The 92843-nt window shown below is 71.4% G+C and carries 86 protein-coding genes, 1 tRNA gene, 1 other RNA gene and 1 riboswitch; of the genes, 57 read left to right on the top strand and 31 right to left on the bottom strand.

All coding sequences use genetic code 11. The annotated features are described in order from the left end of the window. Position 1: 1 nt before the first annotated feature. The 6 genes from BLW84_RS31970 to BLW84_RS31945 form a co-directional block, all read right to left on the bottom strand. Positions 2 to 1450 (bottom strand): acyl-CoA carboxylase subunit beta, encoded by a 1449-nt coding sequence (locus BLW84_RS31970; RefSeq protein ID WP_093271563.1) that lies wholly within the window; start codon positions 1448 to 1450, stop codon positions 2 to 4. Positions 1451 to 1595: 145 nt separating this feature from the next. Beyond that, on the bottom strand, positions 1596 to 2840 hold the full coding sequence (locus BLW84_RS31965; protein WP_093273034.1) for a beta-ketoacyl-[acyl-carrier-protein] synthase family protein: 1245 nt from the start codon (positions 2838 to 2840) through the stop codon (positions 1596 to 1598). Continuing rightward, positions 2837 to 3076, bottom strand: a complete 240-nt coding sequence (locus BLW84_RS31960) for an acyl carrier protein (protein ID WP_093273031.1) — start codon at positions 3074 to 3076, stop codon at positions 2837 to 2839. The genes BLW84_RS31965 and BLW84_RS31960 overlap by 4 nt, the downstream gene beginning before the upstream one ends. A 76-nt stretch (positions 3077 to 3152) precedes the next feature. Then, complete coding sequence (locus tag BLW84_RS31955) at positions 3153 to 4133, bottom strand: beta-ketoacyl-ACP synthase III (RefSeq protein WP_093273029.1); 981 nt, start codon at positions 4131 to 4133, stop codon at positions 3153 to 3155. Beyond that, positions 4130 to 5050, bottom strand: coding sequence for an ACP S-malonyltransferase (locus BLW84_RS31950; RefSeq protein ID WP_093273026.1), 921 nt, complete (start codon positions 5048 to 5050; stop codon positions 4130 to 4132). The genes BLW84_RS31955 and BLW84_RS31950 overlap by 4 nt, the downstream gene beginning before the upstream one ends. A 195-nt stretch (positions 5051 to 5245) precedes the next feature. After that, complete coding sequence (locus tag BLW84_RS31945) at positions 5246 to 6460, bottom strand: PucR family transcriptional regulator (protein WP_177226797.1); 1215 nt, start codon at positions 6458 to 6460, stop codon at positions 5246 to 5248. Between the two features lie 282 nt (positions 6461 to 6742). Between BLW84_RS31945 and BLW84_RS31940 the strand changes: the two genes are divergently transcribed. Beyond that, the gene (locus BLW84_RS31940; RefSeq protein WP_093273024.1) at positions 6743 to 7486 is read left to right on the top strand and encodes a mechanosensitive ion channel family protein; all 744 of its coding nucleotides are present in this window, start codon (positions 6743 to 6745) and stop codon (positions 7484 to 7486) included. Positions 7487 to 7622: 136 nt separating this feature from the next. Then, positions 7623 to 8507, top strand: coding sequence for a peptidoglycan recognition protein family protein (locus tag BLW84_RS31935; protein WP_093273021.1), 885 nt, complete (start codon positions 7623 to 7625; stop codon positions 8505 to 8507). Between the two features lie 258 nt (positions 8508 to 8765). Here BLW84_RS31935 and BLW84_RS31930 read toward each other — a convergent pair whose 3' ends face one another. Beyond that, complete coding sequence (locus tag BLW84_RS31930; protein WP_093273017.1) at positions 8766 to 8999, bottom strand: DUF3263 domain-containing protein; 234 nt, start codon at positions 8997 to 8999, stop codon at positions 8766 to 8768. Positions 9000 to 9101: 102 nt separating this feature from the next. Then, positions 9102 to 10283: an MFS transporter gene (locus BLW84_RS31925; RefSeq protein WP_093273014.1), complete on the bottom strand. Its 1182-nt coding sequence runs from the start codon at positions 10281 to 10283 to the stop codon at positions 9102 to 9104. A 171-nt stretch (positions 10284 to 10454) separates the two neighbouring features. Continuing rightward, positions 10455 to 10590: riboswitch (FMN riboswitch) on the top strand. A gap of 98 nt (positions 10591 to 10688) precedes the next feature. Here BLW84_RS31925 and BLW84_RS31920 point away from each other — a divergent pair. Continuing rightward, positions 10689 to 11336 (top strand): nicotinamide mononucleotide transporter family protein, encoded by a 648-nt coding sequence (locus tag BLW84_RS31920; RefSeq protein ID WP_093273012.1) that lies wholly within the window; start codon positions 10689 to 10691, stop codon positions 11334 to 11336. A gap of 183 nt (positions 11337 to 11519) precedes the next feature. On the opposite strand, the gene aceE is transcribed toward BLW84_RS31920, so the two are convergent. Then, positions 11520 to 14285, bottom strand: a complete 2766-nt coding sequence (gene aceE, locus BLW84_RS31915; RefSeq protein ID WP_093273010.1) for a pyruvate dehydrogenase (acetyl-transferring), homodimeric type — start codon at positions 14283 to 14285, stop codon at positions 11520 to 11522. A 283-nt stretch (positions 14286 to 14568) separates the two neighbouring features. Between aceE and BLW84_RS31910 the strand changes: the two genes are divergently transcribed. The 4 genes from BLW84_RS31910 to BLW84_RS31895 all read left to right on the top strand — a co-directional run bounded on the left by BLW84_RS31910 (position 14569) and on the right by BLW84_RS31895 (position 16143). Beyond that, complete coding sequence (locus BLW84_RS31910) at positions 14569 to 15003, top strand: DUF3052 domain-containing protein (RefSeq protein ID WP_093273008.1); 435 nt, start codon at positions 14569 to 14571, stop codon at positions 15001 to 15003. Between the two features lie 127 nt (positions 15004 to 15130). Then, positions 15131 to 15595 (top strand): peroxiredoxin, encoded by a 465-nt coding sequence (locus BLW84_RS31905; protein WP_093273006.1) that lies wholly within the window; start codon positions 15131 to 15133, stop codon positions 15593 to 15595. A gap of 95 nt (positions 15596 to 15690) precedes the next feature. Beyond that, a tRNA-Val gene (locus tag BLW84_RS31900) sits at positions 15691 to 15762 on the top strand. Between the two features lie 168 nt (positions 15763 to 15930). Beyond that, complete coding sequence (locus BLW84_RS31895; protein ID WP_245761527.1) at positions 15931 to 16143, top strand: hypothetical protein; 213 nt, start codon at positions 15931 to 15933, stop codon at positions 16141 to 16143. 176 nt (positions 16144 to 16319) lie between these two features. Here BLW84_RS31895 and BLW84_RS31890 read toward each other — a convergent pair whose 3' ends face one another. Next, a complete protein-coding gene (locus BLW84_RS31890) occupies positions 16320 to 16523 on the bottom strand; it encodes a cold-shock protein (RefSeq protein WP_093273004.1) in 204 nt (67 codons plus the stop codon). Between the two features lie 603 nt (positions 16524 to 17126). On the opposite strand from BLW84_RS31890, the gene BLW84_RS31880 reads away from it, so the two are divergent. After that, complete coding sequence (locus tag BLW84_RS31880) at positions 17127 to 17855, top strand: Clp protease N-terminal domain-containing protein (RefSeq protein WP_093273002.1); 729 nt, start codon at positions 17127 to 17129, stop codon at positions 17853 to 17855. Between the two features lie 210 nt (positions 17856 to 18065). Further along, positions 18066 to 18446 carry a GreA/GreB family elongation factor gene (locus BLW84_RS31875; RefSeq protein ID WP_245761526.1) on the top strand — a complete coding sequence of 127 codons (381 nt, stop codon included), beginning with the start codon at positions 18066 to 18068 and terminating at the stop codon, positions 18444 to 18446. 64 nt (positions 18447 to 18510) lie between these two features. On the opposite strand, the gene BLW84_RS31870 is transcribed toward BLW84_RS31875, so the two are convergent. Then, the gene (locus BLW84_RS31870; protein ID WP_093273001.1) at positions 18511 to 21948 is read right to left on the bottom strand and encodes an indolepyruvate ferredoxin oxidoreductase family protein; all 3438 of its coding nucleotides are present in this window, start codon (positions 21946 to 21948) and stop codon (positions 18511 to 18513) included. 159 nt (positions 21949 to 22107) lie between these two features. On the opposite strand from BLW84_RS31870, the gene BLW84_RS31865 reads away from it, so the two are divergent. Together BLW84_RS31865 and BLW84_RS31860 are read left to right on the top strand one after the other, a co-directional pair. Next, the gene (locus tag BLW84_RS31865) at positions 22108 to 22557 is read left to right on the top strand and encodes an Lrp/AsnC family transcriptional regulator (protein ID WP_093272999.1); all 450 of its coding nucleotides are present in this window, start codon (positions 22108 to 22110) and stop codon (positions 22555 to 22557) included. 164 nt (positions 22558 to 22721) lie between these two features. After that, positions 22722 to 23060 carry a hypothetical protein gene (locus BLW84_RS31860; protein WP_093272997.1) on the top strand — a complete coding sequence of 113 codons (339 nt, stop codon included), beginning with the start codon at positions 22722 to 22724 and terminating at the stop codon, positions 23058 to 23060. A gap of 4 nt (positions 23061 to 23064) precedes the next feature. Here BLW84_RS31860 and BLW84_RS31855 read toward each other — a convergent pair whose 3' ends face one another. The 3 genes from BLW84_RS31855 to BLW84_RS31845 all read right to left on the bottom strand — a co-directional run bounded on the left by BLW84_RS31855 (position 23065) and on the right by BLW84_RS31845 (position 26047). Continuing rightward, the gene (locus BLW84_RS31855; protein ID WP_093272995.1) at positions 23065 to 23823 is read right to left on the bottom strand and encodes a hypothetical protein; all 759 of its coding nucleotides are present in this window, start codon (positions 23821 to 23823) and stop codon (positions 23065 to 23067) included. Positions 23824 to 23889: 66 nt separating this feature from the next. Then, the gene (locus BLW84_RS31850) at positions 23890 to 24387 is read right to left on the bottom strand and encodes a hypothetical protein (protein WP_093272993.1); all 498 of its coding nucleotides are present in this window, start codon (positions 24385 to 24387) and stop codon (positions 23890 to 23892) included. A 124-nt stretch (positions 24388 to 24511) separates the two neighbouring features. After that, entirely contained in the window at positions 24512 to 26047 is a 1536-nt protein-coding gene (locus BLW84_RS31845) for a UxaA family hydrolase (RefSeq protein ID WP_093272991.1), read from the bottom strand. Between the two features lie 153 nt (positions 26048 to 26200). Between BLW84_RS31845 and BLW84_RS31840 the strand changes: the two genes are divergently transcribed. The 6 genes from BLW84_RS31840 to BLW84_RS31815 all read left to right on the top strand — a co-directional run bounded on the left by BLW84_RS31840 (position 26201) and on the right by BLW84_RS31815 (position 30519). Then, positions 26201 to 27034, top strand: a complete 834-nt coding sequence (locus BLW84_RS31840; protein WP_093272989.1) for an arylamine N-acetyltransferase family protein — start codon at positions 26201 to 26203, stop codon at positions 27032 to 27034. 64 nt (positions 27035 to 27098) lie between these two features. Then, positions 27099 to 27668 (top strand): NADPH-dependent FMN reductase, encoded by a 570-nt coding sequence (locus BLW84_RS31835; protein WP_093272987.1) that lies wholly within the window; start codon positions 27099 to 27101, stop codon positions 27666 to 27668. Between the two features lie 72 nt (positions 27669 to 27740). Next, complete coding sequence (locus tag BLW84_RS31830; RefSeq protein WP_093272985.1) at positions 27741 to 28697, top strand: DUF3048 domain-containing protein; 957 nt, start codon at positions 27741 to 27743, stop codon at positions 28695 to 28697. Positions 28698 to 28769: 72 nt separating this feature from the next. Next, positions 28770 to 29363: an ArsR/SmtB family transcription factor gene (locus BLW84_RS31825; protein ID WP_177226796.1), complete on the top strand. Its 594-nt coding sequence runs from the start codon at positions 28770 to 28772 to the stop codon at positions 29361 to 29363. A gap of 2 nt (positions 29364 to 29365) precedes the next feature. Continuing rightward, positions 29366 to 29776, top strand: a complete 411-nt coding sequence (locus BLW84_RS31820; protein WP_093272983.1) for a VOC family protein — start codon at positions 29366 to 29368, stop codon at positions 29774 to 29776. A gap of 5 nt (positions 29777 to 29781) precedes the next feature. Then, positions 29782 to 30519, top strand: a complete 738-nt coding sequence (locus BLW84_RS31815) for an SRPBCC family protein (protein ID WP_093272981.1) — start codon at positions 29782 to 29784, stop codon at positions 30517 to 30519. Positions 30520 to 30640: 121 nt separating this feature from the next. On the opposite strand, the gene BLW84_RS31810 is transcribed toward BLW84_RS31815, so the two are convergent. Beyond that, entirely contained in the window at positions 30641 to 31558 is a 918-nt protein-coding gene (locus tag BLW84_RS31810; RefSeq protein WP_281247470.1) for an endonuclease/exonuclease/phosphatase family protein, read from the bottom strand. 176 nt (positions 31559 to 31734) lie between these two features. Between BLW84_RS31810 and mshB the strand changes: the two genes are divergently transcribed. After that, positions 31735 to 32559, top strand: coding sequence for an N-acetyl-1-D-myo-inositol-2-amino-2-deoxy-alpha-D-glucopyranoside deacetylase (gene mshB / locus BLW84_RS31805; RefSeq protein WP_093273064.1), 825 nt, complete (start codon positions 31735 to 31737; stop codon positions 32557 to 32559). 167 nt (positions 32560 to 32726) lie between these two features. Here the strand turns inward: mshB and BLW84_RS31800 are convergent, their stop codons facing one another. Then, positions 32727 to 33443 carry a maleylpyruvate isomerase family mycothiol-dependent enzyme gene (locus BLW84_RS31800; protein WP_093273062.1) on the bottom strand — a complete coding sequence of 239 codons (717 nt, stop codon included), beginning with the start codon at positions 33441 to 33443 and terminating at the stop codon, positions 32727 to 32729. Positions 33444 to 33484: 41 nt separating this feature from the next. Continuing rightward, on the bottom strand, positions 33485 to 34186 hold the full coding sequence (locus BLW84_RS31795) for a GntR family transcriptional regulator (RefSeq protein ID WP_093272977.1): 702 nt from the start codon (positions 34184 to 34186) through the stop codon (positions 33485 to 33487). A 177-nt stretch (positions 34187 to 34363) separates the two neighbouring features. Between BLW84_RS31795 and BLW84_RS31790 the strand changes: the two genes are divergently transcribed. The 7 genes from BLW84_RS31790 (at position 34364) to BLW84_RS31760 (ending at position 41542) form a co-directional block, all read left to right on the top strand. Further along, positions 34364 to 35584 carry an NRAMP family divalent metal transporter gene (locus BLW84_RS31790; RefSeq protein WP_093272975.1) on the top strand — a complete coding sequence of 407 codons (1221 nt, stop codon included), beginning with the start codon at positions 34364 to 34366 and terminating at the stop codon, positions 35582 to 35584. 7 nt (positions 35585 to 35591) lie between these two features. Continuing rightward, positions 35592 to 36353, top strand: a complete 762-nt coding sequence (locus BLW84_RS31785) for a LamB/YcsF family protein (protein ID WP_177226795.1) — start codon at positions 35592 to 35594, stop codon at positions 36351 to 36353. Beyond that, positions 36353 to 36964, top strand: a complete 612-nt coding sequence (pxpB, locus tag BLW84_RS31780) for a 5-oxoprolinase subunit PxpB (protein ID WP_093272971.1) — start codon at positions 36353 to 36355, stop codon at positions 36962 to 36964. The genes BLW84_RS31785 and pxpB overlap by 1 nt, the downstream gene beginning before the upstream one ends. Then, the gene (locus BLW84_RS31775) at positions 36961 to 37827 is read left to right on the top strand and encodes a 5-oxoprolinase subunit C family protein (RefSeq protein ID WP_093272969.1); all 867 of its coding nucleotides are present in this window, start codon (positions 36961 to 36963) and stop codon (positions 37825 to 37827) included. Before pxpB ends, BLW84_RS31775 begins: the two co-directional genes overlap by 4 nt. Positions 37828 to 37915: 88 nt before the next feature. Then, complete coding sequence (locus tag BLW84_RS31770) at positions 37916 to 38698, top strand: putative hydro-lyase (protein WP_093272967.1); 783 nt, start codon at positions 37916 to 37918, stop codon at positions 38696 to 38698. 224 nt (positions 38699 to 38922) lie between these two features. Further along, positions 38923 to 40515: an alpha/beta hydrolase gene (locus BLW84_RS31765; protein WP_245761525.1), complete on the top strand. Its 1593-nt coding sequence runs from the start codon at positions 38923 to 38925 to the stop codon at positions 40513 to 40515. A gap of 559 nt (positions 40516 to 41074) precedes the next feature. Then, entirely contained in the window at positions 41075 to 41542 is a 468-nt protein-coding gene (locus tag BLW84_RS31760) for a hypothetical protein (protein ID WP_093272964.1), read from the top strand. Positions 41543 to 41920: 378 nt separating this feature from the next. On the opposite strand, the gene BLW84_RS31755 is transcribed toward BLW84_RS31760, so the two are convergent. Continuing rightward, the gene (locus BLW84_RS31755) at positions 41921 to 42307 is read right to left on the bottom strand and encodes a hypothetical protein (RefSeq protein ID WP_093272962.1); all 387 of its coding nucleotides are present in this window, start codon (positions 42305 to 42307) and stop codon (positions 41921 to 41923) included. A 329-nt stretch (positions 42308 to 42636) separates the two neighbouring features. Between BLW84_RS31755 and BLW84_RS31750 the strand changes: the two genes are divergently transcribed. Both BLW84_RS31750 and BLW84_RS31745 read left to right on the top strand, forming a co-directional pair. After that, entirely contained in the window at positions 42637 to 43383 is a 747-nt protein-coding gene (locus tag BLW84_RS31750) for an IclR family transcriptional regulator (protein ID WP_093272960.1), read from the top strand. A gap of 85 nt (positions 43384 to 43468) precedes the next feature. After that, positions 43469 to 44542: a saccharopine dehydrogenase family protein gene (locus tag BLW84_RS31745; RefSeq protein WP_245761524.1), complete on the top strand. Its 1074-nt coding sequence runs from the start codon at positions 43469 to 43471 to the stop codon at positions 44540 to 44542. Positions 44543 to 44570: 28 nt separating this feature from the next. On the opposite strand, the gene BLW84_RS31740 is transcribed toward BLW84_RS31745, so the two are convergent. Beyond that, positions 44571 to 45131: a VOC family protein gene (locus BLW84_RS31740; protein ID WP_093272956.1), complete on the bottom strand. Its 561-nt coding sequence runs from the start codon at positions 45129 to 45131 to the stop codon at positions 44571 to 44573. Positions 45132 to 45227: 96 nt separating this feature from the next. Here BLW84_RS31740 and BLW84_RS31735 point away from each other — a divergent pair, with 96 nt between their 5' ends. Next, the gene (locus BLW84_RS31735; protein WP_093273059.1) at positions 45228 to 45713 is read left to right on the top strand and encodes a GNAT family N-acetyltransferase; all 486 of its coding nucleotides are present in this window, start codon (positions 45228 to 45230) and stop codon (positions 45711 to 45713) included. Positions 45714 to 45737: 24 nt separating this feature from the next. On the opposite strand, the gene BLW84_RS31730 is transcribed toward BLW84_RS31735, so the two are convergent. The 4 genes from BLW84_RS31730 to BLW84_RS31715 all read right to left on the bottom strand — a co-directional run bounded on the left by BLW84_RS31730 (position 45738) and on the right by BLW84_RS31715 (position 54288). Continuing rightward, on the bottom strand, positions 45738 to 46997 hold the full coding sequence (locus tag BLW84_RS31730) for a TIGR02679 family protein (protein WP_093272954.1): 1260 nt from the start codon (positions 46995 to 46997) through the stop codon (positions 45738 to 45740). Positions 46998 to 47321: 324 nt separating this feature from the next. Continuing rightward, entirely contained in the window at positions 47322 to 51425 is a 4104-nt protein-coding gene (locus BLW84_RS31725; RefSeq protein WP_245761523.1) for a TIGR02680 family protein, read from the bottom strand. Continuing rightward, positions 51422 to 52639, bottom strand: a complete 1218-nt coding sequence (locus BLW84_RS31720; protein ID WP_093272952.1) for a TIGR02678 family protein — start codon at positions 52637 to 52639, stop codon at positions 51422 to 51424. Before BLW84_RS31720 ends, BLW84_RS31725 begins: the two co-directional genes overlap by 4 nt. After that, positions 52636 to 54288: a TIGR02677 family protein gene (locus BLW84_RS31715; RefSeq protein WP_093272950.1), complete on the bottom strand. Its 1653-nt coding sequence runs from the start codon at positions 54286 to 54288 to the stop codon at positions 52636 to 52638. Before BLW84_RS31715 ends, BLW84_RS31720 begins: the two co-directional genes overlap by 4 nt. A gap of 288 nt (positions 54289 to 54576) precedes the next feature. Here BLW84_RS31715 and BLW84_RS31710 point away from each other — a divergent pair, with 288 nt between their 5' ends. Continuing rightward, positions 54577 to 55533: a cobalamin biosynthesis protein gene (locus BLW84_RS31710; protein ID WP_093272948.1), complete on the top strand. Its 957-nt coding sequence runs from the start codon at positions 54577 to 54579 to the stop codon at positions 55531 to 55533. Positions 55534 to 55840: 307 nt separating this feature from the next. Here the strand turns inward: BLW84_RS31710 and BLW84_RS31705 are convergent, their stop codons facing one another. The 3 genes from BLW84_RS31705 to BLW84_RS31695 all read right to left on the bottom strand — a co-directional run bounded on the left by BLW84_RS31705 (position 55841) and on the right by BLW84_RS31695 (position 58302). After that, complete coding sequence (locus BLW84_RS31705) at positions 55841 to 56773, bottom strand: SURF1 family cytochrome oxidase biogenesis protein (protein ID WP_093272946.1); 933 nt, start codon at positions 56771 to 56773, stop codon at positions 55841 to 55843. A gap of 195 nt (positions 56774 to 56968) precedes the next feature. Then, positions 56969 to 57838 (bottom strand): fructosamine kinase family protein, encoded by an 870-nt coding sequence (locus tag BLW84_RS31700; protein WP_093273055.1) that lies wholly within the window; start codon positions 57836 to 57838, stop codon positions 56969 to 56971. A 5-nt stretch (positions 57839 to 57843) separates the two neighbouring features. Continuing rightward, positions 57844 to 58302 (bottom strand): low molecular weight protein-tyrosine-phosphatase, encoded by a 459-nt coding sequence (locus BLW84_RS31695; protein WP_093272944.1) that lies wholly within the window; start codon positions 58300 to 58302, stop codon positions 57844 to 57846. A gap of 205 nt (positions 58303 to 58507) precedes the next feature. On the opposite strand from BLW84_RS31695, the gene cobC reads away from it, so the two are divergent. The 11 genes from cobC to BLW84_RS31640 all read left to right on the top strand — a co-directional run bounded on the left by cobC (position 58508) and on the right by BLW84_RS31640 (position 70845). Beyond that, on the top strand, positions 58508 to 59557 hold the full coding sequence (gene cobC / locus BLW84_RS31690; RefSeq protein ID WP_093272942.1) for an Rv2231c family histidinol phosphate aminotransferase CobC: 1050 nt from the start codon (positions 58508 to 58510) through the stop codon (positions 59555 to 59557). Positions 59558 to 59564: 7 nt separating this feature from the next. Continuing rightward, complete coding sequence (locus tag BLW84_RS31685; protein WP_093272940.1) at positions 59565 to 60419, top strand: Nif3-like dinuclear metal center hexameric protein; 855 nt, start codon at positions 59565 to 59567, stop codon at positions 60417 to 60419. Further along, positions 60416 to 61147, top strand: coding sequence for a zinc ribbon domain-containing protein (locus tag BLW84_RS31680; protein WP_093272938.1), 732 nt, complete (start codon positions 60416 to 60418; stop codon positions 61145 to 61147). Before BLW84_RS31685 ends, BLW84_RS31680 begins: the two co-directional genes overlap by 4 nt. Further along, positions 61144 to 62280, top strand: a complete 1137-nt coding sequence (locus tag BLW84_RS31675) for a bifunctional RNase H/acid phosphatase (protein ID WP_093272936.1) — start codon at positions 61144 to 61146, stop codon at positions 62278 to 62280. The genes BLW84_RS31680 and BLW84_RS31675 overlap by 4 nt, the downstream gene beginning before the upstream one ends. 427 nt (positions 62281 to 62707) lie before the next feature. Then, positions 62708 to 63943: an ROK family transcriptional regulator gene (locus BLW84_RS31670; protein ID WP_281247469.1), complete on the top strand. Its 1236-nt coding sequence runs from the start codon at positions 62708 to 62710 to the stop codon at positions 63941 to 63943. Beyond that, positions 63940 to 65313 carry an ABC transporter substrate-binding protein gene (locus BLW84_RS31665; protein ID WP_093272934.1) on the top strand — a complete coding sequence of 458 codons (1374 nt, stop codon included), beginning with the start codon at positions 63940 to 63942 and terminating at the stop codon, positions 65311 to 65313. The genes BLW84_RS31670 and BLW84_RS31665 overlap by 4 nt, the downstream gene beginning before the upstream one ends. 4 nt (positions 65314 to 65317) lie before the next feature. Beyond that, positions 65318 to 66295 (top strand): carbohydrate ABC transporter permease, encoded by a 978-nt coding sequence (locus BLW84_RS31660; protein ID WP_177226794.1) that lies wholly within the window; start codon positions 65318 to 65320, stop codon positions 66293 to 66295. Continuing rightward, complete coding sequence (locus tag BLW84_RS31655) at positions 66295 to 67119, top strand: carbohydrate ABC transporter permease (RefSeq protein WP_093272933.1); 825 nt, start codon at positions 66295 to 66297, stop codon at positions 67117 to 67119. Before BLW84_RS31660 ends, BLW84_RS31655 begins: the two co-directional genes overlap by 1 nt. Positions 67120 to 67200: 81 nt before the next feature. Continuing rightward, the gene (gene tnpB / locus BLW84_RS31650) at positions 67201 to 68586 is read left to right on the top strand and encodes an IS607 family element RNA-guided endonuclease TnpB (protein ID WP_093273046.1); all 1386 of its coding nucleotides are present in this window, start codon (positions 67201 to 67203) and stop codon (positions 68584 to 68586) included. 13 nt (positions 68587 to 68599) lie between these two features. Continuing rightward, positions 68600 to 69853 carry a 6-phospho-beta-glucosidase gene (locus BLW84_RS31645; RefSeq protein ID WP_093272931.1) on the top strand — a complete coding sequence of 418 codons (1254 nt, stop codon included), beginning with the start codon at positions 68600 to 68602 and terminating at the stop codon, positions 69851 to 69853. After that, positions 69850 to 70845 carry an N-acetylglucosamine kinase gene (locus BLW84_RS31640; protein ID WP_093273044.1) on the top strand — a complete coding sequence of 332 codons (996 nt, stop codon included), beginning with the start codon at positions 69850 to 69852 and terminating at the stop codon, positions 70843 to 70845. Before BLW84_RS31645 ends, BLW84_RS31640 begins: the two co-directional genes overlap by 4 nt. Before the next feature lie 78 nt (positions 70846 to 70923). On the opposite strand, the gene rnpB is transcribed toward BLW84_RS31640, so the two are convergent. Continuing rightward, positions 70924 to 71318: RNase P RNA component class A (gene rnpB, locus BLW84_RS31635), an RNA gene on the bottom strand. A 342-nt stretch (positions 71319 to 71660) separates the two neighbouring features. Between rnpB and BLW84_RS31630 the strand changes: the two genes are divergently transcribed. From BLW84_RS31630 to BLW84_RS31575, 12 genes are all read left to right on the top strand, one after another. Beyond that, complete coding sequence (locus BLW84_RS31630) at positions 71661 to 73877, top strand: glycosyltransferase family 39 protein (RefSeq protein WP_143061170.1); 2217 nt, start codon at positions 71661 to 71663, stop codon at positions 73875 to 73877. A 547-nt stretch (positions 73878 to 74424) separates the two neighbouring features. Next, entirely contained in the window at positions 74425 to 74718 is a 294-nt protein-coding gene (locus BLW84_RS31625; protein ID WP_093272927.1) for a hypothetical protein, read from the top strand. Between the two features lie 6 nt (positions 74719 to 74724). Further along, positions 74725 to 75234, top strand: coding sequence for a hypothetical protein (locus BLW84_RS31620; RefSeq protein WP_093272925.1), 510 nt, complete (start codon positions 74725 to 74727; stop codon positions 75232 to 75234). After that, on the top strand, positions 75209 to 78094 hold the full coding sequence (locus BLW84_RS31615) for an ATP-binding protein (protein WP_093272922.1): 2886 nt from the start codon (positions 75209 to 75211) through the stop codon (positions 78092 to 78094). The genes BLW84_RS31620 and BLW84_RS31615 overlap by 26 nt, the downstream gene beginning before the upstream one ends. Next, positions 78091 to 80019, top strand: coding sequence for a hypothetical protein (locus BLW84_RS31610; protein ID WP_245761522.1), 1929 nt, complete (start codon positions 78091 to 78093; stop codon positions 80017 to 80019). Before BLW84_RS31615 ends, BLW84_RS31610 begins: the two co-directional genes overlap by 4 nt. Positions 80020 to 80238: 219 nt before the next feature. Then, positions 80239 to 80817: a hypothetical protein gene (locus BLW84_RS31605; RefSeq protein WP_093272920.1), complete on the top strand. Its 579-nt coding sequence runs from the start codon at positions 80239 to 80241 to the stop codon at positions 80815 to 80817. Position 80818: 1 nt separating this feature from the next. After that, entirely contained in the window at positions 80819 to 81913 is a 1095-nt protein-coding gene (locus tag BLW84_RS31600; protein WP_093272918.1) for a C40 family peptidase, read from the top strand. Positions 81914 to 81956: 43 nt separating this feature from the next. Beyond that, a complete protein-coding gene (locus BLW84_RS31595) occupies positions 81957 to 82415 on the top strand; it encodes a hypothetical protein (RefSeq protein WP_093272915.1) in 459 nt (152 codons plus the stop codon). A gap of 70 nt (positions 82416 to 82485) precedes the next feature. After that, complete coding sequence (locus BLW84_RS31590; RefSeq protein ID WP_093272913.1) at positions 82486 to 82671, top strand: hypothetical protein; 186 nt, start codon at positions 82486 to 82488, stop codon at positions 82669 to 82671. A gap of 4 nt (positions 82672 to 82675) precedes the next feature. Further along, positions 82676 to 84139 carry an RNB domain-containing ribonuclease gene (locus BLW84_RS31585; protein WP_093272910.1) on the top strand — a complete coding sequence of 488 codons (1464 nt, stop codon included), beginning with the start codon at positions 82676 to 82678 and terminating at the stop codon, positions 84137 to 84139. A 78-nt stretch (positions 84140 to 84217) separates the two neighbouring features. After that, a complete protein-coding gene (npdG, locus tag BLW84_RS31580) occupies positions 84218 to 84883 on the top strand; it encodes an NADPH-dependent F420 reductase (RefSeq protein WP_093272906.1) in 666 nt (221 codons plus the stop codon). A 153-nt stretch (positions 84884 to 85036) separates the two neighbouring features. Further along, the gene (locus BLW84_RS31575) at positions 85037 to 85423 is read left to right on the top strand and encodes a DUF4326 domain-containing protein (RefSeq protein WP_093273038.1); all 387 of its coding nucleotides are present in this window, start codon (positions 85037 to 85039) and stop codon (positions 85421 to 85423) included. A gap of 154 nt (positions 85424 to 85577) precedes the next feature. Here BLW84_RS31575 and BLW84_RS31570 read toward each other — a convergent pair whose 3' ends face one another. Further along, positions 85578 to 86324 (bottom strand): SDR family NAD(P)-dependent oxidoreductase, encoded by a 747-nt coding sequence (locus BLW84_RS31570; RefSeq protein ID WP_093272904.1) that lies wholly within the window; start codon positions 86322 to 86324, stop codon positions 85578 to 85580. Positions 86325 to 86401: 77 nt separating this feature from the next. Between BLW84_RS31570 and BLW84_RS31565 the strand changes: the two genes are divergently transcribed. After that, entirely contained in the window at positions 86402 to 87379 is a 978-nt protein-coding gene (locus BLW84_RS31565) for a glutathione S-transferase family protein (protein WP_093272902.1), read from the top strand. Between the two features lie 38 nt (positions 87380 to 87417). On the opposite strand, the gene BLW84_RS31560 is transcribed toward BLW84_RS31565, so the two are convergent. Beyond that, entirely contained in the window at positions 87418 to 88302 is an 885-nt protein-coding gene (locus BLW84_RS31560; protein ID WP_093272899.1) for an NmrA family NAD(P)-binding protein, read from the bottom strand. 64 nt (positions 88303 to 88366) lie between these two features. On the opposite strand from BLW84_RS31560, the gene BLW84_RS31555 reads away from it, so the two are divergent. Next, on the top strand, positions 88367 to 89320 hold the full coding sequence (locus tag BLW84_RS31555) for a helix-turn-helix transcriptional regulator (protein ID WP_093272897.1): 954 nt from the start codon (positions 88367 to 88369) through the stop codon (positions 89318 to 89320). A gap of 40 nt (positions 89321 to 89360) precedes the next feature. Here the strand turns inward: BLW84_RS31555 and panB are convergent, their stop codons facing one another. Further along, the gene (gene panB / locus BLW84_RS31550) at positions 89361 to 90215 is read right to left on the bottom strand and encodes a 3-methyl-2-oxobutanoate hydroxymethyltransferase (RefSeq protein WP_093272895.1); all 855 of its coding nucleotides are present in this window, start codon (positions 90213 to 90215) and stop codon (positions 89361 to 89363) included. A 265-nt stretch (positions 90216 to 90480) separates the two neighbouring features. Beyond that, positions 90481 to 91281: a transporter substrate-binding domain-containing protein gene (locus tag BLW84_RS31545; protein ID WP_093273036.1), complete on the bottom strand. Its 801-nt coding sequence runs from the start codon at positions 91279 to 91281 to the stop codon at positions 90481 to 90483. Between the two features lie 124 nt (positions 91282 to 91405). On the opposite strand from BLW84_RS31545, the gene BLW84_RS31540 reads away from it, so the two are divergent. The 3 genes from BLW84_RS31540 to BLW84_RS31530 form a co-directional block, all read left to right on the top strand. After that, on the top strand, positions 91406 to 91675 hold the full coding sequence (locus BLW84_RS31540; RefSeq protein ID WP_093272893.1) for a DUF1905 domain-containing protein: 270 nt from the start codon (positions 91406 to 91408) through the stop codon (positions 91673 to 91675). 328 nt (positions 91676 to 92003) lie between these two features. Continuing rightward, complete coding sequence (locus BLW84_RS31535) at positions 92004 to 92453, top strand: VOC family protein (protein ID WP_093272890.1); 450 nt, start codon at positions 92004 to 92006, stop codon at positions 92451 to 92453. 168 nt (positions 92454 to 92621) lie between these two features. After that, positions 92622 to 92843: helix-turn-helix domain-containing protein (locus BLW84_RS31530; protein WP_143061169.1), on the top strand; the 222-nt coding region annotated here is incomplete at its 3' end.

Raw genomic sequence — 92843 nt, 5'->3', positions numbered from 1 at the left:
GTCACAGTGGGATGTTGCCGTGCGCGCCGCGGCCGGCCGGGGCTGCGGCGAGCGCCTCGGCGATGCGGCGGCGGGTGGTCTTGGGGTCGATGACCTCGTCGACCACGCCGATCGACATCGCCCGGCCGACGCCGCCGGCCACGCGCTCGTGCTCCTCGATGAGCTTGTCCTGCAGGGCCTCGCGCTCCTCCTCGGGCGCGGCGGCGAGCGCCTTGCGGTGCAGGACGCCGACCGCGGCCTTGGCGCCCATCACCGCGACCTCGGCCTCCGGCCAGGCGAACACGGTGGTCGCGCCCAGCGCGCGGGAGTTCATCGCGATGTACGCGCCGCCGTAGGACTTGCGGGTCACCAGCGTCACCCGCGGCACCACGGCCTCGCCGAAGGCGTGCAGCAGCTTCGCGCCGCGGCGCACCACGCCGCCCCACTCCTGGCCGACGCCGGGCAGGTAGCCCGGCACGTCGACGAGCACCAGCAACGGCACGCCGAAGGAGTCGCACATCCGCACGAACCGGGCGGCCTTCTCCGCCGACAGCGAGTCCAGGCAGCCGCCCTTGCGCAGCGGGTTGTTAGCGATCACGCCGATGCTGCGGCCGCCGAGGCGGCCCAGGCCGACCACGACGTTCGGGGCCCACTTGGCCTGCAGTTCCTCGAAGTCCGCAGAAATATTGCCGGCCCCGTCGTCCTTTTTGTCCAGGATGCCGCGGATCACCGGCTTGACGTCGTAGGCACGCTGCGGGCGGTCCGGCAGCAACGCGCGCAGGTCCTCGTCGTCCTGCACGGAGTGCAGGTCGAACAGGCCCGGCTTGGCGAACAGCCCGGTCAGCCGGCGCGCTCGCACGAACGCGTCGGCCTCGTCCGCGGCGGTCACGTGCACCACGCCGGACTTGGCGCCGTGCGCGGAGATCCCGCCGAGCCCCTCCTGGTCGATCTGCTCGCCGGTGACGCTGCGGACCACGTCCGGGCCGGTGACGAACACGCGCCCGGCGGGGGACATGATGACCACGTCGGTCAGCGCCGGGCCGTAGGCGGCGCCGCCGGCCGCCGGGCCGACGACGACGGAGATCTGCGGGACGCGGCCGGACGCGCGGATCATCGCCGCGAACATCTGGCCCATGCCGTCCAGGGATTCCACGCCTTCCGGGATGCGGGCGCCGCCGGAGTGCCACACGCCGACCACCGGGCAGCGCTCGCGCACCGCCATGTCGATGGCGTCCACGATGTGCCCGCAGCCCTCGGAGCCGAGCGCACCGCCCATCTTGGTGGCGTCGCTGCAGTAGACGATCACCTTCGTGCCGTCGATGCGGCCGCGCACCGCGTACATCCCGCTGTTGTCGCGGGGGTGCAGTGGTTCGATCGACTCCGGGTCGAGCAGCTGCTCCAGCCGCACGTCGGGATCGCGCGGATCCCGTTGCGCCTGCTCGGTTTCCGGCCGGGTGGCCACTGCGGTCATCGGATCCTCCGGAAGTTCGGTGTTGGGTGGGCAGCCGGGAGCGGGGTCGGCGCCGCTGATGGCGGCCGACCGCGTGCGGCTGTCCTACCGCAGAGCGCTAAAGGACGGGCTGAGCGGAAGCCCAGCCCGTCCTATGCGCGGGCGGTCATGCCCTGGCGAAGGCGAGCGCGACGTTGTGCCCGCCGAAGCCGAAGGCGTTGTTGATCGCTGCCGTCTGCTCGACGTGCCGCGGCTTGTCGGCGACCACGTCGATCTCGATCTTCGGGTCGATCGTTTCCAGGTTCCGGGTCGCCGGGATGATGCCGCGCTGCAGCGAGAGGATCGTCAGGATGCTCTCGACCGCGCCGGCCCCGCCGACCAGGTGACCCAGCGATCCCTTCGGCGCGGTGACCACCGCACCGTCTCCGATCGCCTTGCGCACCGAGTTCGCCTCGCCGATGTCACCGACCACGGTGGACGTCGCGTGCGCGTTGACGTGCCCGATGTCCGACGGCTGCAGGCCCGCGGTCTGCAGGGCCTTGCGCATCGCGGCGACCTGGCCGCGGCCGTCCGGCGGGCTGCCGGTGATGTGGTAGGCGTCGGACGTGATGCCCACGCCCGCCAGCCGCCCGTAGATCCGCGCGCCGCGCGCCTTGGCGTGCTCCGCGCTCTCCAGGACGACCACGCCGGCGCCCTCGCCCATCACGAACCCGTCGCGATCGACGTCGAACGGGCGGGAGGCCCGCTCCGGGGCGTCGTTGCGGGTGCTCAGGGTCCGGGCCTGGGCGAAACCGGCGATGGTGATCGGGTGGATGCAGGCCTCCGCACCACCGGCCACCACCACGTCGGCATGCCCGTGCTGGATCATCTCGAAGCCCTTGGCCAGGCCCTCGGCGCCCGAGGCGCAGGCCGACGCGGGGGAGTGCACCCCGGCGCGGGCCCGCACGTCCAGGCTGACCATCGCGGCCGGGCCGTTGGGCATCAGCATCGGCACGGTCAGCGGCGAAACCTTGCGCAGCCCCTGCTGCTGCAGCAGTTCGTTCTGCTGGAGCAGCGTGACCGGTCCGCCGATGCCGGTGCCCAGCGACACGCCCAGCCGGTCCGGGTCGACCGGCTCGTGGTCGTCGGTGGGCAGCTCGAACCCGGCGTCGGCCCAGGCCTCGCGGGCGGCGATCACGGCGATCGCCTCGCAGCGGTCCATGCGCCGCAGCTGGACGCGGGGCAGCACCTCGCTCGGGTCGACCAGCAGCGGGGCGCCGATCTTCGCCGGGAGTTCGAGCCGGTCCACCCACTCGGCTTCGAGCCGGCGGACGCCGCTGGCGCCGTTGACGAATCCGTCCCAGGTGGACGCGACGTCACCGCCCAGCGGTGTCGTCGCGCCCAGCCCGGTGATCACGACATCCGTGGTCATGCGTTCTTCGTGATGTAGTCCACCGCATCACCGACGGTCTTGAGGTTGGCCAGCTCGTCGTCCGGGATCTTGACCCCGAACTTGTCCTCCGCCTGCACGGCGATCTCCACCATGGACAGCGAGTCGATGTCCAGGTCGTCGACGAAGGACTTGTCGACGGTCACGTCGGCGGCGTCGACACCGGCGACCTCCTCGACGATGGCGGCGAGACCGGTGGTGATTTCCTCGTTCGACACTGGTAGTTCCTTCCTGGTTCTTGCGTTCCGCACCGCGAGCCGGTGGGCCTGCGGCAGCTTTTTTTGGGGGGTGGGCTCAGGGGCAGATGGCGACCTGGGCCGCGTACGACAGCCCGGCTCCGAAGCCCACGAGCAGCATCACGGCACCGCTGGGGATCTCCCCAGCCGCCCGCATGTGGTCGATGGCCAGCGGGATGGATGCCGACGACGTGTTGCCGGAGTAGACGATGTCACGCGCGACCACGAGGTCGTCACGGGCACCCTGCGACTTCAGCTTCTTGGCGATCGCCTCGACGATCCGCAGGTTCGCCTGGTGCGGCACCAGGACGTCCACATCGGACAACTGGAGTCCGGCCGCCTCGACGGCCTGGGCCGCCACCGGCGCGATCTGCGTGGTCGCCCACCGGAAGACCGACTGGCCCTCCTGGTAGATGTACTTGCCGTCGCGCAGGTAGATGGTGTCCGCCAGGTCACCGGCGCTGCCCAGCACGCCCGGGCCGAGCTCCGGCTCCTCGGCCGGTCCGACCACCGTGGCACCGGCGCCGTCGGCGAAGATGATGCAGTTCCCGCGGTCTTCCCAGTCCAGCCACTCCTGGAACCGCTCCGAGCCGATCACCAGCACGTTGCGGGCCGATCCGGAGCGCACCGCGTCCGAGGCGACGGACAGCGCGTAGACGAACCCGGCGCAGGCGGCGTTGAGGTCGTAGGCGCTCTTGGCCTTGATGCCGATCTGGTCGGCGACCTGGGCCGCGGCGTTGGGGATGCCGCCCTGCATGGTGCACGTGGCGACGATTACCTGGTCCACATCGGACGGTGCCAGGCCCGCGTTCGCGATCGCCTTGGCGCCGGCCTCGACGGCCATGTTGACCACGGTCTGGTCCTCGTCGCCGAGGCGGCGGTGGATGATGCCGACGCGCTGCCGGATCCACTCGTCGTTGGTGTCGACGATCTTGGCCAGGTCGTCGTTGGTGACGATCCGGTTGCCCTGCGTGCTGCCGAAGCCGAGCAGCCGGGTGGCGGCCGGAATGGGGTTCTGGGTGAGGCGGGGTCGCGTCACGCGTCGCTCCCGAGCAGATCGGCGACCTTGTCCAGGTCGGCAGGGGTCTTCAGGGCGACGGTCTTGACGCCCTTGAGTTCGCGGCGCACCAGGCCGCTGAGGGTTCCGGCGGGCGGGAACTCCACCACGGCCTCGACACCGCGGTCGCCCAGCGCCGCCATGCAGCTGTCCCAGCGCACCGGGCTGGTCACCTGCGAGACGAGGCGGCCCACGATCTCGGCGGCGTCGGTGACGACCTCGCCGTCGGCGTTGGACAGCAGCGGCAGCGCGGCGTCCGTGGCGGTCACCTTCTCCGCGTACTGGGCCAGGCTTTCCCGCGCGGGCGCCATGAAGCGGGTGTGGAACGCGCCGGCCACCGGCAGCGGCCGCACCCGGGCGCCGGCCGGCGGTTCGGCCGCGAGCTCTTCGAGGGCGGGCACCCGCCCGGCGGCGACGATCTGGCCCGCGCCGTTGCGGTTGGCCGGGTCCAGGCCGAGCCGCTCGAGGTGGGCGACCACGTCGTCCGCATCGCCGCCGAGCACGGCGGACATGCTGGTCGGCTCCAGCGCGCACGCGGCGGCCATCTCCCGGCCACGCACGGCGGCGAGCGCGACCGCGTCGTCGAAGGTCAGGGCGCCGGCGATGGCGGCGGCGGCCAGCTCACCGACGGAGTGCCCGGCGACCGGCGTGCCCGCCGGGATCGTCACCCGGCGACGCAGCTCGTCGGCGGCGATCAGCGACAGCGCCACCACCAGAGGTTGGGTGACCGCGGTGTCCTTGATCTCGTCCGCTTCGGCGGTGGTGCCGAGGCGGAGCAAGTCCAGGCCGGTCGACTCGGACCAGGTGGCGATGCGTTCGGCGACGCCGTCCAGTTCGAGCCACGGGTTCAACATCCCTGGGGTCTGCGACCCCTGTCCGGGGGCTAGAAGCGCGATCACCCTTGTTACTGAACACGTCCCGGTGCGATCCACGTGATGTCGATAGAGACGAAGTCCGGACCGCAATGTTGTGGAGTGTCTACAAGCGCGGCGGTGGGGGAACCCGGCCAGGGGTCGAATCGTTGTCGGCCGTGTCCGGTTGGTGACCCATCGGTGAACACCGGTAAAGCCCTGCTGCGCCGCGTGATCGCCACGTCACCACAGGCCGCGGGACTTGGCCAGCCGTCCCACCGCGAGGCCGACCCGCAGGACGTGGGCGTCGCGGGCGTTGGACGGCGTGTGGCCGGTGAGTTCCGCCACTCGACGCAGCCGGTACCGGACCGTGTTCGGGTGCACGTACAGCTGCCGCGCGCAGTTCTCCAGCACGCCGCCGACCTCCAGGTAGGTGTCGACGGTCTCCATCAGCGCGCCGCCGGCGTCCACCAGCGGCAGCACGATCCGCTCGACCAGCTGCCGCTCGGCCTCCGGATCGCCGGCCAGCGCCCGCTCCGGCAGCAGGTCGCCGGAGGGCACGGGGCGCGGCGCCGTCGGCCAGGCCACCACGGCCCGCAGCGCGGACATCGCATCGCCGGCCGACCGGTGCGCCTCGGCCAGGCTGGGCACGGTCGGCCCCGCCACGACCGGCCCGTCGTCGAACGCCTCGGCCAGTCGCTTGGCCGCCTCCTCGTTGGTGCGCGCGTCGCCAGGGCCGCCGAAGACCACCACCAGCCGGGTGCCCTGCACGCCGAGCAGCACCGGGCAACCGACTCGCGCCGCGCGGCTGCGCACCTGGTAGACGATGGTCGGCGGGTCGTCGGACGGGGCGTTGCCGACCAGCACGGTCGCCTCCGACGAGGGCTCCCAGCCGAGCGCGGCGGCGCGGGAGAGCAGCGACTCCTCGGCGTCGCCACGCACGATCCCATCGACCACCAGTGCTTCCAGCCGCGCGTCCCACGCGCCGCGGGACTCCGCCGCCGCAGCGTACGAGGTGGCGGCCGCGAAGGAGATCTCGCGGGTGTAGCGCAGGATCGCCTCGGTCAGCAGGATGCGCTCGTGCTCCTCGGCGGCCAGCTCCGGCAGCTGCTGTTCGAGCACGTCGATCGCGACCCGGACCAGTTCCAGGGTCTGCCGCAGGCTGACCCACCGGGACAGGTCCCGGGGCGCGGCGCGGAAGGCCTCGGCGGTCAGCCGGATCGCCTCGGTCGGGTCCTGCAGCCACGCCACGAAGTTGGTGGCGCCGGTCTGGGTCACCAGGAGCACGCTCGCCCGCTGGTCGGCGGGCAACCGCCGGAACCACGGCAGGCGCTGCTCCATGGCGCTGACGCTGGCGCTGGCGAGCCCGCCGGTGCCCCGTTCGAGGCGGCGGAGCGTGGCGGCGGAGAGCTGACGCTGCGTACCGGTATCCCGCTCACCTGCGCGTTCGGTACTCATGCCTCCAGAATCGCACGTCGCCGATCAGCTCCGACGACCAGCGGCCGGCGGTGCGGGCCGGCTCACAACGCGCCGGGGGTTCGGATCGGGGAGCAGCGTCGCGGTACCACCGGCGCGGACGGCTGATCCCACGGTCGGGTCGGCCGCCTTCGTTGGCATCGACCCGATCGGAGGAAATGAATCGCCCTTTCGAGGGGCCTGTCGCGGTTGCCGGTAAAGCCGTCGCAGGAAACGATCTCCGGCACACGCGAATCGGGTTTTGTTCTATCGAGGTGAATTCAAGTGGGAGCTCTCCAGCAGGGACTCGCAGAGGCGTGGGTCGCAATTGCGACCTTCGTCCCGAAGCTGGTCGTATTCCTCATCGTCGTGCTGGTCGGCTGGCTGATCGCGAAGGCGATCGGCAAGGCGATCCAGATCGTTTTCGCCCGGCTCGGTTTCAACCGGCTGCTGGCGAAGTCCGGACTCGGCGAAATGACGTCGAAATCGAACATCGACATCGCCGGCCTGCTGGTGAAACTGGTCTACTACTTCATCCTGCTCATTTTCGTGCAGCTGGCGCTGGGCGTTTTCGGGCCCAATGCGATCAAGGACCTGATCGACACCGTGGTGCTGTTCCTGCCGCGGATCGTGGTGGCGATCGTGCTGGTGCTGGTGGCCGCGGCGATCGGCCGCGCCGTCGGCGACCTGATCCGCGGCGCGCTGGGCAACCGCCCGATCGGGCCGGTGCTGGCCAAGATCAGCTTCGGGTTCATCGTCGCCCTCGGCGTGATCGCCGCGCTGAACCAGCTCGGCATCGCCCTCACCGTGACCACTCCGGTGCTGATCGCCGCGCTGTCCGCGCTGGCCGGCGTGATCATCGTCGGCGTCGGCGGCGGCCTGATCAAGCCGATGCAGCAGCGCTGGGGCAAGTGGCTGGACAGCGCCGAGGCCCAGTTCTCCGGCACCACCGGCGGCTCCACCGGTGGCCCGGCGGGGAACGGCAAGAAGCCGGGGACCGGCGACGCGGGCGTGAGCGGCCACGCGTGACCGCACGCCGCGCCTAGCCGAAGGCCGGGACTCACCCGGTGGGTGAGTCCCGGCCTTTTTCACGCACTTGGGCGTGGTCGCCCGTGCGCGGTCGCGACACCATGGGAGAACGGATCAAGCCGGGAGGTGATCAGTAGTGGCTCTGCCTCTCGTCTGGCTCGCGGACGTGTTGCGCGCGGCCGGGCTGACGGTGGTCGAGACGGACGGCTGGCGGGACCGGACCGCCACCTCGGGGGCGCAGCCCGCACCGGTCGGCGTGCTGGAACACCACACCGCGACACCTGCGTCCTACGAGAACCCCGCGCCGAGCGTGCAGCTGTGCATCGACGGGCGCCCCGACCTGGCGGGGCCGCTGTGCCACGCGGTGATCGGCTTCGACGGGGTGGTGCACATGATCGCCGCCGGGCGGGCCAACCACGCCGGCAAGGCGAAGGCCTCCGGGCCGAATCCCGAGGGCGATGGCAACACCCTCTACGTCGGGTTCGAGTGGGACTACCAGGGCGTGGACCAAGGCCCCAGCCCGGAGCAGTACCGGGCGGCGCTCAAGGCGACCACCGCGGTGCTCAACCACCTCGGGCGCCCGATGGACGCCGCGCGCGGCCACAAGGAGACCAGCGTCACCGGCAAGATCGACCCAGGTCACGTCGACATGGACCAGTTCCGCGCCGACCTCGGCAAGAGGGATCAGGAGGACGCCATGACCCCGGAGCAGGACGCGATTCTGCGACGCCTGGAGCACGAGCTGCTCGGCCCCCGCGGGCCGAAGGGCGAGATCCAGGGCTGGCAGACCGAGATCGGTCCGCGCACGATCGTCGCGATGCTCGTCGACCTGGTCAACGAGGTGGTGGCGAAGCAGCAGGCCCCGGTGGCCCCGGCGCAGGGGCCCGGCGCGGAAGCGATCAAGGCGGCGTTCCAGGCGCTCCCGCCGGATCAGGCCGCGCCGCTGCTGGCGGAACTGGTGCGGATCCAGCAGGACCGCCAACTCACCCCGGAGCAGTACGCCCAGCGCCCGCAGGCGTAGCGATCGGCGGGGTGGAACCGCTCGAACCCGACGTGCGCCGCGGTGTCCGTCCACTATGGGTGGTGGATCTGGTGCCGTCGGTGCTCGTCGGGGGCGGTCAGTCAGTGGACGCGGCGGCCTGCCGGCGCTCCCGTGTCCGCGCGGACGACGGCGGGTGGGGAAGCGTTGTGCTTTGGTGAGCGCGAGAAGTCCCTGATTTCAGGCGAAACCGGAAGCCCCGGCGCGTGGGCCGAGGTGGTGGGCCGGGAGATCGTTCGGTCAGGCGTCGCGCACGACGCGGCGCTGGGCTCGCTGATCGCGGCGGCTCTGGAGGCGTTTGACGAGGGCCGGCTGCTGCTGGAGCGCCTCGGGCTCGTCCAGCAGGCGGTTCAGCCGCTGGTAGTAGCGGTTCGGCGAGAAGCCGAAGCGCTCCTGGATGACCCGTTCCTTGTTGCCCTGGTAGTGCCAGTGCTCCGACTCGAAGTCGAGGATGTCGCGATCGATGTCGTTCATCCCGCCGTGCCCCCTTCGAGTCGCTGCCGATCGAGTCTACCGGCTGGGGCACGCGTGTTCGATCGGCCGTCCCGGTCCGTCGCGCGAGAATTCCGTTGTCACTCAGGGCAAACGAGCGGCGACGGCGCGTCGCAGGTGGAACAGGTGGCGGGCGAGCGCAAGCCCCGCCAGCAGCGCCAAGAGCACCGAGACACCCGGCCACCCGAATCGGGAGTAGGTGCGCACCCCGAGCCAGGAACCGAGGCTGCCGCCGAGGAACGCGCACGTCATGTAGGCCGCGTTGAGCCTGCCGCGCACTTCTGGGCGCAGCGCGAAGATCCGCACCTGGTTGGCGACCATGCCCGACTGCATCGCGACGTCGAGCAGCAGCGTGCCGACCACCAGGGCCGCCAGGCCGAGCGCCCCGCCGAGGCTGCCGACCGCGAGGACGGCGGCCGCCACGATCACGCCGAGGATGCAGACGAGGTTGACCGGGTCGGGCCCGTGGCGGTCCGCCTGCCGACCGGCGAGCGGCGTGCAGATCATGGTCGCCGCGCCGACCAGGGCGAGCGCCCCGACCGCCGACGTGCCCAGGCCGTACACCGGGCCCGTCAGCAGCAGCGCGACGCCGGTCCAGACGGCGGTGAACCCGGCGAAGATCGTCGCCTGGTAGAAGCAGGAGCGGCGCAGCTCGGGCTCGGTGCGCAACAGCCGCAGCGACTCGGCCAGCAGCGCCGGATACCGCTGCCGGGATGCCGGGACCGTCGTCGGCAGCGAGAAGGCCAAGGCGGTCGCGGCGAGCAGTGCGAGCGCTCCGGCCACCGCGTAGGGCGCCCGCCAGCCCAGCCATTCCCCGATGGTTCCGCCGAACGCGCGGGCCAGCAGCATGCCGCCGATCGAGCCGCTCAGCAGCACGCCGGTGACCGACCCGCGCCGGTCGTCGGCCACCAGCCCGGCCGCCATGGGAGCGATGATGGGCGCGATCACGGTCGTCACGCCCACGAGGACGCACGTGCCGACCAGGACCGGCAGCGCGGCCGCGGTGCTCGCGACGAGCAGGCCGACCCCCGTGAGCCCGAGCAGGGCGACGATCAACGGGCGGTGCGGGAGCCGGTCGCCGAGCGGCACCAGCAGGAAGATCCCGGCCGCGTAGCCCACCTGTGCCGCGGTCACCGCCAGCGCGGCCGATTCCGGCGGCACCTGCAGGCCGGCGGCGATCAGCGGGCTGATCGCCTGTGGGAAGTAGATGTTGCCCACGGCCACGCCGCAGGTCAGCGCCAGCAGCAGGACGAGCGGCCGACTCATGCCGGCGGGGCTGCTTCCAGGTGTCCGGGAAGTGCTGTCACCAGGCAACGATCATCGGTGCGCGGACCCGGGCGCAACCGGTTTTCCGGGCAGATCAATCCTGTGATCCAACCCACGTATCGGGTGCGGAACAGATCTCCGGGCGCACGATGTTGAGCAGAACGAATGAAGTCGTGCGCTCCGGGGTCGGTGAAAATCCGAACCGGCGGTGAAAGTCCGCGAACCGGCGCCTCCACGCGGAGGTGTCGGCCGATCCGGTGGAATTCCGGTACCGACGGTGAAAGTCCGGATGAGAGGCAGCGCACGGGCGGCCGCGATCGGCCGTCGGCGTGTCGGGCCGGCGGTCGTTGACGTCGGCTTCCCGCGTGTACCCCGGTGCGTTCGCATCCGGCGGGAGGAGCGGGCGTGCAGGCAATCGCGGAATGGGTGCTCGACAACGGGTTCACCGTGCTGGGCCAGAAGATCTCCTGGGCAGAACTGATCGGCCAGCTGTGCGCGCTCGCCGTCGTCTTCCTTGCGCAACGCAGAACCCTCGCGACCTGGCCGGTGCAGGTGTCCGCGACGGTGCTGCTGTTCGCCGTCTACGCCTCCGCTCACCTGGGCGGGCTGGCCGTCCGGCAGGTGATCATCCTGCTGATCTCGTTCTACGGCTGGTGGGCCTGGAACCGGCGCAGCGACCCGGTTTACGGCGTCGTGGTGCGCAAGGCCGGCGCCGTCGAACGGCTCGTGCTGATCGCCGCGCTGGCGCTGGGCACCGCCGCGTTCGCGATGCTGCTGTCCGCGCTGGACGCCTCGTGGGCCCCGTGGCCGGACGCCTGGATCTTCATCGGCACCCTGGTCGCGTTCTGGGCGCAGGGCCGCGGCCTCGTCGAATTCTGGCTGGTCTGGCTGGCCGTCGACGCGGTCGGCGTGCCGCTGCAGATCGCCTCCGGCCTGTACTTCAGCGCGGCGATCTACGTCGTCTTCGCGGCGCTGGTGATCCACGGCTGGTGGAGCTGGAACCGCACGGCACGCGTCCAGCGCACCCGCGAGAGCGCTGCCGTCGCGGGCTGACCACCGGTTTCGGTCGAAGCCGGGACACCCGCGATCACCTCGTGCGGGCCGGCGGGGCGTGTTCATCCGGCGGCCCGCTTCGTCACCCAGGACCGCGGCCCGGGCCTGCACGCGGTCTGATCCCGCGCCCGGCACGCCTCGGGGCGCCCGCCACCCGGCGAGCGCCCCGCGGTCGTTCCTCGATCAGGCGACGCCGGGATCCGACGTCTGCGGCCCCGCGGCCTGGACGTCGTCCAGCCGGTAGCGCCGGGTCGCCTCGATCACCTTGGCCTTGTCCACCTGGCCGGTGCGGGCCAGCGCGGCCAGCGTCGCGACCACCGTGGACTCCGCGTCCACCAGGAACACCCGCCGCGCGGCCGGCCTGGTGTCGGAGAACCCGAACCCGTCGGCGCCGAGGCTGACCATGTCGCCGGGCACCCACGGCCGGATCAGGTCCGGCACCGCGCGCATCCAGTCGCTGACCGCGACCACCGGCCCGGCGGCGTCCGCCAGCGCCCGGGTCACGTGCGGCACCTGCGGTTCGGCCTCCGGGTGCATCAGGTTGTGCCGGTCGGCGGCCTCGGCCTCGCGCCGCAGCTGCGACCAGGACGTCGCCGACCAGACGTCGGCCTGCACACCCCATTCCTCGGCCAGCATCTGCTGCGCCTTCAGCGCCAGCGGCATGATCACGCCCGACGAGAGGATCTGTGCCCGCGGCCCCGAGCCGCCCGGCGCGGCCTGGTACCGGTACAGGCCGCGCAGCAGCCCGTCGACGTCCAGGTCCGCCGGCTCGGCCGGCTGCTGGTACGGCTCGTTGTAGATGGTCAGGTAGTAGAAGACGTCCTCGGGGTTCTCGCCGAACATCCGCCGCAGGCCGTCCTTGACGATGTGCGCCACCTCGAACGACCACGCCGGGTCGTACGCGACCACCGCGGGGTTCGTCGCGGCGATCAACTGCGAGTGCCCGTCGGCGTGCTGCAGGCCCTCACCGGTCAGCGTGGTCCGCCCGGCGGTCGCGCCGAGCACGAACCCGCGCGCCATCTGGTCGGCCGCCGCCCAGAAGCTGTCGCCGGTGCGCTGGAAGCCGAACATCGAGTAGAAGATGTAGACCGGGATCATCGGCTCGCCGTGCGTGGCGTAGCTGGTGCCCGCGGCGGTGAACGACGAGGTCGAGCCGGCCTCGTTGATGCCCTCGTGCAGGATCTGGCCCTGCTCGCTCTCCCGGTAGGCCAGCATCAGCTGGTAGTCCACCGGCGTGTAGAGCTGGCCGAGCGGGTTGTAGATCTTCTGCGACGGGAACATCGAGTCCATGCCGAACGTGCGGGCCTCGTCCGGGATGATCGGCACGATCCGCGCCCCGATCTCGCGGTCCTTGGCGAGGTCCTTGAGCAGCCGGACGAACGCCATCGTGGTGGCGACCTCCTGCTTGCCGGAGCCGCGCCGGACCACCTCGTAGACCTTGTCACCGGGCAGCACCAGCGGCTTGGTCTTGGCCCGCCGCTCCGGCAGGTAGCCGCCCAGCTGCCGGCGCCGGTCCTGCAGGTACTGGATCTCCGGCGCGTCCTGTCCGGGGTGGTAGTACGGCGGCAGGTACGGGTCGAGCTCGTCGTCGCTGATCGGGATCCGCAGGCTGTCCCGGAACAGCTTCAGGTCGTCCAGCGTCAGCTTCTTCATCTGGTGGGTGGCGTTGCGGCCCTCGAAGTGCGGGCCGAGGCCGTAGCCCTTGATCGTCTTCGCGAGGATCACGGTCGGCTGGCCGTGGTGCTCGGTGGCCGCCTTGTAGGCCGCGTAGACCTTGCGGTAGTCGTGGCCGCCGCGGCGCAGGCCCCAGATCTGGTCGTCGGTGAGGTGCTTGACCATCTCCTTGGTGCGCGGGTCGCGGCCGAAGAAGTGCTCCCGGACGAACGCCCCGTCGTTGGCCTTGTAGGTCTGGTAGTCGCCGTCCGGGGTGGTGTTCATCAGGTTCACCAGGGCGCCGTCGCGGTCGGCGTGCAGCAGCGAGTCCCACTCGCGGCCCCAGACCACCTTGATCACGTTCCAGCCGGCGCCGCGGAAGAACGCCTCCAGCTCCTGGATGATCTTCCCGTTGCCGCGCACGGGTCCGTCGAGCTGCTGCAGGTTGCAGTTGATCACGAAGGTGAGGTTGTCCAGCCCGTCGTTGGCCGCGACCTGCAGCAACCCGCGCGACTCGGGTTCGTTCATCTCGCCGTCGCCGAGGAACGCCCACACGCGCTGCTGGCTGGTGTCCTTGATGCCGCGGTCGTGCAGGTAGCGGTCGAAGCGCGCCTGGTAGATCGCGTTCATCGGCCCCAGGCCCATGGAGACCGTGGGGAACTCCCAGAAGTCCGGCATCAGCCGCGGGTGCGGGTAGGACGGCAGGCCGCCGCCCGGGCCGGCGTGCGAGTACTCCTGGCGGAACCCGTCGAGCCGGTCGGCGGACAGCCGGCCCTCCAGGAAGGCGCGGGCGTAGATGCCGGGGGAGGCGTGGCCCTGGATGTAGAGGTGATCACCGCCACCCGGGTGGTCCTTGCCGCGGAAGAACCAGTTGAAGCCGACCTCGTAGAGGCTGGCGGAGGACGCGAAGGACGAGATGTGGCCGCCGACGCCGATGCCCGGCCGCTGCGCGCGGTGCACCATCATCGCGGCGTTCCACCGCATCCAGGCCCGGTAGCGGCGTTCGGTCTCCTCGTCGCCGGGGAACCACGGCTCCTGCTCGGTGGGGATGGTGTTGACGTAGTCCGTGCTGGTCAGCGAGGGGACGCCGACACCGGATTCGCGGGCGCGCTGGAGCAGCCGCAGCATGAGGTAGCGGGCGCGCTGCTGTCCGTTGGCCGACAGCACCGAGTCGAAGGACTGCAACCACTCCTCGGTCTCCTGCGGATCGATGTCCGGCAGGTGGGAGGCGAGACCGTCCCGGATGACCCGCACCCGCTGCGCGGGCACGGGGGCGTCGTTGTTGAGCGGAGACAAGGGAACTCCTCGACTACGTCGTGGACGTGGCAGGACGCCGGGCAGTGATGTCCGACACTCTCATGGTCCACCATCTCGGCCCCCGATGCGCACACCGGAGGCGAACCAGACTGTTGATGTCGTGCCGGCCGGTCTAGAGTCGAATCCCAACGCGTTGCTACGGCGTGTCGTGCCGTTAGCAGTTGCGCGGATGGCGGTCGGCAGTGTTCGCTATCCGCCAGATCTAGAAGGTGTGCGGCGTCGGACGGTCGCCGCACCGGTGCATTGGAGGAGTGAGCAAACCGTGGTCGCCGCGGGAGACGCCGGTAAAGGCGAAGCCGACGTCGCCGAGAGGCTCGACATCGAGCCGGAGATGGTTGTCCAGGAACTCGGCTGGGACGAAGACGTCGATGACGACGTCCGAGCCGCGATCGAGGAGCGCTGCGGGAGCGAAATCCTCGACGAAGATGCCGACGAAGTGGTCGATGTCGTGCTGCTGTGGTGGCGCGAAGACGACGGCGACCTGACGGACACGCTTCTCGATGCCATGACGCCGCTGTCAGATGAAGGGGTCATCTGGGTGCTGACCCCGAAGACCGGCCGGGAGGGCTACGTCGAGCCGGCCGACATCTCAGAGGCGGCATCGACGGCGAACCTCGCCCAGACGGGGAAGGTCAGCCTCGGCGAGGGCTGGATGGGTACCAGATTGGCCTACCGGAAGGCGAAGGCCAAGCGCTGATCGGCCGTCGCAAATCGCAGTGCGCATGTCCACCCCGTGGGCACCGGTGCTCGCCATCGGTGCCCACGGCGGTCGGGTCGGTGTAGGTTCGGCGATGACAAGGTCACGTCGATCAGGAGGAATCCTCATGACGGTCGAGGTCGGCGCGCAGGCGCCGGACTTCACGTTGCCGGACTTCAACAAGGAGAAGGTCTCGCTGGCCGACTTCCGCGGCAAGAAGAACGTGCTGCTGGTCTTCTACCCGTTCGCGTTCAGCGGGATCTGCCAGGGCGAGCTGTGCCAGGTCCGCGACGACCTCGGTGAGTTCCAGAACGACGACGTCCAGGTCCTCGGCGTGTCCGTCGACTCGCCGTTCGCGCTCAAGGCATGGGCGGAGAAGGAGGGCTACACCTTCCCACTGCTGTCGGACTTCTGGCCGCACGGCGAGATCGCCAAGGCCTACGGCGTGTTCAACGAGGCGGCCGGCATGGCCAACCGCGGCACGTTCCTGATCGACACCGAGGGCAAGGTCCGCTTCGCCGAGGTGAACCAGCCGGGTGAGGCCCGCGACCAGGATGTCTGGAAGAAGGCACTCGCCGAGCTCAAGGCCTGAGCGAAGCGGTGGCCGACCGGGTGCCGATCACGGCGCGAAACACCGGTAGGGTGTTCGAAGTGATCCGATCGGATGAACCCGGACGGCCACCAACGGGGCGCATAGCTCAGCGGAAGAGCACTTGCCTTACAAGCAAGGGGTCGTAGGTTCGAACCCTACTGCGCCCACCTAGAAACTCCAGGTCAACGGGGTACTGCTGAAGCTGCGCTTCCTCGTCGGCCAAGTTGAGTGACTACGACCCCCGATTTGGTCTCGCGAAGATCCCGTCCATTGCCTGTGAGCCCTGGATGATCACAGTCTGATCTGCTTTCGGTAGGCGGTCTCGGTCACGCGAGGTGACCGAGCTGTCGCCGGAGCGCGGCGGTGGGCAGACCTGGGAGGAGATCGAGTACAACTCGGTCCGCGAGATCGTGCCCAACGACCGGGTCCGCTACGGCAGGCCGGAGGAGATCGCCGGCGCGGTCGCCTACCCGTGCAGCCCGTACGCCGAGTGCATCAGCGGCGCGACGATCCGCGTTGACGGCGGCACCGTCCGCAGTGCCTTCTGACGCCTCGGGGTTTGGCGATCCCGCCTCCTGTGTGGGATGCGGCCGTTCGCGACTGGCTTGACGCCGTCGGCGGTTCCGCCTCGTTCCGCGCGGTCCCGGGTGCTGAAACGCGACGCGGCTCCTCCCGAGTGGGAGGAGCCGCGTCGATGTTATTAACCGCTAGCTTCTGAGGATGCTCAGAGCGGGCGGACGCTGCTGGCCTGCGGGCCCTTCGGGCCCTGCGTGACCTCGAAGTTGACCTGCTGGTTCTCCTCCAGCGTGCGGAAGCCGCTGGAGTCGATCGCCGAGTAGTGGACGAACACGTCAGCGCCGCCGTCGTCGGGGGCGATGAAGCCGAAGCCCTTTTCGGCGTTGAACCACTTGACGGTTCCCTGTGCCATTTACTGTCTCCTCTGTGGAACTGAAGACGGACCGCCGCTGGTGCGGCAACCCGGGCCGTAGTTTCAGACGGCTACCACTTCAGCTGAACCAAAGGGAGAAGCTCGCCCGCAACTCGTCCTGCGAGCGTGCCGAGAACACGAACTCAGAATTCAATACGACCGAGGTCAGGTTAGCACCTCCGGGGCGCGCTGTGTGCCCGACGACCTACCGGTTCGGGGGATGGCTGGATGATGTGGGCGTGGATGCGAGTGAGCGGGGCGAGCTGCTTGGGGTGGCCGAGGCGCTTGAGCGGCTTGCCGCCGTTTCGACCGGCGGCGATTGGCGGGTCGGGGGGTTGCTTGCGACCAGGCCGGATGTCGTTGCGGACCTCGGCGGTGGCTCGACCGAGCACGTCGCGGAGGCGCGGGCCGGGAGCGCTCGGTGGATCGCCGCCCTTTCGCCTGCCTTGGCCGGGCCGCTTGCCGCTTGGCTCCGGTCGGCCGCTCGGGCGGAACCCGTCGACGCCGACGCGTTGGCGTTCGCCCGCGCCCTGAGGTGGCGGCTCCCCGGATCATCGTCAACTCAGAGTTGACGCCAAGAGAACGTCAACCTATGGTTGACGTATGGACGACAAGGTGCAGGTTTCCAACCACGTTTCGCTGGACGCGTTGATCCAGGCCATCAAGAAGGCGCGCCCCGACGCCCTCGACCAGCTCTCCGATGCCGTCATCGCCGCCGATCACCTCGGGGAGGTCGCCGATCACCTGATCGGGCACTTCGTCGACCAGGCCCGGCGGTCCGGCGCTTCCTGGACCGAGATCGGCAAGAGCATGGGCGTCTCGAAGCAGGCCGCCCAGAAGCGGTTCGTGCCGAAGGCCGATGCCGGCCTCGACATGAGCCAGGGGTTCGCCCGGTTCACCGACCGGGCGCGGAATGTCGTGGTGCTGTCGCAGGCCGAGGCCCGCACCTCGGGCAGCGTCGAGATCCGGCCCGAGCACCTGGTGCTGGGGCTGCTGGGCGAGCCGAACGGGCTCGGCGCGAAGGCGATCGTCGCTCAGGGCGTGTCGCCGGACACCATCCGGGAGTCCGTGGCCGAGGCGTTGCCGCCTGCCGCCGACGAAGTGCCGCCACTCATCCCGTTCGACGCCGCGGCGAAGAAGGTGCTGGAGCTGACCTTCCGGGAGGCGCTGCGGCTGGGGCACAACTACGTCGGCACCGAGCACATCCTGCTCGCGCTGTTGGAGAACGAGGACGGCACCGGTTTGCTCTCCGGGCTGGGCATCGAGAAAGCCGCTGCCGAAGCCAACATCACCGCTGCGCTCGACGCGATCGTGGCCACCCGGGAGGAGTGAGCCACCTGGCGGCGGAGCCCGTTGGCCTGCGGGGATGCCAACGGGCTCCGCGGTCGCGCACCCGCCGGTTTCGCCTCGCCCGAGGCCGGGCAACCGCTGATGATGGCAGTCGGGGGCCGGTGAAGGGATCGATCATGGGTGGCGAGGAATCCGCGGTGGGTCGGGCTCGGTTGACCGAGGAGATCCGCACGCTGCGCGCGGCGGCAGCAGTTGGTCGACGAGCTGAGGCAGGGCGACGACTCCGGGGACAGGGGCGACGCCGCGCAGGAGTTGCAGGGCGGTGACGAGCTCGTCGCGATCGACGACCGCATCGCCGAGCTGGAGGGCATACTCACCGGCGGGCCGTCCGACGTCCGGGGCTTGGCGGCCGGTACCGAGGTGACCTTGCGGTTGCCCGACGGCGCGACGCAGGCCTACCGCGTCGTGGCGATCCCCGAGGAGATCCCCGACGGCGAAGAGGACACCACGTTCACCTCCGACAGCCCGCTGGGCCTGGCGGTGGCCGGAAGTCGACCTGGGGAGAAGGTCAGCTTCCCGACGCCGGAAGGCAAAACGCAGGTGGAGGTCGTCAGCATCCGGCCACCGGACTGAGCTCGTCCACAGCAGACGGAAGGGTGCCTCCCGCCGGGCGGGCGGGAGGCACCCTTCCGTCCGTTCACGAGGCGGCGACGACCTCGGCGGTGTCCAGCGACCTGAGTAGTTCGGCCTGGCGCCGGCGGTAGGTCTCGACGTTCGCCAGCTTGATCTCCTCGTAGCCGCGGACGACGTCCGGCAGCTCGGCCAGCTCCAGGACCGCCGGGTGGTCCGGCTTCGCCAGGGCCTTGGTGATCGTCGTCCGGTACTCGCCGACCAGTTCCCGCTCGACGCGGCGGACCTTGGCGTAGCCGAACGGGTCCAGGCGGGTGCCGCGGACCTTCCGCGCCGCGCGCAGCACCCGCAGCACGTTGCCGAACCAGGGGCCGAGGCTGATCTTCCGCTTCATGCCGAGCGCGCGGAGCACCGGCGGGTGCAGGCGGAACGCGAACCGGGAGCCCGCGCCGAACTGGGCTTCGATGTCGGCCAGCAGGCCCTCGTCGAGCGAGAGGCGGGCGACCTCGTACTCGTCCTTGTAGGCCATCAGCTTGTAGAGGTTGCGGGCCACCGCCTCGGTCACCGCGTCCGCCCCGCGGCCGCGCACCTCCTCGACGAACTCCGCGTAGGTGCGCGCGTAGTTCTCGTCGTGGTAGTCGACGAGGTCGGGAATCCGGATGTCCAGCAGCCGCGCCAGTTCCGAACCCTCCGCGGCCTTGACCAGCGCCCGCACTCGCCGCGCCGCCGCGCTCGGCTCGCGGGGCGCCGCCGGCGGCGGGGTGATCTCGGCCTGCAGCGCGTCCGGGTCCGCGATCGCCTGGCGGCCACGGCGGAACGCCTGGACGTTGGCCGCCACCTCCGTTCCGTTGAGCTCGATCGCGCGCTCGATGCTCTCGGCCGACAGCCGCAGCGAACCCGCCTGGTAAGCCGCGCCGAGCTGCAGGATGTTGGCGAACTGGTCGTCGTCGAAGAGCTGCTCGGCGAGGCCGCGCGCATCCAGGTAGAACGCCCGCGCGGTGGCGTCGTCGAGGGCGGCGCGGATGCCGGACTGCACCGGGAACGAGACGGCGGTGTCCACGACCATCCGGCCGGTCGGGACCTCGGTGGTGGACACCACCGCCGTCGTCCGCTCGGCGTCGGCCGCCGCGAGGTGCACCGGGTCGGCCGCCACCAGCAGGTCGCAACCCAGGTACAGGTCGCATTCGCCGGCGGCCAGTTTCGGCGCCTGCGCAACGGGTTCCGCGGTGATCTTGAGGTCGGAGACCACCGCGCCGCCCTTCTGCGCGAGGCCGATCTGGTCGAGCGTGCGGACCTGCCTGCCGTCGATCACCGCCGCCGTCGCGAGGATCTGCGTGACCGTGACGACGCCGGTGCCGCCGATGCCGGTGATGCGGACGGTGAAGTCACCGGTCCCGCGCGCGGGCTCGGGCAGCTCGTCGGCGCTGACCTCGCTGATCTCGCGGCGCGCCCTGCGGCCGCTGGGCACCACGGTCAGGAACGACGGGCAGTCACCGGCCAGGCAGGAGTAGTCGACGTTGCACGAGGACTGGTGGATCTGCGTCTTGCGGCCGAACTCGGTCGACACCGGCTGCACCGAGAGGCAGTTGGACTTGGCGCCGCAATCCCCGCAGCCCTCGCAGACCCGCTCGTTGATCAGCACCTTCTCCGGCGGCGTCGGCTGCTTGCCGCGGCGGCGCTTGCGGCGCTTCTCGGCCGCGCACTCCTGGTCGTGGACCAGCACCGTCACGCCGGGTACGGCGGCGAGTTCTTCTTGCGCGCGCAGCAGATCGTCGCGGTGCCGGACCTCGACGCCGCGGGGCAGCTTGCCGGTCAGCCGCTTCGGCGCGTCGCTGGTGACGATGACCTTGGCGACGCCTTCCAGCAGCAGGACCTCGGTCAGCCGCGCCAGCGGCAGGGCGCCGACCGCGTCCTGGCCGCCGGTCATCGCCACGGCCGAGTTGTGCAGCAGCTTGTACGTGATGTTGACCCCGGCGGCGACCGCCGCGCGCACGGCGAGGCTGCCGGAGTGCGTGAAGGTGCCGTCGCCGATGTTCTGCACGAAGTGCTCGGTGCCGACGAACGGGGCCATGCCGATCCACTGGGCGCCCTCGCCGCCCATCTGCGTGATGCCGACGACGTCGCCGACCTGGTCGGCGTCCATGAACAGCGCCATCGTGTGGCAGCCGATACCGGCGCCCACCACCGTGCCGTCCGGCACCTTCGTCGACGAGTTGTGCGGGCAGCCCGAGCAGAAGTACGGCGTGCGCGCCAGCAGCGGGACGGCGATGCGCTCGCGGCGGCGGCGCTGCCGCCAGGCGTCGACCGCCTCGATCTCGCCGTGCGCGGTCAGCCGGCCGGCCAGGCCCTTGGCGATGCGGTCCGGATCGAGCTCGCCGAGCTCGGTGAACAGCGTGCCGCCGTCCGGCCCCTTCTTGCCGTGGACGGCCGGGGCGTCGGGCCGGCCGTAGAGGACTTCCTTGATGGCCGTTTCGAGGAACGAGCGCTTCTCCTCGACCACGACGATCTCGGTGAGCCCGGTCGCGAAGTCCCGGATGAGCTGCGGGTCGAGCGGGTAGATCGCGCCGAGCTTGAGCAGCCGGATCCCGTAGGCGGCCAGCTCGGCCTCGCCGAGGCCGAGCGCCCGCAGCGCCTGCCGGATGTCCAAATAGGACTTCCCGGCTGCCGCGATGCCGATCCGGTCCGCCGGGCCCGAGCGCACCACCCGGTTGACGCCGCTGCGCCGGAGGTACTCCACCGCCAGCGGCAGGCGTCGGTTGTGCAGGCTGTGCTCCAGCCCGGCCAGCTCGGCGCCGAGCAGACGCGCGCTGGGGCGGTGCGAGTACGGCTTGAGCTCCGCCGGGATCTCGGGCGCGGTCCAGTCCGGCGTGACGACCGCCGTGCCTGCCGCGTCCGCGACGTTGGCGACCACCTTGATCGATGTCCACAACCCGCTGGCCCGGGACAGCTCCACCGCGTGCAGCCCGAAGTCGAGCAGGTCCTGCGAGTCCGCCGGGAAGAACACCGGCATCGCCAGGTCCGCGAGCGCCGCCTCCGAGGCCGCCGGAACCGTCGAGGACTTCGCGTTCGGGTCGTCGCCGATCAGCGCGACCGCGCCGCCGCGCGGATTCGTGCCCGCGAGGTTGGCGTGGCGCAGCGCGTCGCTGGCTCGGTCCAGGCCCGGCGCCTTGCCGTACCAGACGCCGACGACGCCGTCCGGGCGCTGCGTGCCGAGCCCCTCGGTGAGCTGGCTGCCCATCACCGACGTCGCGGCCAGCTCCTCGTTCAGGCCCGGCCGGTGGACCACGTCGTGGTCGGCGAGCAGCTTCGCGCGGCGGGCCAGTTCCAGGTCGAACCCGGCCAGCGGCGAGCCCTCGTAGCCGGAGACGAACGCCGCGGTGCGCAGCTCGTGGCGGCGGTCGTGCCGGATCCGGTCGAACAACAGCCGCACCAGGGCCTGCACCCCGGTCACGTAGACGGTGCCCGACTCCTGGAGGTAGCGGTCGTCCAGGGTGAAGGCGGCCATGTCGAACTCCCTCGGTCGGGCACGCGGATCGTGATCGCCGACACTTCAGCGGATGCGCGGTGTGGTGCACAACACCGAGACCCGAAACTGCGGGAAGCACGCAAACTTCGGTAGTACAGATGCCGTAAGACGCCCGAATTTTGCGTAACATCGCGATCCATGGCCGACCCAACGCTCGACGCGACAGATCACGAAATCCTGGCGCTGCTGCGCGAGGACGCGCGGCGGACGCTGTCGGACATCGCCAGCCGGGTGACGTTGTCGACGGCCGCCGTGAAGCGGCGGATCGACCGGCTGGAGGAGGCCGGCGTGATCCGCGGGTACACGGTGCAGGTGGATCACGCGAAGCTCGGCTGGGCCGTCGAGGCGTTCATCGAGCTGCGGTTCCTGGGCACCAGCGGCGTGGACGAGATCATCCAGACGACGACCCGGATGCCCGAGGCGCAGGCGGTGTTCACGATCGCGGGCGACCCGGATGCGCTGGTGTGGCTGCGGGTCCGGGACATGGCGCACCTGCAGCGCACCATCGACGAGATCCGCCGGAGCCACCGGGTCACCAGCACCAAGACGCTGATCGCGCTGGATTCCTGGGAACGCGGCCGCCGCTGAGCGGAACGTCTCCGCGGGTCAGTGCCCGTGCGCACTTTTGGTTGCCATAGCGACACGAAGTACTCACGGACCACGTGACCAGGTGGCACGGCTTCGGGGCGCCGACTTCCGCCGGAATCCGGGTTCGGCGAGACAAACGGGCGTGGACCGCACATCCTGATCACATGGTCGGGGATCTTGAGCTGGCCGCCGTGCCGGCGCTGCTGCCCACCGGTCCGCCGGGCGTCGAGATCCGCCTGGACGGGCTCGTCGTCGGCGACCTGGAACTCCGGATCTGCCACGGCTGCCGGGTCGCGGTCGTGGAGTACATCCGCATCGACCGGCGCTGCCGGCGGCGGGGCCTGGCCACGATCGCGATCGACCTCCTGCGGCGCACCTGGCCGGACTACCGGTGGAGCACTGCGCCGATCGAACGCAGTACCGAGGCGCTGGGCTTCTGGCACTCCCTCGACTGGCCCGGTCCGCTCGGCGAACCCGACGAGTGCCCCCACCTGCTGGCCTGAGCCGTCAGCCGGCCACCGCGGGCGGCGGGGTCAGGTCGTGGTGGGTGGCCCCGTGCGCGTCCTCGCCGATGGTGCGTTCGGCGAGGCTCCAGCGGAGTTCGTCGCGGTGGTGGCGGCCGGCCTGGCGGAGCAGCTGATCCAGGCGCCGCTGCGCGTCGTCGAAGCCGGCGTGCAGCGAGATGTGCCGCCGTTGCCCGTCGAACAGCGGAATCCGGGTGCCCGCGCCGTCCACCACGAGCACCCACACCGCCGCCGCGGCCCGGTCGGCGTGCATCCGGGCGCGGATCTCCGTGGTGCTGCCGGGCGCGGCGCCGAGGTGCTCGACGACGTCCGTCACCGAGGCCGCCAGGCCGAGGCGGCAGAGGTGCCGCGCGACCTGGAAGTCCGAGGCGCGCAGCCCTTCTGCGAGCGCCGGCAGGAACGTTCGCCGCCGCCAGCCCGCGATGAGCTCGCGCTCGTCGGTCGCGGCCCAGTACCGCCGTTCCTCGGCGGCGTAGTTCCGCAGCGCGACGGCGCGCCAGTCGTAGTCGGGCTCTTCGGCGAGCTTCGCGCGCAGCCAGTCCTCCCTGGCCCGCGCGCCCCGCACGGCATCGGTGGGGATCAGGTACCTGAGCCGGCCTTCGACCGCGCGCACGCTGCGCTGCAACTCCGCGGCGATGTCGGCCAGGTCGTCTCCCTGCCGCAACGCTTCGATCAACTGGGCGTAGTCGCTGTCGAACCAGTACTCGTGCTCGCGACCACCCGCCTGCGGTAATTCGCTCATGTTTTCGAATCTAGCCAGCGCGCGGCGCATCGAGTAAGGCCCAACCGTGCGACGCGGTGCCGCTGATCAGGCGGTTTTGAGCTGCGCCCACGGGGAGCGGAAGCGGATCAGGAAGCCGAGCAGCACCAGGCCCAGCAACAGCGCGCCGCCATCGGTGACGACGGACGGCAGCACCCCGGCGAACCCGAACTCCTCGACCGAGGCCTGGAAGACCTCCGGCGGGATCGCCACCACACCCGCGGCCTGCGTCAGGTTCACCACCAGCACCGCCCAGAAGACCCAGGTCCGGCCCTGCATGGCGAGCAGGCCGATGGCGTTGCCGGCGATGTAGAGGCAGCCGACGGTGCGGAAGCCGAGCAGGAACCCGGGTGCGCTCTCGGCGGCCTGCTCGGGCGCCATTCCGGCCAGTTGCATGGTGTTCTCGAGCATCGCCAGGTCGACGATGACGAAGTTCTGCAATGCCGTGCCGATGGTGAACACCACCGCGCAGATCACGGTGGTGACCTGCAGCGGACGGGTCCACTTGGTGGGCGCGCACTGCCGGACCGGCGTTGCGGTGTGCATTGAAGTCCCTGTCATTCGCGGGGCTTGCTTCGGTTGCCCGCAATGCTGGTGCCGCAGCCGCTCCACGCCATCCGGGCGATTCCCCGAGTCTGGCGCGGGAATTCCCCGACGTGACCCGGGGCCGTCACATGACGGTGCCGATGTGCCAGGGGACGAACTCCTCCTCGCCGTAGCCGAGGTCTTCGCTCTTGGTGTGCTCGCCGGAGGCGACGCGCAGGACGTGGTCGAAGATCTGCTCGCCGAGCTGCTCGACGCTGGTCTCGCCGTCGATGATGCTGCCCGCGTTGATGTCCATGTCCTCGCTCATGTGCTCGTAGAGCGGGGTGTTGGTGGCGAGCTTGAGGCTCGGGACGGGGGAGCAGCCGAACGCCGATCCGCGGCCGGTGGTGAAGCAGACGACGTTGGCGCCACCCGCCACGATCCCGGTCACCGACACCGGGTCGTAGCCGGGCGTGTCCATGAACACGAAGCCCTTGCTGGTGACGGGGGCGGCGTAGTCGACGACGTCGCGCAGCGTCGTGGTGCCGCCCTTCGCGACCGCGCCCAGCGACTTCTCCAGGATGGTCGTCAGGCCGCCCGCCTTGTTGCCGGGGGACGGGTTGTTGTCCATCGAACCGCCGTTCTTGGCGGTGTAGTCCTGCCACCAGGCGATCTTGTCCAGGAGCTTCTCGCCGACCTCGCGGCTGGCGGCGCGGCGGGCGAGCATGTGCTCGGTGCCGTAGATCTCGGGGGTTTCGCCGACGATGCCGGTGCCGCCGTGCGCGACGAGCCGGTCGACCGCCGCGCCGAGCGCGGGGTTGGCGGTGATGCCGGAGTAGGAGTCCGAGCCGCCGCAGTTGGTGCCGAGGACGAGTTCGCTGGCCGGCACCGCGGTGCGCTCGACCTTGTCGACCTCGGGCAGCAGCTCGGTGAGCCGGCCGACGCCCGCGCGGACGGTCTTGGTGGTGCCGCCGAGCTCCTGGATGGTGGCGGTGACGACCGGCAGGCCGCTGCGCAGCTCGACGTCCTCGGTGAGCTTGACGATCTGGTTGTCCTCGCAGCCGAGGCCGAGGACGAGGAAGCCGGCGAAGTTCGGGTGCGTGAGGTAGCCGCGCATGACGCGCCGCAGCACGTCGATGCCCTCGCCGTCGGGGGCCATGCCGCAGCCGGTGCCGTGGGTGAGCGCGACGACGCCGTCGACGTTCGGGAAGTCGTCCAGCACGCCGGAGAACCGCATCTGCTGGGCGATGAGCTTCGCCGCGGTCGCCGAGCAGTTGACGCTGGTGAGCACGCCGAGGTAGTTGCGGGTGCCGACCTTGCCGTCGGAGCGGACGTAGCCCTGGAAGGTGGCGCGCTGGTCCGCGGGCAGGAGCTGTTCGGGCTGGGCGTCGACGGCGAACTCGTAGGCCCGCTCGAACTCGCGGTATTCGAGGTTGTGCAGGTGGATGTGCTCCCCGGCGGCGATGTCCCGGCCGGCGAAGCCGATCACCTGGCCGTACCGGCGCACCGCGCTGCCCGCCGCGATGTCGTGCACCGCCACCTTGTGCCCGCGCGGCGCGTCCGCGCGCAGCACGACCGCGCCGCCGCCGACCCTGGTTTCGGTGCCCGCGCCCAGGTCGGCGCCGGCGATGGCAACGTCGTCCTCGTCGCGCAGGTGGATGAGGGTCGGAATGTTCGGCATGTCCGCTCCATGTCTGGTATTTCGAACACCGGTTGATATACCGTATTTGCGGCTCGCGTTCGATGTCAACGGCACGGGATTCGCGCGCGCTGCGCCGGAAATCCCGGATCTGCGCCTTGACCTCCAGGGCGGTCGAATTGCCAGGCTTTGGGCATGAGCGAGAACGAGCACGGCGAATGGCAGATCGAGACCGTTGACGTCGACGCCTACCTGGCCCGGATCGGTCACCCGCGGGTCGAGCCGTCGGCGGAGGCGCTGCGGTCGCTGCACGAGGCGCACGTGCGCGCCATCCCCTTCGAGAACATCGACGTGATCCTCGGGCAGCATCCCGGGATCGCGCTGCCCGTCATCAACGACAAGCTCGTCCGGCGCGGCCGCGGCGGCTACTGCTACGAGCATGCGCTGCTGTTCGCGGCGGCGCTGGAGAACCTGGGGTTCGACGTGGAGCGCCGGATGGCGCGGACCCGGCCGCGGCAGTTCGGCTTCCGGACCCACGCGATGCTCCGGGTGCGCGCCGACGGCACCGACCACCTGGCCGACGTGGGCTTCGGCGCGAACCTGTTCACGCCGATGCCGTTCGAGGACGGGGCGTTGGTCGACCAGGCCGGCTGGAAGCACCGCCTGGTCCGCGAGGGTGCACTGTGGACGCTGGAGATCGAGACCGCGGAAGGCTGGGAAGCGCTGCACTCCTCCGACGAGATGCCGCAGCACTTCACCGACTACGAGGTGGCGCACCACTTCATTTCGACGCATCCCCGGTCGCCGTTCGGCCGCAAGCTGGTCGTCATGCGGCTGGACCAGGGGATCAGCCGTCGCCTGGTCGGCGACGAGCTCACGGTGGAGCGCCCCGGCGGCCGCGCCGAGGTCACCAAGGTCTCCGTCGACCAGCTGGAATCCGTCCTGCGCGGCCTCGATGTGCGAGTGAGCGACGCCGAGGTCGACGCGCTCCGGGCGCGGCACGGGTCCACTCAGGACAAGGAGATTTGACTTCGAGTAATGTCGAGGTTTCAGGATGGTCCCGCAAGGCAGTCATCCTGAAGGGAAACCGAAAATGTCCGAAGACCTGTTGCGACTGGGCGTCATCGTCGGCAGCACCAGGGAGGGTCGCTTCGCCGGGACGGTGGCCGGTTGGTTCGCCGGCCTGGCGGAGCAGCACCCGGAACTGGACGTCGACCTCATCGACCTGGCCGAGCTCGAACTCCCCGCGGTGCACCCGGCCGGACCCACCCCGGAGCTGACGGCGTACACCGGCCGGCTGGCCGCCGCGGACGCGTTCGTCGTGATCACCCCCGAGTACAACCACGGCTACCCGGCATCGCTGAAGTACGCCATCGACACCGCCGGCGCGGAGTGGCAGACCAAGCCGGTCGGATTCGTCTCCTACGGCGGGATTTCCGGCGGCCTGCGGGCGGTCGAGCAGCTCCGCCAGGTCTTCGCCGAGCTGCACGCGGTGACCGTCCGCGAAACCGTGAGCTTCCACGGCGTCTATGACCGCTTCGACGAGTCCGGCAATCCCAAGGACGAGACGGGCCCGGCGGGCGCGGCGAAACTGATGCTGGACCAGGTCGTCTGGTGGGCGCGCGCGACGAAGGAGGCCCGGATCCGGCGCCCGTACCGCTGATCGGCCGCTTGTCGTGGCTGCCGGGGCGCGCGAAGCTACCCGGCAGCGGACGACTGCCGTCGTGGAGGTGCGATGTGGTGGTTGCGCGTGTTCGGAACCCTGGTCACCGTCCTGGGCGTCGTGCTCGGGGGGTTGGCCCTGCAGCCCACCGGGACGCTGCCGGTGCCGATCGCCGAGCCGGCCCCGCCGCCGCCTCCTGAGCCCCCACCGCCGCCTCCGCCGGCCGGGCCGCCGGTGCTCGCGGTCAAGGTGGACAACTCGCCGCCGGCCCGCCCGCCGACCGGGATCGGCGCGGCCGACGTCGTCTTCGTCGAACCGGTCGAGGCGGGAATCAGCAGGCTGATAGCGGTTTTCGCGTCCGGCCTGCCGCCGGTGGTGGGGCCGGTGCGCAGCGCCCGGCAGACCGATCTGCGCCTGCTGCCCCAGTTCGGGCATCCGACGCTGGCGTTCTCCGGTGCGGCACCGGAACTCCTGCCGGAGATCGGGCGGGCACCGGTGAACGACGCCTCGCAGGCGAGCGTTCCCGGCGCGTACTTCCGGGGACCGGGCCAGGCGCCGCACAACCTCTTCGTGCGCCCGGCCCGGCTTCCGGCGGGCGCGGGCTGGTCGCCGAACGCCCGGCTGCTGTTCGGCGCGGCCCCTCCCGGCGGCGTGCCCGCCGACCGGGAGGAGGTCGCCTACCGGGCTGCGCGCGTGGGTTTCACCTGGTCGCCGGGTGATCGGCGATGGCTGGTGTCGATGGACGGCCGCCCGTACTCGGCTGCCGACAGCGGACGGCTCGGCGCGAGCACGGTGGTGCTCCAGGAAGTCCCGGTGTCCGCCTCGCCGTTCCGCGACGTGGTGGGGAACGTGTCGCCGTTCGCGGAAACCGTCGGGGAGGGGCGCGCGCTGGTCCTCCGCGACGGCCTGTCGTTCGAGGCCCGCTGGTCCCGGCCGACCCCTGAGGTCGGCACCGCCTTCACCACCCCGGCGGGCGAGCCGATCCCGTTCGCGCCCGGGCAGGTCTGGATCGCCCTGGTCCCGGTCTAGGTGAGCGATTCCAGGCTGGTCAGCATGCCGGTCCATATTGACAAAAAAATTTGTCAATGCCACGGTGTTGACATGCACGATGTGGCGATGATCGACGATCCGGCGGCGGCCGAGGCCTCGCTGGACCCGGTGCGCGCCAGGCTGCTCGCCGAACTGTCCGAACCCGGCTCGGCGACTACGCTGGCGCAGCAGGTCGGGCTGACCAGGCAGAAGGTCAACTACCACCTGCGCGAGCTGGAGCGGCATGGGCTGGTCGAGCTGGTCGAGGAGCGGCGCAAGGGCAACTTCACCGAGCGCGTGCTGCGGGCGACCGCAGTCTCGTACGTGATCTCGCCGAGCGTCCTGGCGGCGGTCGAGCCCGATCCCGAACGATCCCGCGACCGGCAGTCCGCGCGCTGGCTGCTCGCGGTGGCCGCGCGGCTGGTGCGCGACGTGGGCGAGCTGATCGCGGGCGCGGCCAAGGTCCGCAAGCGGCTCGCGACGTTCGCCATCGACGGTGAGGTCCGGTTCGCCTCCGCGGCCGATCGCGCCGCGTTCGCCGAGGAGCTGTCCGGGGCCGTGACGTCGCTGATCTCGAAATACCACGACGAATCCGCTGCGGACGGGCGTGCGCACCGGATCGTGGTCGCTGTGCATCCGACGGTTCGACGAGAAGGAAAGGGTTGATCATGTTCGTTCCGGTGACCAGCATCCTGGTCGACGACCAGGACAAGGCCTTGGCGTTCTACACCGACGTGCTGGGCTTCGTGAAGAAGACCGACATCCCGGCCGGCGACGCCAAATGGCTGACCGTCGTCTCGCCCGACGCGCCGGACGGCGTCGAGCTGCTGCTCGAACCGGACGGCAACCCCGGGATCCAGATCGACGGCAAGCCGGCCGGGCAGGTGTACAAGAAGACGCTCTACGACGCGGGCATCCCGTTCACCATGCTCGGCAGCACGGACCTGGAGAAGGACTACGCGCGGATGAAGGAACTCGGGGTCAGGTTCACCCAAGAGCTGACGAAGACCGATTTCGGCGCGCAGGCGGTGTTCGACGACACCTGCGGCAACCTCATCATCCTCGTCCAGCAGGGCTGATCGCGGTGGACGAGCGCCGGCGGCTGGCGAAGGAGATCGAGCTCGCCGCCACCCCGGAACAGGTCTGGCAGACGATCGCCACCCCGGAGGGCATGTCGGTCTGGTTCGTGCCGCACGAGCACGCGGGCGAGGAGATCGAGGCGGACTTCGGCGGCGGCAACTCCCAGGCCGGCCAGGTGCTGGAGCGAGAGCCGGGCAGGCGGGTCGTCTACGGCGCGCCCGGCCCGGACGGCGAACCCCCGATGACGCTCGAGTTCCTGGTCGAGGGCAAGGAGGGCGGCACGACCGTGCTCCGGCTCGTCCAAAGTGGATTCTTCGGCGGCGATGACTGGGAGGCCGAGTACGACGGCTTCGGCAAGGGCTGGGACGTGTTCCTCAACAACCTCGCCGAGTACTTCCGGCACTTCCCGGGGCTGCCGGTGGCCAACGTGGTCGCCACCGGCTTCACCGAGCGACCCGGCGAAGCGGTGTGGGCGGACCTGATCGCGCGGCTCGGCGCGGATCCGGTTCTCGGCGAGCGGGTGCGCCTCACCCCGGAAGGGCTCGAACCCATCGAGGGCGTGGTGGACCTGCGCGGCGAGTCGCTGCTCGGCATCCGCACCGAGCACGGCCTCTACCGCTTCATGGCCGACGATCTGCACCACATGGTGAGCACGACCCAGTACTTCTACGGCGTCGAGGTGGACCGCGAGTCCCGCAGTGCCGCCTGGCAGTCCTGGCTCGACCGCATCACCGGGCACTGAAGGCCGCCTTCGGCCGACCACGCTCTGCCAGGCCGTGGGCCTTCCGGGGCGCCGCGAGTGGTTTGGGTTGCTATGGCGCCCAAACCACTCACGGGCCCGTGCCCCTCTCGCGTGGAACGGATCAGGCGAATTCGAGCAGCGCGTGGACCGGCAGGTGGTCGGACGGGAAGTAGCCGTCGCGGCGGTAGGTGTTGATCGCGGCCTGCAGCACCCGGAAGTGCCCGTTGTGCAGCAGCCAGTCGATCCGCTCCTTGCCCTCGACCGGTTCCTTGTAGGCGCCGAAGGTGCCCCACGCCGGGGTGAGCCGCTCGGCGGCCGTCGCCCAGCTGTCGGCCAGCCCGCCGCCGGTCAGGATCCGGAAGGACTCCGACGTCTCGGCGGGCGTGTTGAAGTCGCCGGTGAGCACGACCGGCAGCGCGGCGTCGAAACCGGCGATCCGGTCGCGCACCAGCTGCGCGCTGCGGCGGCGGGATTCCTCCGACTGGTGGTCGAAATGCGTGTTGACGTGGACGAACTCGCGGCCGGTCCGGCGGTCCAGGAAGCGCACCCAGGTGACCATCCGGACCACGTTGTTGCCCCAGCTCTTCGAGCCGATCACGTTCGGCGTGTCGGAGAGCCAGAAGTGGTCGTAGTCCAGCGGCTCGACCCGGCGGGTGTCGAAGTAGATCGACATGTACTCGCCGCGGCCGCCGCCCTCGCGGCCCAGCCCGATCCAGTCGTAGTGCTGCGGGAGGTCCGCCCGGACCTCCTTCACCTGGCTGTACAGCGCTTCCTGCACGCCGAGCAGGGTCGGTTGCTCGGTGTTGAGCAGCTCGGCGAGGATCGGGCGGCGGGTGGTCCAGGCGTCGGGGTTCGGCGGCGCGGCCTTGGTGTCGAAGCGGATGTTGTAGGTCATCACGTGCAGCTGATGGCCGCGCGCGGGCCCGATCAGCGCCTTGCCGCCCGGCTGTGCGACCGCCTGGCCGCCGGTGCCGAGCACGCCGGCGACCGCCGCGACTCCCGCCATGCCGAGAACTCCCCGTCGGGTAACACCTGACACTACTGCCTCCTTGATCGTCTGACCGAGATCCTCACCGCCGGAGGCCCGGAAATGGTTGACCGGAAGGCGAACATTGCCGGAATTCCGCGGCGGGTTGCGGGTGTGACCCGGTCGGCGATCGCCACCCGCTGTCGGTGACCGTGGCTAGGCTCGTGCTCATGAACGATCGCCGCCTGCTGCTGGTTCACGCGCACCCCGATGACGAATCCACCGCCACCGGCGCCACGATGGCCCGGTACGTCGCGGAGGGCGCATCGGTTTCGCTGGTGACCTGCACCAGCGGGGAGCTCGGCGAGGTGATCGTCGACGACCTCGCGCACCTGCGCGGAGAACCCGATGCGCTGGGCGAGCACCGGCGCGGCGAGATCCGCGCGGCGCTGGCCGAGTACGGCGACGTCCGGCACCACTGGCTCGGCGGCCCGGGCCGCTGGCGGGACAGCGGCATGGCGGGCGAGGCGGGCAACGACGCGGACGGCTCCTTCGCCAAGGCCGATCCCGCGGAGGTCACCCGCGCGATGGTCGAGATCCTGCGCGCGGAGCGGCCCCAGGTGGTGATCACCTACGACGAGTTCGGCGGCTACGGCCACCCCGACCACATCGGCGCGCACCGCGCGGTGATGACCTCCATCGACCCGGCGGCCGACCCGGACTACGCGCCGGAGCTCGGCGAGCCGTGGCAGGTGTCGAAGGTGTACTGGACGACGCTGCCGCGTTCGATCCTCAAGCAGGTCGAGGAGGCCGGCGTCGAGGGCTTCGAGCCGTACACGGTGCCCGACGAGGAGCTCACGGCGATGGTCGACGGCCGCGACTTCCACGCGATCAAGAACGCCGCCCTGCGGCACTACCGCAGCCAGGTCAACCTCGACGACGGCGGGTTCTTCGCCCAGCTGGTGGCCCGTCCGGAGTTCGCGATGGAGCACTACCTGCTGGTCCGCGGCGAGCGAGGACCCGGATCCGGCACCTACGACTGGGAATCCGACCTCTTCGCGGGCCTCGCCTGACGAGAACCCCCGATTCCAGGGGAAATCGGGAGTCGCGGCGCGGCGGGCCTGGAAACCTCCCAGATCTGGGCGAAATCGGAAGTTCCCCGTCCCGGCCAGGACCGGCACGGGGAACTTCCCAATTTCAGGCAAAATCGGGAAGTTCTCCTGGCCGCCGTGCGGCGAGGTCACCGGATCGTGCGGCGCTCCTGATCCGGGATCGGGGCCGGGTGCGCGGGCCAGGGGCCGAGGTCCGGCAGCGGGCCGAGCGGGGAGCGCTCCGGCGTCCGGCCCGCGAGCCAGGCCGCGAGGTCGCGGGCCCGGCCGCTGATCCCGGGATGTCCGTCGGCGTCGCTGGTCGTCCACCGGCGCGGGCCGTCGGTCTGCCGCAGGGCGACGCCGTCCGGCAACCGGGGAAGCAGGAAATCGACCGCGTGGCAGGAGAATTCGTCGGTCCACTCCTGCGGGCCGACGCCCAGGTCGAGGTCCACCAGGTGGATCCACACCTCCCGCCAGCGCATGTGCACGAGCCCGCCCAGGTCGCCGTTGCGGAACCGCACCGGGCGCGCCCAGTCGTCGGCGGCGGCCTGCGACCACACCGCTTCGAGCGCGGCGGAGTGCCGGGCGATGGCGGACCGGTGTTCGTCGGCGCTGCTCGCGGCGAGTCCTTCGATGATCGCGTCGCGTTCGGCCTGCCCGCCTTCGTAGGCGTCGACCAGCTCGCCGCGCAACGCGAGCTCGGAGACCCGCGCGAACGCTCGGGCGTTGTCGGTCAGGTGGGCCAGCACGTGGCCCCGGCTCCACCCGGGGAGCAGCGACGGCGCGGCGACTTGATCATCGGTCAGCACGGCGAGCGCTTCGCGGAGTCGACGATGGCTCAGCGTGACAGCGTGCAACGGAGGCATCACGCGCCAGGATCCTAGACCCGTCCCGTCGCGGGGCGCCGTCAGTGCGAGTTGTAGCTCTTGTACGCCTCGACGAGCTGCGTCTCGGCCTCGTCGAAGTACTCGTCGAGCCGGTCGGCCGCCGCTTCCATCGAGCCGCCGGTGATCAGGTCCGCGATCGCCCGGTTGAGCGTCAGGTAGGGCTGGTGGAACTCCTGCGGGCGGGACATCACGTGGAACGCCAGGCGCAGCTCGGCCAGCAGCTGCCGCATCGTCTCGTTCACCCGCGGGCTGGCGGCCAGCGCCGCGAGCGCTTCGTGGAAGCGCATGTTCGCGGTGCCGACGTCGCTCCACCGCTCGTCCTCGGCCGCCCGCTCGCCATCGGTGACCGCCCGGTCCACGGTCGCCACCAGCTCGGTCGCCGCGGTGCCGGCCCGGCGCACCGCGCTGGTCTCCAGCAGCCTGCGGATCCGGTACAGGTCGATCACGTCGTCGGCGCTGAGCACCCGGACGAACACGCCGCGGTGGAACTCGTGCACCAGCAGTCGCTCGTGCACCAGCAGCCGGAACGCCTCGCGCAGCGTGTTGCGGGACACCGCGAGCGCCTTGCCTGCGGTTTCCTCGGAAAGACGGGTGCCCGGGGCGAGCGCGCCATCGATGATGCGCTGCCGCAGCACGTCGGCGACCCGTTCGGCCGTGCTGGTGCGGTCCAGCAGCGATCGGTCGGCCATGAGCAGTTCCGCCCACGGGTCCGCGGTGATCAATCGAGCTCCCAACGACGCGCCCAGCAGTTGATCTGAGTGTAACGAGACAGCTCCAAATCAGGTATTGCAGAATTGTTCAACAATTCACTATCTTGACCGGAACTGCCGCTCAGCGGCCCGAACACAAGACCCCTGCCACCGGCTATCGGCCGGTGTTCTGAGTTGATCGGAGGTGCCATGGCTCAGACGACCACGGCCGACGGCAAGTCGTCGGCGGCAAGGCGCAGCACGCTGCTGGGCGCTGTCTTCCTGATGGCCACCAGCGCCATCGGCCCCGGCTTCATCACCCAGACGACGCAGTTCACCATCCAGCTCGGTGCGGCCTTCGCCTTCGCCATCCTGGTGTCGATCCTGGTCGACATCGCGGTGCAGCTGAACGTGTGGCGGGTCATCGGCGTCTCCGGCATGCGGGCGCAGGACCTGGGCAACCGCGTGGTGCCCGGCCTCGGCTACGTGATGGCCGCGCTGGTGGTCTTCGGCGGGCTGGTGTTCAACGTCGGCAACATCGCCGGCACCTCGCTCGGCCTCGACGCGCTGTTCGGGCTGGACGCGAAGATCGGCGGCACCGTCTCGGCCGTGATCGCCATCGGCATCTTCCTGAGCAAGAAGGCCGGGGTGGCGATGGACCGCATCGTCGTGGTCCTCGGCGTGGTCATGATCCTGCTGACCGCGTTCGTCGCGTTCTCCTCCAGCCCGCCCGTCGGCCAGGCGCTGGCCCAGGCGGTGTGGCCGTCGGAGGTCAACTTCCTGTCCATCACCACCCTCATCGGTGGCACCGTCGGCGGCTACATCACCTACGCGGGCGCGCACCGCCTGGTCGACGCCGGGGTGACCGGTCCGGAGCGGATCGTCGACGTCAGCCGCAGCTCCGTCGTCTCGCTGCTGGTGACCGGCGTGATGCGGCTGGTGCTGTTCCTCGCCGTGCTCGGCGTCGTGGCCGGCGGCGTCACGCTGGCCTCGTCGAACCCCACCGCGGAGGCCTTCCAGCACGCGGCCGGCGAGGTCGGCCTGCGGCTGTTCGGGATGATCCTCTGGGCCGCCAGCATCACCTCGGTCGTCGGCGCCGCCTACACCTCGGTGTCGTTCCTGGTGACCTTCTCGGAGAAGCTGGCCCGCGCCCGAAACTGGCTGGTCGTCGCCTTCGTGGCGGTGTCGGCGGTGGTGTTCCTGCTGCTGGACCAGGCGCCGACGACGCTGCTGGTGCTGGCCGGCGCGCTCAACGGCCTGATCCTGCCGGTCGGCTTCGGCGTGCTGATGTTCGTGGCGGCCAAGCGGCGGGACCTGCTCGGCGGATACCGGTACCCGCGTTGGCTGCTGGTCGTGGGTGTGGTCGCCTGGTTGCTGACCTTGTACCTGGGATTCAACTCGATCGGCGGCATCGCCGCGCTGTGGAAGTGAGGTGGGCATGGACCTCAACTCGGACCTCGCGGAGGGCTTCGGCCGCTGGGAGCTCAGCGACGACGAGGCGCTGCTGCGGATCGTCACCAGCGCGAACGTCGCCTGCGGCTACCACGCCGGGGACGCCACGGTGATCCGCCAGGCCGTCGAGCAGGCGGCGAAGCTGGGCGTCGTGGTCGGCGCCCAGGTCGCCTACCGGGACCTGGCCGGGTTCGGCCGCCGGTTCATCGACGTGCCGCCGGTGGAGCTGGCCAACGACGTGATCTACCAGATCGGTGCGCTGGCCGGGTTCGCCCGCGTCGCGGGCACCGAGGTCGGCTACGTCAAGCCGCACGGCGCGCTCTACAACGCGATCGTGCACCACGTCGACCAGGCGGCCGCCGTGGTCGACGCGGTGCGCGCCTACGACCCGTCGCTGGCGGTGCTCGGGCTGCCCGGCTCCGAGTGGCTGGCCCGGGCCGAGCGGGCCGGGTTGCAGGTGTTCCGCGAGGCCTTCGCCGACCGCGCCTACACGCCCGAGGGCACCCTGGTGTCGCGCCGCGAACCCGGCGCCGTGCTGCACGATCCGGACGTCATCGCGGACCGCTGCGTGCGGCTGGCCGCCGGCGAGCCGATCAAGGCCATCGACGGCTCCGACATCAAGATCGACGCCGATTCGATCTGCGTGCACGGCGACAGCCCGGGCGCGGTGGCCATCGCCGAGGCGGTGCGGGACCGGCTGGTGGCCGGGGGAGTGACGTTGGCGCCGTTCGTCACGCGAGGCGCGTGATGCGGTTCCTGCGGTGCGCCGATTCGGGGCTGCTCATCGAGCTGGCGGATCTTGAAGCCGTGCACGCGCTCTTCGCCGTCCTCGCCGAGAACCCGCCGGCGGGCGTCACGGACCTGGTCCCGGCGGCCCGGACGCTGCTGCTGCACCTGGACCCGCAGCGGGCCGACATCGGTGCGGTCGAGGCGGCGGTGCGCGCGGCCGAGCCCCGCGACGGCTCGCGCGCCAGCGGTGACCTGGTGGAGGTGCCGGTGGTCTACGACGGCGCCGACCTCGCGGAAGTCGCGTCGCTGACGGGCCTGACCGAGCGCGAGGTGGTACACCGGCACACGAGCGCGGAGTGGACGGTCGCCTTCGGCGGATTCGCGCCCGGTTTCGGCTACCTCTCCGGCGGCCCGGCGGAGCTGGCGGTGCCGCGCCGCACCGAGTCGCGGACCAAGGTGCCGCCAGGCTCGGTCGGCCTCGCGGGCGCGTTCAGCGGCATCTACCCGCGCGAGTCGCCCGGCGGCTGGCAGCTGATCGGGCGCACCGACCTGGAGATCTGGCGGGTCGACCGCGACCCGCCCGCGCTGCTGCGGCCCGGCGTGCGGGTGCGCTTCCTGGAGGTCGCATGAGCTGCCTGGAAATCCTGGCCGCGGGCCCGCTCGCGACGATCCAGGACCTCGGTCGTCCGGGCCTGGCCGGCATCGGCGTCGGCCGCTCGGGCGCGGCCGACGCCGGCTCCTTCCGGCTGGCCAACCGGCTGGTCGGCAACGACGAAGGCGCCGCGGCCATCGAGGTCACGTTCGGCGGGCTCGCGGTCCGCGCGACCCGCGACCTCACGGCGGCGGTGACCGGTGCGACTTGTCCGATCACTGTGGACGGTCGCGTCGCGGCGGCGAACTCGGTGCTGCGGATCCCGGCCGGTGCCGAGCTGCGGATGGGCGTGCCCGGTTGCGGGCTCCGCAGCTACCTCGCGGTGCGCGGCGGCGTCGCCGTCCCGCCGGTGCTCGGCTCCCGCGCCACCGACGTACTCGCCGGGCTCGGGCCGGAGCCGCTGACCAGCGGCGCGGTGCTGCCGGTCGGCCCGCCGCCCGACCGGTTCCCGCAGGTGGACGTCGCACCGGTGGCGGTGTGTCCGGCCGATGAGATCGTGCTGCGCGTGGCGCCGGGACCGCGCCACGACTGGTTCGTCGACGACGCCCTGACCACCCTGGTCAGCGAGCCGTACGAGGTCACCGCCGACAGCAACCGGATCGGCATGCGGCTGGACGGCCCGGCGCTGGACCGGAGCCGCACCGAGGAGCTGCCCAGCGAGGGCATGGTCGCCGGCGCGCTGCAGGTGCCGCCGTCGGCGCGGCCCACGCTGTTCCTCGCCGACCACCCGGTGACCGGCGGCTACCCGGTGATCGCCGTGGTCGCCGCCGCCGACCTCGACGCAGCCGCCCAGGCGCGTCCCGGGCAGCGGATTCGCTTCTGCTTAAAAAAGGGGTTCTGAAAACACCTTTCGCGGCGGTGCGGGTGGCGAGGGCGCTTCGCGGATGAAGAACGGCCGGAGTTTCAACGGCTCTAGTAGGGAGAATTCGATGACGCAGCCGAAGGCGATGTCGCCGGACCAGGCCCGCGCGGAGTTCCGCGCCGGCCTGTGCGTGCCCACCTCGGGTTACAGCGCGGGCTGGACGCAAGCGAACCTCATCTCGCTGCCCCGCGAGTACGCCTACGACTTCCTGCTGTTCGCGCAGCGGAATCCGCGCTCGTGCCCGGTGCTCGACGTGACCGAGCCGGGCGAGACCAGCATGTCGATCTTCGCCGGCGACCTGCGCACCGACCTGCCCGCGTACACCGTCTACCGGGACGGCGAGCTGGCGGAGGAGCGTGCCGAGGTCACCGACCTGTGGCGGGACGACCTGGTGTCGTTCCTGATCGGCTGCAGCTTCACCTTCGAGGCGGCGTTGCTGGAGGCCGAGGTCCCGGTGCGCCACATCGAGGCGGGCAGCAACGTCCCGATGTACCGGACGAACCGGGAATGCCGCCCGGCGGGCCGGTTGGCCGGGCCGCTGGTGGTGTCGATGCGGCCGGTGCCCGCGGAACTGGTGTCCACCGCGGTCCGCGTGACCTCCCGCTACCCGGCGGTGCACGGCGCCCCGGTGCACATCGGCGCGCCGGAAGCGTTGGGGATCAAGGACATCGACCGGCCCGACTTCGGCGACGCGGTGGAGATCCGGCCCGGCGAGATCCCGGTGTTCTGGGCCTGCGGGGTGACGCCGCAGGCGGCCGTGATGCGGTCCAGGCCGCCGTTCGCCATCGGCCACGCGCCCGGCTACATGGCGATCACCGACGCCAGGGACAGCCGCTTCCTGGTCCCCTGACCGGCTCGCGGATCGGGTGAAAGGCGCTTTCGCGCGAAAGCGCCGATTCGCGTGCGTGTCCGCGCCGGTTTCGCGCGAAAACGCCCCCCGTGACGTCCCCGCGCGGCCCTTAGTCCGAAAAGCACACCTCCTGCGCTGGAGGTTCGTGCATTCTGCGGTGTCCGCCCTCCTCTTCGGACTGTTGACTCCAAGCCGGAGTTCTCAGACGACACAAGGAGGTTCGGGTGGGGGCGCTTTCCGGCCGATTAGGCCGAGCGTTGGCCATCGCGGCGAGTGCGTTGGTCACGGGCACGGCGGTGGTGGCGGGTTCGCCTGCGGTGGCGGAGCCTTCCGGCGTCGCACCGGTCGCCTGGGGCGAGTGCGACAGCGCCGCTCTGGACGGGGTGCCGATCACCGAGCGGTACCTCTACCGCTGCGCGAGCTATCCGGTGCCGATCGACCACGACGACCCGCGCAAGGGCACCGTCGAGCTGGCGATGATGCGCCGCGCGGCGGCCGACCCGGACGCGAAGATCGGCTCGCTGTTCCTGAACCCGGGCGGGCCCGGCGGCGCCGGGTTCAACCGGCCGGTGACCGCGGTGAAGAAGTTCGAACCGCAGGTGCTGAACCGCTTCGACATCATCGGTTTCGACCCGCGCGGGGTGGATCGCAGCACCCGGCTGCGCTGCTTCAAGTCCGCGGAGCAGGCCGAGAAGGTGCTGGGCCGGCTCTCGTCGGTGCCGGTCACGGACAAGCAGATCCGCACCACGATGGCCGCGTTCCGGGACTACGGCGAGGCCTGCGACGACAACGCGGGCGAGCTGCTGCACCACATGTCCACCAAGGACGTGGCGCGGGACCTCGACCTGATGCGCCAGGGCGTGGGCGACGAGCAGCTCAACTACGTCGGCTTCTCCTACGGCACGCTGCTGGGCGCGACCTACGTGAACATGTTCCCGGAGCGCAGCCGCGCGATCGTCCTGGACGGCAACGTGGATCCGCAGTTGCGGACCGCCGACGGCGTCCAGTACGACCGGGAGCGGGCGCAGGGCTTCGAGCTGGCGCTGGACTCGTTCCTGAAGCTCTGCGGCGAGAAGGCGCAGCGGTGCGCGTTCGGCGAGGGCGATCCGCGGGCGAAGTTCGACGAGATCCGCGATCACCTGCGGCAGGAGCCGATCGCCATGCCGGACGGCTCGGAGATCACGCTCGACCAGTTCACCGACTCCGTCAGCAGCGCGCTGTACGCCCCGGACCAGTTCCGGCAGCTCGCCACCGACCTCCAGTCGCTGCACCGGCAGCTGAACCCGAAGCCGGGGCTGGTCCCGGAGCTGCTCGGCCTGCTGAGCAAGCCGACCTCGATCGGTCGCTGGGACGCTCCCGCCGACGCCGCGGCGAGCAGCTACGTGGACGACACGTACTTCGGGGTGAACTGCGCGGACAAGCCGATTCCCAAGAAGCCCGAGGAGGTTCCGGGCATCGCGGCGCAGTGGGAGGCGGAGTCGCCGACCTTCGGCCGGTCGCAGGCGTTCAGCGACGTGGCCGCGTGCTCGAACTGGCCGGAGATCGAACCGGACGTGTACCGCGGGCCGTGGCAGCACCAGGCGGCGAACCCGGTGCTGCTGTTCGGGAACTTCTACGACCCGGCCACCCAGTACGAGTTCTCCCGCCGCATGGAGCAGGAGCTGGGCAACGCCCGCCTGGTGAGCGTCGACTCGTTCGGCCACTGCATCCTGGGGAACAGCTCGTGCACCGACCGGATCGCGGCGGACTTCCTGACGGACCTGAAAGTCCCGGAACCAGGCCAAGTCTGCCAACCGGACAAGCCCCCGTTCGCCTAGGGACATTCACCTCACCTTGCGTGGCGGTGCGGGTGGCGGAACCTCAGACGTCTTCTCGCTGTGGGATCCCCGACCTCATGAATGCCAGTCGGGGCTGTCCTCGCCGAGAACCCCGGCGGGGTGGGCACAGCCTGAGAACCCGCGGCGGTGCCGGTCTGCTGGGGTGGGCTATGCGGCTTCGCCGCATGCGACGGCTCGAGACGCGCAAATCGGGCTATCGCGGCGGCCGTTTCCGAACGCGGTGAAAAGATCCGACGACGCGAAAAGACCCCCGCCCGAGGAGAAGGGCGGGGGTCTTCTTCGTTTGGTGGCCGATGCGCCGGTCGCCTCTGCGGCGATTGGCGCGACGCGGCTCCAGCCGAACGGTATTCCGCGAAGGCGGTCATTGAGGCCCGGGGGACACGGGCGCACCGACCAGCCTGTTCAACGGCCGGACCCTCGGCGGTGTTCCGGTCCCGGGTGTGAGTCACCCCTCACTCGATCGAGATCTCGTCCCGACACGCGCCGGTTCGATGCTTGACTCCGGGGGTTCGCCCGCCGGGGCCCTTAGCTTCGAGGCATGGATTTCCACAACGAAGTACGAGTCGGACAGCACATCTACGGAGTCACCGCCAAGGGCGAGCCCGCGAGCGAAGACCAGCCGGCCACCGTCGCGGTGGAGTTCACCGGGGCGGACGCCGACGGCCGCGTCGTGGCCGAGGGCAATCTGCTGATCACGATCGACGGGTTAGTCGACGCGAACGCGTTCCTGGCCCAGACCTTGGACGGCCTGGCCGCGCTGCACGCGCCGTGGGCTACGGGGCGCGGGCGGAGCCGGCCACGACCACCCAACGCCGGTCGGCCGTGGACCGAAGCCGACGGCGAGCGGTTGCGGGAGCGGTGGCTGAGCTCGGTCGGCGAAACCGCGAGCCGGTTGATCGGGGAGCTCGGAGAGGAGTTCGGCCGGACCCGTGGCGCCGTTCGCGCGCAGCTGCCCCGCCTGGGCTGCGACCCGGACGTGCCGGGCCGGGTGCTCGCCGCGGCTTGAGTTCGTCGCGGCAGGAGCGGGTTCGGCGGAATCCGGTGGGGAATGCGGGTTTGTCGGGTGGCGGTGAATTCCTCCGGGGCATCGGAGTCGGTATTCGTCCGGGTATTCCTGGGAATCGATTATGGCGAGAAAGGAGGTGGTGTTCGAGACGTGCGGCGAAGGCGGTCCGCAATTTCGACGGCGACGCGTTGATATGACCCGGTTCGGCTGATTCGCCGTGCTTCGGGTGCCGGGCGGCAAAATGAAGACACCGCCTCGGTGGGGCCCGATGCACGCTGTCGGGGTGCCCACACGAGGCGGTGCCTTGGGAGGCCGCGGCTGACGCCGCCGGCCCGGTTGCCGGGGTGCCCGCACCCCGGCCACCAGCTCAGAGCCGGATCAGCACCGCTCGAAGGTGCTCGCCGGGGAATGCGCGATGGATCCCGTCGAGCTGATCGTCTCGGTGTGCACCCTGACGGTGGCGCCGGAGTTGCACGGTGCCTTCGTGGTCAGGTTGATCTCGGTGCCGCTCTGCGCCAACTCGCCGATCACCTTCGGTGCCGCGTCCTTCTGCTCGACGACGATCCGTACGGTGACCGTCGCGCTGTTCAGGCACCCGACTCGCCCGCCGATGGCGGTCAGGGTGTTGCCGTCACGCGTCGGCTGGTAGGCGAACAGCGCGCAAGCCGGAGCTTGCTGCGCTGCCGCGAGCGCCGGGGCGGTCGGCACGATCGCGAACGCGGCGGCGGTCAACGCGGCGCTGAGCAGGACGGGCGAGTGTCGCATTCGGGGCCTTCTTTCGTGTACCGAATTGCTGACGGGGCAACGAGAAGTCGATCACTCGCCAGGTTTGCTGTCAATTTGGGGCTGGTTCGGGCGCAATCTTTCACCCGAGCGAGTTTCGCAATTAGTTGTGGTGGCGTGCTCTTGTCGTGCCCGCGCGTCCGGGCAGGAGGGATGAGATCGGATTGGATGGCCGCATGAAAAGTGAATTCTTGTCGTTTTGCCGCGGCCGGAGTGGGTTTCGGTCGAGTGTCGGCGGGCGCCGACGCGGACTCGCGCTGCAATATTTGCAATTCCTCTGTTAATGTTGCAGCGCAATCGAAGGGGTGTCGATGTCGAAGACGGTCGCCAAGGCGGTCCACGTGCTCGAAACCCTCGCCGCGGCGCCCAAGACCATCGCGGAGCTGGCGCGCGAGCTCGGCGTGCACAGCTCGACCGCGCTGCGCATGCTGCAGCCGCTGGCCGACGGCGGCCTGATCGCCCGCGGCCCGGACGGCCGGTACCGCCTCGGGTTCCGGCTGGTCGAGCTCGGCCAGCAGGTGCTGGAGGAGATGGACCTGCGCGCCGTCGCCCGGCCGCACCTGATCGCGCTCGCGGACGCCACGCGCTCGACGGTGCACCTGGCGCAGCTGGTGGACGGTCAGATCGTCTACGTCGACAAGATCGACGGCGCGGCGTCGATCCGCACCTGGTCGCGGATCGGCCGGGCGGTGCCGCTGCACACCGCCGCCGCCAGCAAGGTGATCCTGGCGGCGCTGCCCGCCGAACGCCGGGACCGCCTGCTGTCCGCGCACGCCTTCACCCGCTACACCGAGCGCACCATCACCGACGAGACCGAGTTCCGCGACCACCTCGCCGAGGTCGAGCGGCTCGGCTACGCCACCGACCAGGCGGAGTTCGAGCCGCTGGTGCACTGCATCGGCGTGGGGATCCCGGACGCCACCGGGCAGCTCGCGGCCGCCGTCTCGCTGACGACGGTGCGAGCGGACGCCGACCTGCCCGAGCTGGAGCGCCTCCTCGGGCAGGTCCGGGACACGGCGAGCGCGATCGCCGCCGCCCTCGGCCGCTCGGCGAGCTGATCGCGCGCGGCGATCTCGGGTGATCGGAACAACTCGGGGCAACCCGTGACCGTTCCCAGGGGTGTTCGTTACCAGGGTGTTCGGCGTGACCGGGAGGATTGCGATGACCTGGATGATCTACGGAGCGAGCGGCTACACCGGTCAGCTGGTCGCTGACCTGGCGCTCGACCGCGGCGAGCGGCCGGTGCTGGCCGGGCGCGATCCGGGCAAGGTCGCGGCCTTCGCCACGCCGCGCGGCCTGCCCTACCGGGTCTTCGACCTCGCAGACCCGGACGCGGTCGCCGAGGCGCTGCGCGATGTCGACGTCGTGGCGCACTGCGCCGGGCCGTTCTCGGCGACGTCGGCGCCGATGATCGAGGGCTGCCTGCGCGCCGGCGTGCACTACCTCGACATCACCGGTGAGATCGACGTGTTCGAGGCGGTTTTCGCACGCCACGACGACGCCCGGCGTGCCGGGGTGGTGCTGCTGCCAGGCTCGGGCTTCGACGTGGTGCCCACCGACTGCCTGGCCGCGATGGTCGCCGCCGAGCTGCAGACGGCGACGCACCTCGATCTCGCCTTCCACTCCAGCGGTGGGATCAGCGGCGGGACGCTGAAGAGCGCGCTGGAAGGAGCCGCGCTGGGCGGGCGGGCCCGCATCGACGGCGAGGTGCGCGCCGTGCCGATGGCGTGGCGGCGGCGCGAGATCCCGTTCCCGTCCGGGCCGCGCCGGGTCGCCTCGCTGCCCTGGGGCGACGTCAGCACGGCCTACCGCAGCACCGGGATCGGCAACATCACCACCTTCGCGCACCTGCCCGGGCTCACCCGGACCGGCCCGCGCTCGGCCAGGCTGTCGCAGGTCGTGATGGGGTCGCACATCGTGCAGCGGCTGGGCAGGGCGGCGATCGGCGCGGCCGTGCGCGGCCCAGGCCGGGCGACCCGCTCGCGCAGCTGGGTCGAGGTGTACGCGGAGGCGACGGCGCCGGATGGCAAGAGCGTGTCGGCGGCCCTGATCGGCCCGGACACCTACGACCTCACGGCGGACGCGGTGCTCCGCGCGGTCGGCGCCCTGCGCTCCGAGCCGCCGGCCCCCGGCGCCCACACCCCGGCCACGGCGTTCGGCGCGGACTTCATCCGGCGGCTGCACGGCGTCAAGATCATCGAACCGGCCCACCGCTGAGCCGTCCGCACCCGACCAGCGGCGCGGCTCACTCGACGAGGACGCGGAGCATGCCCTCCGGGCCGTCGTCGTTCTCCAGGAACTCCAGGAACGGTCCTTCGCCCGAGACCGGGTGCAGGGATGCGAACTCGGTGCGCTCGCCCGCCAGTTCCATGCCGGTCGCCGCCGCCATGGTCCGGGCGTCCGAGCGCGGATCCGGGGTGTCGACCACGACCGCGGCGACCGGGCCGGTGTTGGCGTAGACCTTGCGCGGTTCGAGCACGCACAGCTCGTTGCCTTCGAGGTCGGCCATCACCACCCACGGCACCTCGCTGCTCTGGTCGATGTCGGCGAACCGGGCGCCGGCGTTGAACAACCGCTCCACGATCCGGTTCTGGTCGTCGTGCGTTTCGCTGCGCAGGTCCAGGTGCACGCCGTTCTTGCCGCTCTTGGCGCGGCCGCTGGCGACGAACCGCAGCGGCACCCCGGGGCCGGTCGGCTGGACGACGAACCCCGACCCCGTGTCGAGCCGCCAGCCGAGCACGTCGGCCCACCACCGCGCGAGCCGCTCCGGCTCCCGCGCCGAGAACTCCACGACGACCGACGCCATGCGGCGAAAGTAAGCGCACTCCCGGGCTTCGCACAACTTCATCCGGGACCGAAAACGGGTGGCGACCGGCCCGCCCGGGGCCTTAGCTTGCGGGCCATGCGGATTCGCGAATCGCACCCCGACGACTGGTCGGCGATCTGGCCGTTCATGCGGGAGATCGCGGCGGCGGGGGAGACGTTCTCCTGGGACCGCGACATCGACGAGCGGCGCGCCAGGCAGCGCTGGTTCCAGCAGCCACCGGGCCGGACGGTCGTCGCCGTCGACGACGGCCGAGTGGTCGGCACCGCGGTGTCCGGCCCGAACCACGAGGGGCCGGCCGCGCACGTCGCGACGGCCAGCTTCATGGTCGACCCCGAACACGCCGGGCGCGGTGCGGGCCGGGCGCTGGGCCGCCACGTCCTGGACCAGGCGCGAGCGGACGGCTTCCGCGCGATGCAGTTCAACGCGGTCGTCGAGACCAACGAACGGGCCGTCGCGCTCTGGCGATCGCTCGGCATGCGGATCGTGGCGACCTTGCCGGAGGCGTTCCACCACCCGGCCCACGGCTACGTGGGCCTGCACGTCATGTACCAGCTGCTCTGAGGCGCGTTTCCGGCCAGCGGGCGGTCAGGTGCTCAGCCCGCGCCGGAGGTCGGCGAGGAGGGTGGGCAGCACCGCTTCCTCTTCGATCGCCCGGGCCGCCGTGCTCATTAGCTCGGACAGCCGCGGATCCCAGGGCGTTTCGAGCGGGACGCCGACGAGGTTGGGCAGGTCGGTGCGGTTCGCCGCGGCCTGGTCGAGCGCCTCGCGGTAGTCGGCCGCGGACATCCGCCAGGGGCGCGCACCGTGGTGCGCCAGGAGCGAACTGGTGATGCTGACGCCCGGCCAGTCGAAGTCGCCGTGGTAGTGCAGAACGGCACCGCAGTCCACGAGGCGCCGCAACAGCGCCCGGGTGACGGTCGAGGGGCGGCCCGACACGCAGACCACGGGATGCGCGATGCCGTCTTCGACGGCCGATTCGAGGACTCGCGGGTTCTCGCACACCGCGATCGCGGTGCCGGGTGCTACGAGGCGGGCCGGAGCGGCGCGCAGGTCTAGGTGGGTCAGATGGGTCGGCAGGCCCTGTGCGGTCCGCTGCCGGACGCCCTGCGACCAGTCGTCCGAGCCGACCAGCGGCAAGGCCCAGCACAGCACGGTCGCGGACACGGCATCGAGCGTGACCCCGCAGCGCTCCCACAAAGCCCGGCGCTCGCGCTCGTTGCCCGGCGTTTCCACGCCGTGCGCCAGCGCGGCCGCCTTGAGCACGACCCGGCTCAACGCCGTGCCGTTGTCGAAAGCATGCGCTCCGCCAACGCTCGCCGCGAGCTCGCTGCGCGACGTCCACGCCTCCGGCGGCTCCGCCAGCGCTAACGCGCCCAGCGCCTTAGCCGCGCTCCGCGCGACGGCGGGTAGCTCGTCGTCGCCGACTCGCCCGTACTGCCGGAGCCACTGCGTCCACGGCTCCGCCCATGCGGCCGTCGCGAGCCCTCGCTCCGCGAGTGCCGCTCGCAGGGTCTCCGCGGTCCGCTCGCGCCGTTCGTCCCGCTCCGCGGCCTCACGTCGCGTCAGCGGTTGCTCGTGCAGGATCTCCAGGGCTTCCGCCAGTCCCAACGCGAACCGGCTCCGCCGGGTCGCTTCGTCCAGTTTGGACAGGCTGATCCGGGTGCCCTGGCCCCACATCGGGCGGCCGTACAGCTCGCCGACGGCTCGCTGGGTTTCGGCGTCGGGAAGCTCCAGCCGGAACGTCGCCGGCGGGCTCGCCACCTCCAGCGCTTCCCGGGCCTTCTCCCACAGCCCGCGCAGCGGCTCAACGCCCCACGCCGCGCGGACGTCGTCCTCGACACTCACGTCAACTCGCCCCCATTTCGCTCGGCAGTATGCGGCGTCACGGACGCCTGCTGACAACCCACCCCCGGGCACGGCTCCGGCTAGGTCCACGGTCACCCGGCATGGGCGCAATTTCGCGAGGAACCGCACCAGTGTCGGGTGATGAGGCCCGCAGCGCTCCGCGGTCACCCGCTCGGTTTGCGCAGGTGGCGCCAACCTTCGCGAGGGATCGACAGCCACCCGGGTGGCCGTCGATTTCTCGCGAAATTGCGCCTGAAGCTCTTCCTCCACGCCCGCGGGGAAGAGCTTCACGACGCCGCATCAACCACCAGAGCCGCGCGAAGATCATCCGTCGGCGCGGTCGAGGGCGGCGCCGTCCCAGGTGGTGTGGGTGCAGGCGATGCCGTGGCCGCTGCGCGGACGCAGCACGTCGTAGATGTGCATCTTCGGGATCTTCGGGGACACGCCCCAGCCGCTCGGCCAGGTGATCAGCCAGTCCATGTCCAGGTCCACCAGCAGGCCGAGCATCCGCGCGATCGTCGGGTCGTCCAGCCGCTCGAACGCCTCGTCCAGCAGCACCAGCCGCAGCGGCCCGCGTCCGTCCGAGGACACGCTGACCGCGTCGTAGAACGCCGCCGCCGCGGCGAACAGCGTCACGTAGGAGATCAGCCGCGTCTCGCCGGAGGACAGCTGCCGCAGCCGCCGGACGCGAGGCTTGCCGTCCGGGCCGGTGTCGCGGACCCGCACCGTGAACGCGAACCACGACCGGTAGTCCAGCGCCCGCGCCAGGATTTCCGCGTAGCCGCCCGAAGTGCTGTCCCGCTCGGACTCGATGAGGTCGGTGAACACCCGGCGCAGCAGCGCGTCCTGGTCGTCGCTGCGGCTGGCGAATGGGGTGCGGACCAGGTCGATGGCCTGTTTGATGTCGTCGCCGAGCGCCGCCGACGGCTGCCAGTCCAGCTGGACGTGCACGCCCTGGCTGGAGCGGGCGCCGTCGAGCACCTCGTTCATCCGCTTGGACAGGTCTTCGGCGATGCCGACCTGGCCGCGCAGGCGCTCCGCGAGGTCGCGGATCAGGTAGTCGGCGAAGATCGACTGGTAGCGCTCGTTGAGATAGCCGCGCTGTTCGCCGAGGCGTTCGCCGACCCGGCGCGCGGCGTCGGCCACCGGCTGCGGGCCCTCCTCACCGGTGACGGTCACGGTGAGCAGACCGTGCTGGTCGGCGGCCGTGATGTCGTAGTTGCCGCTCAGCGAGTGCTGCAGGGTTTGCAGCCGGTTGAGCACCGTGGCCTCCGACGAGCCCCGGCGGTCCGCCTCGGCGAGCACCCGCGCCGCATCGGCCGGGTCGTCCGGCGCGGTCTCGCCGACGTCCGCGGCCGACCACAGGCCCGGGATCCGCACCGCCTGCTGGAAGGCTTCGGTCGCCGACGTCGCATCCTGCTCCCGGCCCGCGAGTTGCGACTGCTTGTGCTCCAGCTGGGTTTCCAACCGCGCCGAGGACTCCCGCAGCGAGCTGATCTTCTCCCGCGCCTGCGGCAGCTGCGTGCGCAGCTCGGCCCGCTCCCGCTCGAAAGCGCCGACCTTGTCGGCGATCTGCTGCGCCTCGCCGCCGACGGCGGAGGTGAGCTCGGCGAGGCCGGTGGCCTGCTCCGCGTACTCGGCACAGCGCTGCTCGGCCTGCGACTCGGCCTCCATCCGGTCGGCCACCGCCGCGTCGTGGTGCAGCGAGAGATCCCGCAGGTCGGTGAGCGTCGGCAGGCAGCGCGACTCGATCGCCTCGCGGAGCGCGTCGATGCCCGCGCGGGCGTCGAGGACGGCGCGGTGGGCGGCGTCGAGCGCCTGCGTGTCGGCGGGCAGGTCGGCTTCGCCCGCCGAGCGCACCAGCTCGGCTTGCGCCGCCTGCCAGCGCTGATCGGCGCTCTCGTGCTGCTCGCGCAGCTGCACGGCCTTCTGGTCGGCGTCCGCGGCGGACTCGATCGCCGTGGTCAGCTTGGCGTGCGCGGTCAGCAGGTCGCTGTCGTCCGGGTAGGACTCGAGGTGCTGCTCCAGCGCCGCGGTGTCCTCGCTCGCCTCGCGATGCCGGCGCTCGGCTTCGCCGGTCTCCGCGCGCAGCCGCGCGAGGTCCTCCTCCAGCTCCGCGATGCGCCGGGCCCGGGCCGCTTCGCGGGCGCCCGCGCCGACGTACTCCGCGGCTTCCTTGCGCCAGGAGCCGGACAACACCCCCGCGCGCCAGGCGCCGGTGACCGACACCGAAAGCCCGGCGCCGCCGTCGATCGACACCGAGGCCAGCAGGGCGGCGACCCGCTCCGGCGACACCGGGCAGTCGGCCTCGGCGGCGGGCGACAGGAGCTCGGCCAGTGTGCCGCCGGAGCCGGGCTCGGCCGGTGCGGCGAGCAGGTCGGCGAGGCCGGGGACCTCGCCCTCCGCGGTGACCCAGGCGTTGAGCAGGCCGCTGGACTGCAGCGCCGCCTCCAGCCCGGCCCGGTCGGATTCGTCCAGCGACGGCTGGAAGTCCACGAGTTCGTAGAAGGCCCGGCCCCGGGCCGTGTCGCGTTCGGCGTCGGCCCAGGCGGGGCGGTTCGGCGTCTGCTCGTGGCCGGCGCGGAGCTCGGCGAGTTCCTGTTCGCGGGACCGGGATTCCGCGTGGAGCTCGGCGATCTCCTGCTCCACCTCGGCGACCTGGCGGCGGGCCTCGTGTAGCTGCGGCTTGGCCCAGCGGCGCGCCTGCTCGCGGGCTTGCCGCGTCGCAGACCGGTCCGCGACGAGGTCCTCCGCCGACGGCGGCTCCGGCAGCTGGTCGTCCACAGTGGATGGCCAGGCCACGGCCCACTTCTGCGCGCGTTCCACCCACACCGCCGCGGCGTCGGTGAGTTCCTGCTGCGCCTGGTTGCGTCGGCCGGCCGCCTCCGTCGAGGTCAGCTGCGCCTGCCGCGCCTGCCGCTGGAGCTCGCCGACCTCGTCCTGCTCGCCGTCCAGCTCCTGGGCCTGCTGGTGCAGCGCGAGCGTCAGCGCCGAACGCTGCCGGGCGACCGCCGAGACCTCCTCGGAAGTTCCCACGGCAGCGCGGAATTCCGCGGCCAGTGCATCGGTGTCCAGCTGCGGCGCGGCGTAGCGGTCGACGGGCAGCGGCTCGGCGTCCGGCTCCGGCGAGGTGCGCACCCGCGCCTGCTCGGACCGCACCTCGGCGGCCGGAATGGCCGGTGGCCGCGGCACCAGCGCCCCGTCCAGCCCCGCCGTCGAAAGCTGCTGCGCGGCGCGGGCCGCGGCCTGCCCGGCCGCCTCCGAATCGCCGGTCAACCGGCGCAGCATGCCGACCACCGACTCAGCCGAGCGGTGCTCTTGAGCGCGGTGCTTGCTCGCCGTGTCGAGCGCGGAAACCGCTGCGGCGCGGGCGCTTTCCACCAGCCGCTCGCGGTCGCGCAGGTTCTGCAGCTCGGAGTACGCCGGGTGGGAGCGCAACGCGTCGATGCTGGATTCCAGCTCCGCCTCGCGCCGTTCGAGTTCGGCGATGGTCTCCTGCGCGCTCTCCCTGTCCCGCTGCTTGCCCGAAACCTGCTTCTCCAGGCCGGTCAGCTCCTTGCGCAGCGCACGCAGCCTGTCCTGCGCGGTGCGCATCGCATCGGCGCGGTCGCGCAGAGCGCCGAAGGCGTAGCCGGAATAGGTGGACAGGAACGCGGTCAGCGCCTTGTCCGCGCCGGTGAGCCGGACGATGTTCTCCCGGATCGACTCCAGGTCGTCGAACGACGTCGCCAGCCGCTCGATCAGGCCCGGGTCCAGCGGCGGCAGCGCGTCCGACAGGATCTGCTCCAGCTGCCCCTCCAGGACCTTCAGGCCGACGTCGGGGTTGCGCAGCGTGCGCTGCAGGTGCAGCAGGTCGCCGTAGCGCGCGGCGGGCACGCCGTAGACCGAGGCGGCGACCTTCGCGCGGAATGCCTGGTCGTCGAGGACGCAGTCGGCGCCGAGCAGTTCGCGCAGCTGCGCCGAACCCAGCGGCACCCGGTCCGCGCCGACCAGGTAAAGGTTGATGCCGACCCGGCGGCTGGTGATGAACCGCCACGAGTCGCTGATCGCCTGCGAGGTCTTCGACGCCTTCACGCCGATTCCGCAGGTGAGAAATTCCTCGCCGCCGTCGGGGGTTTCGCGGTGCAGCTCGATCCAGGCGTAGCCGATCCGGTTCGGCCCGCCCGGGTACTCGTCGAGCATCAGGCGCCGGATGCTGACCGTGTCGAAGCCCTTCGAACCCAGCTGGCGGAGGTCGCCGTCCAGGCACAGCGGCAGCAGCAGCTCCAGGGTGCGGGACTTGCCGGAGCCGTTGGTGCCCTGGAAGATCGCCCGGCCGCCGCCCAGGTCGAAGGTCGTCTCGGCGTACTGCCAGATGTTGACGATCCCGCCGCGGTGCAGCCGCCAGCGGTTGGCAGTGGGCACCGATTCCGTGCTGTCCGCGCTCACCGTTGACCGTCCCCTTGCATCTCGTCGAACACTGTCATCTCGTCGAACAGCGACCAGCCCGGTGGCTCCGGGGCCGCCGGTTCCGGCTCCCGGCCCGGGGCCGGGGTGGCGTCCGGCTGCGGCAGCCAGCGGTGCGCCGCCGGGCTGAGCAGCCATCGGCCGTCGAGCTCCTGCAGCAGGCCGAGCCGGCGCAGCAGCGCGACCACCGAGTGCACCAGCGCCTGGCGGTCCTCGGTGGCCTGCCGGGACCAGGCGGCCGGGTAGGAGTCGACCAGGTCCTGGCAGACGTCGACGAAGTCCTGCCAGGTCACCGGGTGCTTGCCCGCGGCGTCCGGCTCCGCGCGGCCCAGCAGCTCCGGCAGCGCCAGCAGTGCGATGCGCGCGACCGTGCCGGGGCCGGGGAAGACCAGGTCGGTGAGGTAGTCCTCCGGGTCGCAGACCACCACGCCCTCCGCGCGGCACTCGCTGACCAGGCCGAAGAACCGCTCCAGCAGGCGGGATTCGCCGGTCACGTGCTCGCGCAGCCAGGCGGAGTGCTCGGCGGGCAGGTCGGAGTAGAGCACGACCGGGTCCTCGACCAGCCGGCGCCGCACCGCGTGCTCCAGGTTCCGGGGCCCGGCGGCGGAGGCCAGCTCGACCAGCTGCTCGGGACTGTCCGCCTCGGCGAGCGGCCCGGAGATGAGCTGGCCGAGCAGATCGGTGTCGATGGTGATCAGCGCCTCGACGGTGGCCTCCGCGGCCACCGAGCCCTCGGTCTCGGTGATCACGCCGAGCGCCACCAGGTGCCGCAACGCCGCGGTGAGGGCGCGCCGGTCCGCCGGGTCGTCGACCACCTGGATCTCGGCCTCGGCCGCGGCCGCGCGGACATCGCTGACCAGGCGCGACAGCAGCACCTGGCGGCCGATGCCGGTCAGCGCCGCCAGCGTCAGCGCCAGGTACGCGTAGCCGCGCGGCGACAGCGACGCCTCGCCGCGGGTGGCGTCCACGCCCGGCCCGGACTTGTACAGCCGCGCGAAGCGGCGCTCCACCACCAGGCGGTAACCCAGCAACGACGAGAAGATCTCTTGGAGCACGACGCGCTGCCGGTAGATCATCGGCAGCAGGTCGCCGTCCGGGCCACCGGGGCGCAGCAGCGGGCGGCGCAGCAGCACGCGCGCGCAGCGGACCGCGTTCGCCGCGTCGATGTCCGGGAGTTCGTCGAAGGTCGCGATCATCGGGCGGCTCCGGGCAGTGGCTCCGAGGTGTCCGGGATGGCGCCGTCACCGGCGACTTCGAGCACCGTGTCCCGGAGCGTCAAAGTGCCTGCGGCGCTGGAGATCCGAGTCTCCTGGCCCGCTTCGGGGCGGACCGTGACGCGCAGCCGGTGCACCGGGTCGAGCGCCGTTCCCGCGTCGTCGGAGCCATCGCGCTGCGCCATCGCCAGCGTCAGCAGTTCGCACAGCACGCCGAGAGCGTCGGCCGACAGCCGCTGTTCGTCCAGCCGAGAGCTCGCCGCGGCGAGCTCGGCGACCGCGGCGGAGCGCCGCTCGTCGGCCTGCCGGGCCTGCGCCAGCAGGGTTTCCTCGGTCATCGGGTCGTCGAGCACCCGCGAGGTCCGGCCGCGCGCCCCGCGATCTCCGCGGCTGCGCACGCTCACCGTCACGTCGACCACCGGGCCGTCGCGCCACGACACCTTGTCGTTGTCGCTGTCGTAGTCCGGCGCGGGCAGCAGGTGCCGCGCCGAGTGCAGGCCGAACGCGGCCGAATACACCTGGTGGGCGGTGGTTCCGTCGGCGCCGTCGAACCACTTCGCCAGCTTCAGCAGCTCGCCGCGCCGCCCCGGCACCAGCCCGCCGCCGGAGGTGGCGCGCTTGACGCTGGCCAGCAGCGAGCCGATCGCGCGGGCGGTGGCCTCGCGCAGCGCCGCGACCTGGCTCGGGCGGCCCGGCGAGTCGACGAACCAGTCGGTCAGCTCCTGCCAGTCCGCGGCGGTGCGACCCCGCGCCCGCTCCACGTCGATGCCCAGCTGGTCGGCCGGGCCCAGCAGCCGGAGCAGCTCGCCGCGGACGCCGGCCAGCCCGGCCAGCGAACCGGCGATCGTCCCGGTGTGCCGCAGCACGTCCTCGACGACCATCTGGATGTACTCGACCAGCAGGTTGCGGAACCCGGAGATCTCGTCCGGCGCCAGCTGGTGGCGGGTGACGACCTGGCCGAGGTAGGCGTAGAAGTCGCGCACCGTGGCGGCGAGCTCGGCGTGCTGCAGGAACACCGTGGTGACCTGCTCGGCGAGCCGTTCGCGCGCCTGCCGCGCGGGTTTCGCGCGCGGATCGCGGCTCTCGGCGGCCAGGGCCGCCGACAGCGCCTCGCCGATCCCGGACAGGCCGCGGTCGATGGCGGGCAGCAGCTCGCGCGACACCTCGCGGGCGCCCTCGGGAACCCGCAGCAGCGCGTCGACGTCCCGCTGCACGCGGACCGCGAGCTTGCTGACCTGGTAGCGCACGCTGCCGTGCTGGAACTCGGCGATGCTCGACGCGATCGTCTCGCGGCGGCCCACCACCAGGTTGCCCCACTTGACCAGCTGCTTGAGCCGGTCGATCACGGTGTCCACATCGGACTCGCCGGCGGCCACCCGGCCCTCGCGCTCGGCGGCGGCCAGCGCCGCACCCACCTCGCCGGCGGACAGGTCGGCCAGCAGCGTCGAGGTGAACAGCCGCATGATCGCCAGGTAGGTGCGATGCTCGGGCGCCTGTAGATAGGCGAAGAGCTGCAGGCGCTGCCCGCCGTCGCGGGTCTGCTCGGGAGCCTGCGTGGCCGGCGCGTCCGTCGCGGTGGTTCCCGCGACGCCCGCGCGCAGCACGTCGGCTTCGTGGTCCGGGGCCGTCACGGTCCGCCACGATATCCCGTCCCGCCGACACGGCTGGTCACCTGGCATGCGGTGACTGGCCCCACCAGCCCCAGCGGTAGCGTTCCGGGGAGCTTTGCGAGGTCGGGGGTGCCCGTGACCGGGCCACTCGCAATGCCGGGAACCCGCGGTGCGCGGGGGCTCGTGAGCGCCTGTGGCCGTCCTGGCGACCAGACGCGCTCACGGCCGATCACCAGCGCGAACGCCCGTTCGGGCGCGGGTTTCCGGGCTTGTTGGTGGGCATCGGATCGAGTTGGAGGAACGGCACCGGTGAGCGCGGGACGTGCGGTCGGACTGCTACTCGGAGTGGCCGCGGACGCGGCGATCGGCGACCCGAGGCGCGGGCATCCGGTCGCGATCTTCGGCAAGGCCGCCCAGGCCGCCGAGCGGGCGCTGCACCGGGACCGGCGGCTGGCCGGCATCGCGTACACCGGCCTGCTGGTCGGCGGCACGGTCGGCGTCGGGGTCCTGGCGCAGCGGCTGTCCCGGCGCAGCCCCGTGCTGGAGGCCGCCGTCACCGGGCTGGCCACCTGGGCGGTGCTCGGCGGCTCGTCGCTGGCGGACGAAGGCACCGCGATGGCCCGGATGCTCGACGCGGGGGAGATCGACGCGGCCCGGGTGCGGCTGCGCAACCTGTGCGGGCGGGACTCGGCGGTGCTGGACGGGCAGGGCCTGGCCAGGGCCACGGTCGAGTCGGTCGCCGAGAACACCTCGGACGCGGTGGTGGCGCCGCTGGTGTGGGGAGCGATCGCCGGGGTGCCGGGGCTGATCGGCTACCGCGCGGCCAACACGCTCGACGCCATGGTCGGCCACCGCTCGCCGCGCTACCGCAACTTCGGCTGGGCGTCGGCGCGCCTGGACGACGTGCTGAACCTGGTGCCGTCCCGCCTCGCGGCCGTGCTGACCTCGGCGTGCGCGCCGGTGGTCGGCGGCTCGGCGGGCGGCGCGTGGCGGACCTGGCGGCAGGACGCCTCGGCGCACCCGAGCCCGAACGCGGGGCAGGTGGAGGCGGCGTTCGCCGGTGCCCTCCAGATCCGGCTCGGCGGCCGCACGGTGTACGGCCACGTGGTGGAGCAGCGCCCGGTGCTGGGCGAGGGCCGGACGGCGGACGCGGGCGACGTGACGCGCAGCGTCGAGCTCTCGCGGGTGATCGGCACGGTCACGGGAGTCCTGACGGCGGCGTTCGCCCTGACCAGGGGAATCCGCCGGGACCGCCGGAACCGCTGACGTTCCGCCTGCCCAGGCGCCGTGAGTGTTTGTGCCGCTGTGGCGATCCAACGTGCTCACGACACCTGAACCGCGGAAATTGGAACGCGCGAGCCCGATGGGCGCGGGCCGGGCCCGTTTCACAACGGCTCCGCCCGCCGCGTACGTGCCCGCCTGACATCGATGGCGATTTCGCGCGAAAGCGCCGCCCTGAGCCCCGGGCGACCACGTCCCGCGCGTGCCCGCGGACCTCAGGGAGATCGGAACTCGTCTTGCGCGCCGAGGTCCGCCCGACTTCGGGCGAAATCGGGCGGACCTCGTGGCGTCGTCAGGCGTTGTTGGTCTGGTGGGCCGCGTCGTCGGCCGGGGCCCCGGCTTCGGCCTTGCGGCGGGCCTCTTCCTCGCGTTCCTGGCGCTCTTCCTCGGCGATCGCCTCGGCCACCGACATCTTCCGGCGGCGGCCGCTCTTCGCGACGGGCTTCGGCCCGTCGGCGGACTTCTCGTCGGCCGGGGCGTTGTGCCAGGCAGGGCGGGCGTCGGGGCGCAGCTCCGAGTACATCAGGTAGCCGATGGCGATGATCGCCATGATGCCGAAGGCGATCCACTGCAGGGCGTAGGAGAAGTACGGTCCCGATTCCAGACGCGGCAGCGGCATGGCGCCCAGCACGCCCGGCTGGCCGTCGTTGAGCACCACGTAGCCCGGCTGCAGGGCGAGGCCGGTGCCGGTCGAGATGGTCGCCGCGTTCACCGCGTAGGCCCAGCGATGCCCGTCGTGCTCGAACAGCGGGCGCTGCTTGCTGTCCTGCTCGTCGGTCCGGACGCGGGCGGTGACCGAGATGTCGCCGGTCGGCGCGGCCGCGTAGTCCGGTGCCCGGGTGCCGTCGACCGGGCGGATGAAGCCCCGGTCGACCAGCACCGTCGTGCCGTCGTCGAGGCGGAACGGGGTCAGCACCTCGAACGCGGGCTCGCCGAGCACGGTGCGCTGCCAGGCCAGCGTTTCGCCCTCCGGCAGGTACTGCCCGCGCAGCACGACCTGCGTCCACTCGGTCCGCTGGTCCGGCACCTGCCCCGCGGGCAGCACCTCCGCGAACGGCTTCGGCGGCGCGTGGAACGACTCGGCGATGGCGTTGTTGCGCGTCTGCGCTTCGTCGCTGCGGCTGAACTGCCAGGGCGCGAGGAGCGTGAAGCACAGCGACGCGAACACCACGACCAGTGCGATCAGGCCGAGCCAACCGGGTCGTAGCAAGAACTTCAGGCGCACTCCTACACGGTAGCCGAAGTAATCTGACCTGCGGTTTTCGGTTGTGGGAGCCGGATCGTGGCAGGTCAGCGCCCGTTTTGCCCGGGACGCGCGCACGACCGGGCGCCGCCCGGCGGGGGGTTCTGCCGGTGTGACGTAGTCGTCGGCGGAAGCGCACGACGGCGATCGGTCTCGTCGTCGGGTACCGCTGACCGCCTACCTGGCGCGGAGGGCGGATCGGGCGGCGGCGACGGCCTGGCCCGCGTAGCCACCGCCGAAGAGCACCGCGTGCACCAGCAGCGGGAACAGCTGGTGCAGGCCGATCCGCTGCTCCCAGCCCTCGGCCAGCGGGCTGACCTCCTGGTACGCCGCCACGACGCGGTCCAGGTGGGGGCAGCCGAACAGGCGCAGCATGGCGAGGTCGGTCTCGCGGTGCCCGCCGTGCGCGGCCGGATCGATCAGCCACGCCCGCTGCGCACCCCAGTGCACGTTGCCGCTCCACAGGTCGCCGTGCAGCCGGGCCGGCGGCTCGGCGGGCCCGGCGAGTTCGTCGATCTGCGCGCACACCAGCGAGATCAGCGCGCCGCCCTCGGCGCTGACCGTCCCCGCGTCGACGGCGCGGCGCAGGTACGGCTCGATCCGGTGCCGGGAGTAGAAGGCGGGCCACTGCTCGCCCGGCTCGTTGCGCATCCGGGCGAGCCCGATCCACGCGTCCGCCGGACCGCCCGGCGGCGCTGCGCCGAAGGAGGTCGCCCCGGCCGCGTGCAGCGCGGCGAGTTCGCGGCCGAGGCGCTCGGCGGCGAGCGCGTTCGGCGCCGCCGCCGGGATGTGCTCGGTGACCAGCCATTTCTCGTCGTGGCCATGCACCTCGGGGACGGCGATGGCGTCGGGCTCGGCGAGCCAGGCCAGCGATGCCGCCTCGGCCGCTATGGCGCCGGGCATCGGTGCGGTCTTGGCGAAGACCGTCGTGCCGTCGTCGAGGCGGACCGCGAACGCGGCCGCTGTGTCGCCGCCGCTGAGCTGTCGCACGTTGTCGGGCGTCCGCCCGGTGATCTCCGCTACGGCCGCCCGGGCTTGGTCGCGCATCGCCGTCACAGCCGTTCGCGGACCCAGACCAGCAGGCCCGGCGTCGCGGCCTCGATCATCGCCAGCACGTCGTCGAACCCGTTCGGCCCGCCGTAGTACGGGTCCGGGACCTCGGCGCCGTCGGCGGAGTCCGGGTCGAAGGAGCGCAGCAGCCGCACCTCGGTCGAGCCGTCGACGAGGCGGCGCACCGCGCGCAGGTGTCCGGCGTCCATCGCGACGAGCAGGTCGGCGTCCAGGTGGTGGTCGTCGACCTGGGCCGCGACGTGCTCGGTGGGGTAGCCGTGGTCGGCGAGCACCTTCGCGGTGCGCGGATCGGCGGGCTCGCCGACGTGCCACGGCCCGGTCCCGGCACTGGTGACCTCGACCTGCCCGTCCAGCCCGGCCCGCCGCAGCTGCTCGCGGAACACCAGGGCGGCCATCGGGGAACGGCAGATGTTGCCGGTACAGATGAAGGAGATGTGCACGTTTCCCGAGGGTACGGGCCGCTCGCGCCCGGCCGGGGGGACCGGAGGAGTGAACGGACCGTTCGCTCCGCCTATCGGGACGAACGGTCCGTTCACCTCGTGGGACTCGCTCCGCCCGGCGCGGCGCACCCGCCGGGGGGACGGTCGGATCACCGCTGCCTTCGGGGCGCACGGCCCCGATTCAGCCCTGGTTAGACTGCCCGGAATGAACAGCGGGGACGACCGGGATTCGTTGCGCCACCACGGCGACGTCGACGCCGAGCACGGCCTGCTCGACTTCGCGGTGAACGTCCGCCTCGACCGCCCCCCGGCGTGGCTGCGCCACCGCCTCGCGGCGGCGCTGGACCGCCTCGGCCGCTACCCGTCGGCCGCCGACGACCTGGCCGCTCGGTCGGCTGCCGCCGCCCGCCACGGCCGCACCGCCGACGAGGTCCTGCCGCTGGCCGGGGCCGCGGAGGGCTTCGCGCTCCTGCCGTCGCTGCGCCCCCGCCTCGCCGCGCTGGTGCACCCCTCGTTCACCGAGCCCGAGCTGGCGTTGCGCACCGCGGGTGTCGAGGTGGCGCGGGTGCAGCTGGATCCGGCGGACGGCTACCGCCTGGACGCCACCGCGGTGCCGGAGCAGGCGGATCTCGTGGTGCTGGGCAATCCGACCAACCCGACGTCGGTGCTGCATCCGGCGGCGGAGATCCGGCGCCTTCTGCGGCCGGGCCGGGTGGTGCTCGTCGACGAGGCGTTCGCCGACACCGTGCCGGGCGAGCCGGAGTCGCTCGCGGGCTGCCGGGAGCCCGGGCTGCTGGTGTTCCGCAGCCTGACCAAGATGTGGGGGCTGCCGGGGCTGCGCGCTGGATACGCGCTGGGGGATCCGGAGCTGCTGCGGCGGCTGTCCCGCTATCGTCCACATTGGCCGGTCAACGCGCTGGTGCTGGAGGCGATGATCGCCTGCTGCGAGCCGGCGGCGCTGGCCGAATCCGGGCAGGCGGCGGCCGAGTTCGAGGAGCACCGCGCCGGGCTGGTCGCCGAGCTCGACGGCATCCCGGGGCTGCGGATCGCGCTGCCCGCCCGCGCCCCGTTCCTGCTGCTGCAGGTGGCCGGCGGGGCGGAAGTGCGGGAAGCGCTGCGGCAGCACGGAATCGCGGTCCGCCGGGGCGACACGTTCCCCGGGCTCGGCCCCGATCACCTGCGGGTCGCGGTTCGCGACCCGGCGCAGAACGCTTTGCTGGTGAAGGCATTACGGGACATCTTGGGACGGGGGTGAGCCGGTGGTGACGCGGCTTCGAGAGGTGATCGGCGCGCTGGAGGAGGCGTATCCGCCCGCGCTGGCGGAGAGCTGGGACGCGGTCGGCCTGGCGTGCGGCGACCCGGACGCGGTCGTGCAGCGGGTGCTGTTCTGCGTGGACCCGGTCGAGGCCACTGTGGACGAAGCGGTGGATTTCGGCGCGCAGCTGGTGGTTTCGCACCACCCGCTGCTGCTGCGCGGGGTGCACGGGGTGCCCGCGGACGATCCCAAGGGCCGGATCGTGCACCGGCTGATCCGCGCCGGCATCGGCCTGTACTGCGCGCACACCAACGCCGACAGCGCGGTGCAGGGCGTGTCGGATGCGCTGGCCGCGGCGATCGGCCTGACGGTGCTCCGGCCGCTGGTGCCGCACGCGGAGGGCGCCGAGACCGGGCTCGGGCGCATCGGCGAGCTGCCCGAGGCCGAGCCGTTCCGCGACTTCGTGAGCCGCGTCGCGCAGAACCTGCCCACCACGGCCTGGGGCGTGCGCGGTGCGGGCGACCCCGAGCGGCCGATCCGCACCGTCGCGGTGTGCGGCGGCGCGGGCGATTCCTACCTGGCGACCGCGGCTGCCGCGGGCGTCGACGCCTACGTGACCGCCGACCTGCGGCACCACCCGGCCGGCGAGCACCTGGCCCGCGCCGACGTGCCCGGGGCGCAGGTGCCCGCCCTGGTGGACGTGGCGCACTGGGCGAGCGAGTGGCCGTGGTGCCAACAGGCCGCGGACATCGTCGCCGCCGCGCTGCCGGATACAGTCGAAGTCCTCGTTTCCACCCGCCGCACCGACCCGTGGACCGTCCACGCCGGCGCGGCATCAGACCCAGGGAGGGCGCTCGCGTGAAAGCCGACCCCGCCGTTCAGCGACGGCTGCTCGATCTCGCGGAGGCGGATGCGGAGCTCAACCGCATCGAGCACCGCAGGCGCACGCTGCCGGAGCTGGACCAGATCGGCCAGGCCGAGGGCGAGGTGCGCGCCAAGCGCGACGAGCTGGTGGTCGCCCAGACCGCGTTCAGCGACCTGGACCGCGAGGTCAAGCGGCTGGAGAACGAGGTCGAGCAGGTGCGCGCCCGGGAGCGGCGGGACCGCGACCTGATGGCGGCCGGCGCGTCCGCCAAGCAGCTCGAAGATCTGGAGCACGAGCTGCAGACGCTCGCCCGCCGCCAGGGCATCCTCGAGGACGAGCAGCTCGAGGTCATGGAGCAGCGCGAGGCCCTCGAAACGAACGTGACGAAGTCGCGCGAGGCCGTCGCCGTCGCCGAGGAGCGGCTCGCGGACATCCAGTCGCGCCGCGACGAGGCGCTCACCGACCTGGAGGTGGCGGAGACGCGCCGCAAGGTCGAGCGGGACCTGATCACCAAGGCGATGCCTGCGGACCTCCTCGCGCTCTACGAGCGCATCCGCTCGCAGCGCGGCGTCGCGGCCGGGCAGCTGCAGGGCGCCCGGTGCGGCGCGTGCCGGATCGAGCTCGACCGCACCGCGCTGACCGAGGTGCGCGAGGCTGCGGCCGACGACGTGGTCCGCTGCGAGGAGTGCGGCGCGATCATGGTGCGGACCGGGGAGAACCGGTGAGCTCGCGGGTCGTCGTCGAGGCCGACGGCGGATCGCGCGGCAACCCGGGCCCGGCCGGATGCGGCGCGGTGGTTCGCGACGCCGAGTCCGGCGAGGTGCTCGCCGAGCGCTCCATCGGGCTGGGCGTGGTGACCAACAACGTCGCCGAGTACCAGGGCGTGATCGCAGGCCTGCGGGCCGCCGCCGAGCTCGGTGCCGCCGAGCTCGAGGTGCGGATGGACTCCAAGCTGGTCATCGAGCAGCTGGCGGGACGCTGGAAGGTCAAGCACGTCAACCTGCAGCCGCTGGCCGCCGAGGCCCGGCAGCTGATCGCCGGGTTCGGCCGCGTGGACCTGAAGTGGGTGCCGCGCGCCCAGAACGCGCACGCCGACCGGCTGGCCAACGAGGCGATGGACCGGCAGGCCGGCGGCGGCGCCGAGAAGTCGAGCGGCACGTCGACGTCCGGCACGGCGAGCACGAGCTCCGCGCGCATCCGGCCGTCCGGATGGCTCGGCGCCGACGGCACGCCGACGAAGATGCTGCTGCTGCGCCACGGGCAGACGCCGATGTCGGTGGACCGGCGCTACTCCGGCCGGGGCGACGTCGCGCTGACCCCGCTGGGGGAGCGGCAGGTGCGCGCGGCGGGCAAGCGCCTGGCCGCGATGGACGGCGTGATCACGCCGGATGGCATCGCGCCGGTGATCGCCTCGCCGCTGACCAGGACCCGGCAGTCCGCGCAGGCGGTGGTCGACGCGACCGGCGGTGAACTGCACTTCCACGACGGCCTGCTGGAAACCGACTTCGGCGACTGGGAGGGCCTCACCTTCGGGGAGGCCTCCGAGCAGTTCCCGCGGCTGCACCGGAAGTGGCTCGGCGACCCGAGCATCGTGCCGCCGGGCGGCGAAAGCCTCGACGCGGTCTACGAGCGGGTCACGGCGGCCCGCGACGACCTCCTGGCCCGGTACGCGGGGCAGACGATCATCGTGGTCAGCCACGTGACGCCGATCAAGGCGCTGCTGCGCCTGGCCCTGGACGTCGGCCCGTCGATGTTCTACCGCCTGCACCTGGACCTGGCGTCGCTGTCGATCGTGGAGTTCTACCCGGACGGCAACGCGTCGGTCCGCCTGGTCAACGACATCTCCCACTGGTCGTAGAACCTGTTTCCAGGCTCTTTTTGCGTGGGGGTGCGGGTGGCGGCCCCCTGCGGGAGTTGCTGCGGCCTTCTCGCTGGGGGATGCCCGACCGCATGAATGCCAATTCACCACGTCGGGGTTGTCCTCGCTGAGAGAACCCCGGACGGGTGGGCGCCGTGAACCTGCGGCGGTGCCGGTTGCGAGGGTGGGCTAAGCGGCTGCGCCGCTTCAAGGACAAAGGCCGAACCACAGTCGAAACCCTCTGAAGAGCCTCGTTGCCATTTCAAACGCCGAGACTTGGTGCTGTTGCGCCGAAAACTCACTGCCGGTGATCCCCCGGCGCTTCCGAGCCGTTCCGCAGCGTCCCTGGTTCAGACCATTGACATGTGTGAGGTGGGTTACTAGCGTGCCCTGAAACCGTATAGGAAGTTAACGGATAGGGGTTTCGGTGGCGCGGGAAGCAGGGGCGGCACGGGACGGGAGCCCGCGGTTGCTGCGGGCGATCAACGATCGGGCCGCGATCGAGGCGATGCTGCGGCGGGGCGCGTTGACCCGGGCCGAGCTCGAAGCCGCCATCGGCCTGTCCAAGCCCGCGACCGTCGCGCTGCTCGCCCGGCTGGAGAAGGCCGGCATGGTGCGCCGCGGCAAGCTGCGCGGCGGAAATCGCGGGCCCGCCGCCCAGATGTGGTCGGTGAACGGCGCCCTCGCGCACGTCGCGGGCGTGAGCCTGACCCCCGACGAGGTCGACATCGTGATCGCCGACATCACCGGCGAGATCCGCGTGGAGCACCGCAGCGCACTGCCGTCCGGCAACGACGCGCCGCTGGCGTTCGCCACCGCGATGACCGAGGCCGCCGCCCGCGCCGAGCTGCGCCCCGACCAGCTCGCCAAGGTCGTGATCGGCTCGCCGGGTGCGGTCAACCCGGCCACCGGGCACCTCGGCTTCGCCCCGCACCTGCCCGGCTGGGAGGGCTTCGACCTGCCCGGCCGGCTGCGCGCCGAACTGGGCACCGACGTGATCGTCGACAACGACGTCAACCTGGTCGCGCTCGTGGAGATGACCGCCGGGAGGGCCCAGCAGGTCAGGGACTTCGTGCTGGTCTGGCTCAGCGACGGGCTCGGCGCCGCCGTTGTGATCGACCGCGTGCTGCACCGCGGGGTCACCGGCGGCGCGGGCGAGATCGACTGGATGCGCGCGCCCGACCGGGCCCGGCTGGACACCGGCGTGGACCGCACCGGCTCGCGGCTGGGCGGCCTGCTCAGCTACCGGTCGATCAACAAGCTCGCCCGCGCGCACGGCCTGAAGGCCCGCAACGGCGCGGCGGCCGTGCAGGCCGCGCACGCCGCGGGCGCCGCCGGGCAGGCGTTCCTCGCCGACCTGGCGCGCCGCGTCGCCACCGGCGTCGCCGGGGTCGTCAGCGTCCTCGACCCCGAACTCGTGCTGCTGACCGCCGAAATCGCGCAGGTCGGCGGCCGGCAGTTCGCCGACCTGGTCGCCGCCGAGCTGCACCGCCTCGTCGTGCCGCGCACCCCCGTGGAACCGGCGGAGTGCACCGAGCGCGCGGTGCGTGCGGGCGCCCTGCAAGTGGCCCTCGGCCTCGCCCGGGAGCAGGTCTTCGGCCTGCCCGCCACAGCGGTGGGAATCCGATCCGACCCGGAAGTCCAGTTGGAGGAGGCGCGATGAGACGGTCAACGGTCGTGAGCGGCCGTTCCGGCGAGAACCGGAACTATCGCTCACGAGCATTAGCGGCGGCGGGAACGGCGGTGGCGGCGCTGGTCGCCGCGTCCTGCACGGCGGGCTCCACATCGGACGGTCCGCAGCCCGCGCCCGGTCCGGACCAGCAGGTCACCATCACGGTGTCCAGCCAGTTCACCGACCGCGAGCTCGACGTGCTCAACCGGGCGCTCGACGGGTTCCACGCCAAGCACCCGAACATCACCATCAACAGCCAGGGCAACCAGGACGACGACAAGATCACCCAGGCGATCCGCGGCGGCAACCCGCCGGACGTGGCGATCTCGGCGGAGACGATCAACCTCGGCCAGTTCTGCTCCAGCGGCGCCTGGCAGGACCTCGGCCCCTACCTGCAGCGCGACCAGGTCGACCTGAACCAGATCCCGAAGGTCGTCCAGGAGTACACGCAGTTCCAGGGCAAGCGCTGCGCGATGCCGCTGCTGGCCGACGTCTACGGCATGTACTACAACGCCGACCTCTTCGCCAGGGCGGGCATCACCGCGCCGCCGAAGACCGCGTCCGAGCTGACCGATCTCGCCAAGCGGCTCACCGAGTTCAACCCGGACGGCTCGATCAAGGTCGCCGGCTTCCTGCCGGTGCTGACCTCGCAGGCCAACCACCCGTGGAACTGGGCGCCGCACTTCGGCGCGAAGTGGATGGACGCGCAGGGCAAGTCGGTGCTGGGCCAGGACCCGGCCTGGCAGGAGATGTACCGCTGGCAGAAGGAACTCGTCGACTTCTACGGCTGGGACAAGCTGGTGCAGTTCACCTCCGGTCTCGGCCAGCAGTACTCCGCGGACAACGCCTTCCAGCAGGGCAAGATCGCGATGATGATCGACGGCGAGTACCGCACCGGGTTCATCGAGGACGACGCGCCGAACCTGCGCTTCGGCACCGCGCCGTTCCCGGTCGCCGACGGCAAGCCCGAGCTCTACGGCACCGGCTTCGTGACCGGCACGATCATCGGGATCCCGCGCGGCGCGGAGAACGCCGGCGCGGCCTGGGAACTCATCCGCTACCTGACCACCGACACGACGGCGCTGGTGGACCTGGCCAACGGCCTGAAGAACGTGCCGACCACCACCGCGGCGCTGCACGATCCCCGGTTGCAGAGCAGCGAGCAGTACAAGACCTTCCTGGACCTGTTCGACAACCCGCAGCTGGTGGCCAGCCCGCCCAGCCCGAACGGCAGCGCCTACATGAAGTCCACCGAGGACTTCTCGGTGAAGTGGCAGAGCGGTCAGGTCAGCGATCTCGGCGGGGCGTTGCGGGAACTGGACGCCCAGATCGACGCGGCCAAGGCGCTGGGCGGCGGCTGACGGCATGGTGGCGACGTTGGAACGGACGCGGCCGGGGCGGGCTGCCCCGGCCCGCGCCCGCACGGTGCGGAACCGCCTGCGGGTGCTGGGCTTCATGGCTCCGTGGATCATCGGCTTCAGCTGCTTCTTCGCGTATCCACTGCTGGCCACGGTGTTCTTCTCGTTCACCGGCTACGACCTGCTGACCCCGCCGGAATGGGTCGGGCTGCGCAACTACGCGTACCTGCTCTTCGGCGACCCGGTGGTGCGCATCGCCGCGGTGAACACGATCTGGCTGGTCGTGGTCCTCACCGTGCTGCGCGTGGTGTTCGCGCTCGGCGTCGCCGCCGTGCTCGCCCGGGTGCGCAGTGGCGTCGGGCTGCTGCGCACCCTCTGCTACCTGCCCGCGCTCGCGCCGCCGGTGGCGGCCACGCTGGCCTTCACCTTCCTGTTCAACCCCGGCACCGGGCCGGTGAACGGGTTGCTGGGGCTGCTGGGCATCGACGGCCCGCTGTGGTTCAACGACCCGGCGTGGGCCAAGCCCGCCCTGACGCTGCTCACGCTGTGGGGCAGCGGCGAACTGATGATCATCATGCTGGCGGCGCTGCTGGACGTGCCGCAGGAGCTGCACGAGGCGGCGGCGCTCGACGGCGCGGGCCCGGCCCGCCGGTTCTGGCACATCACGCTGCCGTCGATCGCGCCGGTGCTGCTGTTCGGCGTGGTCAACTCGATCATCTTCGCGCTGCAGTACTTCACCCAGGCGGTGGTCGCCGGTTCGGTGGCCTCCGGGCAGGCGGAGGTGGTGGGCAGCAGCAAGGTCCTGGGCTACCCGGACAACGCGACGCTGACCTTCCCGGCCTGGCTCTACCAGCAGGGATTCCACTACTACAACATGGGTTACGCGGCGGCGATGGCGGTCGTGCTGTTCGTGTTCTCCCTCGGTTTCACCGCGTTGCTCATCCGCCGGATGCGCGGCGGCACCAACGCCGAGGAGGTGGGCTGATGTCGCACGGGCGGTTGTATTGGGTGGCGGTGCACAGCGTCGGGATCGCGCTCGGGCTGATGTTCTTGCTGCCGTTGGTCTTCGTGTTCCTCACCGCGGCGATGTCCGACCAGCAGGCGCTCACCGCCGACCTGTGGCCGCGGGAGTGGCACTGGGAGAACTTCGGCGAGGTCTTCACCAAGGCTCCGATGCTGCAGTACCTCGCCAACAGCCTGCTCTACTCGGTGCTGGCCACGGCTTTCATGCTGATCTCCAGCATCCCGGTGGCCTACGCGCTGGCGAAGCTGCGCTGGCGGGGCCGCAACGCCGCGTTCGTGCTGGTGATCGCGGCCATGATGCTGCCGCCGCAGGTCACCGCGGTGCCGCTGTACATCGTGTGGACCCGCTTCGAGCTCACCGGCACGATCTGGCCGCTGATCATCCCGTACCTGTTCGGCGACGCGTTCAGCATCTTCCTGCTGCGCCAGTTCTTCCTGACCATCCCGCAGTCCTATGTGGATGCCGCGAAGGTGGACGGCTGTTCCGAGTTCACCGCGATGCTGCGGGTCGTGCTGCCAATGGCGCGGCCCGGCATCGCCGCGGCAGCCCTGTTCTGCTTCCTCTACACCTGGAACGACTTCTTCGGCCCGCTGCTCTACGCCGGCGAGAGCCAGCAGTCCTGGACGCTGTCGGTAGGGCTGGCGTCGTTCCGCGGCATGCACCGGGTGGAGTGGAACCTGACGATGGCCGCGACCGTGCTGGTGATGCTGCCGGTCATCGTGCTCTTCCTGTTCGCGCAACGAGCCTTCGTCCGCGGCATCACCTTCACCGGAGTCAAGGGGTAGCGGAATGTGTCGAGGGGGGAGGAGGTTGATGATTTGGTAGATCGTGGGGGTTGTCGGTGCCGGTCGATACTGTTCTCGGTGATGAGGACGGTGCTGCAGGCGTACCGGTTCGTGCTGGACCCGAATCCTGGGCAGGAGTCGGCGTTGCGGTCGCACTGTGGTGCGCAGCGGTTCGCGTTCAACTGGGGGCTGGGCCGCATCAAAGCCAACCGTGATCAGCGGAAAGCCGAAGCATCGTACGGCCTAGGCGGGGATGAGTTGACGCCGTATGTGAGCTGGTCGGCCTACAACTTGCGCAAGGACTGGAACCAGGCCAAGGATGCAGTTGCGCCGTGGTGGCAGGAAAATTCGAAGGAGGCGTACTCGTCTGGCTTGGCCAATCTGGCGGCTGCGCTGAAGAACTGGGGCGACTCGAACACGGGAAGACGCAAAGGCAGCAAGCTCGGGTTCCCGAAGTTCAAAGGCAGGCGGGCTGGGTTGTCGTGCCGGTTCACCACCGGCAGCTTCGGTCTCGCCGACCACGACCGGCGGCATGTGAAGCTGCCCCGTATCGGGGTGGTGCGTACCCATGAGTCCACGCGCAAGCTCGCTCGTCATGTGGAGTGCGGGAGGGCACGGATCCGGTCGGCGACGGTGTCGTACCGGGCGGGGCGCTGGTGTGTGTCGTTCTCGGTGGAGATCACCCACGACGATCCCGCCCCTTCCCAGCCCGATGTAACGGTGGGGGTGGATCTCGGGATCAAGTCCCTCGCGGTCTTGTCGACCGGTGAGGTGATCGCCAATCCGAAGCATCTCGAAGTCGCGCAACGAGAGTTGCGACGGTTGCAACGTCAGGCTTCTCGACGTCAAGGCCCGAACCGGCGTACCAGACAGAAGCCGTCGAACCGGTGGCGCAACACTCAAGCCCGCATCGCCAAGCTTCACACCAAGGTGGCCAACGCGCGTCGCGACGGGCTGCACAAGCTGTCCACCCGGCTGGTGCGGACTTTCGGTGCGATCGTGTTGGAAGACCTCAACGTTGCGGGCATGACCCGCAACCGCCGCTTGGCGCGGCAGGTCGCGGGTGTCGGCATGGCCGAACTCCGACGTCAGGTCGAGTACAAAGCCTCCTGGGCCGGGGTGGGCGTGCACGTCGCGGACCGGTGGTATCCCAGCTCTAAATCGTGTTCGGATTGTGGCGTGGTGAAAGCCAAGCTGCGCCTGTCCGACCGTGTTTTCACCTGCTCCTCCTGCGGGATGAGCTTGGATCGTGACCTCAACGCGGCCCGCAACCTCGCCAAGCTTGCTGAGGCCACGACGTCCTCCCCGAGTTGCGGGGCGACGGTAAACGAGCCCGATGGAAACCCACACAAGCCCTGCAATACGCGGGCAGCGGGTATCGCCACGGGAAGACCCGCGCTCAACAGCGCGGGCCAACGCCGGCACCGCAAGGTGCTGGCTCACAACACGTGTCCACACACTTCGTGAACGGTAGCCAGCGATGAAACTGACTGTGGTGGGCGGCGGTTCCACCTACACGCCCGAACTCATTGACGGCCTCGCGGTCCGGCGGGAGCCGGTCATCGACGAGATCGTGCTGGTCGATCCGGATGCGGAGCGGCTGGAGGTGGTCGCCGCGTTCTGCCGCCGGCTGCTGCGGGAAGCGGGCCACCCGGCGCGGCTGCGCACCACGCCGGACGTCGTGGAGGCGGCCACCGGGGCGTCGGCCGTGCTGCTGCAGTTGCGCGTCGGCGGCCAGGAGGCGCGCTTCGGGGACGAGACGTTCCCGCTGGACTGTGGCTGCATCGGGCAGGAGACCACCGGGGCGGGCGGCCTCGCGAAGGCGCTGCGGACCGTCCCGGTGGTGCTCGACATCGCCGAGCACGTGCGGGCCGTCGCGCCGGACGCCTGGATCGTCAACTTCACCAACCCCGTCGGCATAGTCACCCGCGCCCTGCTGGCGGAGGGGCATCGCGCGGTCGGGCTGTGCAACGTCGCGATCACCTTCAGCCGCTGGATCGCGCAGCTGCTCGACGTCACGCCCGATGCCGTCCGGCTGGAGCACACCGGCCTGAACCACCTCACCTGGGTGCGCGGGGTCCGCGTCGACGGCCGCGACGTCCTGCCGGAGCTGCTGGCCGAGCACGCCGACGCGCTGGCCGGGCACATCGGCCTGCCGTCCGACCTGCTGCGGCGGCTCGGCATGGTGCCGTCCTACTACCTGAAGTACTTCTACGCCCACGACGAAGTGCTGGCGCAGCAACGCAAATCCCCGCCCCGCGCGGCCGTGGTCGCCGACGTCGAACGGGACCTCCTCAAGCGGTACGCGGACCCGTCGGTGAAGCGGAAGCCCGAGGAGCTGACGAAGCGCGGCGGGGCCTACTACTCGGAGGCGGCGGTGCAGCTGGTGCACGCCCTGACCGCGGGCGGCCCGGCGGAGCACGTGGTGAACGTGCGAAACGACGGCGCGCTGCCGTTCCTGCCGGACGACATGGTCGTCGAGACGAACTCCACTGTGGACTCCGCGGGAGCCCGGCCGCTGCCGGTGCGACCGGTGGAGCCCGCGCTGGCGGGCCTGATCGGCCACGTCGCCGGGTACGAGCAGCTGGCCCTGGAGGCCGCGCTGCGCGGCGGCCGCGACCGGGTCGCCGACGCGCTGCTCGCGCACCCGCTGATCGGCCAGCACGCCGTCGCCGACGAGCTGGCGGACGAACTCGTCCGGCGCAACGCCCCGTTCCTGCCGTGGGCCCGATGAAGCCCGCGGTGCTGGCCATCGACGGCGGCAACAGCAAGACCGACGTGCTGCTCGTCGCGGCCGACGGATCGGTGCTGGCCGCCGTGCGCGGGCCCGGCGCATCGCCCCAGCACGTCGGCGTGCGGCGGTGCCTGGACAGCCTCGCGGACCTGGCGCGGCAGGCCGCCGCCCTGGCCGGGGCGCCGACCGCGGAGCCGTTCGCGACGCACACCGCGGCGTGCCTGGCCGGCGCCGATCTGCCCCAGGAGGAGCTCGAACTCCGCCAGGCGATCGAAGAACGCGGCTGGTCGGACTCGGCGACGGTGGACAACGACACCTTCGCGCTGCTGCGGGCCGGCACCGACGACGGCGTCGGCGTCGCGGTGGTCTGCGGTGCCGGGATCAACGCGGTCGGGGTCGCGCCCGACGGCCGGACCTCCCGCTTCCCGGCGATCGGCCGGATCTCCGGTGACTGGGGCGGCGGGGCGTTCCTCGGGCAGGAGGCGCTGTGGTGGGCGGTGCGCGCCGAAGACGGTCGCGGTGCACCGACCGAGCTGCTGCCCGCGGTGCTCGCCCATTTCGGGGCGCGCACCGCGGCGGAGGTCGTCGAGGCGCTGCACTTCGAGGAACTGCCTGCGGGCGCGCTGCACGGGCTGTGCCCGGTGCTGTTCGAGGTCGCCGAGAGCGGCGACGCGATCGCGGGTGAGCTCGTCGACCGGCTCGCCGAGGAGATCGGGCTGCTCGCCACCGTGACGCTGCGCCGCCTCGGGCTGATCGACGGGCCCGCGGTGGTGGTCCTCGGCGGCGGAGTGCTCGCCGGGGCCGGGCGGCGGCTGCTGCCGGACATCACGCGCCGCTGCGCGAAGGTCTCGCCGGAGGTGGAGGTCCGCGTCGTCGAGGCGCCGCCGGTGATCGGCGCGGGACTGCTCGGCCTCGACCGCATCGGCGCCGACCCGGCCGCCCTGCGCAGGCTGGCCGGGGCCGATCCCAGGCCCGTCGGCCAAGGAACCTGAGCACCGGTGGGTCCGCAGTTTCAATTGAAACTGCGGAGCCACCGATGCCGCGGAAGACGGCCCTCGGACGGGTTGTGGCGGATGAGCCGGCCTGTAAGCCGGATTCTGTTCTCGGGAGCCTTGCGGCCGGCCCGGTCGGTGACCATCCATCTGGGCCTGCCGTCGCCGGCAGGCTCGGTGCGGCCTACCCGCGAACATCGGGCGAGCAGCCCTCGAACGTCCGCGCAGACGCCGCGAAGGCGTCCTCTTGACCTTGCTCCGGGTGGGGTTTACCGAGCCACCCCGGTCACCCGGGGTGCTGGTGGTCTCTTACACCACCGTTTCACCCTTACCCGGCGAAAACGCCGGGCGGTCTGTTCTCTGTGGCACTGTCCCGCGGGTCGCCCCGGGTTGCCGTTAGCAACCACCCTGCTCTGTGGAGTCCGGACTTTCCTCGACGAGATCGCTCCCGCCGCGGTCACCCGGCCGACTCATCCGCGCGTTCGAGTCTAGAGGGTCCGGAGGGCTGTCCGCGCAGGCGGTCGGCGCGGAGCCGGGCGCAGGCGGACAAGATCGACCCCGCAATCGGCGGATCCCCCGGGAGGGCTAATCTCGGCGTGCACGCGATGGGCGTTTTGCGCAGTTCCCCAGCGTGTGCGTTCAGTTGCGGAGGGTGACGGCGTTGGGTTCTTGAGGTCGGGGCGATCGGTGCCGGTCCGGCATCGGTTTCTCGGGAGTCCGCGGTCGCCGCGCCGACGCTTCGCGTCGCCAGGCGGCGTCCTCCTTCTTCTCGCGCGTCGAAATCGGAACGCGCTGATCCACCGTTCGGAGCGAGCATGACGAGATTCGTGGCGCCCAGCGCCGACGAACACGACGAGATACCGACCGAGTCACCGGTCGAAACCGCGGCCGGGACGACCACCCGACCGGCCGGCCGACTCTTCCGGGACGCCGCCGCGTGGCTGATCGGCGGGCTGTCGCTGCTCGTCACCGTGCTGTTCCTGGTGGTCAACCTGGCCTACAACAACTGGCACTTCATCCCGCCCGTCGACGACGCGTACATCCACCTGCAGTACGCGCGGCAGATCGGCACCGGGCACTTCCTGCAGTACAACACCGGCGACCCGATCAGCACCGGCGCGAGCAGCCTGCTCTACGTGCTGATCCTCGGCGGCGCCTACGCGCTAGGCTTGCCGAGCGAGGCTTTCCTGCCGTTCGCGATGCTTTTCGGCGCGCTGTGCATGGCGCTGACAGCTGCGCTCACCTACCGGCTCGGTGCCCGGCTGGCCGGCCGCCAGGTCGGGATCTGGGCCGGGCTGCTCGTCGCGCTGAGCGGCCCGCTGGCCTGGGGTGCCACCAGTGGTATGGAGATCGCCTTCGTCGCCTTCCTGCTCGTCGCGCTGCTGCTGGTGTTCACCGCCGAGCGCGCGACGAACCGGTTCCTGTGGACGCCGCTGGTCGCGGTGGTGGCCGCGATCACCCGGACCGAGGCGCTGCTGTTCGCCGGCGTGCTCAGCCTGGCGATGATCTGGCACGTGATCGCGCACGCCCGCGGCACCCGCGCCGCCTGGCCGCGCGTGATCGGGCGGATCGTCTGGATCGGCCTGCCGGTCTACGCCGCCGCCGGGCTCTACGCGTTCTACTGGGCGGTGACGGGTTCGGCGGAGCAGAACGGCGTGCTCGCCAAGTCGCTGCTGCACATGCCCGCGGTGTACCCGCTGGAAGTCGCGGACCAGGTGCTCAGCAACTTCCGCACCTTCCTGACCGCCTTCTCCGGACTGTCCACTCAGGACTACGTCTTCCCCGGCGCGCTGCTGCTCGCGGTGATCGGCGTGATCGGCCTGTTCCGGCGGTCCCCGCAGTGGCGCGGCCTGGCGCTGGCCGCCGCGATCGGTGTCGTGCTGGTGCTGGCCTCGGTGTCGACGCTGGAGTTCGCCGACGTCCACCACATGCGCTACGTGCAGCCGCTGATGCCGATCCTGCTGCTGTTCGCCGTCGTCGGCATCCACACCGCGGCCCAGCTGTTCACCGGCGGCGCGCGGCGCTCCGTGCTGGCCGGCGGTGTCGTGCTGGCGCTGCTGTTCACGGTCTCCCAGCTGCCCGCGTGGAGCCTGCGGCAGGCCCAGCAGGCGGCCGGTATCCGGGACCAGCAGGTGACCATCGCGCACTGGATCAAGGGGCACCTGCCGCGCGGGGCGAACGTCGCGGTCAACGACGTCGGCGCCATCACCTACCTCTCGGACCGCTACGTGGTCGACCTGATCGGGCTGGCCACCACCGGATTCGCCACCCCGAACCTGCACGGCGCGGGCAGCCTCTACGAGGAACTGCGGTACCTGCCGGAGGACCGGCGACCGGACTACTTCGCCATCTTCGACTCGTGGAGCGTGCACGGCCTCGGCGAGGCCGGCCTGTTCGGCCGCGAGCTGATCACCTTCGAGCTGAAGTCGCCGACGTTCTCGCACACCACGCTCGGCGGGACGTCGGCCTGCCAGGCCGCGCGGACCTGCAACAAGGTGACCATCTACCAGGCCGACTGGAACGCGCTGGGCTCCGGCGACCAGCCGCTGCTGGCCACCGACGGGCAGATCCGCGACCGGCTCAACGTCGCCGACCTGCGCGACGAGGAACGGCACGACTACCAGGTCGTCCCGGCGCACCAGGGCTTCCAGCCGCGCACCCACGTCAAGACGGTCACCGGGCCCGACGGCGGCGACGTCGTCGACAGCGGCCGGCACGTCGTCGGCGGCGAGATCTTCACCTTCCACGACCTGATCCCCGGCCGCGCGGCGACGATCCTCGGCCGCGTCGACGCGACCGAGCCGCTCGGGGCCGAGCCGACCGGTTCCCGCGCCGTCCAGGTCTCGGTGAACGGGGAGGTCGTGGGCATCTGGAATTTCGACGCCGACCCGCGCGGCTGGGTCGAGGGCACCTTCGCGATCCCGGCCGAGCTGGTCACCGACTCGACGGTGACCGTCGAACTGGGCCCGTTGCAGGAATTCCTCGGCCCGTACCCGGATTACCAGTCCTACGCCTACTGGGTCAGCCAGTAGCGGGCTCGCAGATGCCAACGCCCCGGCCGTCGTGGCTGGGGCGTTCCGGCATTCCGGCCGGTAGAGCGTCCACTGTGCACAATCCGGGCGGTCGCGACGGCCGCCCTGCCCGCCGGGCGCTGTACGCGAACCGCTACCCTGAGTTGGCGCGTCAAGATCACCTTGGTTCGATCCGGCCCCGCGGCTTCACATTCGCGTGATCCGGTCGGGTGCATCATGACGCGATGTGCGGAAATCCACTGGCTCACCGAAGTCATGCACGGTGTGTTACGAAGGGGCTCGCAAGCGGGTGAACAGCCACACGAATCCAGACCAGAACCGGCCTGGTGGGCGTCTTTTTCCCGATGATCTGCCGAAAGCGGCCTGCCCGAACGGCCTATTCGCGGCGTGACGACGAGGGTTCCGCGACACCGTTTCCGCCACACCGGAACTCGCAACCACTACTTCTGGTGACCATGTCATGTTCTACTCGTACCTGCGTGCCGGGCCATGCCCGGCGGGCTGAGGTACCGACCCGACGACACTCCGCGCAATCAGGGGTAAAGAGATGACCGCCATGCCGCTGGAAACACTGGCGCAACTGGACGTACTGGCCCAGCAGACGCAGCTCGGCACCGGAGGCATTCAGGGCTGGATCCTCGAAAACCTGCTGCCGCTGCTGCTGCTCACCGTCGCGATCCTGCTGCTGTGGCTGGGCGGCGGTAAAGGCGACAACGCGGGCGTCATGCGCCGCGTCGGCGGCGTGATCGTCGCGCTCGCGATCATCGGGCTGGCCGTGAACGGGGCGGGCGTGAACATCGGCACGTTCATCGCGGGCCTGTTCAGCACCAGCGGCGGGTGATCCGGCGTGCGAATACGGACCGACGACGAGATCTACCGGGTCGACGCGGTCTGGCTCGGCCCGCCCAAGGCGACCTTCCCGTGGCGCGCCCGCTACGTCGCATGGGGCGTGGGCCTCGTGGTGTTCCTGCTGGTGCTCGCCGTGGAACGGCGGATGAACATCGGCTTCGACTTCTTCTCCACCGCGTGGGCCGTGATCATCACGATCGTCCTGACCCGGATCATCTGCTCCCGGATCGGGCACGAGCGACCGCTGGGTGCGGTGCTGGTGATGTGGCTGCGCGAACTCACCGCCCCCCGGGAGAAGACGTCCGGCACGGGTGGCGCCGCCAGCGCCGCCCGGATCAAGGTTCGGACGCAGCGGCCTCGGCCCAAGAAGTCCAAGCGGGGACGCCCGGTGCCGCCGCAGCAGCGGCCCGCCCGGCCCAGGCAGCAGCCGGCCGCCCGCAGCACGGTTCCCAGCAGGCGCACGCGTAGCAAGGAGGTTCGCGGTGTTCGGTCGCCGGCCAGGCCGTGAGCGCAACACGCAGCAGGTCCCGGGTCCCCGAGGCTCGAACGGCAAGGTCCGCAGCGCGAAGAGCAAGCCGGGCAAACGCGGCCGCGGGCCCGGCGACGAGCAGTCCATCCCGAACTACACGCCGTCGATCGCCGCGCGGTCCATCGACGGCCACCTGCTGCGCACCGGCCAGGACGTGTTCGCCTGGTACCGGCTCTCCCCGCAGCGCTGGTCCTTCCGCTCCGACTCGCAGCGCCAGGACCTGATCGCGGCGATCGCCGGCCAGTACGCCGAGCTGCAGGGCCGCTGGATGCACCTGCGCGTGACCAACCGGCCGTACCCGATCCGGATGTGGGCCGAGGCGCACGTGCACAACTCGCGCTACCCGCTGCCGGACACGCCCGGCGCGCTGTCCTTCGACGACTACATGGTCGGCGAGCAGCAGCAGCTGATGGGCCGCTCGATGGCGGAGAAAGAGGTCTACCTGGGCGTCCAGGTGCAGACCCGCAACGTGGTGGACCGAGCGGTGGAGCGCGCCGCGCCGTTGCTGCGCCGGGTGTTCCCGGAGGCGGTGGACGCCGAACTCGTCGCGCTGGACAGCGAGGTCGAGCACCTGGACCAGGTGATCGGCTCGGCCGGGCTGGACGGACGCCCGGTGACCGCCGAGGAGATCTCCTGGCTGATGCACCGCTCGTGCTCGCTGGGACTGCCCGCGCCCCGCAACCTGCCCGCGGTGCCCGGCGCGCCGTGGGAACCCGAGGACCTCGCGTCCTTCACCGACGCCTCCGACATGCACCAGGACCCGTACGCGCCGACGGTGACCGTGCGCGGCCGCACCGGCTCGAACGCGGGCGTCACCCGGCACCTCGCGGTGCTCACCGTCGGGCAGACGCACGGCCTGCAGATCCCGGAGATCGACGACCCGTGGGTGCAGCACTCCGACCGGCTGCCCGCGCCGGTCGAGTGGTCCGCGCGGATCTACGTGCGCCGCCCCGAGGACGTCGGCGGCGAGCTGCAGCGGCAGATGAACAAGGTGCGCTCCCAAGTCCGGCACTACACCGAGGAGCACGGCCTGGAGCCGCCGACCTCGCTGGCCCGGCAGGCCGGCCGGGTGCTCGAGGTCGACGACGAGATGACCTCCGGCTTCACGGCGCTGGCCACCCGCGTCAAGTCCTGGTGGCGGCTCGCGGTGTCCGGCCCCACCGAGCGGGACGCGCTGCGGCTGGCGCAGCAGATCCTCGACCTCTACAAGCCCAAGATCGGCATCGAGCACCCCGAAGCGCAGTACGCGATGGCCCGCGAGTTCATCCCGGGCGAGCCACTGGCCAACAGCGCCTACCTGCGCCGCGGCTCGGTGGTCTGGGCGGCGTCCGCGGTGCCGCAGGCGACCGCGGAGGTCGGCGACCGGCGCGGCGCGCTGCTCGGCGAGACCTGCACCGCGACCCGGCGCCCGGTGGCCTGGGACCCGTGGATGGCGCAGGAGATCCGCGACGCCTCCGGCCTGACCGCGATGGTCGCCGGACTCGGTGGCGGCAAGTCCTTCCTGGGTGGCGGAATCGTCTACAAGACGCTGCGCTCCGGCGCCCACTGGACGCTGCTGGACCCGTCCGGCCCGCTGGCGGAGCTGTGCACGCTGCCGGAGCTGCGGCCCTACGCCCGGCCGATCAACCTGCTCAACGCCCAGCCCGGCATCCTCAACCCGTACCGGGTGGTGGCCGAACCGGACCTGGAGCACTTCGTCGACGAAGAGGACCCGGAGCGCAGCTGGCGCCGCGAACGCGCGCTGGCCGCGGCCACCCGGCGCCGCCTGGTGCTCGACGTGCTGACCGGCCTGCTGCCGTACGAGGTGGCGAGGCTGCCGCAGACCCGGATCGTGCTGCTGCGCGCGGTCCGCGCCGTCGGCGGGCGGCCGGACGCCCACCCGGGCATGGTCTTCGAGGCGCTGCGCCGCGATGCGAGCGAGCACCACGAGCACGCGGTGGTCGTGGCGGACTTCCTCGACGAGATCCGGGAACGGATGTCGCTGCTGATCCCCGAGGTCGACGCCGACCCGTACTCGGAGCGGCGCGAGGACCGGCTCACGGTGCTGACCATGGCCGGCCTGACGCTGCCGAAGGACGGCGTCGGCCGGGAGCACTGGACCGACGCGGAGGCGCTCGGCGTCGAGATGCTCAACCTGGCCGCCTGGCTGACGCAGCGGTCGATCTACGAACGGCCCAAGAACGAGCGCAAGGGCGTGTGGATCGACGAGGCGTTCTTCCTCTCCGAGGTGCCGACCGGCCGCGTGCTGATGAACCGGTTCGCCCGCGACTCCCGGAAGTGGAACGTCCGAGTCCTGCTGTCCAGCCAGATCCCGGCCGACTTCCTGCGCATCCAGGGCTTCGTGTCCCTGCTGGACTCGGTGTTCATCGGCCGGCTGGACGACGAGCAGGCGCAGGCCGACGCGCTCCGGCTGCTCAAGGTGCCGGTCGGCGCCGGGTACGAGCAGGTGGTGGCGGCGCTCGGCCGTCGGCCGGGCCCGGCCCGCAACGCCACCGAGCGCGACCGCTCGCCGCGCCAGTTCATCTTCGGCGACGGCGCCGGCGGCGTGGAGAAGATCCGCATCGACTTCTCCGGCCCCCACCTGGACCACCTGCGCGACGCCCTCGATACCACGCCGTCCGCCGAGGATTACTCCGAGCACCGGTCCCTGGCACCCGCCGCCGACGGAGCGAACTCCGACTCCGGCGTCCCCGCGCTGGGTTCGGGCGACGAGTACCCGGACGACTACGAATCGTTCGACGAGTTCGAGCTCGAAACGGTCGGCATCGGCTACGCCGAGGACGGCAGCGAGCGCTCGACCGGCCGGCCGGGCGAGCGGGGTGGGGAAGACGCCCGGTGAACGGCCAGATCAGCGGCGCTGCGCTCGCGACCGCGCTGTTCGCGCTGGTGGTCGCGGTGCTGGTCCGCCGCCACCGGAAGCGGCGTGAGCGGCTCGCCGCGGGAGCTCCCAAGCGCCGCGCGTTCGCGCTCGTCGCCGGGCTGATCGCCATCCAGGCGCTGATCGGGGCCCCGGCCTGGGGCCAGGGCCTGGACTGCAAGGAAGCGCCGAACCCGGAGCGCCCCGGCTCGGGCATGGTCGGCGCCCTGGACCCCGCACCGATGGGTGTCGGGAACCCGGGTAGCGCCTACGACGAGGTCGGCTACGCGGGGCTGGTCTGGCACACCTACGACCTGGGCTGCGGCCCGCAGGGCGTGACCAACCCGAACGCGCTGGTCGACACGTGGCTCGGCAACGAGATGTTCAACATCGCCAAGAACCTCGTCGGCGCCACCAACGGCCTGCACTACGCGCTGCTCAACGGCGACCTGATGGACCCGTTGGACGACGTCATCGCCACCGGCACCGTCGCCCTCTACGACAGCGTGTTCACCCCGTGGTTCGGGCTGGTCGCGCTGGTGCTGGCGATAGTGCTGTTCCGCTACATCTGGTCGGGCGACCTGGCTTCCATCGGCAAGCGCGGCATGTGGGCGCTGGCCGGGCTGTGGTTCGCCTCCGCGACCTACCTGACGCCGCTGGTCTACACGCATGCGCTGGACGACGTGGTGATCAGCGGGACATCGGCGGTGCAGGCCGGGTTCCTGCGGGAGGTCGGTGTCGACGAGAGCAACGCCCTGCCCACGTTGCTGCACGACCAGGTCATCTACCGCAACTGGTTGCGCGGGGAGTTCGGCTCGCCCGATTCGCCGCAGGCCCAGGAGCTGGGTCGGGAACTGTTGCGCGCCCAGTCGTGGAGCAAGCAGGAGGTCAACGCCGGGGCCGACGCCGGCTCGCCGGAACCGAAGAAGCAGGCGTTCAAGGACGTCGCCGGGAAGATGGGCAGCTCCTACGGCTACTTCCAGGGCGTCGACGGCAGCCGCGTCGGCGCCGGGGTGCTGGCGCTGGTGCAGGGCTTCTCGTACGCGGCCTTCCAGCTGCTGGCCAAGGCGACGATCCTGCTCGCCCAGGTGCTGCTGAGAGTGCTGATCCTGGCGGGGCCGCTGATCGGCCTGGTAGCGCTGATCTACCACCAGGTGCTGCGCACCATCGGCCGGGTCGCCGGGGCGGCATTGCTCAACGTGGTGATGATCTCCGCGCTGGCCGGGTTGCACACCCTCATCCTGACCTGGGTATTCGACCCGCTGCGCAACTTCTCCGCGCTGACCCAGATCCTGCTGGCCGCGCTGGTGACGATCGTGTTCCTGCTGGTCGCCAAGCCAGTCCGGCGGATCGGCCAGATGGTCCAGCTGTCGGTGGGCACCGTCAGCCGCGCCGTGCCGCGCGCGCCGCAAGGGTTGTTCTCGCGGTTCCGCGGGCGCTCCAGGCAGGACGACGAGGGCGGCAACTTCTGGGATCAGGTCCGCGACATGGATCCCGACGAGGAGTCCGGGACGCAGCAGCGCGGCCGCTGGCGGAGCCGGCCGGAGGCGCAGCACATGTCGGTCGCGACCGCGCAGCGGTTGGACCGCGACGCGCCGCCGACGGTCGGGCCGGGCGCGAGCGCCGCGCTGCCTATCGGAGGCGCGGTGCGCCGACCGGGCGGTGCGGCGGCGCTGCCGGAGGCGCGGAGCACGAGCCGAGTCGTCGATACCAACCCGGTGGCGGATGCCAAGTGGGATGGCATCGACGAAGATCCGGTGCTGATCCCGTCGCGCACGGCGGGCTCCCCGGCGCCTGGCCCGGCGGAGCCGCCGGGACCGCGCCGAGCGGAGATGGAGGTCGTGGCCGGACGTCCGGTCTACGTGGTCTACCGGCCTTCCCGAGGGCTGGAGGTTGCAGATGGCTGAGGAATTGTCGACAAGCTCATCTTGCGTGGCGGTGCAGGTGGCGGCCCCCCGGCGGGAGTTGCTGTCGCCTTCTCGCTGTGGGATCCCCGACACACGTACGACGCGTCGGGGCTGTCCTCGCGAGAAGACACCTGAGGACCCGCGGCGGTGCGAGCTGCGTAGGCGGGCCAAGCGGCTGCGCCGCTTCGAAGACGGAACCTGGCGCAGGAGGGGGAGCTGATGCCGATCCGCACGCACCGCGGGCGGGCCGCGGTGTACCGCAGGTTGTGGGGCTGGCCGCTGCGCTCCCCGAAGCACCTGGTGGCCGCGGTGGTCGCGCTCGCCGCGGTGGCCACGGTCGTCGGCTACCTGCTGCCCGAGCCGGCGCCGAGCTCGAACATGGCCGCCTCCCGCACCAGGGCCCCCGCGCACTCGGCGGTGGTGCCGCCGCCGACCCGGCCGAAGGCGCCGCCGACGATCTCGGTGCCGCAGGCCGCCCCGACACCGGTCGCCCCGGACCCGGCCGGGCTGGCCGTCGTCGAGCAGTGGGGCAAGGCGTGGGTGGACCACCCTGTCGGCGCCGACCGCCAACAGTGGCTGGCCAAGCTCCGCCCGTACACCACCGACGAGTTCCTCACCGAGATGTCGTCGGTGGACCCGAGCAACGCGGGCAACGTGATCACCGGCGCGGCCGGCGCGGTCAGCTCCACCGCGGGCTCGATGGTGGTGCGGCTGCCCACCGACATCGGTGCGCTGGCGGTGACCGTGAACAAGACCCCGGCCGGTTGGCGAGTCGCCCAGTACGACAAGGAAGGCTGACATGCGGAAGCTCGTGGTTGCGGTCGTCGTGCTCGCGGGTTTCGCAGGTCTGATCGGCGTCGGCGCGGTGACCGCGCTGCTGGTCGGCAGCGGCGGTCGCGGCGCCGGCTGGTCGAACTGCAGCGCCGACCTGGGGCCGTGGGGCGACGGCGCCGGGCGCGGCGAGCAGGACGCCGCGACGCTCACCGACGAGTCGGTCGACATCGCCCAGCGCATCATCGAGATCGGCAAGCAGCGCGGGCTGCCGCCGCGGGCCTGGCAGATCGCCATCCAGGCGGGCAAGACCGAGTCGAACCTGGCCAACCTGTTCCACGGCGACCGGGACTCGCTGGGCATCTTCCAGATGCGGCCGTCCATGGGCTGGGGCACGGTGCAGCAGGTCACCGACGTGGACTACCAGATCAACAAGTTCTACGACGTGCTGCTCGCGGTGCCCGGCTGGGAGGACATGCGGCCCGGCGACGCCGCCCAGCGGGTGGAGCGCTCGGCGTTCCCGCTGCGCTACCACAAGTGGGAGCCGATGGCGGCGCACCTGGTGAGCGTGGAGGGCAACGTCGAGGGCGTCAGCGCCTGCGAGGACCTGCCCAGCGCGGGCGTGCTCGCCGACCAGGCCATCAAGTACGCCCAGACCCAGCTCGGCAAGCCGTACGTGTGGGGCGCGGCGGGGCCGAACGCGTTCGACTGCTCGGGCCTGACGCAGCAGGCGTGGAAGGCGGCCGGGGTGGAGATCCCGAAGTACTCGCAGACGCAGTACTTCCAGGGCGGCGTGCACGTCCCGCTGGCCCAGGCGCAGCCCGGTGACCTGGTGTTCTGGGGCTACGGCCGGGATCCGAACGGCATCCACCACGTGGCGCTGTACCTGGGCGACAACGAGGTCCTGCACGCGCCGCAGCCCGGCGAGTCTGTCGAGGTGACGAAGCTGTGGGACGGCGGCCAGCTGCTGCCCACGGTGGTGCGCCCGGCCTCCGATCCACCGCCGGCGGCCCAGACCGCGCCGCCGTCGACCTCGCCGGTGCCGCCTGCCGACGCGCCTGCACCGCCCGCCGACACGCCGTCGACGGGCGTGCAAGCTCCTGCCGCCGGGGGTGCGAGGTAGGTAAGAATGGCGGCGGCCTGCTGACCTTCGGAAAGGGTTGACCATGTTCACGCCAGACCCGATTCCGCGGCCGTCCGGTCCGCCCGCGTCGAGCACTCCGCTCGGGGACTACCTGGCCCGGCGCCTGCCCGGCGTGGACGCCGGGTACGCGGTGCTGCCGCGATCGCTGGCCGAGGCGATGCCGCTGCCGTGGCAGCACCAGATGAGCAACCTGCTGGCGGAGTTCCACCAGGCGTTCGGGCACCTGCAGTGGCCGGTGTACCGGGTGGTCCCGTCCCGCTACGAGCGGCTGGTGGACCTCGACGACGACCAGCTCGCCGAGGTCGGGTGCACCGTCGAGGTCGACGACAACGGCGAGCTGGAGTACCGGATGCGGGACGGGCGCCGCATCGACAACCCGGAGACGCACCAGGTGCTGGTGTCCTGCTTGGACCCGATCCCGCGGCAGACGCCCGGCGGCTCGCAGCCGACTCCGGCCGCACCGCCCCCGCCGGCCTGGTGAGGTTGGGACATACCGGTCTTGTCGCCGACTGACGCGTGACAGGTGCGCGCCGTCGTGCGAGGCTCGATGCATGGGGCGCGGAAGTTGGTACTTCTGTTTGACGCATCGGCAGGTCGAGCCGAAGGCGGGGTGCCGCGCTGCGGAGCGCCTGGGGCCGTACCCGGATCGGGAGACCGCGGCTCGCGCGCTCGAGATAGCCGAGGAGCGGACCAAGGCGGCCGACGAGGCCGACCAGCGCTGGAACAGCGAGGACTGAGCTCGTGGCGGCGGCGGGGACCTCACCGGGTGGCACCGGAGTTGCCGCCGCCTTACCGACCGGCCGAAGTCGGCCAGAGCTGGGCTTGGACTTCTCGGCGATCCGCGCCGAACTGGGGTTGCCCGTCGACTACCCGACCGCCGCGCTGGCCGAAGTGGAGCAGACCGTCGCGCAGCAGGTGCCCACCGGCGCGCGGGTGGACGCCACGGACCTGCCGCTGGTGACGGTCGATCCGCCCGGCGCGAAGGACCTCGACCAGGCGGTGCTGGTCCGGCGGCGGCGTGGCGGCTACCGGATCCACTACGCGATCGCCGACGTGGCCGCGTTCGTGGTGCCCGGTGGCGCGCTGGACGTGGAGGCGCGGCGGCGCGGGCAGACGCTCTACCTGCCGGACGGCAACATCCCGCTGCACCCGACGCGGCTGTCCGAAGACGCCGCGAGCCTGCTGCCGGACCAGGTGCGCGCAGCGGTGCTGTGGACGATCGACCTGGATTTTGACGGGCTCCCGGTGCGTATCGACGTCCGGCGGGCGCTGGTGCGGTCGGTCGCGCAGCTGGACTACGACGGGGTTCAGCGCTCGCTGCGGCTCGGAGTCCCGCATCCGTCCATCGAGCTGCTGCCGGAGGTCGGGCGGCTGCGCCGGGAGCAGGCGGTGCTGCGCGGCGCGATCGAACTCGGCCTGCCCGAGCAACAGGTGGAGTCGGACGGGGGCGGTGGGTGGCGGCTGGTGTTGCGGCCGCGGCTGGTGGTCGAGGCGTGGAACGCCGAGATCTCGCTGCTCACCGGCATGTGCGCGGCGGAGATGATGCTGTCGGCCGGGATCGGCGTGCTGCGCACGGTGCCCGATCCGGAGCCGGAGACGGTGGCGGGGCTGCGCCGGTCGGCGACTCGGCTCGGCGTGCACTGGCCGGTGGACACGCCGCCCGCGGCCGCGCTCGCCGGGCTCGACCCGATCCGCCCGGAGGCGCTGGCGGTGCACGTGGCGGCGACGCGCCTGCTTCGCGGCGCCGGCTACACCGCCTTCGGGGACGGGGCGCCCGCGAAGACCAATCACGCGGGCATCGGAGCCTCGTACGCGCACGTCACGGCCCCGCTGCGGCGGCTGGTCGACCGCTACAGCGCGGAGGTCTGCCTGGCGGTGGCATCGGACCGGGGAGTACCCGAGTGGGTGCAGGAGGCGCTGGCCGGGCTGCCTTCGGCGATGGGCAGCTCCGACCGGATGGCCGGGCAGGTGGAGCGCGCCTGCATCGCGCAGGCTCAGGCGTGGTCGCTGGCGTCGCGGGTCGGCGAGGAGTTCGCCGCGACGGTGTTGCGGGTGCCCAACGGCACGGCCGGTGAGGTGTTCGTGGCTGATCCGCCGGTCATCGCGCGGTGCAGCGGCACCGGCCTGGGCGAGGGCCAGCAGGTCCAGGTGCGGCTCGTGGAGGCCGATCCGCTGCGCCGCGACGTCGCGTTCGAAGTGGCCTGACCCACACCCCGTGGCGAATTGGTCTCCTCGGGTCGATCGTGGATTGCGCATGGTCGATGGCGACGAAAGGGGCCGAGGGTGGCTGAGGTGCGGGAGATGACGGTCGGAGTGCTGGGTGGCACCGGTGCGCAGGGCCGAGGGCTGGCGATCCGGTGGGCGAAGGCGGGCCTGAAGGTCGTGATCGGCTCGCGGAACGCCGAGCGCGCCGAGCAGGCGGCGGCCGAGATCGTCGAGATCGCGGGCGGCGACGTCTCCGGCCAGGACAACGCGGGTTGCGCGGCGGCGTCGGACATCGTGCTGGCCGCGCTGCCGTGGGAGGGCCACGCGGAGACGCTGAAGTCGTTGCAGGCGGAGCTCGCCGGCAAGATCGTGATCGACTGCGTCAACCCGCTCGGCTTCGACAAGAAGGGGCCGTACGCGCTGCCGGTGCCGGAGGGCAGCGCGGCGCAGCAGGCCGAGCAGCTGCTGCCGGAGTCCCGGGTGACGGCGGCGTTCCACCACGTCTCCGCGGTGACCCTGGCCGACCTCGCGGTCACCCACGTGGACCTGGACGTCTTGGTGCTCGGCGACGACCGCGAGGCCACCGACGTGGTCCGCGAGCTGGCCGACGTGATCCCGGGCGTGCGCGGCATCTACGGCGGGCGCCTGCGCAACGCCCACCAGGTGGAGGCGCTCACGGCGAACCTGATCGCGATCAACCGCCGCTACAAGGCGCACGCGGGCCTCCGCATCACCGACGTCTGATCGGGCGACGCGCCCACCCCCACCGGCCTCGATCACCCGGCGCCGGCGCGATTCCTCGTGGAGTTGCGCGGGCCCCGGGTGATCGGCGTCGTGCGGCGCGAAATTGTCCACTGCCGCCCGGCACGGCACCCTGAGCGGCGGAGGTGGTTCGTGGTGTTGCCGGACGAGGCGAGCAGTTGGAACGACGACGAGCGGGAGCGGGCGGACGCCCTGCTCGACGGGCACACCATCGTGGTCAACGTGCGCAAGGACGGCCCGCACAAGCACCTGGTGCCGTGGCTGGAGGAGCAGGGCCTGCTGACCTACGTGGGGCACGCCGGGCCGCGGCACCACTGGCCGGAGTCGGAGTTCGCCAGCCCGTTCCTCAAGGAGGCGAAGATCGATCGCGAGGCGATGGTCCGGCACTACGAGCAGTGGCTGGACGAGCAGCCGAAACTGCTCGTGGAGCTCCGCGAGGGCGTGCTGAACGGCCGCGCACTGGGCTGCTGGTGCGCGCCCAAGCCGTGCCACGCCGACGTGCTCGCCAAACGCGCGGGCTGACCGGGCGATCCCGCCCCCAGCCGCCTCGGCTGAGCGGCGATTTCGCGCGAAATCGCCGCTCGCCACGCGTGGCAGGTGACGATTTCGCGTGTGAACCGCCGCAAGGCGCATGGCCCCGCCGGATCCGGGTTCGACGAGAACGGCGTCGTCCTGATCACATCTCGGCGCGTCGCCCGCCGTCCACCGTCCAGGCCGCGCCGGTGACATAGGAAGCCTTGGGGGACAACAGGAATGCGGCGACCGCGGCCAGTTCCGCCGGGTCGCCGGACCGGCGCAGCGCCGCCGCCTGCTCGGCCTGCTCCTGGGACTTCGGGTTCCGGGCGGCCAGCTCGCGGGCTCGTTCGGTCTCGAAGCGGCCGGGCAGCAGCGCGTTGACCCGGACCCCGCGCGGCCCGACCTCGTTGGCGAGGTCCTTCACGAAGCCCTGCGTCGCGGGCCGGGCGACGTTCGAGCTGGCCAGCCCGGTCAGCGGCTCCGCGCCGGAGGTGGAGGTCAGGACCACGACCGAGCCGCCGTCGCCTAGTTCGGCGGCGACCTCCCGGGCGATCCGGATCGGGGCGATGGTGGCGATCTCCAAGCCGCGGCGCAGCGTGTCGTCGTCGAGCCCGCTGGGCAGCCCGGCGGGCGGGCCGCCGTGGCTGACGAACAGGCCGTCCAGCCGCCCGAACTGCTCCCGCGCGTAGTCGATCAGGCGGCGCGGAGCGGCGGGGTCGGTGAGGTCGGCGGCGAGCCCGCGGGCGCGGCCGCCGAGCGCGTCGACGGCGGCGGCGGTGTTGTCCTCGGAGGAGGACGACACGACGACGTTGGCGCCTTCGTCGACGAGCGCGCGAGCGGTGGCGAAGCCGAGCCCCTTGCTGGCGCCGGTGACGAGGAAGCAGCGGCCGGAGAGATCGAGATCCATGCCCGGAACCCTAATCCGCACCGCCCGAACCCGAAATCTTCCACCATCCGGAACCCCGCCGGGCCTAGGGTGGGTGCATGGCCGAAGCACAGTTCACGGCGGAGACCTCGACTCGGGGCGAGTGGGTGCGGCAGGCGAACCGGTTCACCGAGCGGATCACCGCGGACGGCTCGTCCCGGTGGCCGGTGGAGCCGGGTCGGTACCGGCTGGTGGTGAGCCTGGCGTGCCCGTGGGCGCACCGGTCGGTGATCGTGCGCCGCCTGCTCGGGTTGGAGGACGTGCTGTCGCTGGGGATCGTCGACCCGATCCGCGACGAGCGCGGCTGGCGCTTCACCCTCGATCCGGGGGAGAAGGATCCGGCGACCGGGATCGCCTTCCTCTCCGAGGCGTACCTGGCCGCCGATCCCGAGTTCGCCGGCCGCTACACGGTCCCGGCGGTCCTGGACGTCGCGGAGCGCAAGGTGGTCACCAACGACTACCCGCAGCTGACGCTCGACCTGTCCACGGAATGGGCCGCGCATCACCGCGACGGCGCGCCGCAGCTGTACCCGGAGCACCTGCGCGCGGAGATCGACGAGGTCAACGCGGTGGTCTACGCCGACGTGAACAACGGCGTCTACCGCTGCGGCTTCGCCACCTCGCAGCAGGCCTACGAGCAGGCCTTCGAGCGGCTCTTCGCGCGCCTGGACTGGCTTTCCGAGCGCCTGGCGGATCGCCGCTACCTGGTCGGCGACGCGATCACCGAGGCCGACGTCCGGCTGTTCACCACGCTGGTGCGCTTCGACGCCGCCTACCACGGGCACTTCAAGTGCAACCGCCAGAAGCTCACCGAGATGCCGGTCCTGTGGGCGTACGCCCGGGATCTGTTCCAGACGCCGGGCTTCGGCGACACGGTCGACTTCGACCACATCAAGCGCCACTACTACGCGACGCACCACCAGATCAACCCGACCGGCATCGTCCCGGCGGGTCCGGACCAGTCCGGCTGGGGCACGCCGCACGGCCGGGAAGCCTTGGGCGGCAAGCCCTTCGGCACCGGCACCCCGCCCGCCTAGTGCAGGGGGCCGTGCGCGCAGCCCCCTGCACGCGCTGATCAGAGCAGGGGCCGGAGGTGCGCGTGGGCCCAGGCGGCGAGAGCGGTCGGCGTCGTGGTGAGGATGCTGCGCTTGTCCTCGGGGACGAAGTTCTCGCGCTGCCCGATCGACATGCCGACGATGCCCTCGACCTGTCCGCTGCTCAAGCCTGCTGATCGCAGCGAGGCGCGGAACTCGTCATCGGAGATCCGCTCGGCGCGCACCTCGCGTCCCACTGCGTGGCTCAGGATCTCGGCCACCCGCGGGAACGTCAGGTCTTCGGGCCCGTGCACGGCCTGCACGTGGCGTCCCGACCAACCGTCCGAGAGCAGCCGCGCGGCCACCACTTCGCCGATGTCGCGGGGATCGACCCAGGGCATCGAGAAGTCGAGGGGCCACGTGGTGCGGAGCACACCCTCGCGCAAGCCGTCGAGCTCCATGAACAGGTTGGTGAAGAAGTATCCGCAGCGCAGGTGCAACACATCCGCGCCGGTGGCATCCAGCTGTTCCTCGGTCCGGGCCAGCCCATCGATCTCGCCGGCTCCGTGGCGCTTCTCCGCGCCGACGCTGCTGAGGAACACGGTGCGGGTGATGCCGTTCTCCCGCACCGCGCGCGCCGCGTTGGCGCCCATGCGGGCGTAGCCGGCGGCCGGGTCGTCGTCCGGCGTGGGCGGGTCCACCCAGAAGAGGCGGTCAGCGTCCTTCGTCGCGCGGAGGACGAAATCGGCATCACCCTGGTCGCCCTGCGCGACGTCGACCCGGTCGCGCGTCGCCGCGTCGAGCCTGGCGGGTTCGCGCATCAGCAATGTCGGGCGCACGCCAGCCTGCACGAGCAGTTGCACGACTCGGGATCCCACGTGTCCGGTGGGTGTGGTGACGACGATCTTCTCGGGTTCATGTGCCATGCCCGGGACGCTACGGTCGGTTGTGGTCGAATCCTGGCCACAATTCCGGTTAGGTTCGACTGCGATGACGGATCCGAGCACCCGGCTGTTGGAGCTGCTCTCGCTGCTGCAAAGCGGCCGGAGCTGGCCCGGGGCTGAACTGGCCGCGCGGCTGGGCACCTCTCCGCGCACGCTTCGGCGCGACCTCGACCGCCTGCGCGAGCTCGGCTACCCGGTCTCCTCGACGCGCGGGCCGGGCGGCAACTACCAGCTCGTCGCCGGCCGGGCCATGCCGCCGCTGCTGCTCACCGACGACGAGGCGGTCGCCACCGTTGTCGGCCTGCGGATCGCCGCGCTCACCCAGATGGGCGGGGCCGGCGATGCTGCCGAAGGTGCCTTGCGCAAGCTCGAACGCGTCGTACCCACCCGGCTGCGCGCCCGGATACAGGCGCTCACCTCGGCAACGGAGACGACCTCCCGCGCCACCGAGGCGCTGGATCTGCGCACCGTGCAGCTGCTCGCGACCGCAGCGCACCTGCGCCAGGACGTGCGTTTCGACTACACCAGCCGCGGCGGGAAGCACACCGAACGCCGCGTCGAGCCCTACCGCCAGGTGCTGTTCGACCGCCGCTGGTATCTGCTGGGCTGGGATCGCGACCGAGCCGACTGGCGCACCTATCGCATCGACCGGATCGGCGAGCTCACCGTCCCGGGCACCACCTTCGCTCCCCGCGAGCTGCCCGCCGACGACCCGGTGAGCTTCGTGCAGGACAGCACCCGGTTCCCGCACGGGCGGCGCGGCGTGGTGCGCTTCGCCGCGCCGGTCTCGGTGGTGTCCGACCGGCTGATCGCCGAAGCAGGGTCGCTCGAAGCCATCGACGACACCAGCTGCCGCTACGTCACCAGCGTCGAATCCTGGGAGTGGCTGTCGATCATCCTCGCCACGGTCGGCGTGCCCTACACGATCGAGGCTCCGCCCGAGCTCATCGGCTACTCGCGGGAGCTGGCCGATCGCATCGCCCGGGCCGCCGGCGGCTGATCCGGGGTGCGCGACGGGCGCCGCGCACCCCGGCGTCACCTCACTGGAAGGAGTGCTCCGCGGCGGGGAAGGCGTGGCCGCGGACGTCGTCCGCGAAGCGGCCGGCGGCCTCGGCCAGGATGCCGCCCACGTCGGCGTAGCGCTTCACGAACTTCGCCGTGCGGCCGGTGTTCATGCCCGACATGTCCGTCCAGACCAGCACCTGGGCGTCGCAGTCGGGCCCGGCCCCGATGCCGACCGTCGGGATGCGCAGCTCCCCGGTCACCCGCTTTGCCGCGTCCGCCGACACCATCTCCAGCACCACGGAGAACGCGCCGGCCTCCTGCACCGCGAGCGCGTCCGCGAGCAGCTCGTCGGCCTTGTCGCCGCGGCCCTGCACCCGGTAGCCGCCGAGGCCGTGCTCGCTCTGCGGGGTGAAGCCGATGTGGGCCATCACCGGGATGCCCGCCGATACCAGCGCCTCGATCTGCGGGGCGTAGCGGCGGCCGCCTTCGAGCTTGACCGCGTGCGCGCGGCCTTCCTTCATGAACCGCGTCGCGGTGGCCAGCGCCTGCTCCGGCGACGCCTGGTAGGAGCCGAACGGCAGGTCGGCCACCACCAGCGCCCGCTCCGCCGACCGGGTCACGGCGCGGACCAGCGGCAGCAGCTCGTCCACGGTCACCGGTAGCGACGACTCGTAGCCGTAGACGTTGTTGGCGGCCGAGTCGCCGACCAGCAGCACCGGGATGCCGGCCTGGTCGAAGATCCGCGCGGTGTACATGTCGTACGAGGTGAGCATCGGCCAGGGCTCGCCGCGCTCCTTCAGCTGCTGGAGGTGGTGGATGCGCACGCGCCGCTTGGTCGGCGTGGATCCGTACGGCGCCGCAGTCTCACCCTGGTTCTGGGCAGCAGTCATCGTTGACCGTCCTTTCCTCGAGGCCCGCATCGCGGGTCCCCGGGTAGTTGCGGATGGTTGCGGGGCAAAGCGTCGCACGCGCTCAACCCCGCCGACACATCCCGGAGGCCAACATCACCATGGTGACCTAGCACGGAGGCCACTGGACTTATCTGTGGGGAGGAAGCGCGTCAAGCCGGAGAACGCCGCGCCAGCGGCGACCAATCAATCTGACGCTTACTCGAAAGCGATCGTGCTGTGAAATAAACGGGGAAGAAGTCAAAGTTCAGCCGATCCAGGGCTCCGCGATGCGCGCGTAGGTGCCGTCGTGCAGCGCGAGGTTGAGCCACTGGTTCACGTACTGCTGGAACACGACGTCGCCCTTCGGCAGCACGTACGCCTTCTCGCTGAAGGTGAACGGCTGGTCGGGGTGCACCGAGCACAGCTCCGGGTGCTGCCTGGCCTGCCACTTGGTCTCGGCGGCGTCGGTCATCATCAGGTCGGCCTTGCCGTCGAGGATCTGCTGGAAGATCGTGTTGTTGTCCGGGTGCTCGACGATGGTGGCCTGCTTGAGGTTCTGCTTGGCGAACTGCTCGTTGGTGCCGCCGGGGTTGACGACGGCGCGGACGCCGGGCTGGTCGATCTGCTGCAGCGTCTGGAACCGCGCGGCGTTCTCGCAGCGGGTGATCGGTGTCTTGCCGTCGACCACGTAGGCGGTGCTGAAGAAGGCCTGCTTCGAACGGTCCAGGGTGATCGACACGCCGCCGACGGCGATGTCGCACTGCGCGTTGAAGTCGGCGACCAGCGTTTTCCAGGTCGTGGGCACGATCGTCGCCTTGATGCCGAGCCTGTCTGCGAGGTCGTGCGCCATGTCGATGTCGATGCCGCTCCAGGCGCCCGCCGCGTCCCGGTAGGTGAACGGCCGGTAGTCCCCGGTGCTGCAAACCCGCAGTTCACCGCGCTGGACGACGTCGTCCAACCGGCTCGCCGCGGGCTTCGCCGGCTCGACCGGCGCGGCGGAGCATGCTGTGCTCAGGGCGACGACGGCCGCCGCGGCCAATCCGGAACCGAACTTCTTCCACTGCATGACGCCCGCCTTTCGATCTTCGTGGAACATGCATAACCGCTCGGCCGCGGGAAGACCAGAGCGATGAGTTCCGCGGCCCCGCGAGGTCTGCACCTCCAGGAGCGTTTCGCGAGAGGAGCACACGATGGACGAGCAGTTCACCGCGACGCTGCAGAAGAGCCCGAACCCCGGCGGCTGGACCTACGTGGTCTGGCCGCGGTCGGCCGAGTACTTCGGCACCCGTGGCCTCGTGAAGGTCCGGGGCACGATCGACGGCCTGCCGTTCCAGAGCTCGTTCATGGCGCTGGGCGACGGCACGCACAAGCTCCCGGTGAAGGCCGGCATCCGCAAGGCGCTCGGGAAGGAGGCGGGCGCCGAGGTGACCGTCCGCCTGCTGGAGCGGATCACCGGCTGAGGCCGCCCGGCCCCCGGCTCGCGCGTCCCGAGAACGTGACGGCCTGGTCGGATCCCGGTCGGCGCGGTGATCGGGTTGGCGGCGACGATGCTCGCATCGGTCGTGGTCATGGGTGTTGCAGAGATCCAGATCCCGCCCGGCTACCCGACGACCTGCCGCGAACGCGGCAACGGCTGAGGTCCGCTTCCGGCAATAACGGGAAAAACAACGATGCAACCAAACGGCCGCCCGAGCGTCTAAAGGCCGGGAGCGCGTGGGAGCGCGGGAGGGAGACAACTGGGGGTGCCTCCCTCCCGCCGGCCGAGTTCCGCGAGGGGATACTTCCCCGGTGACTGCCTTCTACCACGTGTGCTTCGTCGTGCCCGACGTCGAGAAGGCGATGCGCGACTTCGAGTCGTCCGCGGGCGTCGAGTGGCACGAACCGCAGGCCGCCCGGCTCGGGGACTGGGACTACCGGATCGTCTTCACCAAGGGCGGGGCGCCGTTCATCGAGCTGATCGAGGGCCCGCCGGGGAGCCCGTGGGACGCGTCCGCGGGCGCCAGGTTCGACCACCTCGGCTACTGGACGAGTTCGCTGGCGGCGGGCACACGGCGGCTCGCCGATCAGGGCCTGCCGGAGGAGTTCTCCGGCTGCCCGTACGGCAGGGCCTTCGCGTACCACCGGATGGACTCGATCGGGGCCCGCATCGAGCTCGTCGACGCATCCCGCCAGCCGCAGTTCCTGCAGACGTGGAACCCGGCCGGTGCGCCGATGCCCGCCATCGACGAGCATTCCTGACACCACTCGGTCCAATGTGGACGCCTGCTTGAGCTCGTGAGTGCTTTGGGCTGCTATGGCACTCTGTCTTCGCTCAGGACCTCGTGAACAGTTTGTGTCTCAGGACCTCGTGAACACTGGCTGGCCTGCTGTCTGTGATCATCAGTGGTGGGCGGAACAGGGTTTTCGATGGATCCGGACCTGGTCGCGGCGGTGGCTGCGGTGGCTGGCGGTGACAAGATCAACGTGTCGAGGTTCTGTGCTGAGCACAAGATCTCGCGCACGGTGTTCTACAAGTACGTCAACCGATTCCGGCAGGAAGGAGCGGCGGGGTTCATCCGCCGCTCTTCTGCCCCGCACCGACGGCCGACAACGACCGCGGCGCGGGTGCGTGAGGCGGTCGTGCGGGCC

Source organism: Saccharopolyspora shandongensis (assembly GCF_900106995.1).
Classification (GTDB): Bacteria; Actinomycetota; Actinomycetes; order Mycobacteriales; family Pseudonocardiaceae; genus Saccharopolyspora; species Saccharopolyspora shandongensis.
Note: the sequence above shows the minus strand (reverse complement) of the source record. Positions and strands in the feature narration are given on the sequence as shown.

What these genes read in the sequence shown, in the direction of transcription:
- BLW84_RS31970 (WP_093271563.1), bottom strand. Translation starts at nt 1,450, where the DNA reads ATGACCGCAGTGGCCACCCGGCCGGAAACCGAGCAGGCGCAACGGGAT.
- BLW84_RS31965 (WP_093273034.1), bottom strand. Translation starts at nt 2,840, where the DNA reads ATGACCACGGATGTCGTGATCACCGGGCTGGGCGCGACGACACCGCTG.
- BLW84_RS31945 (WP_177226797.1), bottom strand. Translation starts at nt 6,460, where the DNA reads ATGAGTACCGAACGCGCAGGTGAGCGGGATACCGGTACGCAGCGTCAG.
- BLW84_RS31930 (WP_093273017.1), bottom strand. Translation starts at nt 8,999, where the DNA reads ATGAACGACATCGATCGCGACATCCTCGACTTCGAGTCGGAGCACTGG.
- BLW84_RS31925 (WP_093273014.1), bottom strand. Translation starts at nt 10,283, where the DNA reads ATGAGTCGGCCGCTCGTCCTGCTGCTGGCGCTGACCTGCGGCGTGGCC.
- BLW84_RS31905 (WP_093273006.1), top strand. Translation starts at nt 15,131, where the DNA reads ATGACGGTCGAGGTCGGCGCGCAGGCGCCGGACTTCACGTTGCCGGAC.
- BLW84_RS31890 (WP_093273004.1), bottom strand. Translation starts at nt 16,523, where the DNA reads ATGGCACAGGGAACCGTCAAGTGGTTCAACGCCGAAAAGGGCTTCGGC.
- BLW84_RS31880 (WP_093273002.1), top strand. Translation starts at nt 17,127, where the DNA reads ATGGACGACAAGGTGCAGGTTTCCAACCACGTTTCGCTGGACGCGTTG.
- BLW84_RS31870 (WP_093273001.1), bottom strand. Translation starts at nt 21,948, where the DNA reads ATGGCCGCCTTCACCCTGGACGACCGCTACCTCCAGGAGTCGGGCACC.
- BLW84_RS31865 (WP_093272999.1), top strand. Translation starts at nt 22,108, where the DNA reads ATGGCCGACCCAACGCTCGACGCGACAGATCACGAAATCCTGGCGCTG.
- BLW84_RS31860 (WP_093272997.1), top strand. Translation starts at nt 22,722, where the DNA reads ATGGTCGGGGATCTTGAGCTGGCCGCCGTGCCGGCGCTGCTGCCCACC.
- BLW84_RS31855 (WP_093272995.1), bottom strand. Translation starts at nt 23,823, where the DNA reads ATGAGCGAATTACCGCAGGCGGGTGGTCGCGAGCACGAGTACTGGTTC.
- BLW84_RS31850 (WP_093272993.1), bottom strand. Translation starts at nt 24,387, where the DNA reads ATGCACACCGCAACGCCGGTCCGGCAGTGCGCGCCCACCAAGTGGACC.
- BLW84_RS31845 (WP_093272991.1), bottom strand. Translation starts at nt 26,047, where the DNA reads ATGCCGAACATTCCGACCCTCATCCACCTGCGCGACGAGGACGACGTT.
- BLW84_RS31840 (WP_093272989.1), top strand. Translation starts at nt 26,201, where the DNA reads ATGAGCGAGAACGAGCACGGCGAATGGCAGATCGAGACCGTTGACGTC.
- BLW84_RS31835 (WP_093272987.1), top strand. Translation starts at nt 27,099, where the DNA reads ATGTCCGAAGACCTGTTGCGACTGGGCGTCATCGTCGGCAGCACCAGG.
- BLW84_RS31830 (WP_093272985.1), top strand. Translation starts at nt 27,741, where the DNA reads ATGTGGTGGTTGCGCGTGTTCGGAACCCTGGTCACCGTCCTGGGCGTC.
- BLW84_RS31825 (WP_177226796.1), top strand. Translation starts at nt 28,770, where the DNA reads ATGCACGATGTGGCGATGATCGACGATCCGGCGGCGGCCGAGGCCTCG.
- BLW84_RS31820 (WP_093272983.1), top strand. Translation starts at nt 29,366, where the DNA reads ATGTTCGTTCCGGTGACCAGCATCCTGGTCGACGACCAGGACAAGGCC.
- BLW84_RS31800 (WP_093273062.1), bottom strand. Translation starts at nt 33,443, where the DNA reads ATGCCTCCGTTGCACGCTGTCACGCTGAGCCATCGTCGACTCCGCGAA.
- BLW84_RS31790 (WP_093272975.1), top strand. Translation starts at nt 34,364, where the DNA reads ATGGCTCAGACGACCACGGCCGACGGCAAGTCGTCGGCGGCAAGGCGC.
- BLW84_RS31785 (WP_177226795.1), top strand. Translation starts at nt 35,592, where the DNA reads ATGGACCTCAACTCGGACCTCGCGGAGGGCTTCGGCCGCTGGGAGCTC.
- pxpB (WP_093272971.1), top strand. Translation starts at nt 36,353, where the DNA reads ATGCGGTTCCTGCGGTGCGCCGATTCGGGGCTGCTCATCGAGCTGGCG.
- BLW84_RS31775 (WP_093272969.1), top strand. Translation starts at nt 36,961, where the DNA reads ATGAGCTGCCTGGAAATCCTGGCCGCGGGCCCGCTCGCGACGATCCAG.
- BLW84_RS31770 (WP_093272967.1), top strand. Translation starts at nt 37,916, where the DNA reads ATGACGCAGCCGAAGGCGATGTCGCCGGACCAGGCCCGCGCGGAGTTC.
- BLW84_RS31760 (WP_093272964.1), top strand. Translation starts at nt 41,075, where the DNA reads ATGGATTTCCACAACGAAGTACGAGTCGGACAGCACATCTACGGAGTC.
- BLW84_RS31755 (WP_093272962.1), bottom strand. Translation starts at nt 42,307, where the DNA reads ATGCGACACTCGCCCGTCCTGCTCAGCGCCGCGTTGACCGCCGCCGCG.
- BLW84_RS31750 (WP_093272960.1), top strand. Translation starts at nt 42,637, where the DNA reads ATGTCGAAGACGGTCGCCAAGGCGGTCCACGTGCTCGAAACCCTCGCC.
- BLW84_RS31740 (WP_093272956.1), bottom strand. Translation starts at nt 45,131, where the DNA reads ATGGCGTCGGTCGTCGTGGAGTTCTCGGCGCGGGAGCCGGAGCGGCTC.
- BLW84_RS31735 (WP_093273059.1), top strand. Translation starts at nt 45,228, where the DNA reads ATGCGGATTCGCGAATCGCACCCCGACGACTGGTCGGCGATCTGGCCG.
- BLW84_RS31720 (WP_093272952.1), bottom strand. Translation starts at nt 52,639, where the DNA reads ATGATCGCGACCTTCGACGAACTCCCGGACATCGACGCGGCGAACGCG.
- BLW84_RS31700 (WP_093273055.1), bottom strand. Translation starts at nt 57,838, where the DNA reads ATGCGCGACCAAGCCCGGGCGGCCGTAGCGGAGATCACCGGGCGGACG.
- cobC (WP_093272942.1), top strand. Translation starts at nt 58,508, where the DNA reads ATGAACAGCGGGGACGACCGGGATTCGTTGCGCCACCACGGCGACGTC.
- BLW84_RS31665 (WP_093272934.1), top strand. Translation starts at nt 63,940, where the DNA reads ATGAGACGGTCAACGGTCGTGAGCGGCCGTTCCGGCGAGAACCGGAAC.
- BLW84_RS31660 (WP_177226794.1), top strand. Translation starts at nt 65,318, where the DNA reads ATGGTGGCGACGTTGGAACGGACGCGGCCGGGGCGGGCTGCCCCGGCC.
- BLW84_RS31655 (WP_093272933.1), top strand. Translation starts at nt 66,295, where the DNA reads ATGTCGCACGGGCGGTTGTATTGGGTGGCGGTGCACAGCGTCGGGATC.
- tnpB (WP_093273046.1), top strand. Translation starts at nt 67,201, where the DNA reads ATGAGGACGGTGCTGCAGGCGTACCGGTTCGTGCTGGACCCGAATCCT.
- BLW84_RS31645 (WP_093272931.1), top strand. Translation starts at nt 68,600, where the DNA reads ATGAAACTGACTGTGGTGGGCGGCGGTTCCACCTACACGCCCGAACTC.
- BLW84_RS31640 (WP_093273044.1), top strand. Translation starts at nt 69,850, where the DNA reads ATGAAGCCCGCGGTGCTGGCCATCGACGGCGGCAACAGCAAGACCGAC.
- BLW84_RS31630 (WP_143061170.1), top strand. Translation starts at nt 71,661, where the DNA reads ATGACGAGATTCGTGGCGCCCAGCGCCGACGAACACGACGAGATACCG.
- BLW84_RS31625 (WP_093272927.1), top strand. Translation starts at nt 74,425, where the DNA reads ATGACCGCCATGCCGCTGGAAACACTGGCGCAACTGGACGTACTGGCC.
- BLW84_RS31605 (WP_093272920.1), top strand. Translation starts at nt 80,239, where the DNA reads ATGCCGATCCGCACGCACCGCGGGCGGGCCGCGGTGTACCGCAGGTTG.
- BLW84_RS31600 (WP_093272918.1), top strand. Translation starts at nt 80,819, where the DNA reads ATGCGGAAGCTCGTGGTTGCGGTCGTCGTGCTCGCGGGTTTCGCAGGT.
- BLW84_RS31595 (WP_093272915.1), top strand. Translation starts at nt 81,957, where the DNA reads ATGTTCACGCCAGACCCGATTCCGCGGCCGTCCGGTCCGCCCGCGTCG.
- BLW84_RS31590 (WP_093272913.1), top strand. Translation starts at nt 82,486, where the DNA reads ATGGGGCGCGGAAGTTGGTACTTCTGTTTGACGCATCGGCAGGTCGAG.
- BLW84_RS31570 (WP_093272904.1), bottom strand. Translation starts at nt 86,324, where the DNA reads ATGGATCTCGATCTCTCCGGCCGCTGCTTCCTCGTCACCGGCGCCAGC.
- BLW84_RS31565 (WP_093272902.1), top strand. Translation starts at nt 86,402, where the DNA reads ATGGCCGAAGCACAGTTCACGGCGGAGACCTCGACTCGGGGCGAGTGG.
- BLW84_RS31560 (WP_093272899.1), bottom strand. Translation starts at nt 88,302, where the DNA reads ATGGCACATGAACCCGAGAAGATCGTCGTCACCACACCCACCGGACAC.
- BLW84_RS31555 (WP_093272897.1), top strand. Translation starts at nt 88,367, where the DNA reads ATGACGGATCCGAGCACCCGGCTGTTGGAGCTGCTCTCGCTGCTGCAA.
- panB (WP_093272895.1), bottom strand. Translation starts at nt 90,215, where the DNA reads ATGACTGCTGCCCAGAACCAGGGTGAGACTGCGGCGCCGTACGGATCC.
- BLW84_RS31545 (WP_093273036.1), bottom strand. Translation starts at nt 91,281, where the DNA reads ATGCAGTGGAAGAAGTTCGGTTCCGGATTGGCCGCGGCGGCCGTCGTC.
- BLW84_RS31540 (WP_093272893.1), top strand. Translation starts at nt 91,406, where the DNA reads ATGGACGAGCAGTTCACCGCGACGCTGCAGAAGAGCCCGAACCCCGGC.